General features: G+C 59.6%; 85 protein-coding genes and 8 pseudogenes. 48 read left to right on the top strand and 45 right to left on the bottom strand.

Annotated features, from left to right (window positions below; genetic code table 11):
- Positions 1 to 103: 103 nt before the first annotated feature.
- Positions 104 to 454, top strand: coding sequence for a hypothetical protein (locus AC07OG_RS18260; protein ID WP_495067692.1), 351 nt, complete (start codon positions 104 to 106; stop codon positions 452 to 454).
- A gap of 129 nt (positions 455 to 583) precedes the next feature.
- On the opposite strand, the gene AC07OG_RS18255 is transcribed toward AC07OG_RS18260, so the two are convergent.
- Complete coding sequence (locus AC07OG_RS18255) at positions 584 to 1,009, bottom strand: GNAT family N-acetyltransferase (RefSeq protein WP_495067691.1); 426 nt, start codon at positions 1,007 to 1,009, stop codon at positions 584 to 586.
- Between the two features lie 136 nt (positions 1,010 to 1,145).
- On the opposite strand from AC07OG_RS18255, the gene AC07OG_RS18250 reads away from it, so the two are divergent.
- A complete protein-coding gene (locus AC07OG_RS18250; protein WP_060543585.1) occupies positions 1,146 to 1,583 on the top strand; it encodes a hemerythrin domain-containing protein in 438 nt (145 codons plus the stop codon).
- A gap of 72 nt (positions 1,584 to 1,655) precedes the next feature.
- Positions 1,656 to 2,255, top strand: a complete 600-nt coding sequence (locus AC07OG_RS18245; RefSeq protein ID WP_495067690.1) for an NUDIX domain-containing protein — start codon at positions 1,656 to 1,658, stop codon at positions 2,253 to 2,255.
- Between the two features lie 207 nt (positions 2,256 to 2,462).
- On the opposite strand, the gene AC07OG_RS18240 is transcribed toward AC07OG_RS18245, so the two are convergent.
- A complete protein-coding gene (locus AC07OG_RS18240; protein ID WP_218425068.1) occupies positions 2,463 to 2,975 on the bottom strand; it encodes a methylated-DNA--[protein]-cysteine S-methyltransferase in 513 nt (170 codons plus the stop codon).
- Positions 2,976 to 3,112: 137 nt separating this feature from the next.
- Between AC07OG_RS18240 and ggt the strand changes: the two genes are divergently transcribed.
- From ggt to AC07OG_RS18205, 7 genes are all read left to right on the top strand, one after another.
- Positions 3,113 to 4,840: a gamma-glutamyltransferase gene (ggt, locus tag AC07OG_RS18235; RefSeq protein WP_218424989.1), complete on the top strand. Its 1,728-nt coding sequence runs from the start codon at positions 3,113 to 3,115 to the stop codon at positions 4,838 to 4,840.
- 66 nt (positions 4,841 to 4,906) lie between these two features.
- Entirely contained in the window at positions 4,907 to 5,440 is a 534-nt protein-coding gene (locus tag AC07OG_RS18230; RefSeq protein WP_495067689.1) for a cysteine hydrolase family protein, read from the top strand.
- A 94-nt stretch (positions 5,441 to 5,534) separates the two neighbouring features.
- Entirely contained in the window at positions 5,535 to 6,557 is a 1,023-nt protein-coding gene (locus AC07OG_RS18225) for a helix-turn-helix transcriptional regulator (protein WP_218424987.1), read from the top strand.
- 138 nt (positions 6,558 to 6,695) lie between these two features.
- Positions 6,696 to 7,838: an RHS repeat-associated core domain-containing protein gene (locus AC07OG_RS18220; protein ID WP_082457617.1), complete on the top strand. Its 1,143-nt coding sequence runs from the start codon at positions 6,696 to 6,698 to the stop codon at positions 7,836 to 7,838.
- A gap of 299 nt (positions 7,839 to 8,137) precedes the next feature.
- Positions 8,138 to 9,880, top strand: a complete 1,743-nt coding sequence (locus AC07OG_RS18215) for an amidohydrolase (protein ID WP_495067688.1) — start codon at positions 8,138 to 8,140, stop codon at positions 9,878 to 9,880.
- Between the two features lie 109 nt (positions 9,881 to 9,989).
- Positions 9,990 to 10,730, top strand: a complete 741-nt coding sequence (locus tag AC07OG_RS18210; RefSeq protein ID WP_218424986.1) for a TorF family putative porin — start codon at positions 9,990 to 9,992, stop codon at positions 10,728 to 10,730.
- Positions 10,731 to 10,776: 46 nt separating this feature from the next.
- A complete protein-coding gene (locus AC07OG_RS18205) occupies positions 10,777 to 12,165 on the top strand; it encodes a purine-cytosine permease family protein (RefSeq protein WP_060543593.1) in 1,389 nt (462 codons plus the stop codon).
- A gap of 431 nt (positions 12,166 to 12,596) precedes the next feature.
- Here AC07OG_RS18205 and AC07OG_RS18200 read toward each other — a convergent pair whose 3' ends face one another.
- From AC07OG_RS18200 to AC07OG_RS18170, 7 genes are all read right to left on the bottom strand, one after another.
- On the bottom strand, positions 12,597 to 13,313 hold the full coding sequence (locus tag AC07OG_RS18200; RefSeq protein WP_495067687.1) for a L,D-transpeptidase family protein: 717 nt from the start codon (positions 13,311 to 13,313) through the stop codon (positions 12,597 to 12,599).
- The gene (locus tag AC07OG_RS18195) at positions 13,310 to 14,077 is read right to left on the bottom strand and encodes a M15 family metallopeptidase (protein ID WP_495067686.1); all 768 of its coding nucleotides are present in this window, start codon (positions 14,075 to 14,077) and stop codon (positions 13,310 to 13,312) included. The genes AC07OG_RS18200 and AC07OG_RS18195 overlap by 4 nt, the downstream gene beginning before the upstream one ends.
- Positions 14,078 to 14,108: 31 nt before the next feature.
- On the bottom strand, positions 14,109 to 15,101 hold the full coding sequence (lipA, locus tag AC07OG_RS18190; RefSeq protein WP_495067685.1) for a lipoyl synthase: 993 nt from the start codon (positions 15,099 to 15,101) through the stop codon (positions 14,109 to 14,111).
- Between the two features lie 159 nt (positions 15,102 to 15,260).
- Entirely contained in the window at positions 15,261 to 16,517 is a 1,257-nt protein-coding gene (gene glyA / locus AC07OG_RS18185) for a serine hydroxymethyltransferase (RefSeq protein ID WP_495067684.1), read from the bottom strand.
- Positions 16,518 to 16,558: 41 nt separating this feature from the next.
- On the bottom strand, positions 16,559 to 16,942 hold the full coding sequence (gene gcvH, locus AC07OG_RS18180) for a glycine cleavage system protein GcvH (RefSeq protein WP_495067683.1): 384 nt from the start codon (positions 16,940 to 16,942) through the stop codon (positions 16,559 to 16,561).
- 441 nt (positions 16,943 to 17,383) lie between these two features.
- Positions 17,384 to 18,892 (bottom strand): transcriptional regulator GcsR, encoded by a 1,509-nt coding sequence (gene gcsR / locus AC07OG_RS18175; RefSeq protein WP_495067682.1) that lies wholly within the window; start codon positions 18,890 to 18,892, stop codon positions 17,384 to 17,386.
- A gap of 68 nt (positions 18,893 to 18,960) precedes the next feature.
- Entirely contained in the window at positions 18,961 to 19,875 is a 915-nt protein-coding gene (locus tag AC07OG_RS18170) for a LysR family transcriptional regulator (RefSeq protein ID WP_495067681.1), read from the bottom strand.
- 151 nt (positions 19,876 to 20,026) lie between these two features.
- Here AC07OG_RS18170 and speB point away from each other — a divergent pair, with 151 nt between their 5' ends.
- From speB to AC07OG_RS18140, 6 genes are all read left to right on the top strand, one after another.
- The gene (gene speB, locus AC07OG_RS18165) at positions 20,027 to 21,028 is read left to right on the top strand and encodes an agmatinase (RefSeq protein WP_495067680.1); all 1,002 of its coding nucleotides are present in this window, start codon (positions 20,027 to 20,029) and stop codon (positions 21,026 to 21,028) included.
- A 69-nt stretch (positions 21,029 to 21,097) separates the two neighbouring features.
- A complete protein-coding gene (locus AC07OG_RS18160) occupies positions 21,098 to 22,609 on the top strand; it encodes an aldehyde dehydrogenase family protein (RefSeq protein ID WP_495067679.1) in 1,512 nt (503 codons plus the stop codon).
- Positions 22,610 to 22,634: 25 nt separating this feature from the next.
- Positions 22,635 to 22,814: a hypothetical protein gene (locus AC07OG_RS18155; protein ID WP_495067678.1), complete on the top strand. Its 180-nt coding sequence runs from the start codon at positions 22,635 to 22,637 to the stop codon at positions 22,812 to 22,814.
- Positions 22,815 to 22,823: 9 nt separating this feature from the next.
- Positions 22,824 to 24,398, top strand: a complete 1,575-nt coding sequence (locus AC07OG_RS18150) for a purine-cytosine permease family protein (RefSeq protein ID WP_060543603.1) — start codon at positions 22,824 to 22,826, stop codon at positions 24,396 to 24,398.
- Positions 24,399 to 24,400: 2 nt separating this feature from the next.
- Entirely contained in the window at positions 24,401 to 26,089 is a 1,689-nt protein-coding gene (betA, locus tag AC07OG_RS18145; RefSeq protein ID WP_060543604.1) for a choline dehydrogenase, read from the top strand.
- A 198-nt stretch (positions 26,090 to 26,287) separates the two neighbouring features.
- A complete protein-coding gene (locus tag AC07OG_RS18140; RefSeq protein ID WP_495067677.1) occupies positions 26,288 to 26,746 on the top strand; it encodes a GNAT family N-acetyltransferase in 459 nt (152 codons plus the stop codon).
- Between the two features lies 1 nt (position 26,747).
- Here AC07OG_RS18140 and AC07OG_RS18135 read toward each other — a convergent pair whose 3' ends face one another.
- A complete protein-coding gene (locus AC07OG_RS18135) occupies positions 26,748 to 27,065 on the bottom strand; it encodes an NIPSNAP family protein (protein WP_060543864.1) in 318 nt (105 codons plus the stop codon).
- 223 nt (positions 27,066 to 27,288) lie between these two features.
- Between AC07OG_RS18135 and AC07OG_RS18130 the strand changes: the two genes are divergently transcribed.
- The 4 genes and pseudogenes from AC07OG_RS18130 (at position 27,289) to AC07OG_RS18115 (ending at position 29,781) form a co-directional block, all read left to right on the top strand.
- A complete protein-coding gene (locus AC07OG_RS18130; RefSeq protein WP_495067676.1) occupies positions 27,289 to 27,933 on the top strand; it encodes an ATPase in 645 nt (214 codons plus the stop codon).
- Positions 27,934 to 28,171: 238 nt separating this feature from the next.
- The gene (locus AC07OG_RS18125) at positions 28,172 to 28,552 is read left to right on the top strand and encodes a c-type cytochrome (protein WP_060543862.1); all 381 of its coding nucleotides are present in this window, start codon (positions 28,172 to 28,174) and stop codon (positions 28,550 to 28,552) included.
- Positions 28,553 to 28,615: 63 nt separating this feature from the next.
- Positions 28,616 to 28,843: pseudogene (locus AC07OG_RS18120) on the top strand (manganese catalase family protein); the annotation flags it as partial.
- Between the two features lie 80 nt (positions 28,844 to 28,923).
- A complete protein-coding gene (locus AC07OG_RS18115; protein WP_495067742.1) occupies positions 28,924 to 29,781 on the top strand; it encodes a ZIP family metal transporter in 858 nt (285 codons plus the stop codon).
- Positions 29,782 to 29,899: 118 nt separating this feature from the next.
- On the opposite strand, the gene AC07OG_RS18110 is transcribed toward AC07OG_RS18115, so the two are convergent.
- The 17 genes and pseudogenes from AC07OG_RS18110 to AC07OG_RS18030 all read right to left on the bottom strand — a co-directional run bounded on the left by AC07OG_RS18110 (position 29,900) and on the right by AC07OG_RS18030 (position 45,806).
- Positions 29,900 to 30,715 carry a DUF1206 domain-containing protein gene (locus AC07OG_RS18110; RefSeq protein WP_495067675.1) on the bottom strand — a complete coding sequence of 272 codons (816 nt, stop codon included), beginning with the start codon at positions 30,713 to 30,715 and terminating at the stop codon, positions 29,900 to 29,902.
- A gap of 126 nt (positions 30,716 to 30,841) precedes the next feature.
- Positions 30,842 to 31,270 carry a nuclear transport factor 2 family protein gene (locus tag AC07OG_RS18105; protein ID WP_495067674.1) on the bottom strand — a complete coding sequence of 143 codons (429 nt, stop codon included), beginning with the start codon at positions 31,268 to 31,270 and terminating at the stop codon, positions 30,842 to 30,844.
- Positions 31,271 to 31,289: 19 nt separating this feature from the next.
- Complete coding sequence (locus AC07OG_RS18100) at positions 31,290 to 32,018, bottom strand: SGNH/GDSL hydrolase family protein (RefSeq protein ID WP_495067673.1); 729 nt, start codon at positions 32,016 to 32,018, stop codon at positions 31,290 to 31,292.
- Positions 32,019 to 32,061: 43 nt separating this feature from the next.
- Positions 32,062 to 32,184 (bottom strand): annotated as a pseudogene (locus AC07OG_RS18095) (helix-turn-helix transcriptional regulator); the annotation flags it as partial.
- Between the two features lie 168 nt (positions 32,185 to 32,352).
- Positions 32,353 to 32,676 (bottom strand): DUF7693 family protein, encoded by a 324-nt coding sequence (locus tag AC07OG_RS18090; RefSeq protein ID WP_495067672.1) that lies wholly within the window; start codon positions 32,674 to 32,676, stop codon positions 32,353 to 32,355.
- Positions 32,677 to 32,794: 118 nt separating this feature from the next.
- Positions 32,795 to 32,992, bottom strand: a pseudogene (locus AC07OG_RS18085) (phage infection protein); the annotation flags it as partial.
- Between the two features lie 278 nt (positions 32,993 to 33,270).
- The gene (locus AC07OG_RS18080; protein WP_495067671.1) at positions 33,271 to 34,827 is read right to left on the bottom strand and encodes an amino acid permease; all 1,557 of its coding nucleotides are present in this window, start codon (positions 34,825 to 34,827) and stop codon (positions 33,271 to 33,273) included.
- 162 nt (positions 34,828 to 34,989) lie between these two features.
- Positions 34,990 to 36,150: an iron-containing alcohol dehydrogenase gene (locus AC07OG_RS18075; protein ID WP_495067670.1), complete on the bottom strand. Its 1,161-nt coding sequence runs from the start codon at positions 36,148 to 36,150 to the stop codon at positions 34,990 to 34,992.
- 3 nt (positions 36,151 to 36,153) lie between these two features.
- Entirely contained in the window at positions 36,154 to 37,545 is a 1,392-nt protein-coding gene (locus AC07OG_RS18070) for an aldehyde dehydrogenase family protein (protein WP_495067669.1), read from the bottom strand.
- Positions 37,546 to 37,554: 9 nt separating this feature from the next.
- Positions 37,555 to 38,928: a glutamine synthetase family protein gene (locus AC07OG_RS18065; protein WP_495067668.1), complete on the bottom strand. Its 1,374-nt coding sequence runs from the start codon at positions 38,926 to 38,928 to the stop codon at positions 37,555 to 37,557.
- Positions 38,929 to 39,537: 609 nt separating this feature from the next.
- The gene (locus AC07OG_RS18060; RefSeq protein ID WP_495067667.1) at positions 39,538 to 40,230 is read right to left on the bottom strand and encodes an RES family NAD+ phosphorylase; all 693 of its coding nucleotides are present in this window, start codon (positions 40,228 to 40,230) and stop codon (positions 39,538 to 39,540) included.
- A complete protein-coding gene (locus AC07OG_RS18055; RefSeq protein ID WP_495067666.1) occupies positions 40,224 to 40,628 on the bottom strand; it encodes a hypothetical protein in 405 nt (134 codons plus the stop codon). The genes AC07OG_RS18060 and AC07OG_RS18055 overlap by 7 nt, the downstream gene beginning before the upstream one ends.
- Before the next feature lie 174 nt (positions 40,629 to 40,802).
- A complete protein-coding gene (gene pcaG / locus AC07OG_RS18050) occupies positions 40,803 to 41,405 on the bottom strand; it encodes a protocatechuate 3,4-dioxygenase subunit alpha (RefSeq protein WP_495067665.1) in 603 nt (200 codons plus the stop codon).
- Between the two features lie 12 nt (positions 41,406 to 41,417).
- Positions 41,418 to 42,137: a protocatechuate 3,4-dioxygenase subunit beta gene (gene pcaH, locus AC07OG_RS18045; protein WP_060543849.1), complete on the bottom strand. Its 720-nt coding sequence runs from the start codon at positions 42,135 to 42,137 to the stop codon at positions 41,418 to 41,420.
- Between the two features lie 126 nt (positions 42,138 to 42,263).
- Positions 42,264 to 43,193 (bottom strand): pca operon transcription factor PcaQ, encoded by a 930-nt coding sequence (gene pcaQ / locus AC07OG_RS18040; RefSeq protein ID WP_218424969.1) that lies wholly within the window; start codon positions 43,191 to 43,193, stop codon positions 42,264 to 42,266.
- 51 nt (positions 43,194 to 43,244) lie between these two features.
- Positions 43,245 to 44,459 carry a sodium/glutamate symporter gene (gene gltS / locus AC07OG_RS18035; RefSeq protein WP_060543847.1) on the bottom strand — a complete coding sequence of 405 codons (1,215 nt, stop codon included), beginning with the start codon at positions 44,457 to 44,459 and terminating at the stop codon, positions 43,245 to 43,247.
- Positions 44,460 to 44,852: 393 nt separating this feature from the next.
- Entirely contained in the window at positions 44,853 to 45,806 is a 954-nt protein-coding gene (locus tag AC07OG_RS18030; RefSeq protein ID WP_495067664.1) for a LysR family transcriptional regulator, read from the bottom strand.
- A gap of 132 nt (positions 45,807 to 45,938) precedes the next feature.
- On the opposite strand from AC07OG_RS18030, the gene AC07OG_RS18025 reads away from it, so the two are divergent.
- From AC07OG_RS18025 to hutH, 7 genes are all read left to right on the top strand, one after another.
- Positions 45,939 to 47,117, top strand: coding sequence for a M20 aminoacylase family protein (locus AC07OG_RS18025; RefSeq protein WP_495067663.1), 1,179 nt, complete (start codon positions 45,939 to 45,941; stop codon positions 47,115 to 47,117).
- 48 nt (positions 47,118 to 47,165) lie between these two features.
- On the top strand, positions 47,166 to 47,945 hold the full coding sequence (locus tag AC07OG_RS18020) for an ABC transporter substrate-binding protein (RefSeq protein ID WP_495067662.1): 780 nt from the start codon (positions 47,166 to 47,168) through the stop codon (positions 47,943 to 47,945).
- Between the two features lie 318 nt (positions 47,946 to 48,263).
- Positions 48,264 to 49,550, top strand: a complete 1,287-nt coding sequence (locus AC07OG_RS18015) for an OprD family porin (protein ID WP_495067661.1) — start codon at positions 48,264 to 48,266, stop codon at positions 49,548 to 49,550.
- Positions 49,551 to 49,667: 117 nt separating this feature from the next.
- Positions 49,668 to 50,396 (top strand): ABC transporter permease, encoded by a 729-nt coding sequence (locus AC07OG_RS18010; RefSeq protein WP_495067660.1) that lies wholly within the window; start codon positions 49,668 to 49,670, stop codon positions 50,394 to 50,396.
- The gene (locus AC07OG_RS18005) at positions 50,393 to 51,103 is read left to right on the top strand and encodes an ABC transporter permease (protein ID WP_495067659.1); all 711 of its coding nucleotides are present in this window, start codon (positions 50,393 to 50,395) and stop codon (positions 51,101 to 51,103) included. The genes AC07OG_RS18010 and AC07OG_RS18005 overlap by 4 nt, the downstream gene beginning before the upstream one ends.
- A gap of 16 nt (positions 51,104 to 51,119) precedes the next feature.
- Positions 51,120 to 51,884, top strand: a complete 765-nt coding sequence (locus AC07OG_RS18000) for an ABC transporter ATP-binding protein (RefSeq protein ID WP_495067658.1) — start codon at positions 51,120 to 51,122, stop codon at positions 51,882 to 51,884.
- Between the two features lie 51 nt (positions 51,885 to 51,935).
- Positions 51,936 to 53,468 (top strand): histidine ammonia-lyase, encoded by a 1,533-nt coding sequence (gene hutH / locus AC07OG_RS17995; protein WP_495067657.1) that lies wholly within the window; start codon positions 51,936 to 51,938, stop codon positions 53,466 to 53,468.
- Positions 53,469 to 53,776: 308 nt separating this feature from the next.
- Here hutH and AC07OG_RS17990 read toward each other — a convergent pair.
- Positions 53,777 to 54,169 (bottom strand): annotated as a pseudogene (locus AC07OG_RS17990) (methyl-accepting chemotaxis protein); the annotation flags it as partial.
- A 143-nt stretch (positions 54,170 to 54,312) separates the two neighbouring features.
- Between AC07OG_RS17990 and AC07OG_RS17985 the strand changes: the two are divergent.
- On the top strand, positions 54,313 to 72,849 hold the full coding sequence (locus AC07OG_RS17985) for an autotransporter-associated beta strand repeat-containing protein (protein WP_495067656.1): 18,537 nt from the start codon (positions 54,313 to 54,315) through the stop codon (positions 72,847 to 72,849).
- A gap of 145 nt (positions 72,850 to 72,994) precedes the next feature.
- On the opposite strand, the gene AC07OG_RS17980 is transcribed toward AC07OG_RS17985, so the two are convergent.
- Positions 72,995 to 73,687, bottom strand: coding sequence for a response regulator (locus tag AC07OG_RS17980; RefSeq protein WP_495067655.1), 693 nt, complete (start codon positions 73,685 to 73,687; stop codon positions 72,995 to 72,997).
- Positions 73,688 to 74,072: 385 nt separating this feature from the next.
- Here AC07OG_RS17980 and AC07OG_RS17975 point away from each other — a divergent pair, with 385 nt between their 5' ends.
- Positions 74,073 to 74,771 carry a response regulator gene (locus AC07OG_RS17975; RefSeq protein ID WP_495067654.1) on the top strand — a complete coding sequence of 233 codons (699 nt, stop codon included), beginning with the start codon at positions 74,073 to 74,075 and terminating at the stop codon, positions 74,769 to 74,771.
- Here the strand turns inward: AC07OG_RS17975 and AC07OG_RS17970 are convergent, their stop codons facing one another.
- From AC07OG_RS17970 to AC07OG_RS17960, 3 genes and pseudogenes are all read right to left on the bottom strand, one after another.
- Entirely contained in the window at positions 74,772 to 76,259 is a 1,488-nt protein-coding gene (locus tag AC07OG_RS17970) for a sensor histidine kinase (RefSeq protein WP_495067653.1), read from the bottom strand.
- A 130-nt stretch (positions 76,260 to 76,389) separates the two neighbouring features.
- Positions 76,390 to 77,196 (bottom strand): lytic transglycosylase domain-containing protein, encoded by an 807-nt coding sequence (locus tag AC07OG_RS17965; protein WP_495067652.1) that lies wholly within the window; start codon positions 77,194 to 77,196, stop codon positions 76,390 to 76,392.
- 218 nt (positions 77,197 to 77,414) lie between these two features.
- Positions 77,415 to 77,756, bottom strand: a pseudogene (locus AC07OG_RS17960) (ABC transporter permease); the annotation flags it as partial.
- 4 nt (positions 77,757 to 77,760) lie between these two features.
- Between AC07OG_RS17960 and AC07OG_RS17955 the strand changes: the two are divergent.
- Positions 77,761 to 77,919 (top strand): annotated as a pseudogene (locus tag AC07OG_RS17955) (SDR family oxidoreductase); the annotation flags it as partial.
- A 38-nt stretch (positions 77,920 to 77,957) separates the two neighbouring features.
- Positions 77,958 to 78,806, top strand: coding sequence for an ureidoglycolate lyase (locus AC07OG_RS17950; RefSeq protein ID WP_495067651.1), 849 nt, complete (start codon positions 77,958 to 77,960; stop codon positions 78,804 to 78,806).
- A gap of 214 nt (positions 78,807 to 79,020) precedes the next feature.
- On the opposite strand, the gene AC07OG_RS17945 is transcribed toward AC07OG_RS17950, so the two are convergent.
- Positions 79,021 to 79,428 (bottom strand): hypothetical protein, encoded by a 408-nt coding sequence (locus AC07OG_RS17945; protein ID WP_495067650.1) that lies wholly within the window; start codon positions 79,426 to 79,428, stop codon positions 79,021 to 79,023.
- A 712-nt stretch (positions 79,429 to 80,140) separates the two neighbouring features.
- Here AC07OG_RS17945 and AC07OG_RS17940 point away from each other — a divergent pair.
- Positions 80,141 to 82,498, top strand: coding sequence for a tetratricopeptide repeat protein (locus AC07OG_RS17940; RefSeq protein ID WP_495067649.1), 2,358 nt, complete (start codon positions 80,141 to 80,143; stop codon positions 82,496 to 82,498).
- A gap of 207 nt (positions 82,499 to 82,705) precedes the next feature.
- Here AC07OG_RS17940 and AC07OG_RS17935 read toward each other — a convergent pair whose 3' ends face one another.
- Entirely contained in the window at positions 82,706 to 84,742 is a 2,037-nt protein-coding gene (locus AC07OG_RS17935) for an alkyl/aryl-sulfatase (protein ID WP_495067648.1), read from the bottom strand.
- A 169-nt stretch (positions 84,743 to 84,911) separates the two neighbouring features.
- Here AC07OG_RS17935 and AC07OG_RS17930 point away from each other — a divergent pair, with 169 nt between their 5' ends.
- The 4 genes from AC07OG_RS17930 to AC07OG_RS17915 all read left to right on the top strand — a co-directional run bounded on the left by AC07OG_RS17930 (position 84,912) and on the right by AC07OG_RS17915 (position 89,803).
- Positions 84,912 to 85,871, top strand: a complete 960-nt coding sequence (locus tag AC07OG_RS17930) for a LysR family transcriptional regulator (protein WP_495067647.1) — start codon at positions 84,912 to 84,914, stop codon at positions 85,869 to 85,871.
- 352 nt (positions 85,872 to 86,223) lie between these two features.
- A complete protein-coding gene (locus tag AC07OG_RS17925; protein WP_495067646.1) occupies positions 86,224 to 86,673 on the top strand; it encodes a hypothetical protein in 450 nt (149 codons plus the stop codon).
- A 324-nt stretch (positions 86,674 to 86,997) separates the two neighbouring features.
- On the top strand, positions 86,998 to 88,656 hold the full coding sequence (locus AC07OG_RS17920) for an arylsulfatase (RefSeq protein WP_495067645.1): 1,659 nt from the start codon (positions 86,998 to 87,000) through the stop codon (positions 88,654 to 88,656).
- A 139-nt stretch (positions 88,657 to 88,795) separates the two neighbouring features.
- Positions 88,796 to 89,803 (top strand): HAD family hydrolase, encoded by a 1,008-nt coding sequence (locus AC07OG_RS17915; RefSeq protein WP_495067644.1) that lies wholly within the window; start codon positions 88,796 to 88,798, stop codon positions 89,801 to 89,803.
- Between the two features lie 56 nt (positions 89,804 to 89,859).
- Here the strand turns inward: AC07OG_RS17915 and AC07OG_RS17910 are convergent.
- The 4 genes and pseudogenes from AC07OG_RS17910 to AC07OG_RS17895 form a co-directional block, all read right to left on the bottom strand.
- A pseudogene (locus AC07OG_RS17910) lies at positions 89,860 to 90,261 on the bottom strand (transporter); the annotation flags it as partial.
- Positions 90,262 to 90,431: 170 nt separating this feature from the next.
- Entirely contained in the window at positions 90,432 to 91,325 is an 894-nt protein-coding gene (locus tag AC07OG_RS17905) for a LysR family transcriptional regulator (RefSeq protein WP_495067643.1), read from the bottom strand.
- Between the two features lie 233 nt (positions 91,326 to 91,558).
- A complete protein-coding gene (locus tag AC07OG_RS17900) occupies positions 91,559 to 92,536 on the bottom strand; it encodes a lipid A deacylase LpxR family protein (RefSeq protein WP_495067642.1) in 978 nt (325 codons plus the stop codon).
- A 299-nt stretch (positions 92,537 to 92,835) separates the two neighbouring features.
- Positions 92,836 to 93,795: an EamA family transporter gene (locus AC07OG_RS17895; RefSeq protein ID WP_495067641.1), complete on the bottom strand. Its 960-nt coding sequence runs from the start codon at positions 93,793 to 93,795 to the stop codon at positions 92,836 to 92,838.
- A gap of 362 nt (positions 93,796 to 94,157) precedes the next feature.
- Between AC07OG_RS17895 and AC07OG_RS17890 the strand changes: the two genes are divergently transcribed.
- The 11 genes from AC07OG_RS17890 to AC07OG_RS17840 all read left to right on the top strand — a co-directional run bounded on the left by AC07OG_RS17890 (position 94,158) and on the right by AC07OG_RS17840 (position 107,681).
- A complete protein-coding gene (locus tag AC07OG_RS17890; protein WP_495067640.1) occupies positions 94,158 to 96,590 on the top strand; it encodes a penicillin acylase family protein in 2,433 nt (810 codons plus the stop codon).
- 145 nt (positions 96,591 to 96,735) lie between these two features.
- Positions 96,736 to 98,079 (top strand): OprD family outer membrane porin, encoded by a 1,344-nt coding sequence (locus AC07OG_RS17885; protein ID WP_495067639.1) that lies wholly within the window; start codon positions 96,736 to 96,738, stop codon positions 98,077 to 98,079.
- A 686-nt stretch (positions 98,080 to 98,765) separates the two neighbouring features.
- Positions 98,766 to 99,542 (top strand): transporter substrate-binding domain-containing protein, encoded by a 777-nt coding sequence (locus tag AC07OG_RS17880; protein ID WP_495067638.1) that lies wholly within the window; start codon positions 98,766 to 98,768, stop codon positions 99,540 to 99,542.
- Between the two features lie 64 nt (positions 99,543 to 99,606).
- Entirely contained in the window at positions 99,607 to 100,284 is a 678-nt protein-coding gene (locus AC07OG_RS17875) for an amino acid ABC transporter permease (RefSeq protein WP_180202993.1), read from the top strand.
- Positions 100,281 to 101,015 carry an amino acid ABC transporter ATP-binding protein gene (locus AC07OG_RS17870; RefSeq protein ID WP_060543819.1) on the top strand — a complete coding sequence of 245 codons (735 nt, stop codon included), beginning with the start codon at positions 100,281 to 100,283 and terminating at the stop codon, positions 101,013 to 101,015. Before AC07OG_RS17875 ends, AC07OG_RS17870 begins: the two co-directional genes overlap by 4 nt.
- Before the next feature lie 19 nt (positions 101,016 to 101,034).
- Complete coding sequence (locus AC07OG_RS17865) at positions 101,035 to 102,270, top strand: cysteine desulfurase-like protein (RefSeq protein WP_495067637.1); 1,236 nt, start codon at positions 101,035 to 101,037, stop codon at positions 102,268 to 102,270.
- A 36-nt stretch (positions 102,271 to 102,306) separates the two neighbouring features.
- Entirely contained in the window at positions 102,307 to 103,176 is an 870-nt protein-coding gene (locus AC07OG_RS17860; protein ID WP_060543817.1) for a MurR/RpiR family transcriptional regulator, read from the top strand.
- Positions 103,177 to 103,230: 54 nt separating this feature from the next.
- Complete coding sequence (locus AC07OG_RS17855) at positions 103,231 to 104,127, top strand: allantoinase PuuE (RefSeq protein WP_060543816.1); 897 nt, start codon at positions 103,231 to 103,233, stop codon at positions 104,125 to 104,127.
- A gap of 130 nt (positions 104,128 to 104,257) precedes the next feature.
- Positions 104,258 to 105,391, top strand: a complete 1,134-nt coding sequence (locus AC07OG_RS17850; protein ID WP_060543815.1) for a pyridoxal-phosphate-dependent aminotransferase family protein — start codon at positions 104,258 to 104,260, stop codon at positions 105,389 to 105,391.
- A gap of 110 nt (positions 105,392 to 105,501) precedes the next feature.
- Positions 105,502 to 106,938 (top strand): dihydropyrimidinase, encoded by a 1,437-nt coding sequence (hydA, locus tag AC07OG_RS17845; protein ID WP_495067636.1) that lies wholly within the window; start codon positions 105,502 to 105,504, stop codon positions 106,936 to 106,938.
- Positions 106,935 to 107,681 carry a 2-keto-4-pentenoate hydratase gene (locus AC07OG_RS17840; protein WP_495067635.1) on the top strand — a complete coding sequence of 249 codons (747 nt, stop codon included), beginning with the start codon at positions 106,935 to 106,937 and terminating at the stop codon, positions 107,679 to 107,681. The genes hydA and AC07OG_RS17840 overlap by 4 nt, the downstream gene beginning before the upstream one ends.
- Positions 107,682 to 107,815: 134 nt before the next feature.
- Here the strand turns inward: AC07OG_RS17840 and AC07OG_RS17835 are convergent, their stop codons facing one another.
- From AC07OG_RS17835 to AC07OG_RS17810, 6 genes are all read right to left on the bottom strand, one after another.
- On the bottom strand, positions 107,816 to 109,330 hold the full coding sequence (locus AC07OG_RS17835) for a nucleobase:cation symporter-2 family protein (protein ID WP_060543812.1): 1,515 nt from the start codon (positions 109,328 to 109,330) through the stop codon (positions 107,816 to 107,818).
- Positions 109,331 to 109,456: 126 nt separating this feature from the next.
- The gene (locus tag AC07OG_RS17830) at positions 109,457 to 110,815 is read right to left on the bottom strand and encodes an 8-oxoguanine deaminase (protein ID WP_218424945.1); all 1,359 of its coding nucleotides are present in this window, start codon (positions 110,813 to 110,815) and stop codon (positions 109,457 to 109,459) included.
- Between the two features lie 135 nt (positions 110,816 to 110,950).
- On the bottom strand, positions 110,951 to 111,331 hold the full coding sequence (locus AC07OG_RS17825; protein WP_495067634.1) for a hypothetical protein: 381 nt from the start codon (positions 111,329 to 111,331) through the stop codon (positions 110,951 to 110,953).
- A 340-nt stretch (positions 111,332 to 111,671) separates the two neighbouring features.
- Positions 111,672 to 112,442 carry an alpha/beta fold hydrolase gene (locus tag AC07OG_RS17820; protein WP_060543809.1) on the bottom strand — a complete coding sequence of 257 codons (771 nt, stop codon included), beginning with the start codon at positions 112,440 to 112,442 and terminating at the stop codon, positions 111,672 to 111,674.
- 32 nt (positions 112,443 to 112,474) lie between these two features.
- Positions 112,475 to 112,894: an organic hydroperoxide resistance protein gene (locus AC07OG_RS17815; RefSeq protein WP_495067633.1), complete on the bottom strand. Its 420-nt coding sequence runs from the start codon at positions 112,892 to 112,894 to the stop codon at positions 112,475 to 112,477.
- Between the two features lie 370 nt (positions 112,895 to 113,264).
- A complete protein-coding gene (locus tag AC07OG_RS17810; RefSeq protein ID WP_495067632.1) occupies positions 113,265 to 114,167 on the bottom strand; it encodes a LysR family transcriptional regulator in 903 nt (300 codons plus the stop codon).
- A gap of 182 nt (positions 114,168 to 114,349) precedes the next feature.
- Between AC07OG_RS17810 and AC07OG_RS17805 the strand changes: the two genes are divergently transcribed.
- Positions 114,350 to 115,117: an SDR family oxidoreductase gene (locus AC07OG_RS17805; protein ID WP_218424942.1), complete on the top strand. Its 768-nt coding sequence runs from the start codon at positions 114,350 to 114,352 to the stop codon at positions 115,115 to 115,117.
- Positions 115,118 to 115,190: 73 nt separating this feature from the next.
- Here AC07OG_RS17805 and AC07OG_RS17800 read toward each other — a convergent pair.
- Positions 115,191 to 115,343, bottom strand: a pseudogene (locus AC07OG_RS17800) (cupin); the annotation flags it as partial.

The raw sequence follows: 115,343 nt of genomic DNA, 5'->3' as shown, positions 1-115,343 counted from the left end.
GGTGCGCGAATCGTCGCGTGGTGTCGCGTTATAAATGCAGTAAAGCAGAACGATACGCCGCGCCACGGTGATACAGTCCGCTTTTTCCTCATGAGTGAATGCAATGCGAATTCTGATGGTGGCGCTGGCCGCTGCCTTGCTGGCGGGATGCGCGGGCTCGGCGATGAACGATGCTCGCACCAAGGCGCCCTACAAGACCCTCAACTCGAGTAAACCGGCCAAGGATGTCGCCCAGTGCGTGCAGTTTTCCTGGCAGGACGAGGTCGTCTTCGGCGTCGACGCCGCTGCCTACCTGGAGCCCGGCGAGAAGGGCGTTACTACCGTTTACACGCGCTCGGCCGAGTCCTTCGTCGACGTGACGACCGACGCCTCGGGAACGGTCCTGAGCTACTACGCCCAGCAGGATGACTTCGTGGCCAAGCGCCGACTGGCGGCGTTGGCGACCTGCCTGTGATCTGAAAATTGATGCATTACCCCTGTGGGAGCGGGCTTGCTCGCGAAAGCGGTGTGTCATTCTAATAGGATGTCGACTGGCACACCGCTTTCGCGAGCAAGCCCGCTCCCACAGGGTTTTGTGCGTTGATCAGTAACTCAGGCGCTTCTGTAAAAAGAAATGCTTGTACCCCGGCGGGTAGTCGGCAATGTGGCCAATCTCGCTATAGCCGCATTTGCTGTAGAACGCCGGGGCCTGGAATTCAAAGGTATCGAGCCACAGCCCGACGCATTGGCGCTCGCGCGCAAGGTCCTCGGCCATCTGCATCAATTTCGTGCCCATGCCTTGTCCCCGCGCCTGTTCCGGCACCGACAACAGATCGATGAACAGCCACTGGTAAAACAGGCGCGCGTACAGGCCGCCGAGGATCTCGTCATTGTCATCGCGAATCAGCAGGGCGACATGCTCAGGCACCGCGCCAGGTACCTTCGAGGCGTTGTAGGCGCGTAACGGCTGCAGGATGGCCTGGCGTTGTTCTTCCGTAGGGTTTTGCGTCAGCTCGATTCGCAGGCTCATGGCTATATCCTTATGGCATTGAAGCGGCAGCCTATCCCGCTTGTCGCGATGGATCCAGCCCCGAAAAGTTGAACCCTCGATCGTGTGCAGCTGTCATTTCTCAGGAAGCCCAAAACGCGCTACTTGAGGAAAAACCGTGAACATTTTTGAAGCCTTGCGCGAAAGCCATGAACGCCAGCGCACTTATGCCAAAGCGCTGATCCGTACCAGCGGCGATACGCCGGAGCGGGTCGAGGCATACAAACAGCTCAAGTCTGAACTGCAAGCCCATGAAACCGCCGAGGAACGTCACTTCTATATACCCTTGATGGAGTTCGACAACGGCATTGATCTGAGCCGCCATGCGATTGCCGAGCATCACGAAATGGATGAAATGATGGAAGAGCTGGATCAGACCGAAATGTCCAGCCCGGCCTGGCTGGCGACCGCGAAAAAGCTGTCGGAGAAAGTTCACCACCACCTTGAGGAGGAAGAGCAGAAGTTCTTCCAGATGGCCGGCAAACTGCTCGACGACAAGCAGAAAGAAAAGCTGGCGGGGCAGTATGAAAAGGAATACCAGGCGCAACTTTCTTGAGCTGCGCGCTGCCGGGTTTCTGCATTTTCACCTAACATGCCTGCCTTCAGGACAAAAACGGGGTGGGTTGTCATGGCGAAGAACACAGCCGAGCGGGTCAACATCGTCGAATCTCAGGTGTTGTCCCACGACTGGTATCTGTTGAAGAAAATCACCTTCGATTACCTGCGCAATAACGGCGACTGGCAGCGTCAAAGCCGGGAAGTCTATGACCGCGGCAATGGTGCGGCGATTCTTTTGTACAACCGGGAAAAGCGCACCGTCGTGCTGACGCGTCAGTTTCGCTTGCCGGTGTTCGTCAACGGTCACGATGGCTTGTTGATCGAGGTGGCCGCCGGCCTGCTGGAGGGGGCTGCGCCCGAAGAACGCATCCGTGACGAAGCCGAGGAAGAGACTGGTTACCGCGTGCACCACGTGCAGAAGGTCTTCGAGGCATACATGAGCCCAGGCTCGGTGACAGAAAAGCTGCACTTCTTCATTGCTCAATACGATGCGTCGTCGAAGGTCAGCGATGGCGGTGGGCTGGAAGAAGAAACCGAGGAACTGGAAGTGCTGGAGTGGACATTCGAGCAAGCGCTGGCAGCATTCGAGCGCGGTGAAATCTGCGACGCCAAGACCATCATGTTGTTGCAGTACGCGGCCATGAAAAACCTCTTCGCGCCCGCGCGCTAGACGACTCCCCGCTTGCAGGCGACAGGACCTCGAGCCTTGCACCGCACTTGCGGCCGTCATCGCCGGCAAGCCAGCTCCCACACAATTGCGGTGTTCGTTGCTCTCGGAGTTTGACGCAGATCTGTAGGAGCCGGCTTGCTGGCGATTGGATCACAAGCCTTGCATCCCACCCCAGGCCACCATCGCTGGCAAGCCTGGTCTTGCGAATCAGAAACCCGGCAGGCGCGAGGTTCCAGGCCACAGTCCGCCTTCAAGGGTGAGCAGCAATTGCTTGGCCTCAAGCCCCCCGGCAAACCCGGTCAGCTTGCCCGAGGCGCCAATCACCCGGTGACAGGGCGCCACGATCGAAATCGGATTCTTGCCATTCGCCGCACCCACCGCGCGGACCGCCGCCGGGTTGCCGATCTGTTCGGCGATCTGGCTGTAGCTGCGCGTCTCACCGAACGGGATGGTCAGCAGCGCCGCCCAGACCTTCTTCTGAAACTCCGTCCCGACAAAGTCCAGCTCCAGGTCGAAGCAATGGCGGGTACCGGCAAAATATTCGCGCAACTGCCCTGCGGTGCGGATCAGCACCGGATCGTCCGGCGCCTCGCGCATTGGTCCGAGCCGCACCCGCCCGGGTTTGTCGTTTTCCCAGAGGATGGCCGCCAGTCGTGAACCGTTCGCCACCAGCTTCAGTTCGCCGACCGCAGACGCAAAGGTGGTGCAGGTGTAGGTCATGCCGCAGGCCGCGCCGAATTGCTGAACAGCTGTCAAGCATACCGCCTCGAAGGGGAGGCGCAATACGCAAAGCCGACCATACTTGCCTACTGCTCCTCAAGCGCTCCCCTGTTCAATAACAAGAAGAGACCGACTCAATGAAGTACGAACCTTTTTCCAAATCGCTGATTGCGACCTCATTGGCGCTCAGCTGCCTGACGGCCCATGCGGCCTCCGTAGCCCCGGTTGCCGGCGAAAACGGCATGGTGGTCACCGCCCAGCATCTGGCCAGCCATGTTGGCGTGGATGTGCTGAAGAACGGCGGCAACGCTGTGGATGCCGCCGTGGCTGTGGGTTATGCGCTGGCGGTGGTTTACCCTGCGGCCGGTAACCTCGGTGGCGGTGGTTTCATGACCATCCAGCTCGCGGACGGACGCAAGACTTTCCTCGATTTCCGCGAAAAGGCCCCACTGGCCGCCACCGCGAACATGTACCTCGACAAAGAGGGCAATGTAGTCCCGGACCTGAGTACCCGTGGCCACCTGGCGGTCGGCGTGCCGGGCACGGTGTCGGGCATGGAACTGGCATTGTCCAAGTACGGCACCAAGCCACGTAAAGAGGTGATCGCCCCGGCCATCAAGCTCGCCGAAGACGGTTTCGTGCTCGAACAGGGTGACGTCGAACTGCTGGAATACGCCACCGACGTGTTCAAGAAAGACATCAAGGATTCCGGCTCGATCTTCCTCAGCAACGGCGAACCGATGCAGGTCGGGCAGAAACTGGTGCAGAAGGACTTGGGCAAAACCCTGCGGGAAATCTCCGAAAAAGGCACTGATGGTTTCTACAAAGGCTGGGTCGCCGACGCCATCGTCACTTCAAGCCAGGCCAACAAGGGCATCATCACCCAGGCTGACCTCGACAAATACAAGACCCGCGAACTGGCGCCGATCGAGTGCGATTACCGTGGCTACCACGTGGTCTCGGCACCGCCACCGAGCTCCGGGGGCGTGGTGATCTGCCAGATCATGAATATCCTCGAAGGCTATCCAATGAAGGAATTGGGCTATCACTCGGCCCAGGGCATGCACTATCAGATCGAAGCGATGCGCCATGCCTACGTGGATCGCAACAGCTACCTCGGCGACCCGGATTTCGTGAAGAACCCGATCGCCCACCTGCTGGACAAAAACTACGCGACCAAGCTCCGTGAGGCGATCAATCCGCAGAAGGCCGCGGTATCCAGCGAGCTCAAACCGGGCGTAGCACCCCACGAAGGCAGCAACACCACCCACTATTCGATCGTCGACAAATGGGGCAACGCGGTGTCGGTGACCTATACCCTCAACGACTGGTTCGGCGCCGGGGTCATGGCCAGCAAGACCGGGGTCATCCTCAACGATGAAATGGACGACTTCACCTCGAAAATCGGCGTGCCGAACATGTACGGCCTGGTTCAGGGCGAAGCCAACGCCATCGCCCCGGGCAAGGCGCCGCTGTCGTCCATGAGCCCGACCATCGTCACCAAGGACGGCAAAGTGGTGATGGTGGTGGGCACCCCAGGCGGCAGCCGGATCATCACCGCAACCTTGCTGACCATGCTCAACGTGATCGACTATGGCATGAACATTCAGGAAGCGGTCGACGCGCCGCGTTTCCACCAGCAATGGCTGCCGGAGGAAACCAACCTGGAGTTGTTCACCACCAGTCCCGATACGGTGAAGTTGCTGGAAAGCTGGGGCCACAAGTTTGCCGGTCCCCAGGACGCCAACCACCTGGCGGCGATCCTCGTCGGCGCACCGTCCCTGGAGGGCAAGCCGGTGGGCAAGAACCGCTTCTACGGGGCCAACGATCCACGGCGTAACACCGGGCTGTCGCTGGGTTATTGAGGCTTGTGTTTAAAAGGGGCGGCCCTATGGTCGTCCCCCTGTTCAACGACACTTCAAGGAGGAATCATGGCCACCGCGCTGCTTGTCATCGACGTCCAGCAGGCTCTGAGCTGCGGCGAATACGAGTGTTTCGACATCGCCCGGGTCATCAATACGATCAACGACCTGTCTGCCCGGGTGCGCAAGGCCGGGTTGCCGGTAGTGTTGATCCAGCACGAGGAAGAGGGCGGTCCTTTCACCCATCAAACGCCCGGCTGGCAACTGGCCGAAGGGCTGCAAACCGCAGCCGGTGACCTGCGTGTACGCAAGACCACCGGGGATTCGTTCTACCAGACCAATCTGCAGAAACTGCTGCCCGCGCAGGACTTCGAACGCCTGATCATCTGCGGTCTGCAAACCGACTATTGCGTCAACGCCACGGTGCCCCAGGCCTTGAAACTGGGTTACGACGTGGTGCTGGCGGCCGACGCGCACTCGACCATGGACAACGGCACCCTCACCGCCGAAGACATCATCGCCGAACACAGCAAGGACCTGGCACACCTGACCGGTTCGGTGGCGCGCATCGATGTGATACCCGCCCAAGACATCCACTTCTGAATCACCGCAATCCCCCCTACACGGGGGTGGACGTTGTTGCTGCGGCTGTGGCATGTTCGAAAAATCACGTCATGTAGCCAGCAGGATCAAAATAATGGGGGAGGGTGACAAGGTCAGCGCAACGATGCCAATGACCACGCTAAAGGCGTTCAACCGCTGTGTATTGCACCTGGGCCAGTTGGCGCGCGATGGCGGTGCCTGCGGGTTCATCGCCGATGGCCTGCAGTCGTTCGCAGAGCTTGTGCCTTTCACCTCTGCCTGGTGGGGCGAAATGTCCACACCGGGGGTCGATGTTCCCCCGCAAAGCTGGATGCACGGGCGCATCAACCTGCCCGAATCCTTTGCCGCCGAATGGCATCCAGTGGCGGCCAACGACAAATTTTCCCACGACACCCTGAGCCAACCCGGCGAGGTGTTGCGCGACACCGGCTTCAACGACCCGTGCGAAGCGGTTAACGACTTCGCCCGGCGCTACGATCTTTTTCACCTGATGTGCGTCACCTACGAGTTGCCTGAAAGCGGTCTGATGTTCTTCGTCTGTCTCTACCGGGGCGAGCACGAACAGGCCTTCGATGAAATCGAGGCGCAGCTGTTTTCGGCTTTCTGCGATCACCTGTTCCAGTCATGGCGGTTTCAGGTGCAGGACATGATTCGCTTCGACACCGGCAACGGCGCCAGCGATTTCGGTGTCGCGCGCAGGGATGGCAGCCTGCTGTTTGTCGGCGCCCACCTGTGCGCCGCGATCCAGCGCGAGGTACCCGGCTGGAGCGGCTCGATGCTACCGGCGCAGGTGATCGCGCAACTGCACAAGGCACCCTGCGTGACTCGTTTGGGCCGCTGCGCGCTGACCCTGAGCTCCAACGCCGAACACGTCATCCTGTCCCTCGAAGCCCCCACCGGCGGGGAGGGCCTGGCACCGCGGGAGCGCACCGCAGCCATGCTGTTCGCCGCGGGCCACTCCTACAAGGAAATCGCCAAGCTACTCGCCCTGAGCCCTGCCACCGTGCGCACCTACCTGCGCAATTGCTACTTGCAGCTGGGGGTGAAAAGCAAGGTGGAGCTGGGCTCTGCGCTGCGTTTACCGAACTCGCCAGCGGAGTTTGCACGCAAGGATTGAATGTCGCGGATTGTGAACTGCTGCGATTGATTCTGTGGTTTATCAGTCCAATTGCCTATCAGTTCTGATAGTTCCAGTCGTGGGTAAAGTATTTGATACTCATCTCCTTCAGCTTTGGTTCTGAAGGAGTAGACGCTCATGACCTGTCCACCTGAAGCGATTCTGCGCAAATATCAGTACGACGCATTGGATCGACTTGCCAGCGATACACTGACGGATATTTCCGTGCGGAAGCGCTTTTACTGTCGTAGTCGTTTGTCTACCGAAGTACAAGGAGCTGTTACCTATTCACTGTTCCAAAGTGGTGATCAGTTGTTGGCGCAACAGCGATTTCACGGCGCGATACGTGAAGCCATATTAATAGCCACTGATCAGCAACGTTCGGTTTTGCGTAGCGTTGATGTCAATGCGCCCGAAGCCAGTGCCTATACGCCCTATGGCCATCGCTCTGGTAGAGATGAGTTTACCAGTCTGCTGGCATTCAACGGCGAATGGCGGGATGCATTGACTGGGCACTATTTGTTGGGCAACGGGTATCGGGCGTTTAATCCGGTGTTGATGCGGTTTAACAGTTCGGACAGTTTCAGTCCGTTTGGGAAGGGGGGAGTGAATGGGTATGCCTATTGTCAGGGGGATCCGATCAACAATAGCGATCCGACTGGGCATATGATTTTGCCAAGCAGAGTTAAAACGTTGGTCTCGGGGTGGTTAGGGAAAGTCAGAGCCAACTTGCGTGTTCGAGTCGGAGAGTCAATGCATAATTATTACTCTGTCGGGCCAGCCGCGATCAAGGAACTGGGTATTCGCACAATAAACCCACTCGATCCGATGTCTGGACCAGGCAATAAACTAGGGAGTTATTCAACGAGGTACGCTGATGAACCGGGAGTCAGATACCAAGAATACAGCTCCGGCGTGACCCGCAGCACAGTGCTTGATCCAACACCAGCCCAAGTACTGTTCGATGCTACACCAGGCTCAGAACTTGATCGCATTTATATGAACCCGCGACATCCGCAGCACCTAGAAGTACACCATGTGCATCAGCGAAGTTCCCAAAGAAATATTAGCAATCATTTATCTGTTCCGAACCCAGCCACGACCAATACTAATGGAATTCGTGAACCTAGCCTTGTATTTGCGCGAATTGATAGCGGGCTGGGGGGTGATATCCCAGGTGTTATGCCAAGCCAGTTGCTTCGTAGGATCACGTCTGGACGTATACCGGGCGTATCCCCAGCAGCAATACAGCGGCGATACCCTCAGTTTTTTTTCCGCTGAAATTTTCAGAGTAATGGAGGGTCGGGCTCGCCAGTAATAGTGCTTTATACCCACTTGTGCAAATTTGAGCCGGAGGGTTGCCACCTTTGCATAACCATACTATTTACCCGACCCTCCTCATTTGCAGAGGTCCATTCCAACGCTGCGCCCTATAGGGTAGGCCCTGTCAATCAAGGGCTTGCGCAGTCGCTTGCGGCCGTTTCAAAACAATAGGAACAGTGTTGGCCAAGCTGGCGCTGCAGGCCATTGCGCAAACCGCTACTTCCCGATTCGCCCAATAATAATCAGAGAGCGTTCCGATGCAGCGATTCATTCCCAATCTGTTGGCCGCCGCGCTGGCCTTGTCCTCGGTGCACGCCATGGCGGCCGCGGACCTTGTGCTGTTCAACGGCAAGGTATTCACCGCCGAACCCGGTCAAGGACTGGTACAGGCCGTCGCGGTGCAAGACGGCAAGATTCTGAAAGTGGGCAGCGATGCCGAAATCAATGCCCTGGCCGATGCCAGTACCCAGCGCATCGACCTGGCGGGCAAAGTGTTGATGCCGGGCATGATCGATACCCACAGCCATCCCGTCTCGGGCGCTTTCGACAGCATGAAGGCCAACCTGCTGGACGAGGTCAAACCCTTGCCGGAACTGGAGCAATGGCTGATCGAAGAAGACAAGGCCGGGCGTGCCCGGTCCGGTGATGTGATCAGCGTGGCCGGGGTCAGTTCGGCCTACTGGGAGAAAAGCCGTGAGCTCGGCAAAGTGTTCAACCAGGGGCGCTGGGCGGATCAACCGATTGTCTTTGGCGGCATCGACGGCCACACCGGTTGGGCCAACAACGCGATGCTCAAGCGTCTGAACATCGACGCGGCACTGGTCAAGAGCCTGCCGGAGAAAGAGCGCAGCTTCGTCGGCCATGAAGCGGACTTCACCCCTAACGGATACTTCGCCGAATCGCGCTGGGACGTGGTGCGCAACGGTATTCCGGCGCCCAGCCCGGAGGCCATGCTCAAGGCCGCTCGCGAGGCGGTGAAGATCAACAATCAATTCGGTGTCACCGCCTGGATGGATGCGGCGGCGAACGGTGGCAGTGAAGATTCGCTGTTCGACTTCCATGCCACCGCCGAAAGTGTCGGCGTGCTGCCGCTGTACAAGGAGCTGGCGCAGAACGGCGAACTCAGCGCCCACGTCGCCGCGTTGATGGTCACCAATCCGAAGAGCAAACCCGCCGACCTGGAGGTGATCGCCACGGTGATGAAGCAATTCGAGGGCGTGCCTAACCTGACGTTCCCCGGCGTCAAGATATTTGTCGACGGTATTCTCGAGTTCCCGGGGCAAACAGCGGCGGTCGTGGTGCCGTACAAGAACAGCCACAAGGACGGTCAACTGCTGACCGACCCGGCGCATTTCGGCGAACTGGTCGTGGCGGCAGAAAAACGCGGCTGGATCGTGCACATGCACGCCGTCGGCGACCGCGCGGTGCGTGAAGCGCTCAATGGCGTGGCGTATGCGCGCAAGCTCAGTCCGACGCCCGTACCCCACAGCGTCGCGCACCTGCAACTGGTCAATCCCAAGGAGTTTCCACGCTTCAAGGAACTGGGCGTGATCGCTTCGATGCAACTTCTGTGGGCCACCGGCGAGTCTTACACCGTTGAACTGGTCAAGCCTTACATCAGCGCCTTTGCCTACGGTTACCAGTATCCCGCGCGGTCCTTGCAAAACGCCGGCGCGACGATTGCCGGTGGCAGCGACTGGCCGGTGTCGAGCGCCAACCCGTTCAACGCCATTGCCCAGGCCAGCACGCGCAAAGGTCCGTTGGGCGTACTCAATGCCAAGGAAAGCATCGACCGTCAGACCATGTTCTACGCCTACACCATCAACGCGGCGAAAACCCTGCGCCTGGAGCAGCAGATCGGTTCGCTGGCACCGGGCAAGCAGGCCGACCTGATCATCCTCGACCGCGACGTGTTCAAGGTCAGCGATGACGAACTGTTCGAAACAAAAGTCCTGAACACCTTCTTCGCCGGTAAGCAGGTCTACGCCCCCGCGTCCTGACCTGCGTACACCCGACACTTTTAAAAAAACGGCCAGCCCCTCGTAGCGCGAGGGGCCTGGCTTGGCCATGCCTGAAATTCCCCGTACGCCATAACAACAAGAGAACTGTATGAACGCACTTTCAGCATTGACCCTCGCAGCACTCGCGCTGGCCCCCTTGACCAGCCAGGCCCTGACCCTCAACGATGATTTCAGCCTGGAGATGACCCTGGGCGTCGTCAGCGATTACCGCACCCGGGGCATCTCGCAGACTCTGGGGGATCCGGCAGTGCAGGGCGGCGCAACGCTGCTGCACAGCAGCGGCCTGTACATTGGCGCCTGGACCTCCAACGTCGATTTCGGCGGCGGCTTCGACACTCGTCAGGAACTTGAGTACTACGCCGGTTACTACTGGCAGGCCACGGACGCCATCAGCCTGGATCTGGGTTACATCAAGTACGACTACCCGAAAAATGCCGAATTCAACCTCAGCGAGGTCTACGCCGTCCTCGACCTGTACGGCGTAAAGCTGGGTGCCTATTACTCCAAGGACACGCCGAACTTCTTCGGCGAGGACCAGGACACCCTTTACACCTACCTGGGCTACAAAATCGATTTGCCGGCCGAAGTCGGCCTGGACCTGCGCTTTGGGCGCAACGATGTGAATGACCCCGCGTTCTGGTCCGCCAGTGGCGATAGCCGTGAGTCTTACTACGAGTGGGAAGCCAAGCTGACCCGCGACTTCGTCGGCGTGACCTGGGGGCTGAGCTATGTCGACACTGACCTGTCGAAAAGCGAGTGCAGCAGTTGGTACGGCTATAACGACCTTTGCTCGGCAACGGTCGTAGCCAGCGCAACCAAGACCTTTTAAATTCCGTCCCTGACAACAAAAACAGTTCCACAAAGGAAACACCGTCATGAGTGCGCAACGCAGTCCCCTGATCGAGACCCGCTCGATCGATTTCATTCCCGAGGCTGAGCGACACGGCAGTCTCTACAGCCAGTTCACCCTGTGGCTCGGCGCCAACCTGCAAATCACCGCCATCGTCACCGGCGCCTTGGCCGTGGTGCTGGGCGGCGATGTGTTCTGGTCGCTGATCGGCTTGCTGATCGGGCAAGTGCTCGGCGGTGCCGTGGTGGCGCTTCACGCAGCGCAAGGGCCGAAGCTCGGTTTACCGCAGATGATCTCCAGCCGCGTGCAATTCGGCGTGTATGGCGCGGCGATCCCGATTGTCCTGGTGTGCCTGATGTACCTGGGTTTCAGCGCCACTGGCGCGGTGCTGTCGGGGCAGGCGATCGCGCAGTTGATCAGTGTCAGCGACAGCACCGGCATCCTGATCTTCGCGGCGAGCATCGCGTTCCTGACGATCTTCGGTTATCGGGTGATTCACCTGGTCGGGCGAGTGACCAGCGTGCTGGGCATCATCGCCTTCGCCTATCTGTTCACCCGGTTGATGAGCCTCAACGACATCGGGCTGCTGCTCGACAATCGTCATTTTGGCTGGAGCACCTTCCTGCTGGCGGTTTCGCTCTCGGCATCCTGGCAGATCGCCTTCGGCCCCTACGTGGCGGACTACTCGCGCTACCTGCCGAGCAAGACTTCGTCCTGGAAAACCTTTACCGCCGTGGGCCTCGGCACAGTGCTGGGGGCTCAGACTTCGATGGTGCTGGGGGTGTTCGCCGCCGCATTGGCAGGGGCCAGTTTCCGTGGACACGAAGTGGCGACCATTGTCGGTCTGGGCAGTAGCGGTGTGATCGCGTCCTTGCTGTACCTGAGCATCGTGTTCGGCAAGGTCACAGTGTCCACCCTCAACGCCTACGGCAGTTTCATGTGCATCGCCACCATCATCAGTGGCTTTCGTCGTCGCCTGGAAATCACCGCCCGCCAGCGCATGCTGTTTGTGCTGCTGATCGTCGCGGCGTCCACCGCGCTGGCATTGCTGGGGCAGTACTCGTTCCTCAACTCGTTCAAGTACTTCATCCTGTTTTTGCTGACGTTCTTCACCCCGTGGAGCGCGATCAACCTGGTGGATTACTACTTCATCAACAAGGAGCGTTACGACATTGCGGCACTGTCCGACCCGAACGGGCGCTACGGTCGCTGGAACGTGCTGGGGATCAGCGTGTACGTGATCGGCGTGTTGATCCAGTTGCCCTTTGTCGACACCCATTTCTACTCCGGGCCGATGGTTGCGCAGTTGGGCGGCGTGGATATTTCCTGGATCGTCGGGCTGCTGGTGCCGGGTGTGATCTATTACGCGCTGGCCAAGCCATCGATGGCTGCCGTGGCGGTCGAGCGCGGTTAATACCGGCAAGCACGGCTAGCTCTTGTAGTCAGGGGCTGCCTGTGGCGAGGGGGCTTGCCTGTGGCGAGGGGGCTTGCCCCCGCTGGACTGCGCAGCAGGCCCAAGTTTTTTGGGGCCGCTGCGCGACCCAACGGGGGCAAGCCCCCTCGCCACAAAAGCCTGTTCGCCACAAAAACTCCATTATCTCAGGCAGCGCTTCACCACAGGCAAGTCCGCTCAGCGTCCTGTTCAGCGCTCGGGAAGCTTCCAGTCTTCGCGCAATTGTGGCGAGGGGGCTTGCCCCCGCTGGACTGCGTAGCAGGCCCAAGTTTTTTGGGGTCGCTGCGCGACCCAACGGGGGCAAGCCCCCTCGCCACAAAAGCCCGTTCGCCACAAAAGCTCCACTTTCTCAGGCAGCCTTTCGCCACAGGCAAACCCGCTCAGCGTCCTGTTCAGCGCTCGGGGAGCTTCCAGACTTCGCGCAACTGCTCGTACTGCGCCTCGGGCAGTTGCACTAGCACGGGTGATTTTTTCGGGTCCAGCCACTCGAACAAACGGGCGATATCGGCCGGGTCCATGGCGGTGCAGCCGCGGGTAGGCGCGGTGGGGCCGCGCCAGATGTGGAAGAAAATGCACGAGCCGGCGGTGGGCGAGGCCGGGGTGTTGTGTTCGATGAAGATGCCTTGTCGATACAGCTCATCGCTGCGGCGCATGCGTTCGGAACTGTGCCAGTCCCTGGTGACCGCAGCACCGTCGACCAGTTGGTTGTAGCGTGCCGAGGCGCTGTCGTCCACGCACTCGATGGTCGACGCCAGGGGCAGGTAGGGCAGCTTGGTCACAGCCGTGCCGGCGTAGCCAAACGCGCTGCCCAGCCTGAACATCCCGGCCGGGGCTTTGCCGTCGCCTTCCTGTTTAACCGGCCCGGTGTTTTGCTCAATGTCGAGCAAGCCCTTGCCCCAGCCCATGCCGTTTTTGCCGAGCACCACCGCAAAAGGTGCTGCAAACTTTTCGAAGACCTTGCCACGCCGTTCATAGCGCTGGGCACTGCCCTGGAGGTCATCCCAGTTTTTGCTGGTGACCACGATCAGTTGTTCGCTGTCGTCCAGCCCTTGGGCCATGGCCGCCAATGGAAAAGACAACAGCAACAGGATGCTGACCAGTTTGTTCATGGCGCGGGCGGCGTAATGGGGAAATCCATGACGTCCGGCTTCGGCGCATCTGCGCGGTAGGTGAAGTGCCACCACTCGGCCGAATAACCGCTGAAACCCTCTTTTTCCATGGCGCTATTGAGCCGTTGGCGGTTGGCTTTGGCCGTCGCGCCGATCAGCGCCGAGTCGGTGTGCGCGCGTACATCGAAGCAGTCGAAGCCGGTGCCCATGTCGAGCGCGCCGTCGCGCCAGCGCTGGCCGTAAGGGGCGGTGCAATCGACAGGCGTGGCAGCCGGCGTCCAGGCTGCGGCGGGCAGGGCGTCGGGCCCGGTCAGGGTCAGGTCGACAGTGTTGCCCCGGGAATGATTCGACACCCGGGCTACATAGCCCAGGCGCCAGAAATCTTTCTTGTCCAGGGTCGGGTAGAACTCGGTTTTCAACGGGTCACCCGGCTGCGTGGCGAAGCGTCCCATGTCCGCCACGGCCCGGGTCGGTCGGTAGCAGTCGAAGACTTTCAGTCCGTAACCCTGGGCTTGCAGCGCCGTCTGCACCCGGGCCAGCGCCTGGGCAGCGTCCAGGGACAGCAGGCACTGCGGCGCCTGGTAGCCGTCGAGTGGGTGCCCGGTGAAGTTGTGGGCGCTGGCGTAACGGATGTCCTGCACAATGCTTGGGGCGACCGAGCGCAAATACACCATATGGCCGGGCTTTGGCTCGTCGGCCAGGCACGGCAGGGCGAGGCTCAGGCACAGCAACAATAACGGACGTGAACGGGCGGCTGAAGACATCGGCAAGGGCCTCAGGGCAGGAGCAGTCTGCTCATGATGGCTTGAAACCGTCTGCACCTCCATGAAGTTGTTGATCGGCATGGTAGGACGAGCGCACCAGCGGGCCGGACGCGACATTCTTGAAGCCCATGCGCATGCCTTCCGCGGCGAACCAGGCGAAGGTGTCGGGATGTACGAAGCGCTGGACCGGCAGGTGACTGCGCGACGGCTGCAGGTACTGCCCCAGGGTCAGCATGTCGATCTCGTGCTCGCGCATGCGCTGCATGACTTCGATGACTTCCTCGTCGGTTTCGCCCAGGCCGAGCATCAGCCCGGATTTGGTCGGCACCCCGGGCACTGCTTGCTTGAATTTGTGCAGCAAGTCCAACGACCACTCGAAGTCCGATCCCGGCCGTGCGGCCTTGTACAGGCGCGGCACGGTTTCGAGGTTGTGGTTGAACACATCCGGTGGTTCGCTGGCGGTGATTGCCAGCGCCACGTCCATGCGCCCGCGATAGTCAGGCACCAGGGTTTCCAGCTGCACCCCCGGCGACAGCTTGCGGATTTCCCGCAGGCAATCGACAAAATGTTGGGCGCCGCCATCGCGCAGGTCATCGCGATCGACCGAGGTGATCACCACGTATTTCAGGCGCAGTTCGGCGATGGCCACGGCCAGGTTCATCGGCTCGTTGGTATCCAGCGGTTTGGGCCGGCCATGGCCGACATCGCAAAACGGACAGCGGCGGGTGCAGATATCGCCCATGATCATGAAGGTCGCGGTGCCCCCGGAGAAACATTCGCCCAGGTTCGGGCACGAGGCTTCTTCGCAGACGCTGTGCAGCTTGTGTTTGCGCAACAGTTGCTTGATGCGCTCGACTTCGGGAGAGATCGGCATGCGCACGCGAATCCAGTCGGGTTTGCGCGGGAACTCGTCGGTGGGGATGATCTTCACCGGAATCCGCGCGACTTTTTCTGCGCCGCGCAGTTTGGTGCCGACTTCTACTTTGGCCGGGCTGTTTGCGACTGATTCCACAGGTGTACTCATGGGTATTTTCTATTGGTCGAGTGGGAAGAGGTGAGTGCAGTCACGGACCCTGTGGGAGCGGGCTTGCTCGCGAAGAGGGAGTGTCAGTCGATATCTATGGTGACTGGCACACCGCCTTCGCGAGCAAGCCCGCTCCCACAGGGTTTTGTGCTGTGGTGCTCAGTCGCGGTAGACCGGGAAATCAGAACACATGGCCGCCGCTTGCTGTGCGACCCTGGCTTCTACACCGGCATCGCCGAGGTGGTCGAGGATGTCGCAGATCCAGCCGGCCAGGGCAATGCTTTGCGCTTCCTTGAAACCACGGCTGGTAATCGCCGGGGTGCCGATGCGCAAGCCGGAAGTCACGAAGGGTGACTGCGGGTCGTTCGGCACGGCGTTCTTGTTCACGGTGATGCCGGCACGCCCCAGGGCCGCGTCGGCGTCTTTGCCGGTCAGGCCCTGGCGGATCAGGCTGACCAGGAACAGATGGTTGTCGGTGCCACCGGAGACCACGTCATAGCCCCGCTCGATAAAGACCTTGGCCATGGCCTGGGCATTGCGGATCACCTGCGCCTGATAGGTCTTGAACGCCGGCTCCAGCGCCTCCTTGAAACACACGGCCTTGGCCGCGATCACGTGCATCAGCGGGCCGCCCTGGCCACCGGGGAATACCGCAGCGTTGAGCTTTTTCTCCAGTTCCGGGTTGGCCCTGGCCAGAATCAGGCCACCGCGAGGGCCGCGCAGGGTCTTGTGGGTCGTGGTAGTAACCACGTCGGCGTATGGCAGAGGATTGGGGTACAGACCGGTCGCCACCAGGCCAGCGACGTGGGCCATGTCGACGAAGAAGTAAGCGCCGACCTTGTCGGCAATCTGCCGGAAGCGTGGGAAGTCCAGGGTCTTGGAGTACGCGGAAAACCCGGCGATGATCATCTTCGGCTGGTGCTCGACCGCGAGGCGCTCGACTTCGTCGTAATCGATCAGGCCGGTGGCCGTGTCGATACCGTACTGCACCGCGCTGTAGAGCTTGCCGGAGAAGCTCACCTTGGCGCCGTGGGTCAAGTGGCCGCCATGGGCCAGGCTCATGCCCAGCACGGTGTCACCGGCTTGCAGCAGGGCCAGATACACCGCCGCGTTGGCCTGGCTGCCGGAGTGCGGCTGTACGTTGGCGTAGTCGGCGCCGAACAGCTGTCTGGCACGGTCGATGGCCAGTTGCTCGACCACATCGACGTGTTCGCAGCCGCCGTAGTAACGCTTGCCCGGATAGCCTTCGGCGTACTTGTTGGTCAGGCCGCTGCCTTGGGCCTGCATCACCCGTTGGCTGGTGTAGTTCTCCGAGGCAATCAGCTCGATATGGTGTTCCTGTCGTGCATCCTCGGCGTTCATCGCCGCCAGCAGTTCGTCGTCGTAGCCTTTGATCTGGTCGTGTTTGCTGAACATGGTGGGGTCCTTTTGCGTATTCGGGAAATGGTGAAGGGTTTTCAAGCGTCTGCGTGTTCGGCGGTCAGGCGTTCATAGGCGTCTTGATCCAGTAAATCGCTCAACGCCTCGACATCGACCGGCTTGAAACGAAAGAACCAGCCTTCGCCCAGTGGATCTTCGTTGACCAGTTCAGGGGTGTTTTCCAGCGTTGCGTTGACGTCGACAACCTCACCATCGAGCGGCATGCCGATACTGCTGGCGGCTTTCACCGATTCCAGTACCGACACTTCAGCGCCAGCTTCGAAGGCGCCTGGTTCAGGCACCTGAACGAACACCACATCCCCCAGCGCCTGCTGGGCAAACGCGGTAATGCCCACGGTAATCAGGCCATTGCTTTCGAGGCGCAACCATTCGTGATCGACGGTAAAACGCAATTCGCTCATCTCAATTCCTCATTGTTCTGACTCATCCGCTGCAGGTGGCGGATGGCGATTGACGGGCTCGTGGCGAGGCAACGAGCGGGCTGAGGTTGAGATAGCAAGGGTGGTGCCAATGTTTGTTTATTGTTTTAAATCAATGAGTTGTCAGTTATTTAAAAAGGACGGTCAATTATGTTGTATTGAAATCAATACAGACAGGTCAAGCTCTGGAGGCAAGCAGCGTGATTGCTGGCAGGGAAGAGGGTGTCTTGATTTCGCTACGCTGTAGCGATTTGCGAACGCAGAGCGCGGGCACGGGCACGGCTCATTCCACAGTGGGAGCGGGCTTGCTCGCGAATGCGGGGTGTCAGTCAAATCAATAGTGACTTACACCCAGCATTCGCGAGCAAGCCCGCTCCCACTGTGGAATTGTGTTGGCGGCGACAATCTGTCCCGACAGAGAACTCAGGCCTTGCCGGGGATGCCGTATTTGCGCAGGCGAATGGCGATTGCGCTATGGGATGTCTGCAACCGCGCTGCGAGCAAACGGCTGGACGGATAACTGCGATACAACTGCTCCAACAGGTTCTTTTCAAAGCCGCCAACCGCTTCTTCCAGACTGCCGACTTCACCATCATTCTGTCGCTCCACGGCGGTGCGGGCGATGTCGAGGTCGTCGATGTCCACCAGCGGATTTTCGCAAATGGCCGCCGCGCGAAAGATCACGTTCTGCAGTTGCCGCACATTGCCCGGCCAGCGGTTGCCGAGCAGGGCGGAAAAGGTACTCGGCGCCAGGCGACACATCGGACGCTGGATCTGCGCGCAGGCCTGCTGCATGAAGTGATTGGCCATCAGCAGAATGTCGTGGCCGCGCTCGCGCAATGGTGGAACCTGCAGGTTGAGCACGTTGAGGCGGTAGAACAGATCTTCGCGAAAACGTCCTTCGGCGACCATTTTTTCCAGGTCGCGGTGGGTCGCACTGAGCACCCGCACATTGACCCGGACCTCCTTGTCGCCACCCACCCGGCGGAAGCATCCGTCGCTCAAAAAACGTAGCAACTTGGCTTGCAGGTACGGCGACATTTCCCCCACTTCATCAAGGAACACCGTGCCCTGGTCGGCCAGTTCCAACAGGCCGAGCTTGCCACCCCGTTGCGCGCCGGTGAAGGCGCCGGGGGCGTAGCCGAACAGTTCGCTCTCGGCCAGGCTCTCCGGCAGCGCGGCGCAGTTCAGGGCCAGAAAGGGCGCGTCGTGACGCGGGCTGATGGCGTGGCAGGCGCGGGCCACCAGCTCCTTGCCGGTGCCGGTTTCACCCTGGATCAACAACGGTGCATCGAGCGCCGCCACTCGCTGCGCCCGGGCCTTGAGCGCACGAATCGGTGGCGATTCGCCGAGCAGTGCATCGAAGCCTTCGGCGTGATCATGGTGCAGCGCCGACAGGCGTTCGCCGATACGGCTGGGCTGATACAGCGTGAGCAGGGCGCCGGCGTCGGTGACGGGCATCGCATCGAGGAGCAAGGTCTGGCCACCCAGGCTGACCTCGTGCATCGGCAGGCGAAAGCCGTGTTCGATCAGATTGCGCTGCAAATCGGCATCATCGAACAGTGCCGTCAGCGGTTCTCCGGCCGGTTCCCGACCGCAGAGGGCGATCAGCGCCGGGTTGGCCAGCAGCACATGGCCGCGATCATCGACGGCCAGCACCGGGTCGGAACTGGCCGCCAGCAACGCATCCAGTTGAAGGCGCCGGCGTTGTCCCGGAAGGATGTCGACCATGGTCACCGCTTGCACGCCACGCACACCGAACAGCGCCTCGCGTAACTCTTCCAGCACCTCGGCGCCGAGGGTCGGCGCGTCGATGTAAACGTTCGGCGGCACCATTTCCACCGCATCCAGGTTGAAACTGCGCCCGCCGAGCAGGGCCAGCACTTCCTGGGTAATACCGACGCGGTCGATGAAGGTAACGTGAATGCGCATGACGGGCCTGCAAGGTTGGCGGACCCAATCAGTATGCCCGGCCAATTTTCCTTTTGGCGAGCGTCACGTCAGCCGTTGGCGGTTTTGCGCGAGCTGGCCGCCAGGTCTTCGAGGAAGGCTTGCAGGATCGGCGGCGGGGCGACGCCACGTCGGGTGATCACATCGAACGGAGACTTCAGGCGCAGGCTGGCGGGGGCAAGCTGGTGCATCTCGCCGCTCTTGACCCATTGCGCGGCGAAGTGCTCGGGCAGGAAGCCCAGGTAGGCGCCGGAAATGATCAGGATTGCCGTGGCTTCGATGTTGTCCACCGTGGCGGCGGCCTTGCTCACGCCCAGGTGCTCGAGGTCGTATTGCTGCATGTAGCCGCGCACCACGATCCGCCCCGCAGCGACCTCTTCGAGTAGCTCCTGGCCTTCAGCCTCGCTGCCGTACAACGGGTGCCGCCGGCCGCAATACAAACCGAGCGCTTCCTGGTACAGCGGCGATTGCAGCAGCCCCGGCACATGGATCGGAAAGTGCCCGATGGCCAGGTGCAAGCGGCCGTCGAGCACCCGTTCTTCGAGTTCCGCCGGGGTGCCGACGTACACGTTCAGGTGCACGTCATGACCCCGGGAGACGAAGCGTTGGGTAGTGCGCGGGATCGGCGACTCGGGGTCGGTGATGGTGGTGTCGATGATCCCCAGATTGAGCTTGCCGCTGATGTGCTGCTTGAGCACATCGGCGTCCATGCAGAAGTTTTCCACCGCCGAGAGCAGGCGCTGGGTGGCTTCATGAATCGCCACGCCTTGCTCGGTCAAGCGAAAGCCACTGCGCCCGCGCTGGCAGAGTTTGACCCCGAGCCGGGTTTCCAGATGGGTCATCTGTTCGCTGATGGTCGACTGCCCGGCGTTCAAGGCCGCCTGCGCGGCCGAGAAACCGCCGCAGCGGACAATCGTGGCGAACACCCTGAGCAGTTTCAGATCGACATCGTGCAGCTGGATCACCTGGGACCTCCGGCGTGTGGATGCATCGGTTATGCCGATATGAGTATCTGATGTTTAGCATTTTTTCCACGAAAACCTGCGCCCATAGTCACTCCAACGGCGGTCGCCTTGCAGTCCGCCAAGCCGATAACAAGAAGTGGAGAGGCTTGAAATGTCGAATAACGGTTATGAATCCGGTCGCCTGAACCTGCCGTTCGTAGGTCACTGCACCTTTGGCAAATCCCCGGTGTGCACCGATTGGGATGCCCTGGACGCCGACGTCGCGGTGCTTGGCGTGCCCAACGACATGGGCACCCAGTGGCGCTCCGGCGCACGCTTCGGGCCACGCGGGATTCGTGAAGCATCGACGCTGTTTTCCTTCGGCCATGCCGGCGCCTACGACCACGAAGATGACGTCATGTACCTGACCGCGTCCGACGTGCGCATGGTCGACGTCGGTGATGCCGACATCGTCCACACCGACATGCAAACCAGTAACCAGAACACCGAATACGCCGTGCGCAAGATCCTCGATGCTGGCGTGATGCCGGTGGTACTCGGCGGCGACCACTCGGTGCACGCGCCGGTGATCAAGGCCTTTGAAGGCCGCGGCCCGATCCACATCATCCACTTCGACGCCCACCTCGATTTCGTCGACGAACGCCACGGCGTACGCTACGGCCACGGCAACCCGCTGCGTCGCGCGTCGGAAATGAACCACATTGTCGGCATGACCCAGATGGGCATCCGCAACGTCTCGTCGTCCAATCGCGATGACTATGAAGCCGCCCACGAAGCCGGTTCGAAGATCCTCTCGGTGCGTGACGTACGCCGCCTCGGCGTGGAAGGCGTGCTGGCGCTGATCCCGCAGAACATCAACTACTACATCACCATCGACATCGACGGTTTCGACCCGTCCATCGCCCCTGGCACCGGCACCCCGAGCCACGGCGGTTTCCTCTACTACGAAGTGCTGGAAATCATCCAGGCCCTGGCCAAGCGCAGCAAAGGCAACATCGTCGGCATGGACCTGGTGGAAGTCGCACCGGTGTACGACCCGACCGGCATGACCTCGATTCTCGCTGCGCAACTGCTGCTCAACAGCATCGGCTTCATCTTCCACGAGCGTGGCCTGGTACGGGCAGCCGCCGAGAGCGAAACGACGCTGGCTTAAGAGCTGAGCCTGAACATCGAAACCACAAAGCCCCGGCAGCACCTGACTGCCGGGCAGAGAGAATAAAAAATGGACACGATCGTCAAAAGTTACCTGCAAAAATTCGGCGTCAGTGAAGCCACCCAGACCTTCCTCAGCAAGGTCCAGAAAATGTTCATCGGTGGTGCCTGGGTCGAGGCCAGCGACGGCCAGACTTCCGATGTCATCGAGCCATCCACCGAAGGCCTGATCACGCGCATTCCCATGGGCACCACCGATGACCTGGACCGCGCCGTGCAAGCCGCCCGCGCCCAGTTCGACGGCGGCGCCTGGCGTCAGGCGAAACCGGCGGAACGCGAGCGCATGATGCAGCGCCTGGCCGACCTGATCGAACAGAACGCCGCAGAACTGGCCGAAATCGAATCGATCGACATGGGCAAATCCGTGGCCTTTGCCAAGGATGTCGATATCCAGGGCACCGTTGATACCTTGCGCTACTTCGCCGGTTGGGCCACCAAGCTTCACGGGCGCACCGTTGAGCCCTCGCTGCCGGGCAATTACCTGGCCTATACCCGCAAGGAAGCGGTCGGGGTGGTCGGCGCCATCGTGCCGTGGAATTTCCCGCTGCAGACCATGGCGTGGAAGCTCGGTGCCGCCCTGGCCACCGGTTGCACCGTGGTGGTCAAACCCGCCGAACTGACCTCGCTGTCGGCCCTGCGCTTTGCCGAACTGGTGCAGGAAGCGGGCATCCCTGACGGCGTGATCAACATCGTCACCGGGCGCGGCAGTGTGGTTGGCGCGGCCATGGCTACGCACCCGGGCATCGACAAACTGACCTTCACCGGATCGACTCCCGTAGGCCGCACCGTCGGCCAGGCGGCAGTGGACGAAATGAAGCGACTGACCCTCGAGCTCGGCGGCAAATCACCGGTCATTGTCTTCGCCGATGCGGATATTCCAGCTGCCGCCCAAGCGGTCGCAAACGGTGTGTTTTTCAACTCGGGACAGGTATGCGACGCCGGTACACGGGCTTATATTCATAGCAGCGTCTACGAGCAATTCCTGGGCGAGCTGATCGCCTACACCCGCACCCTGAAGATCGCTCCGGGCCTGGACCCTGAGTGCTTCATCGGCCCGCTGGTTTCGGCCCTGCAAAAGCAGCGCGTGACCGAGTACATCGAAACCGGCAAGCAGGAAGGCGCGCAACTGGTCTACGGCGGCCAACCGGTCGATGGCCCGGGCTTCTTCGTCGAGCCGACCATCTTCGCCAACTGCCGCAACGACATGCGCATCGTCCAGGAAGAGATCTTCGGCCCGGTGCTGGTCACTGCACCGTTCGACGACGAAGAGCAAGCGCTGGCCCTGGCCAACGACTCGCAATATGGCCTGGCCGCAGCGCTGTATTCCAACGACCTGGGCAAGGTGCACAGCCTGATCCCCCGCCTGAAGGCAGGCTCGGTCTACGTCAACGCCCACGGCACCCTCGATCCATCGATGCCGTTCGGTGGCTACAAACAGTCCGGGTTCGGCAAGGACCTGGGCGCCGAGCAGCTCGACTACCTGCTCGAAACCAAGGCGGTGTGGATCACGCTGCCAGCCTGACGGTAGTCCCCTTGTAGGAGCGAGCATGCTCGCGATGGACGTCAACTATAACGCTGACAGCCTGACACCCAGCGGTGTCCTTGAGTTCATCGCGAGCATGCTCGCTCCTACAGGGCCAACCATCGAATCGAGAACGGCAAGGATGCGCCCGGGCGTCGTTCACCCGGAGAATCGCGGTTTTTTCGTCATGATCTTCCAACAATAAGAGTCCATCATGAACACAAACGCCAAGTCCGCCACGAGCGTGTCCGCCCTCGATGACAAGTCCGTCGTCGAGGGGCATTCGATTGATTTCATTCCCGAGAACGAGCGCACCGACAAACTGTCGAGCCAGGGCCCGTTCTGGTTCCTCGGCAATTTCACTTTCTTCACCATGACCATCGGCTTCGTCGGTCCGAGCGTCGGCCTGACTGCGCTGTGGACCACGCTCGCCGGCACCCTGGGCATCATGTTCGGCACGCTGTTCATGGCTTTCCATGGTTCGCAGGGCCCGCACCTGGGCTTGCCGCAGATGATCCAGTCCCGTGCGCAGTTCGGTTATCGCGGGGTGATTCTGGTGCTGCTGGCGACGCTGTTCGTGTTCGCCGGGTTCAATATCGTCAACCTCGTATTGATGATGCAGGGGCTGCATACGCTGTTCGGTTTCGACCCTGCGGTGATCGCCGTGGCGGTGACCCTGCCGGCGGCGGTCCTGGCGATCCTGGGCCATGACTGGATGCACCGCAGCTTCAAGTGGGCGCTGTACCTGTCGCTGCCGTTGTATGGCCTGGTGACCCTGGCGGTGTTGATGGGTTGGGTTCCGGATGCGGTGTTGCCGGCGCTGGCAGAAGGTGAGGTGGCCCGGGAACCGCTGGGCTTCAACTGGACCGGTTTCATCGCGCAATTCGCCGCGGCCGCCAGTTACAACATCGCCTACGCCCCTTATGTATCGGACTACTCGCGCTACCTGCCGAAGAACACCTCAAGCGGCAAGCTGATCGCCGTGGTGTTCCTCGGGGCCTCATTGTCCGGTGCGTGGATGATTTCCGTGGGCGGCTGGCTCGCCGATCACCTGCATTCGACCGACGTGCTGGTGGCCCTCGGGCAAGTGGGCAACACCGTGTCGCCGCTGATGGGTACGGCGGTGGTGGTCGTGACCATCCTGGCATTCCTGCCGGTGATCGCGATGAATATCTACAGCGCCAAGCTGACCACCCTGACCTGCGTCGACTCGATCAAGCACATCGAGCCAACGCGCAAGGCGCGCATCCTCGCCATTGCCTTTGTGATCCTGCTGCAACTGGGTGTGGCCCTGAGCATCCAGAGCACCGGCAAAGGCCTGTCGGTACTGGGCATCTACCTGGTGGTGATGTTGTACTTCCTGGTGCCCTGGACCTCGGTCAACCTCACCGACTACTTTTTCGTGCGCAAGGGTCGCTACGCCATCCCGCACTTCTTCATGCCCAACGGCAACATCTACGGCAACTGGGGACTGCGCGGCATCGCTGCCTATGCCATCGGCTTCATTTCGATGATTCCGTTCTTCTACATCTTCGACGGCGTTGAACAGCGCGAAGTCTATGTCGGCCCGCTCGCCAAGGCGCTGGGCAGCATCGACATCGCCTGGCTGGTCGGCTTGATCGTATCGGGGCTGGCGTACTACTGGCTGAGCCGCTCGATCGATCTCAAGCGCGAAGAAACAGTGATCCAGCAGATCGAGAAAACTTCCCCGCAATTCACCACCGGCGACACGCTGACCCACAAACAGCAACCACTGCCGGTATTCACACAATCGTCGGTCGGGAGATAGTCATGACCACGCAAAAATACGACTACATCATCATTGGCGCAGGCTCGGCTGGTTGTGTGTTGGCCAACCGCCTGAGCGAAGACCCGGCCACCTCGGTGCTGGTCCTGGAATTCGGCGGCAGTGACAAGAGCGTAGTGATCCAGATGCCGAGCGCCTTCTCGATCCCGATGAACACCAAGAAGTACAACTGGCGCTACGAGACGGAGCCGGAGACTTACCTCAACGGCCGACGCATTCACTGCCCACGGGGCAAGGTGCTCGGTGGTTCGTCATCGATCAATGGTCTGGTGTACATCCGTGGCCACGCGCTGGATTTCGACGAGTGGGAATCCCTCGGGGCCGAAGGCTGGGGTTATCGCAACTGCCTGCCGTACTTCAAGCGTGCCGAGAGCTACGAGTCCGGTGGTGACAGCTATCGCGGGCAGACCGGGCCGCTGCACACCACCAACGGCAACCACATGAAAAACCCGCTGTACGGTGCCTGGGTCGATGCCGGTGCCGAGGCGGGCTACATCAAGACCGAGGACTGCAACGGCTACATGCAGGAGGGTTTTGGCGCCATGCACATGACCGTGAAAAACGGTGTGCGCTGCTCCACGGCCAACGCCTATCTGCGCCCGGCCATGGACCGTCCCAACCTGACCGTGATCACCCACGCGATGACCCGCCAGATCATTCTTGAAGGCAAGCGCGCGGTGGGGGTCATCTACGACCACGGCGGCCAGACGCAGCAGGTCTATTGCAGCCGCGAAGTGCTGGTGTCGTCGGGCCCAATCGGTTCGCCGCACCTGCTGCAACGTTCCGGCATCGGCCCGGCCGAAGTCCTGCGCAAGGCCGGGATCGGCGTACGCCATGACCTGCCGGGAGTAGGGGAGAACCTGCAGGATCACGCCGAGGTGTACATCCAGTTCGGCTGCAAGGAACCGGTGACCCTCAACAGTAAAATGGACCCGCTGAGCAAGCTGATGATCGGTTTGCGCTGGCTGCTGTTCAAGGACGGCCTGGGCGCCACCAACCACTTCGAGGCCGGAGGTTTCATTCGCTCCGAGAAGGGTTTGCGCTGGCCGGACATCCAGTTCCACTTTCTGCCGGCGGCGATGCGTTACGACGGCAACAAGCCGATCAAGGGCCATGGCTTCATGGTGCTCACAGGTCCCAACAAACCCAAGAGCCGCGGCTATGTGCGGGTGCGTTCGGCCGACCCGTACGAGCATCCGGAAATTCGTTTCAACTATCTGGAGCGCGAAGAGGACCGCGAAGGCTTCCGCCGCTGCATCCGCCTGACCCGCGAAATCATCGGCCAGAAAGCCATGGACCGCTTCCGCGACGGCGAAATCGCCCCGGGTGCTCAGGTCACCAGCGATGAAGACCTTGATGCCTTCGTACGTGACAACCTGGAAAGCACCTACCATCCGTGCGGTTCGTGCCGCATGGGCGAGGACGACATGGCGGTGGTCGATTCCGAGTTGCGCGTGCGCGGCATCGCCGGCCTGCGGGTGATCGATTCCTCGGTGTTCCCGACCGAGCCCAATGGCAACCTCAACGCACCGACCATCATGCTCGCCGAGCGGGCCTCGGATCTGGTTCGCGGGCGGAGCATGTTGCCGGCGGCGGACGTGCCGGTGGGGCTGGTGGAGAACTGGGAAAGCAGCCAGCGCACTTCATTGCCAGGGCGCAACGTACGGGTCTGACTGCGTCGTCGACCCAATGTGGGAGCGAGCCTGCTCGCGATGAGGCCATCAGATTCAATAGTGATGTTGACTGACGGACCGCTATCGCGAGCAGGCTCGCTCCCACAGGGGGGCGGTGGTGTTTTCAGAAAGTTTTACGTCGCCGACCCTTCGCCATTGCTAGTCTGAAGATCCCTGAGACCGCAATGGAGCACCCTCATGGCTATTCAGGCCCTGCGCGCCGACGTATCCGACATCGACAAAATCGCCAGCCTCTTCGACGCTTACCGTGGCTTCTACGGCCAGCCGTCAAACCTGGCGCAGTCCCGCGCGTTTATCGCCGAGCGTATCGCCCGGGATGAATCGGTGGTTTTCTACGCGCAAGAGCAGGGCGGCGACACCCTGGGCTTCGTGCAGATGTTCCCGACCTTTTCCTCCATCGATGCCCACCGCACCTGGCTGCTGGGCGACCTGTTCACCACCCCCGCCGCCCGCGGCAAAGGGGTAGGGACCCTGTTGATGAATACCGCCCGCGACTTTGCGCGGCTGGCCGGTGCCAAAGGCATGACCCTGGAAACCGCCACCGACAACTTCACTGCCCAGCGTTTGTATGAAGCCCAGGGCTGGGTACGCGACCCCGGTTACTACACTTATTGCCTGGATTTGAACAAAGGCTGATTCAGCGACCTTGTTCCCCGAACACCGGTCGCAGGAACGAGCGCTCGTAGCTGAGGATGAATTTTTTCTCCTCGGCATACTTGAACGCCGCGATGCACTGCGGATCGCTCATCGACTGTTGCCGGTAATCCTCGTACGCCGCCAGGCTGGGGAAGGTGAATAGCGCCAGGGCGATATTGTTGGCGCCCTCGGACGGCAGGAAGTAGCCGTGATGCTGGCCGCCGAATTTCTCCACCAGGGGAATCCACAACTTGCCGTAGTGTTCGAACGCTTCGAGCTGGTAGGGATCGATGACGTATTTCAGGTAGCAGGTGACCATGGTCTTTCCTTGATCGAGGTTTGAGGGAAGGCCATCACTGTAGTGGACAGTCGCCAAAGTCCATAGCCATGCACTCGACTTTGAGCGGTGAATTTGCGCCAATCACGCCACGCGCAGCACTATTGCTTCAGTCAATAGTCATCATCAAAAATCGCAAGTTCTGTTTTTTCGGCAAAGGCGGACAATCACCTTCATCGAATACGCTGCCAAAGGAATTTGCGCGATGAAGATGCTGACCCGACTGTTTGTGATCGCCCTGCTGCTGGGCAGTGTTGCCACCCCTGCATCGGCGCGTGCCGAAGACGCGCCGGCCTGCCATTTGCCGCCGATCGCCGACAGTGACGGCGGATTGAGATATGGGCAGACAGTCGGGGTGCTCTACAGCGAAAACACCGTGCAAAACCTGCAATACCTGGAGCAGTACCACTCGGTGGCCTTGAACGGTGCAAAGAACGCTCTGGATGTGCGGATTCGCCAGGCATTCGTCAACAGCTCCGATCCGCAACTGGCGATCGACTGGCTGATGAGCTCGTTGCAGCACAGGTTCCTGTCCGTGACCGTCTATGACAACCTCGATGCACTGCTGCAAGCCCGCCCGGACGTAGTGGTCATGCTCGATACCCACAACCAGTTGCTGACCCGGCGCAATGACCGGGTCGAGGCACGATTCGCCGCGCGGTTCTACGACGCCAACCTGCAATACATCGGCAAGGCCGAAGGCGCGGTGGAAAAACAACTGCCGTCGGTATGGGTGAACCACAAGGCCGCTGCGCAAATCGCCGCACAAATCGAACAGCAGCGCGATCTGCAGCTGAGCGCATTGAAGCAGTTCGATGCATCGTTGAAGGCGCTGGTAACAGCGGGCTAGCAAGAGCCGGCAACATGTCCCAAACCGGCGAAATGGTCCTGTTGGCACATATAACCTGTGGGAGCGGGCTTGCTCGCGAAGGGGGCATCAGCTTCAACATGGAAGTTGCCTGACCCGCCGCCTTCGCGGGCAAGCCCGCTCCCACCGTGACCCTGTCTAACCGACAGGCACCAGTCCATTTGGGTTTCCGCCGTGTGCCATGTTCCAATAGTCCGCACCACCGGACTGGATATGGACCATGAAGAAAATCGCCGCACTGACCTTCGCCGCAGCCATCCTGCTCAGCACCCCCGCCAGCGCCGCAGGCGATGCCCAGGCCGGGCAAAAGGTGTACAAGCGTATGTGCAGCGGTTGCCATCAGATCGGCGAGTCGGCCCGGGCTTTTTTTGGCCCACAACTCAATGGCGTGATCGGTCGCCCCTCAGCTGTCACCACAGACTACGTGTATTCCGACGCAATGAAATCCGCCAACCTGGTCTGGGACCGCGACACCCTGATCGCCTATCTCGAGGCGCCGAAGAAGGTGGTACCCGGCACGCGCATGATTTTCTGGGGGCTCAGTGACCCGGAGAAAATCGACGATCTGCTGGCCTACCTGGAAACCTTCAAGACCCAGTGAGCCTTGCCATCTGTGGTGAATAGCCAGCACGCTAGCAAGCGCTTGTGCAGATAGCGGTCGAGGGTGAAGAACGCCCTGGGGTTTTTGATGACCCGCGAAATTGCCCATCAACTATCATTCGAAAAAGCGCTTCACTCGATCCAGTCTGATTTTTCACAAGTGTCCATAGCAGACTTTCACCAGCTGATCGGCACTACTGCGATTTCGTTTGAGCGAGAGGCGCAACGGATTTCAAAGCAGACTCTCCCGGTCGCACCGCGCGCTTCTCGAAAACGCTCCAGCGGGAAATAGGAGGTGTAATGTCTGAACCATCCGCTCCTGTGAAAACATCTCGGTACTCCGGGATCAATGCAGGAAAAAGTAGCAAATGGATGGCCCTCTTGTTTTGGTCAACCCTCGTCGGGGTCACCGCCCTGCTGCTTATCAGCGGTTACAGTGCGTTCACCGGGGTGAACCGGGTCAACTTGCAATATGCATTTCTAGGCGGTCTCTGCGGTTTTGGCGCCACGGCGTTTGGCGCCATCGCAGCGGTTGTGTTGCGCGACATCACCGCGCGTACCCAAGACATTATGCTGGGTTTCGCCGCCGGCATGATGCTCGCCGCCAGTTCCTTCTCGCTCATCCTCCCTGGCATCGAGGCAGCCCAGTCCATTTGCCATAACAAGTTACTGGCTGCGTGTGTCGTGGTATCAGGCTTGGGATTGGGCGTGGCGCTTATGGTCGGCCTGGATCGTTTCGTACCCCATGAACATTTGCAGATTGGACGCAAAGGGCCTCAGGCGCAGCGCTTCAGTCGGGTGTGGCTTTTCGTCCTGGCTATCACGCTGCATAACTTGCCAGAAGGCATGGCCATCGGTGTCAGCTTCGCCAACGGCGACATGAAGGTGGGATTGCCGCTGACAACGGCGATTGCCATACAGGACATTCCGGAGGGGCTTGCTGTCGCATTGGCACTGCGAGTGACCGGCATTGGCGCGTTGCGCGCTGCGTTGATTGCCGTTGCATCAGGCCTGATGGAGCCATTAGGTGCTGTAGTCGGCCTCGGCATTTCCAGCAGTTTCGCCTTGGGCTATCCCGTCGCTCTGGGTCTTGCTGCAGGGGCGATGATCTTTGTGGTCTCCCATGAGGTCATACCAGAGACACATCGCAATGGCCACGAAACGCCCGCGACGTTAGGCCTGATGCTGGGGTTCGGGGTCATGATGTTTCTTGATACAGCATTGGGCTGAACGCGATCCGGGTATCAACGACATTCGAAGCCGGCGACTCACCGCCGTGCTGCTGGCTGAGAAATTCGATGCCAATCGGCTGGCCGATGCAGCAAAAGGCACGAGCCTTACTGGGCGATCAAGATCCGGAGACTCCCGGCACATCCATGTTTATCTTGCGCCAGGCAGCCTCGGAAAAGCTGTAAGCCGAAAAGGCGATCAAGCCCAGAGCCATCACCATCAAAATCAAAGCGCCGGCTGGCAGGTTCTGGAGAGCATCAAGGGCTTCCTTCATGCCAGGGGGATCCGTGGCTTTATAGCGCGAGCCGCTGATTGCCAGCAGCAGCGCTATCTCGATAAACACTACGCCGCGGGCTATGAGTCCGAACCGAGCCACCGGGCGGATATAGCGCATTACGTCTTCGTCCGCCTCAAAGTACTTCTCGAACGACGCCTTCCATCCTTTGATGATGTGAGCAATGCCTACACCTAATGGCACGAGTGCCATGAGGTAGACCAACACGTTTGAGTGATCCCAGGACAAAAGATGCGCCAGTAAATCCTTTGTCTCCCCACCTGCGGAGTGACCTGAACTTCTGACGCCGCTAACGAGCAGGCCCAATGCAAAGAACGCCAGAGCGCCGTTAACCAAACCTCCCGCCAACAAACCTGCACGAATCACCAGCCCCTTGAGTTTCGTACCGTGATGATCAACGTCGCGAATCGCTTGCAGCACTCGCCACCCGGCGAAGGCTAGCAAACCAGCCACCACTAGCCCGACCAGGACATATCCGAATGGCTGGCTTAACAGCGCCTCAAGGCTTTTGTGACTGTCCTTCGGTTTTGTCGAGTCTTGAGCTGCCAGCAGAGCGAAGATACCTATGATCAAATACAGAACACCTCGAGCGACATATCCGCCCCGAGCGAGTAGGACAAGCGTGTGTTGAGCGGACATTGGATTATTTCCGAGGAGCTATATAGCAGCAGACCCCATCGCTTGGAGAAGGGTTCGATAAAGCTCGACACTCTTGAGCAACTGACCAACCTCGCTCCCACAGGGATGGTGGCGCAGAGGTATTCGTCAGGCCTTGCTGGCCTTGAGGTACGCGCCCAAACGCTGCCCCATCTGCTCACCCAGCGCCTGCAAGCCACTGAGCGGGCGCACCATCACTTCAAATTCGACAATCTTGCCCTGCTCATTGAAGCGGATCATGTCGATGCCTTTGAGCTCCTTCTCCCCGACCTTCGCACTGAATTCGAGGATGACGTTCAAGCCATCCGCCGTCGCCAGCTCACGGTAATAGGTGAAATCCTCGAACACGTTCATCACCGTGTTGAGGATCATCGACACCACGGGCGCCCCGGGGTAGGGCGTGTGGGCTATCGGCGAACGAAACACCGCTTGCGGGTCCAGGAGCTCGGGCAAGGCGCTCAAGTCTTTTTGACTGATCATCGCGTGCCAGTGCTTCAGGGACGCCGCGGCGTTGGGGTGCAGGTTCAATTCAGACATCTTCAACTCCTGTTTATTATTATTTTGCCGAGGGGGATTTTCGCATGCGTCGATCAATGACCTCGGCGGCATCGTCGGCCCATTGACTGTAGATCTGCGGCCCGGGATGAAAACCGTCGCTGGCCATCAGCCCTGCCTCGGGCGCCAGGCGGATTGTCAGCATCGTACATTGATCCACGCGCTGTGCCAGATCCGCGAGATGCGCGTTGAAACGCCGGGCCCTGTAGCCCAGATACCAGCGCAGCGGCTGCGGCAACGCGGGGAACAGGTGCATGGGCGGCAACGGCGACAGGACAATCTGCTTCACCGCGAACTTGTCGCACAACAGCGTCATCAAGCGCTGTTGCCGGGCAAGCCATTGATCAAGCGCCAGGGTACTGGTGACGTCGTTGACCCCGATCGACAACAGCACCACATCGAAGGGCTCTGGCGCGTGCTGTTCCAGCAGCGCCAGCAATGCTTGTGAATCCAGGCCCGAGCGCGCCAGCAATTTCCATGACACCTGATAATCAGCCGCCAGCCGACTGACCAGCCGACCGCTGAGCGCTTCGTCCTGAGTCGACGCACCCACGCCCGCAGCGGCACTGTCGCCGACAATCAGCAACCGCAGGGCATCGCCGCTGCCGGCCACGCCCTGGCGTTCGCCTTCGGCTTCCGGCAGCTTGGGCGTGATACGCCGGGTGTATAGGCCCTGCATCAGTAACAGGGGGCCGAGCAGGATTTTTGCCAAGGTTTCAATGTGGCTCATAAGACATTCCTGGACCAGCATCCGAAAAGCAACCTGACATGAATCACCCTGCGAACTCATCGTCGAAAATATGCTCGATGGGCAGCGCAAACGCCCGGGCGATCTGAAATGCAAGAGGCGGACTTGGATCATAACGACCGTTTTCGATGGCGTTGATGGCTTGCTGGCGATGTGCTCGCCTGCGTTGCGCAAGCCAATGAACCGAGCAGGGCGCACGTCAGCAGGTACCGCAGGCGTGGAGAACGGGGCATGGGCAGAACCTCCCTGGACGCGGACTCACAACGGCATCTTGTGTATCACAACTGCGGCCAGGGAACGACAGGTTGCGATGTATTCAATCGATCCCGGACGCGGGATTGCCTGATGCAGGCACCAGCCGCTTTTCTATCTGCGCCAGTTCCCAGGTGCTGAGCAGGCTGACCGGGTCGGTGCCGAAGCGTTGCCCGTTGTCGAACGCATACTCGCGGCCATCCGGGCTTTGGCCATGCAGGCAGTGGCGCAGATGCCCGGCGTCGACCTCAAGGGTCAGGCGCCAGCCATCGATGTCGACCAGGACGTGGCCGGGCCCGCACTGTTCGTCGAGCCGCTCGAAAGCGCGAATGCCCTGGGCGACGTCACGCATTTGCTGGTAAACCTCGCGGGCGGTGAGGGCGGGCACGGCTGTCTCCAGTGTGGAACAAGGGTGCTCAGGATAAACGAAGAGGATGCCAAAAAGCCCGGCTGATGAGGCCGGGCTTTTCGTTGAGTGCAGCGGTGAAGCCACGCATTCACACAGTGCGGTTCTGGATCAGGCGATCAGAGCCACCTTCAGCGATGCGGTTTTCGATCAGGCGATCGGAACCACCTTCGGCCACACGACTTTCAATCAGGCGATCCGAGCCGCCTTCAGCGACCACGGGTTGAGCAGAGGTAGCGGCGAAAGCGTTAACTGCAAAAACCGAGAAAGCGATGCTGAGAAGGACTTGGCGTTTCATGATGGTGTGCTCCGGGGCGCTCATGGGTTGGTATGGAGCAGATGTTACGCCGCGGATTTTTTTAGAGAACTTCATTGAATCAATGGTGACTATCGATGCCGCTAATGGTTTACGCAAAGGCCCGGATGATCGGGCCTGATGTTGATTTACTGTAGGAGCGAGCCTGCTCGCGATGGACTCAAAAGCGCCGCGTTTAGTCAGTAAGCACGCGTTATCGTTAACGTCCATCGCGAGCAGGCTCGCTCCTACAGGTGGATCACAATTGCCCGAAGCGGCATTCAGTTCGGCTTATTCAGCGCCGCTTCCGCCGCAGCAATCTCAGCCTGGCGCTTGACGATCATGTCGCCTATCGGCGGCCCCTGGAAGCGCCGGGCTTCGAAGCCGAACCAGACGATGGCCGTCAGCACCAGGAAACCGATGGTGATGTACAGCGCCCAATCATTCGGTGGCTGGATGCCGATGACGAAGATGATCACCATCGACAGGATCGACAGCAGCGCGAACACCGTGTACCAGAAGCGCCCCATGTTCCATGGCCCCATGGTCGGCCACTTCGCCGTCCCGTAGGCAAACAGGCCCAGCACGATGGGAATTACGAAAGAGAAGAACAGGAAGATCACCGTGCAGGACACCACGATCGTATAAACCGGCGTTTCCCCGACCGAGATCACCGAGGAACCCCAGTCGAACAACACAGCCAGGGTGGCACCGGTCCAGATCGCCGCTACCGGGCTGCGAAAGGTCGGCGAAACCGAGGACAGCGCTTTGGAACAAGGCAGGCCACCGTCCCGGGAGAACGCGAAGATCATCCGTGAAACCGAGGTGACCGTGGCCAGGCCACAGAGCACCTGCGAGATGAAAATCGCCACGAACAGCACCAGCTTCAACGTCGGGTTGACCTGGGTGTTCATGGCCCAGAAAAATACGTTCCAGCCTTGCTTGGCCGCCTCATCCATGTTTGGCAGCATCAGCACGAAGGCGCTGAGCATCACCCAGCCGAACAACAGCGACCAGACCACCGACATGACCATGCCCCGTGGCACCGACATGGCCGCATTGCGGGTCTCTTCGGAGGTGTGTGCGGAGGCGTCATAACCGGTGATGGTGTAGATCGGCAGCAGCAGGCCGAGCATGAAGATCCAGCCGTTCGAAGCCTGCGGCCAGACACTGCCGCCGGCCTCGCCAGAGTAGTTGCCGAAGGTCCATAACCGCGCGAACTCGTAGCTGGGCGCGGAGATCAGGCAGACGATGGTCAGCGCCAGCGCCGTGGCGAAAATCAGGTAGCCGGAGAAGTCGGTGAGTTTGGCGGTCAGGCCGATGCCCAGGTGATTGCACAAGGCCTGAAGGCCAGTGAGGATCGCCAGGAAAATCACCCGGACCGTGGTGGTGTCTTCCATGCCCAGGGCCGGTCCGAAGGCGCCGAAGAAAAAGTAATAGGTGCCGACGTTGATCGCGCCGAGTACCGTGACCAGCCCCAACAGGTTGAACCACGCGGTCAGCCAGCCGGTGAAGCGGTTACCGAGAATCGAGCCCCAGTGATACAGGCCGCCAGCGGTGGGGTAGGCCGAGGAAATCTGCGCCATGGCCATGGCGAACACCCCGGAGATCAGGCAACCGATCGGCCAGCCGATGCCGATCGATGCTCCCCCCGCGCCCGAGGTGCCCTGGGCCAGTGAGTTGATGCCGCCGGAGAGGATGCAGATGATCGAAAAGGAAATGGCGAAGTTGGAGAAAACGCCCATTCGTCGCGACAGTTGCTGGGCATAGCCCATGCTGTGCAGCACCTTGACGTCATCGTCGTGGGCGTCGGTGCCGGGCTGGCTTGCTGGGTTCATTGTTGTGTGCCCCTTTTCAGGTTTTGGACAGGCCGAACTGAGCCGCCGTAGGCTCGACCTTGGTTTTCTGTAGGAGCGAGCCTGCTCGCGATGGACTGAGGACGACGCGGGGTGTCAGGCTCCCCGCGTCATCGTTGACGTCCATCGCGAGCAGGCTCGCTCCTACAGACGGCCGTGAAGTGCCGCGTCGAAAATCTTCGCCACACCGTCCCGGGTCAATGGCAGCGGGTTGCCGCCAGCAGAGGGGTCGACAATCGCCATGTCTGCGATCAGGTCCGCCTGCAGGTCATCCACACCCAACTCGACCAGTGTGTGGGGAACGCCGATGTCCTTGCGCAGCTTGAGGACGAAGGCGAGGAAACTGTCGAAACCCGGGGAGGGCAGGCGCAGATACGCCGCCAGCCGGGTGATGCGTTCCTCGATGACCGAGCGATTGAATTGCAGGACATAGGGCATGAAGGTGGCGTTGGTCATGCCATGGTGGGTGTCATACAAAGCGCCCACCGGATGCGAAAGCGCATGCATCCCCCCCAGGCCTTTCTGGAACGCGGTGGCACCCATTGCCGCCGCCGCGAGCATTTGCGCGCGTGCCTCAAGGTCTGACGGCGTGTGTACTGCCTTCACCAGAGAGTTGGCCACCAGGCGCATGCCCTCTAGCGCAATACCATCGGCCAAGGGATGGAAACCGGGGGCGCAATACGCCTCCAGGCAGTGGGAGAGGGCGTCCATGCCGGTGCCGGCGGTGATTTTCGCTGGCATGCCGACAGTGAGCGCCGGGTCGCTGATCACCACCCGCGGCATCATTTTCGGGTGGAAGATGATGCGCTTGGTGTGGGTGCGGTCGTCGATGATCACCGCCGCGCGGCCAACTTCGGAACCGGTGCCGGCGGTGGTCGGTACGGCAATCACCGGGGCGATGCGATCGGCATCGGCGCGGGTCCAGTAGTCGCCGATGTCTTCGAAATCCCACACCGGTCGGGTCTGACCGCTCATGAAGGCGATGAGCTTGCCCATGTCCAGACCACTGCCGCCGCCAAACGCGATCACCCCGTTATGCTTGCCGGCGCGCCAGGCATCGAGCCCGCCAGCGAGGTTGGCCTCAACCGGATTGGGCTTGAGGTCGCAGAACAATTCGACAGCCAGGCCTGCGGCGCGCAGAGCGTCCAGCGCCGCCGTGGTGATCGGTGCGCGGCCCAGGCCACTGTCGGTGACCAGCAACGGGCGCTCGATGCCCTGGCTGCGACAGACCTCGGCCAGCTCGGCAATGCGCCCGACACCGAATCGAATGCTGGTGGGGTAGTTCCAGTTTCCAGTCAGGCTCATGGTCTACACCTCGTAACGCAGATGAAAGGATTTGGCCCGGGTCAGGTGCTCGTAGCCAAGGCGCGACAGGGTGACGCCGCGCCCGCTGTTCTTCACCCCGGTCCAGGCCAGTGCCGGGTCCAGGTAATCGCAGCGGTTCATGAACAGAGTGCCGGTGGCAATCTCGTCGCCCAGGCGTTCAGCGGCGGCGAGGTCGTGGGTCCAGAGGGCGGCGCTGAGTCCGAACGGGCTGTCGTTCATCAGGGCGATGGCTTCGTCGTCACCGGCCACCGGCATGATGCCGACCACCGGCCCAAAGCTTTCCTCGCGCATCACTGACATCTGGTGGCTGACGTTTACCAGCACTTGTGGTGCAAGGTAGGCGCTGCCCGGCACATCAGCGGCAAAGGCCTTGGCATCGATCAGCGCCTTGGCCCCCAGGTTCAATGCTTCGGCGATCTGCCCGCGCACGAAATCCGCTGCGCCCGGTGAAACCAGCGGGCCGAGGGTAGTGGCCTGGTCCAGCGGGTTGCCCAGCACATACTGCCGGGTCAACTCGACGAACCCCTCGACAAAGGCCGGGTAGATCTTCTGGTCGACATAGATGCGTTCGATGGCGCAGCAGCTCTGCCCGGAATTGAAGAAGCTGCCGTCTACCAGGTTTTCCACCGCATGTTCGAGGTTGGCGTCGGCCCGCACATAGGCCGGGTCCTTGCCGCCGAGTTCCAGGCCAACACCGATGAAACGGCCCGTGGCGGCGCTTTCCATGGCCCTGCCGGCTTCGACTGAACCGGTGAAATTGACCTGATGCACACGGCCCGAAGCGATGATCGCGGCGGTCTGCTGATGGTCAAGCAACAGGTTATGGAACAAACCATCCGGCAGATGGGCGCGGCGCATGGCCTCGGCGAAACGCTCGCCAACCAGCAGGGTTTGCGTGGCGTGCTTGAGGATCACACTGTTGCCGGCCATCAGCGCCGGGATGAGGGTGTTCACCGCAGTCAGGTAAGGGTAATTCCAGGGTGCGACGACCAGCACCGTGCCCAGCGGCTCGCGTTTGATGCAGCGGCGAAAACCCTCGATGGGCTCGGGCTCTATCGCTGCAAGCGCCTCGGGCGCGATTGCGATCATATGCCGGGCGCGCTCGGCAAAACCTCGCAGCTCGCCGGCGCCGAAGCGTACGGGGCGACCCATCTGCCAGGCCAGTTCCGGCACGATATCGGCCTGCATCGACAGCATCGCCTCGACCACTGCGCTGCAAAACGCCGCGCGCTCGTTGAGCGGGCACTGTTTCCATAACACCTGTGCGCTGGCGGCGGCGCTCAGCGCCTGCTCGATCTGCGCCGCGTCAGCACGGTCGCGTTCGACATACACCCGGCCATCGACCGGTGAGATCAATTGAATCTTTGCAGTCATGGTATGTGCTCAATAGCGCTCGAAGCCGCGTTGCAGTTCCCAGTCGGTGATCCGCCGGTCGTACTCCTTCTGCTCCCACTCGGCGGTGTGAACGTAGTGATCGATCACCTCATCACCAAAGGCTTCGCGCAACATGCTCGAGCCCTTGAGTGCGGCGCTGGCATCACGCAGGGTCTTGGACACCTCCGGCAGGTGCTCGTCGAGGTAGGCGTCACCTTCGAACGGCGCCGCCAGTTCGAGCTTCTCGTCGACACCGGCCAGGCCCGCCGCAATCAATGCGGCAAAGGCCAGGTAGGGGTTGAGGTCGGCGCCGCCGATGCGGCATTCGATGCGGATCGACTTGCTGCTTTCTGCGCACAGACGAAAGCCGGCGGTGCGGTTGTCGCGACTCCACGCGGCCCGCGTCGGCGCAAAGGTGCCGGCCTGGAAGCGCTTGTAGGAGTTGATGTAGGGCGCGAGAAAGCAGGTGATGTCGTTGGCGTACTTGAGCTGCCCGGCGACCCAGGAGCGCATCAGTTTCGACATCCCGAACTCGGCCTTGGCATCATAGAACAGCGGCTTCTTCGCGTTCTTGTCCCACAGCGAGTTATGGATATGACTGCTGGAACCGGCGGCGTCGTAGCGCCACTTGGCCATGAAGGTGATCGCCTTGCCCTGCAACTGCGCGATCTCCTTGCAGGCGTGCTTGATGATGACGTGGTGGTCGGCCATGGTCATGGCATCGGCATAACGAATATTGATCTCTTCCTGGCCCGGGCCCCATTCGCCCTTGGAGTTTTCCACGGGAATGCCCGAGGCCTGCAAATGCTTGCGGATCGCTCGCAGCACGGGCTCTTCGCGGGTGGTCTGGAGGATGTTGTAATCCTCGATGTAATGGCCGGCGGTTTTCGGTTTGAGATAATTGCGCTTATGGATCGCCTCGTAGGTCTCGTCGAACAGATAGAACTCCAGCTCCGAGGCGAACATGCCGGTGTAACCGCGCTGGCGCAGGCGTTCGACCTGCTTTTTCAGAATTGCCCGGGGGCTGTGGGGCAGGTCCTGGCGATGGTGGTGGTCGAGCACGTCGCACAGCACCAGCGCCGTGCACTCCAGCCAGGGCACGCGCCGCAGGGTGGACATGTCGGGCTTGAGCACAAAGTCGCCATAGCCCTTGCTCCAGCTGGCCGCCGCGTAACCGGGCACGGGCTCCATGTCGATGTCATCGGCCAGCAGGTAATTGCAGCAGTGGGTTTCTTCGTGGCCGCTGTCGATGAAAAACTCGACCTGGAAACGCTTGCCCACCAGTCGACCCTGCATGTCGACCATGCAGACCAGGACGGTATCGATTTCGCCGGCGGCAGCGGCGCGCTTGAGTGCATCAAAGCTGAGGAGGGGCTCGGTCATCACGTCAATCCTGCGTGAAAGGTATGGGCCAGTCTGAGATAGCTGTTGCAGACGCTCTCCAGAAAAAACCAAAACCTGCAGAATCGAGCATCGTGAGCAACGAGTTGCTCAAAGCTTAGCCTACAGTGGCAAAGTGCAAGTTTTGCTCGTTCAAAGCGGCGTTTAACGCGCAAATGCGGCGGATGAAAAAGTCCGGTGGGGGAGGCCAGGCTTTGCGTGGGTGGATTTTTTCACTTGGCGGGGAGTTATGTGGTGTGGCGAATATCCACTCCCCTCATCGGAACGCCGCCCGCCCATCCCTCCCGAAACGTCGGACCGCCCCAGAGGGGAGAGGGGGAAAGGGAGCCGATCTCCAGTGTTTGCGGATTCTTGGTTCGACTTGAGCCAGGCTGCGTTATTTTCAAACCTGAGTTCAACCTGAGCCAGGCTGGGCTGTTTTCAAACCCGAGTTCAACGCGATCTTTCAGGTCGATGTAACCCGACTAAACACCTCGGTCAGTCCCCTCTCCCAGTGGGAGAGGGCTAGGGTGAGGGCTGGTTCCAAAGTGAAAACCCATACCCGGACCACAGCGAAAACCCCATCCTCTCAGGCAAGCCCTGGCAACCCGATCAAGCCTCCCTGATCTGACTGACACTGGTAATCTGCCCATTCCACACCATCTCGTAATGCGCCGACTGCACAATCGATGCAACCGGTCGCGGGGTCATCAACGCCCAGCAAAAACTACCCTGCATGCGCACCGAGTGATACCGCAAGCCCGGGCAGCCTGTATCCCTGACCGCCCAGCCCAACAACCGGGAATGACTGTAATCATCCGGCGCATACACCGCATCGCTGATCGGCAGGGCCGTGGCATCCTTCATTCCGGTGTCTACAAATGCACAAGACAACCCCCGGAACACAAACCGCTCATAGTTCAGCCCCGGCACATTCGACCAATACACACTCTGATGATGGCGCACCTCAGCCAGCGCCGCCTCCATCGAATCGGCCAGGTACAGAACCCCGAAACTGCCATCGCTGAACCGCGAACCCGCAGGATTCACATGAGTAAAGGGCGCCGTCGCGTAAGAACAGCCAACAATTCCGAACGGGATCTCGCCCCGGGCAATCCACTCAAGCTGACCCACCTCATTCCTCAGCCGTGGATTGGTCAGCGCCTGAATCTCGAACAAAACGTCAAACTCATCGGCGTCCGCCACGTCTTCAAACAGCGCAATGGGTGGAAATTTCGAATTGACCAGCCGATAAGCCTGCAACGATTGCCCGGCAAAGGTTGGCAGTTCGCCCACCGTTACCATTGCGCGCCCCGCAGCACATCAAGGCGGCGGAAGGTTTCATACAACGAGACCATGTCGCCCTGGGCCATGATCTCCAGCGGTGAACGCCCGTTGAAAAACTCGTTGTAGTTGGCCATCGACACAAAGCCATAAACGTTTTCCGGGTTATCGAACACCAGGCGCAATGTGGCATGCATGTTCAGCACAAAACTGACGCGCTGCATCTGATCAGAATCCAGTGCTACCGCCCATTCGACGTCACGCTGGCGCGCGCGGGTGTAGGTGCTGCGGGAAATACGCAGGATGCGACAGGCCTGATCGCTGGACGCGGCCCATTTTTCCAGAATGCCGACCGCTGCCCGCAGGCCCGCCACGCACTGGTTCTTGGTGAATGCCTGTTCTTTGAGAGGGACTGCCATGTTCAATACCTTCTCTGAATCCATAGACTCAAAGATAGGTAATTAGAATCTATAGATCAAGGCGAGGTCGACCAGTGGGCGCACAGGAGGCTTGTGAGGGGATCTTCTTACGATCGTCCAGGACAGACACCGCAGGTGTTGAGCGCTTGCGTCTCAACACCTTGCGTGGGGGCGTCAGAAATCGAAGAACACGGTTTCCGCTTCACCTTGCAGATGAATGTCGAAGCGGTAAGCCAATTTGCCATCCACAGTGCAACGCCTGGCAATCAGGGATTCGCGACGGTGGGGCTGTTCGATCAGGTTCAATACCGGGTCCAGCGCATTTGCCTGGGATTCGTCGTCGAAATACAGGCGGGTTTGCAAGTGGATGTTGATGCCACGGGCAAACAGCGCCACGTTGATATGCGCGGCCATAGGGACGCCCGCAGCGTTTTTCACAACGCCAGGCTTCACCGTCCTGACAGTCCATTCACCGGCTTCGGTGGTGGCGGTACGGCCAAAACCGTTGAACGGTTTATCCAGGTCGTAAGCGCTGTCGTAGACACCCTCATGATCGGCCTGCCAGAGCTCCAGAAAGGCGTCGCGGATCAGCTGACCATTACCGTCATAGACGTGGCCCATCAATAAAATGTGCTCGCCTGGTGCGCCAGGCTTGGCCATTTCGTTCCAGATTTCCTGCTCGCGCGGCGCGTTGCCGGCGGCTTCCAGCGCCAGGCCGATATGCACATAAGGGCCGGCGGTTTGCGATGCAGTTTCCGGCAGAAGTTGAACGGGCATACGCAGGCCTCCTCAGCAGTTTTCGAAGTGGGTCTTGCGCTGGCCGCGCAGGACGATATCAAAGCGATAAGCCAGGCAATCCATGGGATTGGCCATGCTCATATCCAGCCGGGCGATCAGGCTCTGCACCGCCTCCGGATTGGCGATCGACTTGACGATCGGGCACATGGGAACGAGCGGATCGCCTTCGAAATACAGTTGGGTAATCAAACGCGTGGCAATGGACGGGCCACTGATGGAGACATGGATATGCGCCGGGCGCCAATCGTTGGGACCGTTGCGCCATGGGTAGGGGCCGGGTTTTACGGTGCGGAAACTGTAGTTGCCATCGCGGTCGGTCAATGCACGGCCGACGCCGCCGAAGTTGGGGTCAAGGGGCGCCAGGTAACTGTCTTTTTTGTGCCGGTAACGGCCACCGGCATTGGCCTGCCACATCTCCACCAGAGTGTGAGGAATCGGCTTGCCGTACTGATCACACACGCGACCGGCGACGATGATGCGTTCGCCGATGGGCAGGCCGCCGTGGTTGAAGTTCAACAGCAGATCGTTATCGTGCTGGCCCATCTTCAGATGGGAAAAGTCCGGGCCGCTGGTCTCGGATACCGATTGCGGGATGCTCACCAGTGCCTGGCGCGGCGATCGCAGGATCGAAGTCTTGTAGTCCGGAGTCAGGGCTTTGGGATGCCAATTACGGTCACGAATGACGAAGCGGCTGTCGTGCGCATCAGACATGTCGTTTTTCCTGTTGTTATGGTTGGACAGAGGCAGGCACTGCGCTGGCAGTGACATGTAGGCCACTTTCCTCTAAAAAATCCCGACCCAACATTGAAAAAAACGACTTTATCCATATCCAGATGGTTATGGATACTTCCCTTCCCGGTACTCCTGACCGACCTCGCGCAGGGCCTCCACGCACCATTGCGCCGCCTGGTTCAGCGGCAATGCAGGGTTGGTGCAAAGCCCCACCGAACCCCCAGGTTCACGCATACCCAGGTCCAGTTCCACCAGTTCACCCTGGCGCAAGTCCTGTCTGACCGCGTCAAGTGGGGCGACCCAGATGGCCTGGCTGCGTTGCACGTAGCGCCGGCTCAAGGCAACCGACAGGGTCTCCAGGCGCTGACGGGAGGGCGTTATCCCGTGCTGCACAAACAGGCTGTCGGCGAATTTGCGGATCGTCGTGCCGGCCGACGGCAATACCAGCGGATAGTCTTCGAGGTGTTTATGCCCCGGTGACTCAGCGAGCGCCGGATGGCCGTTGCGTACGACCAGCGTCATGGATTCACTGTAGAGATGTTCGAACGACAATCCCTGAATCAACGGGCTGTCGGTCATTCTGCCCACCACCAGGTCCAGCTCACCGACCCGCAGGCGCGACAGCAGATAGGCACTTGGCCCGGTCACCACACTGATCACCAGGGCGGGGTGGCGCTCATGCAAGCGGCAGACAACCTCCGGAATCAGCAGGCTTTCGACAGTGGACAGCACACCCAGCTGCACGGTAATGGGCTCATGCACCCCGGAGCGCAAACTGTTGACCCCTTCGCGCAGCGATTGCACGCTCGGCCCGGCATAGCGCAAAAAGGCCACGCCGGCCTCGGTCAGCGTCGAGCCCTTTTTACCCCGTTCAAACAACGTAGCTTCGAGCAGCGACTCCAGCTCCTTCAGCGTCTTGGACAGCGCCGGCTGGCTGATGGCCAACGTGTCGCAGGCGCGGGCCAGGCTGCCCTGGCGCGCCACTTCGAGAAAACACACCAGGTGCCGGAATTTGATGCGGGTATCGATGTTCAATCCGCTGCTCTACTTTCGGGGTATGGCATCCATTATCGCTGGATGCGCAGCTTAGATGCCACTGAACATCCCGATGATCACGGCGTTGACCAGGTCAATGAAGAAGCCGCACACCAGCGGCACGATGAGGAAAGCCTGGTGCGCGGCTCCGTACTTCTGGGTGACGGTGGTCATGTTGACGATGGCCGTCGCGGTGGAGCCCAGGGCAATACCGCCGAAGCCTGAGGCGATCACGCTGGCTTCGTAGTCACGGCCCATGCAGCGGAACACCACAAAGTACGTATAGAGCACGGTCATCAGGATCTGCAGGGACAAAGCGCACGTAATGAACAGCAGCGCACCGCTGAGCTGCCACAACTGCAGGCCCATCAGGGCCATGGTCAGGAACATGCCCAGGCTGACATCGGAAATCAGCGACAGGCCCTGGCTGGCGCCGCTCCAGGATTTCAGACGCTTGTCGCCAATCAGGGCATGGACGATGTGGTGAATGACGATACCGGCGAACAGGCAGCTGACGAACTTGGGCAGGGTGATACCGCTGTCGGCCAGCAGCAGGTTGAGGCCGTAGCCGAGCATCAAGGCCAGGTTGAGCCACATCCACGCCCAAAGCACATCGTAGTAATCCAGAGGCTTGCTTTGCTGATGCTCCAGAACGCCGACTTCCAGCTCGGGATCCTTGGAAGGGGTGATGTGATGGCGACGGATCAAGCGGTTGGCGATAGGGCCGCCGATTACACACGCGGCAATCAGGCCGACGGTGTTGCTGGCGATCCCCAGTTCGTGGGCGTTCTCAATGCCCAGCTTTTCGACGAACAGCGGCGCCCAGGCCAAAGCGGTACCCACCCCACCGGTAAGGGAGATGGAGCCCACCATCAGGCCGGCCTTGGGGTCCAGCCCGAACAACTCGGCCATGCCCATGCCCAGGGTGTTCTGCAGCAAGATAAACACGGTCGCGAGCACCAGCAGGATCAATAGCGGGCGCCCGCCCTTGATCAGTTGGCGCATGTCCGAGCGCAAGCCGATGCCGGCAAAGAAGTAGAGCAGCAGGGTGTCGCGAACTGCCAGATCGAACTCGACCTGAATACCGAGGCCGAAATACAGAATACTCGTGACCGCCGCACAGACAAACCCGCCGACCACCGCTTCGGGAATGCAGTAGCGGCGCAGCAGGGTGCTGTGCTGGACAAGCGTCTTGCCCAGAAAGAGCAGAAGAATGGCGAGGGTGAAACTCACCAGTCCATGAACGGTAAAGATCTGGGCGGTCATCTATGGCCTATCTGAAATCCAAAAAAAGAAATTATCCAGACTCGACCGCACGTCTTTTAGACTTGGGTCAATGAAAGTGCAGATCGTCGACCAGGCCGAACCTTGCCGAGGTAATATGATGGCGCAAGCCTCCGGCCGGCTATCACATTCCTGCGAGGCTATTGAGTTGCGTGGGCAAAGATATTGCTGGCGACACCCCGCGTCTTTCCCCGTGTGCCGGGGTGAGTGAAGCACCTGATCCGGCAACATGCAAATGCCCGGACAGGAGAGCATCCTCACGTGTTGCGACCATGAGTTCATAGTTAAATCCGGCCGCTAGCGTTCTAACTGCTTGCTTGCTGACTGTCGAAGAAGATCTGCAATCGAACTCAAACGGTCGTTAAAAAGCCTTCATCAAAATAACAGCGTAAGTACATCAAACAACGCCCGATCCGCCGCAGCCGCCGACCGGGACCGTCGTTTTATCTCCGTTAGCAGGCATTCCTTGAAACATTGCGCCGCCGTACCAAGCACAGCGTTGCGTCGGGTGATGACACCCAGTTGGCTGCTGTCGAAACGCTCCTGCAGCGGTAGCGCAGTCACCCAGCCCTGCATAGATTCGGTGGCCATCATCACGCTTGGGCAGTGGGTAAGCATGCCCCCATGTCGCACCATTTCGAACAGCAGCGAGGTTGAGTGGGCGCAGTGCAACCGGGCTCGATCGATCTGTGCACCATGTTGCCAGAACAGCTCCTGCATGAAGACGCCGTAGTTGGACGGCGTGTAATTGACCACCCAATCCTGCTCCAGCAGTTGATGCAAGGAGGTCGCGTTAGCGCAGGGGTGATCGCGCCTGGCGATGACGCTCATTTCATAGGTCAACAACGGCGTGCTGTCGAATTCCTGTAACGACATGGTCGGCGTCACAGGGCCGACGGCAAAATCGAGCGAGCCTTCGCGCAAGCGCGGCAGCGCCACGGCGGTCAAGCCCTCGAAGATTTCCAGTTGCACACCCGGCATGCACTGACGAAAGTGCTGCACCGCCTGGGTCAGAAAGGTCAGCATGATCCAGGGCGTGACCGCAATGGATAGCCGCCCCGTTATCTCGCCGCGCAATTCTGCAAGCTCGGTATTGGCTCGGTCTAGCTGGCTGACGACCAGCCGCGCATGTCCCAGCAGCATGCGGCCGGTCTCGGTGAAGTCGATCCCTCGGGCGGTTCGCATCACCAACGGCAATTGGGCCTCTGCTTCCAACTCGCGCATCGATTTGGTCACCGCCGCATGGGAGAGGTCCAGCAGGCGTGCCGCAGCGCGAATGCTGCCGGTATCGGCAACGGCGACCAAAGCTTGCAGTTGATGAACTTTCATGGCGGTTTTACTCGAAACGATGGCGATGGGGGGCAACCAACGGTTGCCAGTGTAACTAATTTGGGTCTCCCGAGGTCGCAGGTGGCTACTTATGCTAGGAACCAACCCCCCATGCCGACCAGGAGCCCCATTATGCAGCACGACGCCGTATTAGCCGGTATCCGCGATATTCAGGACGAAATGATCGAGTTGCGCCACCGCATTCATGCGCACCCGGAACTTAGTTTTGAGGAATTCGTGACCAGTGACCTGATCGCCGATTGCCTGCAACGCTGGGGCTACGCCGTGCATCGTGGGTTGGGCGGTACCGGCGTGGTTGGCACCCTGCACAATGGCGAGGGCCGCTCCCTGGGCCTGCGGGCCGATATGGATGCGTTACCTATCCAGGAGACCACCGGCCTGGCCTATGCAAGCCAGGTCGATGGGAAAATGCACGCTTGTGGCCACGACGGTCATACCGCCTCGTTGCTCGCTGCGGCGAAATACCTGGCTGAGCACAAGCCGTTCAAGGGCACGCTGCACATGATTTTCCAGCCTGCCGAGGAAAATGGTGGCGGCGCCAATGAAATGCTCAAGGACGGGCTGTTTGAACTGTTTCCGTGCGACGCTGTGTTCGCCTTGCACAATATGCCTGGCTACCCCGTGGGCAAATTCGGTTTTCTGGCCGGTCCCTACATGGCTTCGGCCGACGACGTCACCATTCGTGTGAGCGCCTTGGGTGGCCATGGGGCGATGCCGCACAAGGCCGTCGACCCGGTGGTGGTCAGCGCTTCGATCGTGATGGCGCTGCAAAGTGTGGTATCGCGTAACGTCAATCCGCTCGATACCGCCATTATCACCGTGGGCTCTATCCATGCGGGCAAGGCGTGCAATGTCATTCCCGATAGCGCCGAAATGCACCTGTCGGTACGAGCGCTCAATGCGCAGGTGCGAGATCTGCTGCAAAACCGAATTACCGAGTTGGCCCAGGCGCAGGCCCAAAGCTTTGGAGCTTGTGCCGAAGTTGAGTACACCCGCAGCTATCCGGTGCTGATCAACCACATTGAGGAGACAGCGCTGGCACGTGAAGTTGCGCTTGAATGGCTGGGTGAGGACGGTCTCATCGCCAATATGGTGCCACTAACCGGCAGTGAAGATTTTGCCTTCCTGCTGGAGAAGTGCCCAGGTTGTTACCTGATTATTGGTAACGGCGAAGGCGAGGGTGGCTGCATGGTGCATAACCCCGGTTACGACTTCAACGATGACTGCCTGCCGTTGGCAGCGACGTACTGGGTCAAACTGACTGAACGCTTTTTACCGTTGAATCCCTGAGCTGCAAAGTTAACGTATTGCCGATCTAAATCTAATAACGAGGTGATTATGTTTCGACACAACACGCTTTTTGCATCAACCCTACTGGGTCTCAGTATCGTAGCGAGTGCTCAGGCTGATCCTGAAATCAAGTTTGGGGTAGACCCAAGTTATCCGCCCTTTGAGGTTAAAGAACCGGACGGTTCCCTGAGTGGTTTTGATATTGATCTCGGTAATGCAATTTGTGCCGAACTCAAGGTTCATTGCGTTTGGGTCGAGCAACCTTTCGACGGCATGATCCCGGCTTTGAAGGCCAAGAAGTTTGACGGCATTCTGTCGGCGTTCACTGCTACTGAGGCGCGCCGCAAACAAGTGGATTTCAGTAATCGGCTGTACAGCGGCCCATCGGCCCTTATCGCCAAAGAAAACTCCGGTCTGCTACCAACCGTGGAGTCATTGAAAGGCAAAACCATTGGCGTAATGCAAGGTTCGTCCCAAGAGAATTTCGCCAAGGCAGAGTGGGTTGCTAAAGGCGTCAACATTCAGACCTATCAATCCCAGGATCAAGTTTACATGGACTTGATCGGTGGACGGCTCGACGCTGCTTTTCAACCGGCGGTACAAGCCGATATGGGTTTTTTGCAAAAACCCCAAGGCCAGGGCTTTGCTTTTGCCGGTGATGTCGTTGTCGATAAGCGCTTGACCGGTGACGGTGTCGCGATCGGGATCAGAAAAGGTGACGACCCTCTTCGGGACAAACTTAATACAGCGATTGCAAGCATTCGTGCATCGGGCGAATACGACAAGCTTGCAGGTAAATATTTCAACTTTGATATCTACGGCAAATGAGTTTGGTAGTCAGTCACTGCTCTGAGTCGTCAATATTGAATGATCTAAAAAACAGATGATGAATTATCAACTTTAGGTACTGATTTTCACCCGCTGAAGTCAAAGGCAGCCCTTCCAACATGGCGCATCCACGTAAAGGGGTCTTGATCGTTGGCTTTGACGGGTATTGCCAGTTCTGAAGTTAAGCGACAGTCATCGTGTTTTTAGTTGTATGCCAAGGAGGGCGCGCGGACAAATTGTACCGAACCAAAAAATGTCTCCCCCGATAAAATCTGATGGGGATGACGGTACTTTCAATAATAAAAAGAGCAAAACACGATGTGTATGATGAAATGGAGCATTATTGCCCTGTCTGTTGCCGCCAGCATCTCGCCTATGGCAATGGCCTCATCCCAGGGCGATGCCAAGGGTTTCGTTGAAGACAGCACCCTCTCAATCCTGACTCGCCTCGAGTACATGAATCGCGACTTCAAGCATGGTTACAGCAACCCCACCAACGGTGGTAAAAGCGGTTATCGTCAGGATACCGGTGCAGCTGAGCGAATCAAATACACCTCAGGTTTTACGCAAGGGATCATCGGTGTGGGTATGGATGCGTATGCCATGGGGACCGTCAAGCTCGACGGTGGCAAGGGGCGCGCCGGCAATGGCCAGTTCAAGCTCGACAATGACGGCTCAGAAGCTAAAACCCAGTCGGCCGCTGGTGGCGCAGTCAAACTCCGCGTTTCTGACACCGTCGCAAAATATGGCAACCAAGTGGTTGTCAATCCGGTATTCAGCACCAGCGACAGCCGCCTGCTGCCAGAAGTCGCCACCGGCACCCTGGTGACCAGTAGCGAAATAAAGGGACTGGAATTTAACCTCGGCCACTTCACCGCACTTCGTACACAGACGGGCCAGTTTAATGATAGTGCGGGCCTGGACTCGGCCGATTTCGTCAGTGCGACCTATAAGTTCACCCCGGACCTTGTTGCGGGTGTCGCCGCTTCCGATGTTGAGGACCACTTCAAGAAGCAATACATCAACATCAACTACAACCTGCCTACCGTCGAAGGCCAGGCACTGAACTTTGACCTCAATGCCTACAACACCAAAAGCCAGGGGCAAGATCTCTCCGGCAATATCGACAATAACCTGTGGAGCCTTGCAACGGCCTACAGCTTCGGCGCACACAGAGTCACTGTTGCTTTTCAGCGCTCTACCGGTGACAGCCCCTACGCTTACGGCGTAGACGGCAGCGACACCGTATACGTCGCCAACTCCATCCAGATGTCCGACTTTGATGGCGAACAAGAACGTTCCTGGCAGGCTCGCTATGACCTGAACATGGCGGGCTACGGCGTACCAGGCCTGAGCTTCATGACTCGCTATGTGTACGGTGACAACATACGTACGACGGAAGGCCCCGAAGGTCGCGAGCGCGAGCTCAATGTTGAAGTCAAATATGTGATGCAGGACGGTCCCGCCAAAGATCTTTCCTTTCGCGTACGTGCCGCGTACTTGCGCGCTAACGATGCTTACATCAATGCCGCCAACAACAACGATATCGGCCCTGGCTGCGATGACATTCGCCTGATCGTCAATTACCCGCTGAACATTCTGTAACGCTTCTTTAAATCTCTTGTACGCAAGGGACTTGAGTCACCGTTACTCAACCGGGGCAACCTGGAGACTGCGTCCATCCCCGGATGGACGCCTTCTTGATATACGAAGGGCTGCATCATGTTAGAAAACCTATTGCAGATTCTGGGGCTGTCAGCTTTCAGCCTTAAGGGCTTTGGCCCGTTGTTGCTGCAAGGCTCCTGGATGACGATCAAATTATCCTTTCTGTGCTTGCTCGTGAGTGTTGTCCTGGGCCTGCTCGGCGCCAGTGCCAAGCTTTCGAAGCTGGCCCTGCTGCGGACTCTGGCGCAGGCCTACACCACGCTGATCCGTGGGGTACCAGACCTGGTGTTGATGCTGCTGATCTATTACAGCTTGCAAACCGGACTGACCAGCCTGACCGAAGCACTGGGTTGGGAATATATCGAGATCGACCCGTTCGGTGCCGGGGTAATCACCCTGGGTTTTATTTACGGGGCGTATTTCACTGAGACATTTCGTGGTGCCATCCTTGCCGTCCCACGCGGGCAGATGGAAGCCGGCACAGCATACGGCCTGACCCGTGCCCAGCGTTTTCGCTTCGTGGTGTTCCCGCAGATGATGCGCTTTGCCCTTCCGGGCATCGGCAATAACTGGATGGTGATCCTCAAGGCCACCGCGCTGGTTTCGATCATTGGCCTGGCCGATCTGGTCAAGGTGGCCCAGGACGCGGGCAAGAGTTCCTATCAGCTGTTCTTTTTCCTGGTGCTGGCCGCCTTTATCTACCTGATGATTACCACTGTTTCGAACTTCGTCTTGCGTCGTCTGCAAATCGTCTACGGTGCAGGCACCCGGGAGGCCGTGAGATGATCGAACTTCTACAGCAGTACTGGCAGCCTTTCCTGTTTCGCGACGGCCATCACGTCAGCGGGCTGGCCATGACGCTCTGGCTGCTCAGCGCCTCAATCTTTTTCGGCTTTCTGATGGCGATTCCGTTATCGATAGCCCGGGTTTCAACGAAGATTTGGGTACGTTGGCCGGTGCAGTTCTACACCTACCTGTTTCGCGGTACGCCGCTGTATATCCAGTTGCTGATTTGCTACACGGGTATCTACAGCATCGCCGCAGTCCGTACCCAACCTGTGCTCGATGCGTTCTTTCGTGATGCGTTGAACTGCACCATCCTGGCGTTCACCCTGAGCACCTGCGCCTACACCACGGAAATCTTCGCCGGGGCGATCCGCAGCATGAACCACGGTGAGGTCGAAGCGGCCAAGGCCTATGGCCTGCACGGCTGGAAACTGTATGCCTACATCATCATGCCGTCAGCCCTGCGCCGCTCGCTGCCGAACTACAGCAATGAAGTGATCCTGATGTTGCACGCGACCACCGTCGCCTTTACCGCCACCGTGCCGGACATTCTCAAGGTTGCCCGGGACGCCAATTCGGCGACCTTCATGACCTTCCAGTCCTTCGGTATTGCCGCTGTGATCTATCTGGTCGTCACGTTCTCTCTGGTCGGTTTGTTCCGCCTGGCCGAGCGCCGCTGGCTGTCGTTTCTCGGCCCGGCTCATTAATTCAGAAGGCTTGCACATGTACAAACTCACCGTTGAAAACCTGCACAAAAGCTACGGCAACCACGAAGTCCTCAAGGGTGTTTCGCTGAACGCCAAAACGGGTGATGTGATTAGCCTGATCGGCGCCAGTGGTTCGGGCAAAAGCACCTTTTTGCGTTGCATCAACTTCCTGGAAACGCCCAACGACGGTGCCATGAGCCTGGACAATCAGCTGATTCGCATGACCCATGACCGCCATGGTATGCGCGTGGCCGACGCCAATGAGCTGCAACGCTTGCGCACACGTCTGGCGATGGTGTTCCAGCATTTCAATCTCTGGAGCCACATGACCGTACTGGACAACATCACCATGGCGCCGCGCCGGGTGCTTGGCGTCAGCAAGAAGGACGCCGAAGAGCGCGCCCGGCGTTACCTGGACAAAGTAGGGCTGCCATTGCGGGTCGCCGATCAGTACCCGGCGTTTCTCTCGGGCGGTCAGCAGCAGCGCGTCGCCATTGCCCGGGCGCTGAGCATGGAGCCGGAGATCATGCTGTTCGACGAACCGACCTCGGCCCTGGACCCGGAGTTGGTCGGCGAGGTGCTCAAGGTCATCCAGGGGCTGGCCGAAGAAGGCCGGACCATGATCATGGTCACCCACGAAATGAGCTTTGCACGCAAAGTGTCGAACCAGGTGTTGTTCCTGCACCAGGGGCGGGTGGAAGAGCAGGGCGTGCCCGAAGACGTGCTGGGCAATCCCAGGAGCGAACGCCTGCAGCAATTTCTCAGTGGCAACTTGAAGTAGGTTTCAATTTTCAAGCGATCAGTCAGTCCCCTCGGTTAAAGGAACCTTAAGATGCACACACTCAAAATTATCCCTGGCCAACTGAGCCTCGCCCAGCTGCGAGATGTCTATCAGCAGCCGGTGAAACTGACCCTCGACAACAGCGCTTCGGCCCAGATCGAAGCCAGCGTTGCCTGCGTGGAGCAGATCCTCGCCGAGAACCGCACCGCCTATGGCATCAACACGGGTTTCGGCCTGCTGGCTTCGACCCGTATCGCCAGCGAAGACCTGGAAAACCTGCAGCGCTCGCTGGTGCTGTCCCACGCCGCCGGTGTCGGCCAGCCGATCAGCGATGACTTGGTGCGGCTGATCATGGTGCTCAAGGTCAACAGCCTCAGCCGTGGTTTCTCCGGTATCCGCCGGGTGGTGATCGACGCGCTGATCGCCCTGATCAACGCTGAGGTTTACCCGCACATTCCGCTCAAAGGCTCAGTCGGTGCATCCGGCGACCTGGCACCGTTGGCGCACATGTCGCTGGTGCTGCTGGGTGAAGGCAAGGCGCGTTACAAGGGTGAGTGGATGGAAGCGACCGAAGCGCTGAAAGTCGCCGGTCTGACCCCGCTGACCCTGGCCGCGAAAGAAGGCCTGGCGCTGCTTAACGGTACTCAGGTGTCCACCGCTTTCGCCCTGCGTGGCCTGTTCGAAGGCGAAGATCTGTTCGCCGGCGCCCTGGCCCTCGGTGGCCTGACCGTTGAAGCCGTGCTGGGCTCGCGCTCGCCGTTCGATGCGCGCATCCACGCCGCTCGTGGCCAGAAAGGCCAGATCGACGCCGCTGCCGCTTACCGCGATCTGCTGGGCGAGCGCAGTGAGGTTTCCGACTCCCACGAGAACTGCGAAAAGGTCCAGGACCCGTACTCCCTGCGCTGCCAGCCGCAAGTCATGGGCGCCTGCCTGACCCAGTTCCGTCAGGCGGCCGAAGTGCTGGCTGTCGAAGCCAACGCCGTATCGGACAATCCATTGGTATTCGCTGCTGAAGGCGACGTGATCTCCGGCGGTAACTTCCACGCGGAACCGGTGGCCATGGCCGCCGACAACATGGCCCTGGCCATCGCTGAAATCGGCTCCCTGAGCGAACGCCGCATCTCGCTGATGATGGACAAGCACATGTCGCAACTGCCGCCGTTTCTGGTGGCCAATGGCGGCGTGAACTCCGGCTTCATGATTGCCCAGGTGACCGCTGCGGCACTGGCCAGCGAAAACAAGGCACTGTCCCACCCGCATTCGGTGGACAGCCTGCCGACTTCCGCCAACCAGGAAGACCACGTGTCCATGGCCCCGGCTGCGGGCAAGCGCCTGTGGGAAATGGCCGAAAACACCCGCGGGATTCTCGCGGTGGAATGGCTGGCGGCGGTTCAGGGGCTGGATTTGCGCAATGGCCTGAAGACTTCGCCAGCGCTTGAGAAGGCTCGGGCGATTTTGCGTAAGGAAGTGCCGTTTTATGAGAAGGACCGGTTCTTTGCTCCGGACATTAATGCAGCCACTGAGTTGTTGGCTTCGCGCTGCCTGAACGAACTGGTGTCGGCGAAGTTGCTGCCGAGCCTGTAAGAACCAACCCCCTCACCCCAACCCTCCCGAAACGTCGGACCGCCCCCAAGGGGGAGAGGGGGAAAGGGAGCAGATCTTCAGGTTTTTCCAGGTTTGAGTTCGACCCGAAGTTTCAGGTCGATGCAGACCGGAAAAACACCACGGTCAGTTCGCTCTCCCACACTCGATCCTCATGTTTTTCCAGGCCTGAGTTCGGCTCGGAACTTTCAGGTCGCAGAATATCGAACATTCAACCGGGTCAGTCCCCTCTCCCTCCGGGAGAGGGTTAGGGTGAGGGGGCTCTTGAGGGTTCCCCGCCACCGTCGCCATCACTGATGAAACGTACGCCCCAGCGCATCCAGCCGCGTAGCAATCGGTGGCAAGCGCCGACTGCTCAACGCCAGGTACTCAACGTCGTCCGCGGTCTCCTGCGCAATGTCCTGCACTGACTGCAAGCGCCCGACAATCTCCAGGCTCACCGTGGATTACTCGCGGGTGGTGCTGACAATTCGCCCGTTAAGCTCATCGATCCGTGCGATATCACTGCCCACTGCCAGCAACATCTGCGCCGCCAACTGACTGTCTTCGACACAACGCTCCACACCTTTGTGACTGTCCTGCATGGCCTCGACGGCTTGGCGACTGCCTTGCTGCAAGGCCTCGATGATGCCCCTGATTTCCTTGGTGGAAACAGCCGTACGCTGCGCCATACGGGCTACTTGCGCATTTTCAGAATCTTCTTAGTGGCCTTTCTGCCTAGATTTGAGGTATCGGCGTGCACGTGATGCGTGTGGTTGTCAGCGCGCAACTGTTGAGCGGGCAGATCGGCAGGGCACAACCTATATAAGAAAAAAAGGGAATGACCATGAATCATGTATTTCGCGTTGTATGGAGTGCCAGTGCTGGTACTTTCGTAGCAGTCAGCGAGTATGCGAAATCCCATGGCAAAGGCCGCAACGGCGGGCGGCGGGGGGGCAAGCTACGCAAGGTAGGCCTGGTGCTGTCGGCGGGCATGGTGTTCAGCCCTATGCTGCAGGCAGTCGACCGGTATTGGGATACCAATGGCACGGCACTGGGCTCCGGTGGTAGCGGCGCCTGGAATCTCACCAGCGCTTTCTGGAGCCCCAACGGCGACGGCGCCAGCGGCCCCTACAGTTCCTGGAACAACGCCGCCCTGTACGACGCCATTTTCGCCGGCACCGCCGGTACCGTGACCCTGGGCACACCGATCACCGTTCACAACCTCACTTTCCAGACCACCGGTTACACCCTCACCGGCAGTACCCTGACCCTGGGGGGGATCACGCCCACCATCAACACCAGTGGCACCGTTACCATCAACTCGATCCTGGCGGGCAGCGCGGGTCTGACCAAGACGGGGGCCGGCCTCCTCAGCCTTAACGGCGTCAACACCTTCAGCGGAGACGTGCTGGTCAATGCCGGTGGCCTGGCCCTCAACGGCGATTCGGCGCTGGGTGTGGCGGGCAACGGCGTCACCATGGCCAGCGGCACAAACCTGAGCAGCACGGCTGCCCTCGCCGCGAGCCGCAACATCACCGTCACCGGCGGCACCCTCCTGCTGGCCGGTGCCGGCGTGGGCTCGGCCCGCTTCACCGGCGCTGGCGGGCTCAGGCTCAATAATGGTGTCAGCCTCACCAACGCCGCCAGCAACTATACCGGGGCGACCATTTTCGGTAACGGGAATGGCGGCAGCTTTTCGTTCAACTCCATCGCCGATCTGGGCGTGGCCAGTTCCCTGGGTGCGCCAACAACAGTGGCCAATGGCACCATCACGCTTGGGTCCGGCGGTGGTGTTGGTGCAACCCTGAGCTATTTCGGTGCCGGCAGCAGTTCCAACCGCAACTGGCAACTCAATGCCGCGGGTACTGTGGCGCCGCTCACCTTCCGCAACATAGGGACAGGCACATTGACACTGACCGGCAACATGGTCGTGTCCGGTGGCAGCACCTATGGCACCAGCTTCACTGCCAATAACGCCGACATGTCATTGCTGGGCATCATTTCAGGCAATGGGTTGGTTTCCTATACCGGTGGCGCCGGAAGAACCATCTCCCTTGGCAACGCCAATACGTATACGACCTCCACCAACATCAACGGCGTAACCGTGCGGGCCGGTTCTCTCAAGGACACTGGCACCGCCAGTTCCTTTGGCACCGGCACGGGTGGTGGCATCGGCATCACCAATGGCACCTTGTCTTACACTGGCGCTGGCGACAACAGCAATCGGACATGGGGGCTCAACGGCGGCGCGATCAACAACGACGGCACCGGCGCGCTTGCGCTCAGCGGCAACCTGGCACTCAGCAACACCGGCACGCTCGGCGGAAGCTATACGGGTGCCGACAACCTCCTCTCGGGCGTCATCTCGGGTACGGGCGGCGTGGCCAAGAGCGGCGCTTCCACCTGGGTGCTCAGCGGCGCCAATACCTACACCGGTAGCACCACGGTCAATAGCGGCACGCTCCGCGCCGGCAGCACCACGGCCTTTGGAGCAACCAGTGGGGTTGCCGTGAACAGTGGCGGTACGCTGGATCTCAACGATCTGGACATCACGGTGCGCTCGTTGACTGGTACGGGCGGCACCGTCGACCTGGGATCGGGGACGCTGAACCTGGACGCTGCTGCCGGTATCAGTACCGCCTATGCCGGCAACATCACCGGAAGCGGTGGCCTCACCAAGACGGGGGCCAGCACGCAGAGCCTCACCGGGACCAACACCTATACGGGCGCGACCACGGTCAACGGCGGCACGCTGCGGTTGGACTTCAGTGCAGCCACCGCGCCCACCAGCAACATCATTTCCAGCGCTTCGACCCTGAACATGGGTGGCGGCGTGCTCAATGCGGTCGGTGCCGCCAGCGAGGCCAATTCGCAGACGTTCAACGGTGTCCTCGTCACCGCAGGCAACAATACGATTGGCGCGACATCCGGCACCGGCGGCAGCATGGCGCTCAACCTGGGTGCGATCAACCACAGCGGTGGCCTGGTCAATTTCAACTTGCCGGGCAGTGGCAATATCACCACCACGAATTCCGCCCTGGGCGGTTGGGCCACGGTCAACGGCACCAATTACGCCAAGGTGGTCGGTGGCAACATCCTTGCCTTCACCACGACGGATTATGTCAACAAGGACATTGCTTCCACTTGGGTGAACAACGATATCCTCAGCGATGCCGGCGGCACTGCGAACTCGCCCTATTCCGGCACGGTGAGCGGCAGCAAGCAGATCGGCGGCTTGCAGTACACCGCGGCAGCCAACTCAACCGTGACCGTGGGCGCCGGTAATACCCTGGGCGTGGATGGCACCATCATCGTTGCGCCGTCGGTCGGGGCCAGCAGTCAGACGATCACAGGCGGTTCGCTCACCGGGATCTCCGGCGGTGGCGTGCTGGGCATCCAGCAGAACGGCACCGGCAACTTCACCATAGCGTCTCAGATCGTCAACAACGGCGGCGCAATCGGTTTCACCAAGGCCGGTACCGGGCTGGTCACGTTGACCAATACCAACAACACCTACTCCGGTGCCACCACCGTGTCGCAGGGGATCCTCTCGGTCGGCAACATCGGCAACGGCGGCACCGGGAGCGGCATCGGCGCCTCGTCCGCGGCGTCGTCCAACCTGTTCCTGGAAGGCAGCACACTGCGCTACACCGGTCTCAATACGACCAGCGACCGCGGTTTCACCATCGCCAAGTCCGGCGCGATCCTGGGCAGCCTCATCGATGTCACCGGTACCACCAGCAACCTGACGTTCAACGGCCAGGTCACCAGCACCGATGGCGCCACGTTCACCAAGACCGGCGCCGGCACGCTGACGTTGGGCAACGCGGGCAACGACTACACCGGCATCACCACCGTCACCGGCGGCACGCTGGCGGTCAACACCCTGGCCGATGGCGACCTGGTCAGCGGCATCGGTGCGTCCAGCAATGCCTCGGGCAATCTCGTCCTCAATGGCGGTACGCTCGGTTACCTCGGTGGTACGACCAGCACTGACCGTGGTTTCACCCTCGGCACGCCCGGTGCAGGCGGCAGCGTGGGTGCCATTGGCGTGAGCAATGCTGCCACTACCCTGACCATCAGTGGTACGGCAGTGGGTGATGACGGTTTTCGCAAGGACGGGCCGGGTACCCTGGTGCTCTCCGGCACCAATACCTACTCGGGCGGTACCACGGTCGCTGCCGGCACTCTGCGTGCTGGGTCCACCCAGGCTTTTGGCACTTCAAACAACGGCCTGAGCGTGGCGAGCGGAGCCACGGCGGATCTCAACGGTTTCAATATCTCGGTCGGGGCGCTACAGGGCCTCGGCAACGTGGCCCTGGGCTCCGGCACGCTAACGTCGGTTCTCGGCGGAACCTTCGGCGGGGTCATCAGCGGTAGCGGCGGCTACAGGCAGGGCGGTGGCACCCAAACAATGTCCGGTTGCAACAATACCTACACCGGCGTCACCGCCATGAACAACGGTGGGATTAGCGTTGATTGTCTGGCCAATGGCGGGCAGGCAAGCGGTATCGGCGCATCGACCAGCGCTGCTTCCAACGTTCTGTTCAATAGCGGTACGCTCAATTACACCGGTGGCAACGTCAACATCGATCGCGGGCTGACGATGCAGAGCGGGTTTGGCGTGCTAACCGTCACTGACGCGGCGACCACCCTGGGCATCAGCGGAGCGGTGGGCGGCGCCGGCACCCTGTACAAGAGAGGGCCCGGCACGCTGGTACTGTCTGGTAACAATACGTATACCGGCGGCACAGTGGTCGATCAGGCCGGCATCCTGCGCGCCGGCTCAGCCACGGCCTTTGGCAACGGCTCCCTGAACATGGGCAACGTGGCCGGCGCCACGCTGGATGCCAACGGTTTCAATCAGTCGTTCACGTGGTTGCAAGGGGGGGGCACCACGGGCGGCAACATCAACCTGGGCGGACAGACGCTGACAATCAGTCAGGGTAACAATACGGCTGGCGTTGCCTATGCAGGCAACATCATTGGCGCCGGTAACCTGGTCAAGAGTGGCGCGCAGGTCCAGCGAATGTCCGGATGCAACAACAGCTACACCGGCACCACCACCGTCAACGGCGGCACCCTGGCCGTCGACTGCCTGGCCGACGGCGGCAGCAACAGTGGCACCGGCGCCAGTAGCGCGGCGGCAAGCAACCTGATCATCAACGGCGCCACCCTGTCGTACACCGGCGCGGACCAAAGCAGCGATCGCCTGTTCACCCTCGGCACGGGCGGTGGCTCGCTGGACGCCTCGGGCACAGGCGCGTTGAACCTGACCAACGCCGGTGCCATTGCGTTGTCCGGCACCAACGCGGCGCGCACCTTGACGCTCAATGGCACCAACACCGGCAACAACACGCTGTCGGCGCAGCTCGACAACAACGGCACGGGTCTCAGCTCGCTGACCAAGACCGGCGCCGGCACCTGGATCCTGACCAACAACAACAGCAGTTACACCGGTGTCACCACCGTCACCGGCGGCGTGCTCGGGGTCAGCAAACTCAGCAATGGCGGCACGGCCAGCGGTATCGGCGCGGCGTCCAGTGCGGCCGCCAACCTGGTGATTGGCAACGGCTCGACCCTGCGCTACACCGGCGCGGGCGACAGCAGTGATCGACTGTTCACGCTGGCGGGTGGCGTTTCGTTCCTCGAATCGTCCGGTACGGGCGCGATCAACCTCACCAATCCCGGCACGATCGGGCTATCGAATCCGAACGTGGCGCGCACTGTCGCCCTGGGCGGCACCAACACCGGTAACAACACCGTGGCCGGCGTGATCGGCAACAGCGGCACCGGCATCACCACGCTGGCCAAAAACGGCGGCGGCACTTGGGTCCTGACTGGCAACAACACGTACACCGGCGACACCGTCATCAATGATGGCAACCTGATGATCGGCGATGGCAACACATCGGGCAATTTAGGCACCGGCAACGTGATCGTCGATGCGGCAACTTCGACCTTGTCGATGAACCGCAGTGACACGGTCATCTTCAATGCCATCATGAGCGGTCCGGGCACCTTTGCCCAGGTCGGCGGCGGCACCACCACGCTGACCGCGAACAACAGCATCGGCGCCACCACGGTGAGCGCGGGTACGCTGGACGTCAATGGTGTGCTGAACACCGGCACCATCGGCATGAGTGGCACCTCCATCCTTAACGTGGACGGCACCGTGCAGGCGGCGGGCGGCGCGACTGCCGCGATCACTGGCGACACAGGCGCCAGCACGATCAACGTCAGCAGCGGTGCGACCCTGCGCGCCAACGGCGACCTGGGCGATGGCAGCGATGCCCTTACCGTGACCGGCACGCTGGACACCGGTGCCGCGGTGTTGAACCTGGGCGCTGGCAACGACACCCTGACCATCAATGATGGCGTGATCAACGGCGTCGGCATCGACGCGGGGGCCGGCACCACCGATAGCCTGGTAATCAACAACGCCCTGGCGAAGACCTTCGGCGGTTTCAGTGGCTTCGAGCAACTGACCAAGAATAACGCGGGCATGCTGACCCTGACCGGCAACCAGAGCTACAGCGTCGGTACCGCGATCAACGGCGGCACGCTGGATGTGAACGGCACGCTCGAAACCCCGGCGCTATCGATGGCGGACGCCACCACCTTGAATGTGGACGGCACGGTGCAGGGCACAGGCGCGACGACAGCCACCCTTACCGGCAGCGCCGGCGCCAACACTCTCAACATCAGCAGCGGCGCGACGCTGCAGGCGAACGGCAGTTTGGGCGACGGCATCGACAACGTCACCCTCGCAGGTACGCTCAACACCGGCAGTGCCGCCCTCGACCTGGGCGCGGGGGACGAAACCTTGATCCTGCGTGACGGCACCGTGATCAGCGGCGTGGGCATCAACGCCGGGACCGGCAACGACCAGTTGGTGCTCGACAATGCCCTGGCGCTGACCTTCAGTGGCGGCGCGACCGCGGGCTTCGAAAGCCTGCTCAAGCAGAACAGCGGCGTCACCACCATGACCGGCAGTCAGAGCTTCAGTGCCGGCACCACCCTCAACGGCGGCGTGCTGAATGTGGTGGGTGCGATGGAAACGCCCACCGTGGCACTGGCCGACGGCACGACGTTAAATGTCAACGGCTCACTGCAAGGTGCTGGCGCAACAGCAGCCACGATAACCGGCAGTGCCGGCGTGAATACCTTGACGGTGGGAGCGGGCGGCAACCTGATCGCCAGTGGCGATCTGGGTGACGGCAACGATGTCCTGGACGTAGCCGGCACGCTCGACACCGGCGGCGGTACTTTCGCACTCGGCAACGGCGATGACACCCTGAGCATCCACGGCGGCACCAGCCTCATCGGGACCGTGACGGCGGGCGCGGGCACCGATACGTTCGCCACTGATATCGCTACCAGCGCAGACGTGGGCGCCGTGCAGGGGTTTGAAACCCTGACCAAGACCGGCGTCGGCGCACTCAGCTTCACAGGTCCTGCGGCTTCGGACTTCACGACCGTCAACGTTCTGGCCGGCAATTTGAATATCAATGCCGCTGCCGGCTTTACCGGTGTAACCAGCGCGACGGTCGCCAGCAACACGACGCTGAACGTCGACGGTAGCCTGGGTTTCACCACAGGCGCTGACAGCTTCACTGTTGGCGGCAATGTTACGGGGGCAGGCACCATCGCCATGCTCGATGGCGACGATCAATTGCTGTTGCAGGAGGGTGCGGATCTAAGTGGTCTGACGACCGCGATCGACGGCGGCCTGGGCAACGATACGTTGACGGCCAACATCGCCACCACCGCGGCACTGGGCGGCGCGATCAATTTTGAAACCCTGATCAAGTCCAATGTCGGCACGCTCAACATCAACGGCCCGGTGACTTCGCAGTTCGGTACGGTATTGGTGCAGGGCGGGACGCTACACATCGCTGCAGGCACCATCGTCGATCCGCAGACCACTGTGGTGTCCTCGGGCGCGACCATGACCGTGGACGGCACGTACCAGGGCACCACGGGCGACGACACGTTCACGGTGTCGGGCACGGTCGATGGCGCGGGCACGATCAACCTGCTCGGAGGTGACGACGTACTGACCTTGAACGACGGTGCCGACCTGAACGGGCTGGCCAACCCACTCGACGGTGGCGCGCATGGCACGGGCGACACGGTCGTGTTGAACAACGCCGGCGCATTTGCCCTCGACGGCAGCGACATCGTCAACTTCGAACGCCTGCAGAAGAACAACATCGGCACGCTTGCGCTGAACGGTACACACAGCTTCAGCGGCGGTACCGCGATCAATGGCGGCACGCTGGATGTGAACGGAGCGCTGACTACGGCGAGCGTGACGCTTGCCGACAACACCACGCTCAATGTTGATGGTTCGCTGCAGGGTACCGGCGGCACGGCTGCGACGATCACCGGCAGTGTGGGCATCAACACCGTCACTGTGGGATCGGGCGCGACCTTGCTGGCCAGCGGCGACCTGGGCGCCGGCAACGATGTCCTCGACGTGACTGGCACGCTCGACACCGACGGCGGTACTTTCGCACTCGGCGACGGCAATGACACCCTGCGCATCCACGGCGGCACCAGCCTCATCGGCACCGTGACGGCGGGCGCGGGCACCGATACGTTCGCCACTGATATCGCTACCAGCGCAAACGTGGGCGCGGTGCAGGGCTTTGAAACCCTGACCAAGACCGGCGTCGGTGCACTCAACTTCACAGGTCCTGCTGCTTCGGACTTCACGACCGTCAATGTGCAGGCCGGCAATCTGAACATCAATGCCGCTGCCGGCTTTACCGGTGTAACCAACGCCACGGTGGCCAGCGCCGCGACGCTGAACGTCGACGGTAGCCTGGGTTTCACCACCGGCGCTGACAGCTTCACCGTTGCCGGCACTGTTGCGGGGGCAGGCACCATCGCCATGCTCGATGGCGACGATCAATTGCTGTTGCAGGAGGGTGCGGATCTAAGCGGTCTGACGACCGCTATCGACGGCGGCCTGGGCAACGATACGTTGACGGCCAACATTGCCACCGCCGCGGCCCTGGGTGGCGCGATCAATTTCGAAACCCTGATCAAGTCCAATATCGGCACGCTCAATGTCGACGGCCCGGCGTCATCGTTCACCACGGTCAACGTCAGCGGTGGCCTGCTGGATATCGGTGCCGCCGGCGCGATCAACGGCGCGGTCACCACGACGGTGGCGAGCGGCGCGACCTTGAATGTCGATGGCGGCTACACAGGCAGCGCGGGCAACGACACGTTCACGGTGTCGGGCACGGTCGATGGTGCGGGCACGATCAACCTGCTCGGTGGCGACGACGTACTGACCTTGAACGACGGCGCTGACCTGAGCGGGCTGGGTAATCCACTCGACGGTGGCGCGCACGGCGCAGGCGACACGGTCGTGTTGAACAACACCGGCGCATTTGCCCTCAACGGCAGCGACATTGTCAACTTCGAACTCCTGCAGAAGAACAACACCGGCACGGCTGCGCTGAACGGTACCCAAAGCTTCAGCGGCGGCACCGCGATCAATGGCGGCACGCTGGATGTGAACGGTGCGCTGACGACGCCGACCGTGACGCTTGCCGACAACACGACGCTCCTTGTCGATGGTTCGCTGCAGGGCACGGGCGGCACGGCCGCGACGATCACTGGCAGCACCGGCATCAATACGGTGACGATCAATGGCACCGTGGCCGCGACCGGCGATCTGGGCGCCGGCAACGATGTGCTCGAGATGTTCGGTACGCTCGATACGCAGGCCGGAACCTTCGCACTGGGCGACGGCGACGATAGCTTCATCGTGCACGATGGCACTGTCACCGGTACTGTCGATGGCGGACTCGGCCTGGATACCCGCGTTTACGACATTGACCTGACGGCGGACCTGGGCGCGCTGGTGAGCTTTGAAGGCGTGACCAAGACCGGTGCCGGTACCCTCAACATCAACGGCCCCGTCGCGACCGACCTGCAACAAGTCAGTGTGCTTGACGGCACGTTGAACATCGGCGCCCTTGGCAGCGTGGTGGGGACCCCCGGCAGCACGCTCACCACCCTGGTTGGCAGTGGCGGTACCTTGAACGTGGATGGCAGCTACGGCTGCAGTGACGGCGACGACAGCATGGCTGTGTCCGGCACGGTGTCGGGCAGCGGCACCGTCGATCTGTGTGGCGGCGATGACACGCTGACCCTCAACGATGGCGCTGTGCTGAACACTAATGTCGTCAGTGGTGGCAACGATGGCGCAAGCGGCGATACCGTGGTGCTGAACAACGCGCTGGCAGCGACGTTCGACCTGAGCAACACAACCGAATTCGAAACCTTGCGCAAGGACAACACGGGCACGGCGACCCTGATCGGACTGCAGGAATTCGCCAACGTCAATGTGATGGCTGGCACGCTGGATGTGGACGGCACGCTGGAAGCGTCGAATATAACTCTGGCTGGCGGCACGACGTTCAACGTCGACGGCGTGGTACAAGGTTCAAGTGGCACCGAAGTGTTTGTCGGCGGCGACGATGACGTCAACACGGTAACGATCGGGGCCGGCGGCTTGCTGTTCGCGACAGGCGACTTGGCGGGCGGCAACGACGTGCTGGACGTGTTCGGTGAACTCAATACGAATGGCAGCAGTTTCAGCGGCGTGCTTTCGCTGGGCGGGGGCAACAATCTGTTGACCTTGCACGACGGGGCGGTGGTGGATGGCGTCGTCTACGGCGCTGATGGCACCGACACCGCTATCGCCGATATCAACCTGACTGCCGATCTCGGCGCACTGGTTCAGTTTGAGGTCCTGACCAAGACCGGAGTCGGCACCCTCAACATCAACGGCGATACCGACGACGTTATATTCCCGTCCAGCATCCAGAATGTCGACGTGCAGGAGGGCACGCTGAACATCGGGCCGGATGGCACCGTGGAGGGGCCCGCTGACGGTAGCCCGCTCAGTACGCTCGTCGCCAGTGGCGCCACCCTCAATGTGGATGGCAGCTACGGCTGCGGCACTGGCAACGACACGATGACCGTCGGCGGCACGGTGACGGGCAGCGGCACCATCGACCTGTGCGCAGGCGACGACACCTTGACCCTCAACGACGGCGCCGACCTGTCGGGCCTGGTCAACTCGCTGGATGGCGGAGACGGGACGGCGGACACGGTGTTGGCCGACATCACCGGCACCGCGGTCCTGGGTGGCGTGGTCAATTTCGAGACCCTGATCAAGTCCAATATCGGCACGCTCAATGTCGACGGCCCGGCGTCTTCGTCGTTCACCACGGTCAACGTCAACGGCGGCACGCTGGACATCGGTGCCAGCGGCGCGATCAACGGCGTGGTCACCACCACGGTGGCGAGCGGCGCGACCTTGAATGTGGATGGCGGTTACACTGGCAGCGCGGGCGACGACACGTTCACGGTGTCGGGCACGGTCAATGGCGCGGGCACTATCGACCTGCTCGATGGCGACGACGTACTGACCTTGAATGACGGCGCTGACCTGAGCGGGCTGGCCAATCCACTCGACGGTGGCGCGCATGGCGCAGGCGACACGGTCGTGTTGAACAACGCCAGCGCATTTGTCCTCGACGGCAGCGACATCGTCAACTTCGAACTCCTGCAGAAGAACAACACCGGCACAGCTGCGCTCAACGGTATACAAACCTTCAGCGGCGGCACCGCGATCAATGGCGGCACGCTGGATGTGAACGGTACGCTGACTACGCCGACCGTGACGCTTGCCGACAACACGACGCTCACTGTGGATGGTTCGCTGCAGGGCACGGGCGGCACGGCCGCGACGATCACTGGCAGCACCGGCATCAACACCGTCACTGTGGGGACGGGCGCTACCTTGCTGGCCAGTGGCGACCTGGGCGCTGGCAACGATGTACTCGACGTGGTCGGCACGCTCGATACACAGGGCGCAACCTTCGCCTTGGGCGATGGCGACGATACCTTCACCGTGCACGATGGCACCAACGTCATCGGCACCGTCGACGGTGGCGCCGGCCTGGACAGTCGCGTCTATGACATCAACCTGACCGCTGACCTCGGCGCGCTGGTCAACTTCGAAGGTTTGACCAAGACGGGCACGGGCAGGCTCAATATCAATGGTCCGGGTGCGACCGGCCTGCAGGAAGTCGAGGTGCTCGGCGGCACGCTGAACATCGGGCCAGTCGCCACGGTATCGGCGCAGGACACTACGGTGGGCTCCGGCGCGACGTTGAACCTGGGCGGCAGCTACACCGGCACGAACGGTAACGACACAATGACCGTAGCCGGTACGGTGACCGGCGCGGGCACCGTCGACCTGCTCGACGGCGATGACACCTTCACTATCCAGGACGGCGCCAATCTGTCGGGCCTGGCGAATGCCGTGGACGGTGGGGCGGGCATCGATAGCTTCCTGGCGGATATCGCAGGCAACGCCACGCTGGGCGGCGCGGTCAATTTCGAAACCCTGACCAAGACCAACACCGGTACGCTCAACATCAATGGGCCGGCGAGCTCGAGCTTTACCGCCATCAATGTCGATGGCGGCACGCTGAGCGTCGGTGCCAGCGCCGCGATCAACGGCGTGGTCACCACGACGGTCGCCGCCGGTACCACCTTGAACGTGGATGGCAGCTACACAGGCAGCGCGGGCAACGACAGCTTCGACCTGTCCGGCACGGTCGGCGGCAGTGGCAGTATCGGCCTGGCCGCCGGCGACGACACGCTGACCCTCAACGATGGCGCGGTGATGAACAACGTCATCGACGGTGGCGCGAACGGCACGGGCGATACCGTGGTGTTGAACAACGCAGCGGCGATGGCGTTCGATAGCAGCAATACAACCAACTTCGAGTTCCTTACCAAGAACAACGTCGGCGTCGCGACCCTGGTCGGCACCAGTACCTTCCTGGGTGGTACCGCGATCAATGCCGGCACCCTGGACGTGGACGGCACGGTAAATACACCGACCGTCACGCTGGGCGACGACTCCACCCTGAATGTCGATGGCAGGTTGCAGGCCGTCGGTGGCACTGCGGCTGCGATTACCGGCAGCGCCGGCACCAATACGGTGTCGATCGGTGCGGGCGGCACGCTGCTGGCCAGTGGCGTCCTGGGCGCGGGCAACGACGTGCTGGATGTCGCCGGAACACTCGACACCTTGGGTGGGGCCTTTGAACTGGGCGACGGCGACGACAGCTTCGTGGTGCAGGATGGCACCGTCGCGCTGGGCACGATCGATGGCGGTGCAGGGCTGGATACCCGCGTCTACGACATCAACCTGACCGCCGACCTTGGCGAGTTGCTGAACTTCGAGGGTGTGACCAAGACCGGGACGGGCGTACTCAATATCGTCGGGCCGGGCGCGACCGATCTCCAGGAGGTCAGCGTGCTGGGCGGTACCCTGAATATCGGCGCCACCGCCAGTGTTGTGGCGACCGCTGGCAACACGCTTGCCACCGTGGTGGGCAGCGGTGGGACCTTGAATGTGGACGGCAGCTTCGGCTGCGGCGCCGGCAACGACACGATGAACGTGTCGGGTACCGTCAGTGGCAGCGGCAGCGTCGACCTGTGTGGCGGTGACGACACCTTGACCCTCAACGACGGCGCGGTGTTGAACAACGCCATCGACGGTGGCGCGAACGGCGCAGGCGACACGGTGGTGTTGAACAACGCAGCGGCGATGACACTCGACGGCGCCAACACGACCAACTTCGAATTCCTCACCAAGAACAACGTTGGTGTCGCGACTCTGATCGGCACCAGTGCCTTCCTGGGCGGGACATCGCTCAATGCCGGCACCCTGGACGTGGACGGCACGTTGAATACACCGACTTTTGCGCTGGGCGACGACACCGTGCTGAACGTCGACGGCAGCTTGCAGGCGGTCGGTGGCACTGCGGCGACACTCACCGGCAGCGCCGGTATCAATACGGTGTCGATCGGTGCGGGCGGCACGCTGCTCGCCAGCGGCGACCTGGGTGCAGGCAACGACGTGCTGGATATCACCGGCACACTCGACACCGCGGGCGGGGTCTTCGGGCTAGGTGATGGCGACGACACCCTGACCATCCACGACGGTACCAGCATCCTCGGCACCGTGGCGGCAGGAGCAGGCAACGACACCTTCAATGCCGACATCGCGGCGAGCGCCAACCTGGGCGCCGTGCAGGACTTCGAGACCCTGAGCAAGACCAACGTCGGCGTGCTCAACATCAACGGCCCGGCGAGTTCGGCCTTCACCACGGTCAATGTGCTTGGCGGCATCTTGAACGTGGGCGCAGGCGGCAGCGTCTCGGCGCAGACTACAACGGTTGCCGCAGGCGCCACCCTGGACGTGCAGGGCAGTTACACCGGCACCGCAGGCGATGACGTGCTGGACGTGGCCGGCACGCTGGACACCGGAGCAGGCAGCTTGCTGCTGGGCGATGGCAACGACACCTTCACCCTCCACGACGGTACCGTTGTGCAAGGTACGGTGGACGGCGGTGCCGGCACAGATACCTTCAACACCAATATCGCCACCGTCGCCGACCTGGGCGCCGTGAGCGGGTTCGAGGCGCTGGACAAGACCGGCGTGGGCACATTGAACCTCCATGGTCCGGCGGTTTCGGACTTCAGCCTGGTCACCGTCAGCGATGGCATGCTCAACGTGGCTGCCGGCGGCAGCATCGTTGCCGCAAGCGGCGGCGTGCTGGGCACGGTCATCGCCAGCGGAGCGACGTTGAATGTGGAGGGTAGTTATGGCTGCGGCGCCGGCAACGACACGATGAACGTGTCGGGCACCGTCAGTGGCAGCGGCAGCATCGATCTGTGTGGCGGCGACGATACGCTGACCCTCAACGACGGCGCGGTGCTGGCCAACGTGATCGATGGTGGCGCGAACGGCGCAGGCGACACCGTGGTGTTGAACAATGCAGCGGCGATGACGTTCGACGGTGGCAACACGACCAACTTCGAATTCCTCACCAAGGACAACCTCGGCGTCGCGACTCTGGTCGGTACCAGTACCTTCCTGGGCGGGACTGCGCTCAATGCCGGTACCCTGGATGTGGACGGCACGTTGAATACACCGACCGTCACACTGGGCGACGACTCCACCCTGAATGTCGACGGCAGTTTGCAGGCGGCCGGCGGCACTGCGGCGACACTCACCGGCAGCGCCGGTATCAATACGGTGTCGGTCGGTGCAGGCGGCACGCTGCTCGCCAGCGGCGACCTGGGCGCGGGCAATGACGTGCTGGATGTGGTCGGCACACTGAACACCGGAGCAGGCAACTTACTGCTGGGCGACGGCGACGACAGCTTCGTGGTGCACGACGGCACCGTGGTTCTGGGCGTGATCGACGGCGGCGCCGGGCTGGATACCCGCGTCTACGACATCGCCCTGACCGCTGACCTGGGCGAATTGCTGAACTTCGAGGGTGTGACCAAGACAGGGACCGGCGTGCTCAACATCGTCGGGCCAGGCGCGACAGACCTCCAGGAAGTCAGCGTGCTGGGCGGCACCCTGAATGTCGGCGCCAACGCCGGTGTGGTGGCGAGCGCTGGCAACACGCTCGCCACCGTGGTGGGCAGCGGTGGGACCTTGAATGTGGAGGGCAGCTACGGTTGCGGCGCTGGCAACGACACGATGAGCGTGGCAGGCACCGTCAGTGGTAGTGGCACCGTCGATCTGTGTGGCGGCGACGACACCTTGACCCTTATCGACGGCGCGGTGTTGAACAACGTCATCGACGGTGGCGCAAACGGTGCCGGCGACACAGTGGTGTTGAACAATGCAGCGGCGATGACACTCAACGGCGCCAACACGATCAACTTCGAATTCCTCACCAAAGACAACGTCGGCGTCGCGACCCTTGCCGGCACCAGTACCTTCCTGGGCGGGACAGCGCTCAATGCCGGCACCCTGGACGTGGACGGCACGTTGAATACACCGAACGTCACGCTGGGCGACAACACCGTGCTGAACGTCGACGGCAGGTTGCAGGCGGTCGGTGGCACTGCGGCGACACTCATCGGCAGCGCCGGGATCAATACGGTGTCGATCGGTGCGGGCGGCACGCTTCTGGCCAGTGGCGACCTGGGTGCGGGCAACGATGTGCTGGATGTCGCCGGCACACTCGACACTGCAGGCGGCATCTTTGCCCTGGGCGATGGCGACGACACCCTGACCATCCACGACGGCACCAGCATCCTCGGCACCGTGGCGGCAGGCGCAGGCAACGACACCTTCAATGCCGACATCGCGGCAAGCGCCAACCTTGGTGCCGTGCAGGACTTCGAAACCCTGAGCAAGACCAACGTCGGCGTGCTCAACATCAACGGCCCTGCGAGTTCGGACTTCACCACGGTCAATGTCCTCGGCGGCACCTTGAACATCAATGCCGCTGCCAGTGTTACCGGTGTATCCAGCGCGACGGTCGCCAGCAACTCGGCGCTGAACGTCAACGGCAGCCTGGGTTTCACCACAGGCGCTGACAGCTTTACTGTTGGCGGCAATGTTGCGGGAGCGGGCACCATCGACATGCTCGATGGCGACGATCAGTTAACGCTACAGGATGGCGCGGATCTAAGCGGATTGACGACCGCGATCGACGGTGGTCTCGGCACCGATACGCTGACGGCCGACTTCACCGGTTCTGCGATCCTGGGCGGCGCGGTCAATTTCGAGACCCTGATCAAATCCAATGTCGGCACGCTCAACATCAACAGCCCGGTGACTTCGCAGTTCGATACGGTGCTGGTGCAGGGCGGGACGCTGCACATCGCCGCGGGCACCGTCGTCGATCCGCAGTCCACCGTGGTGTCCTCGGGCGCGACCATGACCGTGGACGGCACGTACCAAGGCACCACGGGCGACGACACGTTCACGGTGTCGGGCACGGTCAATGGCACAGGCACGATCAACCTGCTCGGAGGCGACGACGTACTGACCTTGAACGACGGCGCTAACCTGAGCGGGCTGGCCAATCCACTCGACGGTGGCGCGCATGGCACAGGCGACACGGTGGTGTTGAACAACGCCGGCGCATTTGCCCTTAACGGCGGCAACATCGTCAACTTCGAATTCCTGCGCAAGGACAACACCGGCACGGCGACGCTGACTGGGACACAGAGCTTCATCGGCGGCACCACGATCAATGGCGGCACACTGGATGTGGACGGTGCGATGACGACCCCGACCGTCACACTGGGCGACAACTCCACGCTGAATGTCGACGGCAGGTTGCAGGCGCTCGGTGGCACTGCGGCGACACTGACCGGCAGCGCCGGCACCAATACGGTGTCGGTCGGTGCGGGCGGCACGCTGCTGGCCAGCGGCGACCTGGGCGCGGGCAATGACGTGCTGGATGTAGCCGGCACGCTGAACACCGGAGCAGGCAGCTTGCTGCTGGGCGATGGCAACGACACGTTCACTATCCACGATGCCACTGTTGTGCTGGGTACGGTAGGCGGCGGTGCCGGCACGGACACCTTCAACACCAACATCGCCACCGTCGCCGATCTGGGCGCCGTGAGCGGGTTCGAGGTGCTGGACAAGACCGGCGTGGGCACATTGAACGTCAATGGTCCGGCGGCTTCCGATTTCAGCCAGGTCACCGTCAACGCTGGCACGCTCAACGTGGGCACCAACGGCAGCGTCATGGCGCAGACCACCACGGTCGCCGCCGGTGCCACGCTCAACGTGCAGGGCCGTTACACTGGTACCGGCGGTGATGACAGCTTCACCTCCAGAGGCATCGTGCGCGGCATGCTGGACTTCGGTGCCGGCAACGACTCGGTCAGCCTGATCGGTGGCGATGTCAGCGGTCTGAGCCGACTGGATGGCGGTGATGGCAATGACCACCTCAGCTTCAGCGGTCTGGACCTCACTACCGGTGCGCCGGGGCTGGACAATTGGGAGCAGCTCGATCTACTCGATGGCAGCGCTCTGGCGCTGGCCAGTCCACTCAACCTGAACGGTGGTCAACTGTCCATCGACAGCACTTCGCGCCTGCTCGCCAGCTCCGGTTCAAGCGTTGGCGGGAGCGTCCATAACGACGGCCTGATCAATGTCGGATCGCACCGCCTGGCGATCGGCGGCGACTACAGCGGTAACGGCAGCTTGGACGTGCAGGTGGCTGCCTCCGCCGGCGTATCTGGTGGCTTGGACATCAGCGGCGATGTGCAAGGCATGACTCGTGTCAATTTCGTCAACGATGGTACAGAGGCCACGCCGGGCACAACGATCCGGGTCATCAGCAGCCCTAATGACAATCCGTCTACCGCCGGAGGCTTCGTGCCGGACAATACCGTGCGTTTGAACGGTAGTGTCCTGGCCTGGAATTTCGCCAAGGGCGAGAGTGACCCGAACTGGTATTTGAGTTCGGCCGACAATCTGCTGTTGCCGGAGATTCCCGGCTATACGGCGGTGCCGGATATCGGCTATGCCATGACTCTGGATAACAACCGACTACTGTTTGACCGCATGTCCGGAGTCCGTGGCGACAACCCTTACTGCAACCGCAGCGAGGAGGAGCGCACGCGCATGGGTATGGAGTGGTTCGGCAAATGCGAAGGGCTGTGGCTGGCCGCCACCGGTAGTCACTTGGAGATGGATTCGAACCCCGGGGTCGAGTTCGATGGCAACAGCACGGGTCTCTATGGCGGCTATGACCACCTGTTCGTGGACGAATATGCTTATCGCCTGCGTGGCGGTGTGTTCATCGGCCAACAGCGGGGCAATTACTCGACCACAGGCCAGGGTTCGCCCGGTCTGATGAGCGTGGGCAGATCCAGCGTGGACATGGACGCAGTGGCGTTTGGCGCCTATGGAAGCATGGATTGGCAGGGCGGCAGCTATGCCGACGTGAGTCTGTCGGCTCTGCTGCCCGATGCTCAGGTCAGAGCGTCCGATGGCTTCAAAGAACAGTTGCATGGCGACATCTTGAGTCTGAGTGGCCAAGTGGGGCACAGGTATCCCCTGAGTGCCGGATGGATGCTGGAGCCGCAGCTGCAGGCGAGTGCCATCCACATGCGCTGGGACGACAAGACCGACTCGAGCGGCAAGCAATTGAATATTAAGGACGATGTACTGGGATCAGTCAGGGCTGCGGTGCGCGTCGAGAAGACCATCAAGACCGATGGCGGCGCGACCCTGAGGCCTTGGCTGGCCGTAGGCTTGCAGGACACCCTGGGGGAAAACTCGACAAACCTGGTAGTCACCCTGCCGGGCGCGGACGGGGCACAGCAGAGCTTCTCCGGACATGACCTGGGATTGAACGCAACGCTGGATGTGGGGCTGGAGGCCCAGGTAGCCAAGGATCTGAGGGTGTTTGGCACGGCGTCAGTAATAGGCGCGAACCTGGGCGGCAGCGATGTGAGTCAGCAGCAGGTCAGCATCGGAGTGCGCTGGACTTGGTAGGGGGGGCCGGCGTTTGCCTTCCAACAGGATCGCAGCGCCAGGTCTGGTAATCGAGGGTGCGATCGCCCGGTGCTCCGGGGCGATCGCGCTTGACACCCAACGCAGAAAAGCAGCCGCGGCGCGACTGCTCCTGTGGCGGTTGCAGTTACCTGCGGCTGGCCGCAGAAGCCTGTAACGGCCGTTTGTAGCGGTTTGGTACTGTGTCGGCCGTCAACTCGTCGAGTAGATAACCCAATCCCTGGGAAGCGAGATAGTTCGCCAGCTCCACGCCGGTACTCAGTCCGAGTTTATTCAGTGCATTGTATTTGTGAGCGGCGATGGTCTTGTAGTCGCGGCTCTGGCGTTCGGCTACCTTGTGCAAGCATTCACCACGGGCCAGCGACAGCAGCACATACCACTCCAGATCGCTGAGTGAATACCAGGGATGCTTGTGGGCGCTGGCAAGGTCGATCGCCGGATCGCAAAAAACCTTCCCGGCTTTGAGCGCCTCGATGGCCTCGACAATCAGATGAGGTCCGCTGGATTTGCAGACATAGGCACGAGCGCCCTGTTCCAGTGCGGCGAGCGCCAGGCAGGGTGACTTATAGCCCGAGAAGATCACCACCCCCAGATGCGGCGATTCGCTCAGTGCTGCCCGTAGCATGGCGATACTTTGTCCGGCGCCAGGCGTAAACAGATCCAGAATGAGAAAGTCGTAATGCTTGCTCGTCAGGCATTTGAGCATTGTCAAACTATCGGCAGCCACGTCGATGCGGGCTGCATCGGGGAATGCGCCCTTGAGCAGTTCACTCAAGGCATAAGTGATGATGGGCTGATCGTCTACCAACAAAAAGGCCATTATTTTGCTACCCCTGCCATCGTGCTGTTACACATCAAATTTCCCCCGATAGAGCATAGTCAAGTAGGAGTGGGCTGCAATCCATTCACTCTACGGCTTGTGGAGAAGGGGGTTGAATAACCCATTCAACGCATGGCGATCGGGTCCGATTGTAGAAGAGTCCGCTTTTGGCCCTAAGTGTGTCAGTACACTTTGGGGGCACAGATTTGGGTTATTGGCAGTTTTTCGCGGGCACTGGGGGTCTCCAGAAGCCTCGACCAGGCCAAATCAGTGTGGCGAGTATCGATCCGGACTTGATCATTGAGGATGGATCCGGGGTTTGCCGGGCGTCATCCCGGGTTCCCTGCTATTAATCAATGAGCATTAATCGTTTCGGGAGCGCGTCATGAGTCCATCCATTCGCATCGGCATTGTCGACGACCATCCGTTGTTACGTGAGGGCGTTGCCAATACGTTGAAAAAACGGGCGGATCTTCAGGTCGTGGAGCAGGGCGCCAATGCGCACGATGCCAGAGATATTGCCCAGCGGGTGCGTCCGGACGTGATGCTGATGGACGTCAATATGCCGGGGGATGTTTTCGCCGCAGTGCGGTTCATTTCCACCGAGCTTTCGGATGTGAAGGTGTTGATGCTGACGGTTTCAGAATCCGAAGATGACGCCTTTCTGGCACTGGAGGCCGGCGCGCGGGGGTATGTGTTGAAAGGTGTCAGCGGTCCGGAACTGGTCCAGGCGATCCGGTCGGTGGCCAAGGGTGAGTCTTATATCACTCCCGAGTTCGCCAACAAACTGCTGAATAACATCAAGAAGCACGAAGCGGAAAATCAAAAGTTTGATCTGACCCCTCGCGAGGAGGAAGTCATTGTTGAAGTTTCAAAAGGGCTGACCAACAGGGAAGTGGCGTCAAAGCTGTCGATCAGCGAAAAAACCGTCAAGCACCACATGGGCTGTGTGATGCAGAAGCTCAACGCCCGCAATCGTGTGGAGGCGGTCACGGCCCTGCGCCATTACCGGGAGCGCGAAACGCTCGGGCGACTTCATATAGGCACAGGGAAAACACCCATGGATGCCCAGGACGGCTCCTGACTAAAGATTGAACTGGGCATTGACCGACGTACCCGAAGCGCAGGAGTCGATGCTGAACAACCCGCCCAGAGATTCAACGCGATAACGCAAACCGGCGAGCCCCAAGCGGGTTCTGCCGGATGAATCGAGCAGCATGGCATCCGCCGCCATGCCAGGGCCACTGTCCCTGACGCTGATCTTCAATACCTTATCAATGCACTTCGCCTGGATGACCTGACCCTCGCCGTTGGCATGACGGTAAGCGTTGTTCAGGGCTTCCTGCACAAAACGGTACAAACAGAGTTTGAGCGGCAGTGACGCGGCCTTTGGCAGCTGCCCCAGGGTTAATGTGACCTTGGTGCCGGTGCGTTGCTCGTGCCGTTGCGCCACCAACTGCAACTCCTCCACCAGGCTCAGGTCGTTGATTTCCGGAAGTGCCAGGCCACGTGACAGCTCGCGCACCTCACGCAAGGCGTCGGTGGCAGCGCCACGAATGGTTTCCAGCGACTCCTGATCGACCGCGGAGCAGTTTTCCGCCAAATCGTCGAGCCGGATCAGAATCAACGTCAGCAACTGCGCCGGGCCATCGTGCAGGTCTGCCCCAATGCGTCGCAAGGTGAGTTCGTTGACCCGGGAAAACTCCTGGGTAGCCGTGGCCATCTTGCGCTGGAGTTCGGCATTGCTGAGGTGCAAACGGGTTTGCTCCAGCAGCCGTAGGTGCAGTGCCACCTGTTGGCGCTGGATGATCTTGTCACCGCGGCGCACGATGAAGAACAGCAGCGTCAGCATGGCCAGCGTCGCGGCGCCGACAACCGCCCATACCTGCTGTCGGACACGATTGATCTCGCGCTTGAGGCTATCGGCCTTTTCATAGAATTCGCCCACCGCAATGACTTTTCCGCTGCTTGAATCGCGCAGGGGCGCGTAGATCTCATAGAGCGGGATATCGAGCTTGCGTTCGAACTCGTTCTCATCCTGGCTCAATTCTTCAAGGTCGGTGACCACTTTGCCCTTGAGTGCCTCGGTGACGTGTTCCAACGGGAATTTACGGTGGGTGACGGCTTTGTTCGTGCTGTAGACCACCGTGCCATCCGCTCGCCAGACCTTGACCGAGACAATGTGCTGTTTAAGCGCACTGCTTTGCGTGAGGCGCTCCAGGGCCTGGACGCTTTGCGCCGAGAGCTTGTCGTCGCGGCTCATCTCTTGCACATAGGGCTCCAGAAACGTGGTCATGTACTGAGCGCCTGCTTCTGCTGCAGCATTTACCGCGGCACGTTCTATTCGTTCGCTCACCAGGTTACCAACGAAGAACATGGTCAGTCCCAGGATCACCGCTGCGGCAATGACAAACTGGGTCGAGTGACTCAGGTTGCGCGCCTGGGCCCCGATCCGTGTGCGCCAGCCGCCATCGCGGACCTCTTCAGAATTCGGGGCAGGCTCAACCAGCGCTGCAGTCTCCTGCGCGATAGCTGTCTGGTTTTTTGCTTCGACCTTTGCAGCGTTTGCCATCGACCTGCTACCCCGATCATTGTCGCCACTAACGGCATCGACTCTTAGCTGCAAAGTAGCTGGCTTTGCGATGGCGGTCGAGAATTGGAGGGGGGAAAGGGCATTCATCAACTATTGCGGGTGATGCGCCCTAGCGATGGTTGCGATAGCGCTCGGTCAAGGACTGCACCCGGGTGACGTAGGATTGCGTCTCGGCGTAGGGAGGCACCCCGTTGTATTCGACCACGGACGCTTCGCCGGCGTTGTAACCTGCCAACGCCAACACCTGGTTGCCGTTGAAGCGCTTGAGCAGCCAGGCCAGGTAGCGCACACCGCCACGAATGTTCTGTCGTGCGTCGAACGGATCGTCCACGGCGAAGCGCTCGGCGGTGGCGGGCATCAACTGCATCAGCCCTTGGGCGCCAGCTCTGGAAATGGCGTTGGGGCGAAACGCCGATTCGGCATGGATCACTGCGCGGACCAGTGCCCTGTCGACACCATAATGACCCGAAGCGGCTTCGATCTCCCGCCGATAGGACTGGGTGTCCAGGCGCAGTGAGGCGACCTTGAAATCCTTCGGCGCCATGCACAGATAGCAGCCCTTGATGTAATACAACTCAAGGACATCGACCCGTGCGGAGATCCCGACAGGGCGCCGGCTCACATATTGACGAACACCCCGGTGGATGAAGGTGTACACCCGAACCCGCATCGCACCAGAGTTGTCGTTCCCCGCACGCCGTGGCAGGGCTCTTGCCTTGGCGTCGGCACCGGCGACTGCCGTGCCATTCTGGCGAGTGCAACGGGCGCTGGCGATGGCTTCGCGGGTGTAGCTGACGGCTCCGTCCCTGGTTTGGCACTTGTACATGGCGCTGGCGCACAGTGGAGCGACCAGCAAGGTCAGCCCGATGCAGCCAAGAAGACTCTTGCGAGTCCATCGCCATGTTCTGCAACTCATCACATCGCTCCGCGCCGCAGGCGCCGATCAGATCTGGGGCGCCAGGTCCGGGCGCCGCCTCTGGCGGGCCTGTTCTGGGTCGCCCGCCTTTTGTTCTGATAGTTATACCCCTTGTGACCGGCCTTGGAGCTTGCGTTGACGTACGGGCTGCCGGCGAGACCGGCGAGACCCGGCCGCACGGTGCCTTGGCTGGCCGGTCCGGCTCATTGGCCTGGCTGCTATTCACTGCGCAAAGCCGACACCGGCTCCAGCGCCGAGGCCCGGGCCGCCGGCAGCCAGGCGAACAGTAGCGCCGTGCCGAGTGCCAGCAGCACCGCGAGTATCTCGTCGAAGGCGCTGAGCAGGCTGTCCTGGCTGATCAGGGTGACGTCTTCCTCACCCTCGTGGCGCTCCTTGAGCGTGGCCAGTATCAGCCGCTTGCTACGCTCGAGAAGGCTTGGACCTCGCACCTCGACAAATACCCGCAACAAGCCCTCGCGATTGAACAAGGCCTGGGCACTCGCCACCGGGATGATCAACATCGCGGCGAAATCCATCCCCAGGGATTCGCCCCGATCACTCGATGATGAAGCACAGGTGTATCAGCAATTTCTTGATCGCCAACCCATGGGTAGAATCGGCAGCGCCGACGAGATCACCCGGTTTGCCTTGTACCTGGGCAGTGATGAGTCGGCCTACACTATCGGGGGCGTGCATGTCATCGTTGGCGGCATGAGCATCTGAAGCCTGGTTTGCACTTTCAGTTTGAGCAGGAGAAACACATGAAGCTGTTGCGTTATGGCGAAAAAGGTTCGGAGAAACCCGGCCTCCTGGATGCTGATAATCAGATCCGCGACCTTTCGGGCCACGTGGCGGATATCGCCGGTCAAGTCCTGAGCCCGCAAAGCCTGGCAGCGCTGGGCGCCATCGATCCGGCCAGCCTGCCGCTCGTTGCCGGCCAGCCGCGTATCGGTGCTTGCGTAGGGCAGGTGGGCAAATTTATCTGCATCGGTCTGAACTACGCCGACCATGCGGCCGAGTCGAACATGGAAGTACCGAAAGAGCCGATCATCTTCAACAAATGGACCAGTGCCATCTGCGGGCCGAATGACAACATCGAGATCCCGCGTGGCTCGCACAAAACCGACTGGGAAGTGGAACTTGGTGTGGTCATCGGCAAAGGTGGGCGTTACATCGATGAAGCGAACGCCATGGAACACGTCGCCGGCTATTGCGTCATCAACGATGTGTCGGAGCGCGAATGGCAACTGGAGCGCGGTGGCACCTGGGACAAGGGCAAAGGTTTCGACACTTTCGGCCCGCTCGGCCCGTGGTTGGTCACTCGCGATGAAATCAACGATCCTCACGCGCTGGATCTTTGGCTGGATGTCGATGGTCACCGCTACCAGACAGGCAATACAAGGACACTGATCTTCAATGTGCCGCAGTTGATTGCCTATCTGAGTCGTTGCATGAGCCTGCAACCAGGCGACGTGATTTCCACCGGCACGCCGCCTGGCGTGGGTCTGGGAATCAAACCTGCCCCGGTCTTCCTGCGTCCTGGCCAGACCATTCGGCTAGGCATTACGGGGTTGGGTGAACAGCATCAAGTCACCGTGCAAGCGGACTGACGGGGCACGGCTCATGCGCAAAGAACCGGCCCTGTATCAATGGCCGGATGTGAAGTGAGCCGAATCCGTCCTGATCACGCGCTGAGTCCGGGCGATACAACTGTTGCCAACGCCCAACGCTGGTCATGGAAGGTCACCGACCAGCGTTCCAGCACCGCCTTGTTTCCCGCTGAGACCGGTGTACCGGCGAGCCCCTGCCTTTTGCCTGTAGTCCTCAAAACAGCTTGGTGATTTCATTCAAGATCCGATCCTGGGTTTCAGTGGTTGGTCTTTGGCGATAAGCGACGGCCAAAAAAGCAACGCCTTCATAGTCGCAGCGAATCGAAACAGTCATACCCTGACGAAACCCGAAGACGGATCGGTTGCCGGTCTCAACAAAATATCTCGCTTTTGTAAGCGCCACTCTGGCGTGCTCCAGACAGCCAGTTTGGCTAAGGGAGTGCTGTAGCCAACTGGTAGTGAGTCGCACAGACGAAGTCTCGCTGTCATCGATGGGGGGGCGAGTAATTGCTTTATTCGGTGCACTAGCGTTCTCGTCGCTGGCGCAAGCGACCAGCCCCATTGAGATAACACCCAGCAAGAAACCAAAACGAACGCTCGAATGCTTAAGTGGATTTCCCATGGTGAGGCGTACCTGTGACGGACTGCAATGAATGAAGTGTTTGGCCGCACTTGCCGCGCCATTTCAGTGCTGCCCTCAGGTCGAACCCGAAGACGCGCAGTTGCTGGTCGCAGCGACAGGCCTTGGCGATGCGCACCACCCACGCGATGGAAGGCTAGCGCATTGGGCCGCCGCAGAGTTGCCGCTCGTCGGCGATAGCTTCTGGCCGGTTGTTGCCTTTCGCGGCAGGCAGCAATCGGCCAATTCTGTTGAAAAAGTCGGTTCTTCCAGACTGCCCGCATACTAGCCGCTGAAAGCGCCTTTTTTACGCACCGCTATGCGAAATCTGACCCAGGAGCCCTCTGATCAAAGTAAAGATTTCAATCTCAAGCGCGTACTTTTCTGTCGTGGAAACCATGGCCGACTGTTTTCAACAGAATTGGCCAAAAGCGGACGTTGGAGCGAGTCCGCTGCCAGTGGATTTGGACATTCATAGGGGCTACGCTTCGGCCTGGGCAGAGCCATAGCGAGACAGAACCAGAGAAATTTTGTGGATCGATCCAGTGTCTCAAGATTAATCGCGCGAAGGAGTTGAAACTGAGTACGGCATCGCGATCAATAGGATTGATCCGGCTATCACGTAGATTTTTGACAGTCACCGGCCATCCGGCAGGGCTGTAGTGAAATTGAACGCGCGCTTGATAACAAACGCATCCGGGCTATGGAAGTCGTAATGCCGAAAGATAAAAATAAAACGGTTATCGATTCGCAACCGACGACGATTAACAGCTATCTGTTTCCCGTCACTATCGGCGTTCTGCTCATGGCCATTGTGGGCATCGGGTGGTTCCTGGTCAGCAGCAAACCTGCTCCAGTGACTTATGCGCCGGTTGGCACACCGGTCGTCCAGCCGGCCACTCCACAACCTGGTGCCGTAGTGCAGGAAAAGGCGCTGGCAAAAATGGTTGATGAGCAGCAATGTCAGGGTTGCCACAGCGCCCAAGTCAAGGACTGGCAAGGCTCCCATCACGAACTGGCGATGCAGGTAGCCAACGCTGAAACCATGCTGGGCGACTTCAACAACGTCACCTTCCATGCGGAAAAAGAAACCACCCATTTCTCCCGCAAAGGTGACGAATTCTGGGTCAACACCCCCGGCATCGATGGCAAGAACGCGGACTTCCAGGTCGCTTACACCTTTGGAATTTCGCCGCTACAGCAATACCTGGTGGCGGTTGGTGACGGTCGCTTGCAAGCTCTGGGCGTGGCTTGGGATACCGAAAAAAACCGCTGGTTTCACCTCTATCCAGGCCAGGGCGTGAGCTTCAAGAACCCGATGCACTGGAGCAAACCGAGCCAAAACGCCAATTTCATGTGCGTCGAGTGCCACACCACGGGTTACAAGCGCAATTTCGATACGGCAAAAAATACCTTTGACAGTCATTGGAACAGCCTCGGTGTCGGCTGCCAGGCGTGTCATGGCCCGGCCTCCAATCACCTGGAATGGACGACGAAAAAAGGTGACTTGATCCACGCCGGGTTTCCCGTCGGCCTCAAGGACAAGAATTCAACCGTAGAAATCGAAACCTGCGCACGCTGCCACTCCCGACGTGCGCCGCTGGGCGATGGTTTCACCGTCGGCAATCGCCTGATGGATGACTACCTACCGAGTTCCCTGACCCGCGAACTGTATGCACTGGACGGCAAGATCAAGGATGAAGTATTCGAACATGGCTCCTTCGCCCAGAGCAAAATGTCCGACAAGGGTGTGCGTTGCAGCAATTGCCACAATCCCCATAGCAACGAACTCAAAGCACCGGGTAACGGCGTATGCCTGCAATGCCACAACACTGCCGGCAAGACCTCGGTGGATGGTGTCGATGGCAAGGGCCTGCAAGCGAAGAATTATGACTCCATCGAACACACCCGCCACCCCATGGGCCAACCCGGCTCGCAGTGCGTGGATTGCCACATGCCTGGCAAGTTCTACATGGGCAACGACTTCCGGCATGACCATAGCTTCAGCATTCCCAACCCCGAGCGGGCGAAAAAACTCGGCACGCCGGATGCCTGTTTGAGTTGTCATCAAGGCAAGGTCGGCGACAAAGTCATCGAACAGTTCAAGCTCTGGAACGCGGCCACAGTTGCACATACGCCGCGCTACGACGAAAGCCTGTGGCGGATCCGCAACGGTGAACCCGGTGCGGCACAAGCGTTGTATGAGCAATTGCATCGCAGCGACCTGCCAGCGATCCAGCGGGCGACGTTGCTGGTCGAGTTGCCGCTATACCCCAGCGAGCAGGCGTTGAACCTGGCGACCCAGCACCTGAGCAACCCGGCACCGCAAGTGCGAGAAAGTGCCGTGCGGGCGATCAGCGCGTTACTCCCGCCACCGGAGCGGGCGCCGCTGCTGACGCCATTGCTGGGTGATCCTGTGAAGGCCGTACGCATCGCCGCAGCGCGAGATTTGTTGAGCGTGGCTCGCACTGGTTTAGGCAGTGCACAAAGCAACTGGAATGCCGCCATTGCCGAATACGAAGCAGTACAGAAGAGCCTGGCCGAACGCGCCGAAGCCAACCTCAACCTGGCAATGCTCTACCAGGCCAGCGGTCGCAGCGGCGAAGTCGAAGCGCTGCTGCGCACGGCCCTTAAGCGTGACCCGGATTTCTACCCGGCACTGGTGACGCTGGTGCAATGGCTGGAAGCGGGCGGACGCAGCCAAGAAGCTCAGGCGCTGCTCGCGCAAAGCCTGAAAGAACACCCGGAGGCCGCCCTGCTGCAACATACCCAGGGTTTGTCGCTGGTGCGTGCGGGTAAAACGGATCAAGCGATGCCGGCTCTGCGCAAAGCCGCGCAACTGGAACCCGATAACGCCCAATACGGTTACGTCCTGGCCGTGGCACTGCATGACAGCGGCAACGTTGAGGCGGCATGTGAGGAGTTGGAAAGGCTGTTGAAGGTGCAGCCCGCCAACCGCAATGCGCGGCAGGCGTTGATCCATTACTACCTCAAAGGCGGGCAGGAACCGAAGGCGCAGATGCTCGTGCAGGGCTGGAAGAAAATGAACATGGATGATCCATCGTTGAAATGATCCGTCGCGTCTGGAGCAGCTGCCGAGCAGGGAAAACATGCATTTGGTGAATCGATGCGCGCCCGTATGTTGTTTTATTCAACCACTGAATTACATGACCCAATACTGGAGCATCGCTTACTCCTTCGCAGGTGTTGAATGGGCGCGTCCAGGCAGCGGGCGCGCCAAGGTTGTTGACCCTTTAGCGGGATTAAGGGCGCGGTCCGGTTACTGCTTTGTACCCGGCAGTAGTTCAAAGTCCGGGGTAAACGGCGTCATGGCTGCCATCAGCAGTTCGAACGGTTTGTGATTGCCCTTGAAGCTAGCCTTGCCGTCCTTGACGAGCTGATTGAAGCTGGTTTTTCTTGCCATCACGCCTTCAAGCGCAGAGCGATCGAGGGTGATGGTCAGGTCGGCATTTTTGGCCTGCTGTCCCTTGATGCTGGTCAGGGTCGAGTTACTCAACTCGACCACGAACTGTTCGCCATTGTCCGGCGTATTGAGATTCAGGATGAAGTGTTCACCCGCAACTTTGCTGCCATCCAGGCTGATGCCGAGATACTCCAGCCACAACTCTGTGCTCATGGCGCGGATCATGTCAGGTCCACCGGTTTTTGGCGGTACGCCTTTGGGCGCGCCGTGGCGCAGTTCGTACGCCGCGGCAAGGAAACTGTTGCGCACGCCGGCACTTTCCTTCTGATAGCCGACCTGCTCATAGACGTCCGCCAGCAGATCCTTGGCCTGGCTGTTTTGCGGCTCGGCATACACCAGTTTATTGAGGATCTCGTAGGCTTCGCGGTATTTGCCCTGGTCGAACAGGGATTTGCCCTTGGCCATGATCTTGTCCGCGCCGCCCATCATTTCGACATACAGCGGTGCCGAATCTTTCGGTGAAAGCGGCATCAGCGTCGCCGGGTTGGCATCCCAATAGCCCAGGTAGCGGTTGATCACGGCACGGCTATTGTGCTCTTCCGAGCCGTGGTAGCTGTGAGTCGCCCAATTGTTTTTCAGGCTTTCGGGCAGCTTGTAGACGTTTTGAATCTCGTTGATGGTGACGCCCTGGTTAGCCGCATGCAGCACGGCATTGTTCAGGTTGGCGTAGGCATCGCGTTGCGCGCGCATTACTTCTTGAATCCGCTCATTGCCCCAACGTGGCCAACTGTGGGACGCGAGCATGACATCGGCCTGTTGTCCGTAACGATACAGGGCGTTGTTGATGTTCTTCGACCAGACCAGCGGATCACGGACCAGGGCACCGCGCAGCGTGTAGATGTTATGGATCGTGCCGGTTATGTTCTCGGCGGCCCAGAACGCCTTGAACTGTGGAAACCAGGTGTTCATTTCCGATGGCGCTTCGGTGCCCGGAGTGTTCTGGAACTCCATCACCACCCCGTCAACGGTCAGGGTTTCGAAATCTTTCTCGATATAGCGATTGGGCTCAATCAGCCCCATGGCGCCCATCGAGGCATTTTTCCCTATGGCCATGTCGACATGGCCGTATGGGCTGTGCGGCAACATCACACCGTACTGCAAGAAGGCGCGCCGGGTCATGGCAGTACCGGCGTAGACGTTTTCAGCCACGGCATGCTCCATGAAACCTGTCGGTGCTATCAACGGGACCTTGCCGCTGCGCACATCTGCTTCATCGACCACTGCGCGGATACCACCGAAATGGTCGGCATGAGAGTGAGAGATTACTACCGCCACGACCGGGCGCTTGCCAAGTTTTTCATTAATGAAGTCCAGGGCGGCCTTGGCGGTTTCCTTCGACATCAAGGTATCGAACACAATCCAGCCGGTATCGCCCTTGATGAAGGTGATGTTGGCCAGGTCAAAACCGCGCACTTGGTAAATCCTCTCCGGAACGACCTCATACAGACCGAAGGCCGTGTTGAGTACTGCCTGGCGTTGCAGGGACGGATTGATACTGTCGTAGTCCTTACCTTCCAGCAGGAAGTTATAGCTCCCCATGTTCCAGGCGACGTTCCCGGCCTCGGCCATGATCTTGTTATAGGACGGTGCAGCAATGAAGCCTTTTCTCGCTTCTTCAAAGTCGCGTTTGTCCGCAAACGGAAGAGCCTTGCGCACACCATTTTGCAGTTCGATCGTGTAAGGCGAAGGGGCTTTGCCTTTGCTGTCGAAATGCGCGTTTTGTGCGGAGGCGGGATCAGAACTCACGACGTTTGCATCGGCAGCAAAAATGGCCGGGCTGACGCTACCGCCAAGGGTAATCGCCAGTGCCAGATGAAGGGTCTTGTTGGACATGAAAGGGTTCCTGCGCCAGAAGGTTTGCCAATGAGCGTCAATGCCGTTGAGTGCCCATAGCGCTTGTTTATGTGCGTCGTCAGCTTGACCAGTACGGCCATGAATAGCATATTCATTTCATCACGAAAAATTCCGTTTTGATGCTTATCGATAACACAAAGGTTATGAGATGACGCCACGCCGCTTACGTCAGTTTTTGGCATTGATTGAACATGCGCACTTTGGTCGGGCAGCAAAAGCGTTGGGGGTTTCCCAACCGGCACTGAGCAAAAGCATCCAGTTACTGGAGAGTGAACTGGGGGTCACGCTGTTCGATAGACGCACCGAAGGCGTCGTGCCGACTGCGTTTGGTCAATTGCTTCGTGAAAAGAGCCAGCGCCTGTTGATGGCCGAGGAGGACCTGCGTCGAGACATCGCTTTGCTGGCGGGAGGCGATATTGGAGCACTGAGGGTAGCGTTGGGTCCCTACCCAAGCATCGCCAGCGGTTATGCCAGCCTCGCGCGATTGCATGCCCGGCATCCTCAAATCAAGGTCACTGCACATGTCGCCGGTTGGCGTGAAGTTGCTCATCAGGTCGCCACAGGGGCAGTGGATCTGGGGATTGCCGAAATCAGCACGTTGCAAGGCAGGGAAGAGTTCACCTGCGAGCTGTTGGGTGAGCATGAGGGGCGTCTGTTTTGCCGTCCCGGCCATCCGCTGCTGTCGCAAAATCGTTCACTGACATTGGCGCAAACACTCGATTACCCGTGGGTGGCCTCGCGCATTCCGCTGCGGCTAGCGACCCATTTGCTCCCGGCAACGTTGGGCTGTGCGGGCGCTTATGATGCGGTGACGGGTGATTTTGTACCGGCGATCGAAATAGACGTGCCGATGCAAATCGTTAAATTCCTCGAGAACAGTAATGCCCTGGCTCTAGGGAATTTATCGACTTTTGAGCAGGAAATCATGGCGGGAGAAATCGCACCGTTACCCATCCATGACCTCGCACTGCGAACCCGTTACGGCTTCATTTACCTTAAAGAGCGCTCGTTACCACCCGCGGTAGAGGTTTACATGAGGGAAGTGAGGGCCGTGGAAGAAGAAATCTGTCAGCGGGAAAGCCTTCTCGTCCAAATGAGAATGGAGTGAATCCAGCGGTACGCCTGGGCTTCGAAGATACGCAGGAACAGTGAATACAAGTCCTGTGGAATGGCGAAATGCTTAACGACAGCTATCGCCGCAATATCTAATGGCATCAGTGCCGTATTTTCGCCTGCCACAATTGCATGCGCTTTTGCGCGACCGTGGCATCGTACCGAAACCACCCACTTACTTGCAGGTGCTCCGGCAGTTTAGCGTTCGGGTTCAAAAGTCTGATCGATAAACCGGGGTCTTCATAAGTTTGGGGGCTATAAAAGTAGATGCTCATGAGCGCTACGCTATTAATGAGCTATACCCAATAGTTCCCCCACAGCACTTCTTCCATTATTGGAGGTTGGCAATGAAAACCAGCTCCCCCTTGGCTACGCTGTTCGTCACCGCGATCCTCTTTGGCTGCACAAGCTCATCAAACCATTCAATGAACCTTCCTCTGGCAGCGACTCACAAAAATCCGGGGCATGTTGCCAATACCACGTTGACCGGCGTAGGCAATCAAACTAACTTTGACTTCTACGTTACAGGTGTTCCAATCGGAACCATCATGCCTCCGCGCTTGTACACGTTCATCAATAAAGGCAGTTGTCAGCAACCAGGGCCAGCCGCCTACGCAATGAACGACAAGGTCGACACTCAATCCGCCACTGGTGCCAGCGGTTGGAGCTTTTACAGAAGCGCGCCGATAACAATGCCAGATCTGCTCTCGGGTAATTATTCGGTTGTCGTGCGAACCTCACCCGAAGATGGCAATGTCGATATTTTTTGCGGCGATATAGCGCAAGCAACCCGCTGACGCTGCTTAGTTCATTTGGAAATAGAGATAACACCATTTTCGGTGATTTCACTGCGGTTTATTGGATTAATAGTGGGTGTACATACAGCTTGTAACCCTGGCTTTACATGCTGCCCAAAAAACATTACGAGTGGCATGTTCAACAGAAAAAATCGCACTAGACTCCTTTTGCGCCTTAATCCGTGCGAGGGTCAGGCAATAAGAAAAAATGATTCTGAACGCACTAACTTGGCGAACTACTCGGTGGTTAATGCACTAAAGATCGATGTTGATGTGCACTCAGCACCCGGTCGCTAACACCATGAAACAACGAGGAATTCTGGTATGAAACAGCTTAGGGATCATTTCAGGCTATCTGTCGTATTTGCTGCACTTTTGTCACTGAGCGGACTGGCCCACGCGGCTCAAACGGAAAAGACCAACATCCTGTTTATTGTCTCCGATGATACCGGCTACGGCGACCTTGGCCCCTACGGAGGCGGGATCGGTCGAGGTATGCCTACGCCAAGCATCGATGAGCTGGCGGCAGAGGGGGTCACTTTTTATTCTTTTTATGCCCAGCCAAGCTGCACGCCCGGTCGAGCGGCCATGCAAACCGGACGTATCCCCAATCGTAGCGGCATGACGACCGTGGCCATGCAGGGCCAGGGCGGTGGTTTGCCAGCGGCGGAGTGGACGTTGGCCTCGGTGCTGAAAACCGGGGGCTACGACACCTATTTCACCGGTAAGTGGCACTTGGGCGAAGCAGATTACGCCTTGCCCAATGCGCAAGGCTACGACGTGATGAAATATGTCGGCCTGTACCATCTCAATGCCTACACCTATGCCGATCCGCAATGGTTCCCCGACATGGACCCTGAAACCCGCGCGATGTTTACCAGAGTGACCAAGGGCGCGTTGTCCGGCAAGGCAGGTGAAAAACCGATTGAAGAATTCAAGGTCAATGGCCAGTACGTGGACACACCTGTCGTGGATGGCAAACCCGGTGTGGTCGGTATCCCCTTTTTCGACAACTATGTCGAAAAAGCCGCACTTGAGTTTCTCGACACAGCGTCCAAATCGGACAAGCCGTTTTTCATCAACGTCAACTTCATGAAGGTGCACCAGCCGAACATGCCGGCACCGGAGTTTGTTCATAAGTCCATGTCTAAATCCAAGTACGCCGACTCCGTGGTCGAACTGGATACCCGCATCGGTCGCATCATGGACAAACTCAAGGCGCTGGGGATGGATAAAAACACCCTGGTGGTCTACACCACGGACAACGGCGCCTGGCAGGACGTTTATCCGGATGCCGGCTACACGCCATTCCGCGGGACCAAGGGCACCGTGCGTGAAGGCGGTAACCGGGTACCGGCAATTGCCGTCTGGCCATCGAAAATCAAACCCGACACAAAAAACCACGAGATTCTTGGTGGCCTGGATTTGATGGCGACATTCGCTTCCGTTGCTGGCGTGAAGTTGCCTGAGAAAGATCGCGAGGGTCAGCCAATCATCTTCGACAGTTATGACATGACACCTGTGCTCACCGGCACTGCCCCTTCCCCACGAAAAGAGTGGTTCTACTTTACCGAGAACGAACTGACCCCGGGTGCGGCCCGTGTTGGAAACTATAAAGCCGTGTTCAACTTGCGCGGTGACGATGGCGCACATACCGGTGGTCTGGCGGTGGACACTAACTTAGGGTGGAAGGGCGCAGATAAGTATGTAGCGACCGTGCCACAAGTCTTTGACTTGTGGCAAGACCCGCAAGAGCGCTATGACCTCTTCATGACCACCTTTACGGAACGGACCTGGACGATGGTGCCGATCACAGCAGCGATCATGAAGCTGATGAAAACCTACGTCGAATACCCACCGCGAAAACTGCAAAGTATGGGTTATGACGGACCTGTCACGCTGTCGCAGTATCAGAAATTTCAATCCGTGCGTGAGTCTCTGAAGCAAGAGGGCGTCAACTTGCCGATGCCTGTTGGCAACTGATTCATCAGCCGAAAAGTGGCGATCTCATCAGAGGGCGCCACTTCGCAGCATGAAGTCGGCGTGTATCCAACACGCGTGAAAAATAACGCAGTGGATATTTAAGGGGTCAACTTTTCGCCCGATTTTAGGGGAGTAATCCATGAACGACATTTCATTGGTTCGTCCGGCAATGCGCTGGCTCTGGCTTGTCTTGTTGTGGCCGCTGCTGCTGCAAGCGGCCGAACCCTTACCCTCTTGGCGTGAGGGACCTTCCAAACACGCCATTGTTGAGTTCGTCCAGGCGGTGACAGTTGATGGTTCCAAGGATTTTGTGCCACCGGCTGAACGCATTGCAGTGTTCGATAACGACGGTACGCTGTGGAGCGAACAGCCCATGTATTTTCAGGTGCTATTCGCCCTTGAAGAGGTCAAACGCCTGGCACCCCAGCATCCTGAATGGCAACAACAGCAGCCGTTCAAGGCAGTTCTGGAAAACGACCAGAAAACGTTGGCTGGCAGTGGTATGGAGGGACTGATGAAGATCATCGATGCCACCCATACCGAGATCAGTACTCAAGCCTTTTTGGCCAATGTCCGAGCATGGCTCGCCAAGGCCGTGCACCCCAAAACCCATAAGCCCTACACCGAAATGGTCTATCAGCCAATGTTGGAATTGCTCGCCTATTTACGAGCTAACGGCTTCAAAACCTACATCGTATCCGGAGGCGAAGTGGCGTTCATGCGCGCCTGGGCAGAGGAAGTGTATGGCGTTCCACCGGAGCAAGTGATCGGGACTACCTTCACCGCTGAGTATCAATATAACGCAGGCAAGCCGGTGATCATGCGCATGCCCAAGCTCGCTCATAACGACGATGGGCCGGGTAAACCCGTCAGTATTGACGCCGTTATAGGCCGCCGCCCGATCTTCGCTTTTGGCAACTCCGATGGCGATCAGCAGATGTTGCAATGGACCGCCGCGGGCGACGGCAAACGCTTCATGGGACTTGTGCATCACACCGATGCACAGCGTGAATGGGCGTACGACCGTGATTCAAAGATCGGCAAGCTGGACAAAGCCTTGGACGAAGCCCAGGCGCAGAACTGGACAGTGGTTGATATGGCGAAAGAGTGGGTAAAAATCTACCCTTTTGATACCGTAGCTCCGTGAAACCTATCGCCTCTAACGCCTCAATGCAGCTTGGGTTGTGACGATTGTAATTGGAGTTATTTGGGAAACAACAGCGTAAGTGCCTCCCGAAACCCCCAGCCCTCAGCATCATCTTTCGGGCTGTCAACCCAGTAGCGAGGACCTGCTTGCAGGCTCATGGGCCGATGACCCACCTTGAACAACTGGGTGACGGATAGATTGATCGGCACTGACCATTCGCGGGCTTGCCAGTCGTAGGTGGATTTTGTGTTGATGCCGTAGGTGGTGTAGGTATGGGTGGTGTAACGAAAGAACGGTTGCAGAAAGGTTTGGTTGATTTTGTCTTTGTCATCGGGCGGGCTGTTTTCCAGCGACCTGATGTGGTTAGCCAGAATGCCGCGGGTCCAGCCATTACTTTGTTTGAGGGCAACCACAGTGGGAAACGCCCCCCATTGTTCACCGCTCAACAGGTCATCGCTAGTGAAGTTACATACCTTGTGGCGAGGGGGCTCGCCCCCGTTGGTCCGCGAAGCGGCCCCAAAACATGCCACCGAGGCGTATCAGATACACTGCCCGGTAGAACCAGCTCCGTACTTTGAGTCGAGCTAATGGCCGGCCGTGGCGGGATCGCCCTCGTGACGTTTGGCCATTAACCCTTATAGAGCAACGCCTCTACCACCACCCCAAATGCTGACGAATGCTCACGCCGGTTCGGATAGTAAAGATGGTAGCCCGCAAAGGGCTGGCACCAATCCTCCAGTACCCGCACAAGGCTGCCGTCGGCCAACTCCTTCGCGACCATATCTTGCGGCAGAAACCCCAAACCACACCCCGCCACGGCCGCACGCAAAATCGGCACACTGCTGTTGAACGTCCATTGCCCGTCAACGCGTGCCTTGAGTTCGTGACCGTCCTTTTCAAAGTCCCATTGCATCAAGCTGCCATGGGTAGGCAGCCGCAGATTTATGCAGTTGTGCGCAGCCAGATCCCCCGGCGCCTTTGGAAACGGGCGCTGGGCGAAGTACTCAGGCGAACCCACGACCGCGATGCGCAACGGCGGCCCGATCGGTACGGCGATCATGTCCTTGGCGACCTGGTCGCCCAGCCGCACACCCGCGTCATAGCGCTGCGCGACGATGTCGGAGAGGGCGTAATCGACGGTGATTTCGACCTTGATGTCCGGGTAGTCGGGCAGCACTTTCAACAGCTTCGGCCAGAGAATATTGTTCGCCGCATGTTCGGACGCCGAGATTCGCACATTACCAGCCGGGGTGTCGCGAAATTCGCTGACCGCTGCCAGTTCAAGTTCGATCTCATCGAAGCGCGGCGCCATGGATTGATACAAACGCTGACCCGCCTCGGTCGGGGACACGCTGCGTGTGGTGCGAGTGAGCAGGCGCACGCCAAGTCGGGTTTCCAGCGCACGCATGGTGTGGCTCAGCGCAGACTGCGAGACGCCCAACTGTGCAGCGGCGCGGGTGAAGCTGCCTTCGCGGGTAATCACCACGAAGGCTTGCAGGTCGTTGAGATTGGCGCGGGACATTGATGAGAGCCTCGCATGAGGGGCGCGGGATTATTCCATGAAAGCAGGTTCCGGCTGGATGCGCGACCCCCCCGAAGCGCGCCGGGTTCCAAGCTCACCGTGCCGCCGCCGATGCGCGCCGGCAGGTCACCCTGGAGGGGAGTGAGCAATGTGTGAAAACCTCTTCGCAACAACGTCACTCACTTTGGAAATCTTAAAGCGTACTGAGCAAAACCGGACGTCATCCCCGCGCTTTAAAACACTGTAGAAATCGCAAGAGATCCAAATTGATCGTGCTGGTTTTGCCCCTCAAACTCACGGGTTCGCCACACGGTAGAAAATGCGGCCTGCCATTGACTCCAGATCATCGCTACCCCGACTTGCGCATCACCGACCCATTCGCGTCGATCAACAGAGGCGCTGTCTTTCCAGGTGTTGCCATCGAGCAACATGTTATGCGCCATATAGCGACCCTGAAGGTTGGCAAAGCCATACCAGGCGAAACTGCCACCCTCCTGGAAGTACAGGTTGCCACTGAAAGAGGGGGCCACATTCGGCAGGCTATAACTGCGCTCAAGCCCTTGTCCGATGCGTAGACCCATTCCACTTGCAGCGTAGGTGTAGAGATTGCCCGCCGTGAGACCGGCACTGGGGCCGTACTCAAGATCCAGTCCAGCGAGTTTGGTTTGCAGCCACCAGCGCTTTTCGAAGCCGACATTTACATAGGGCTCATTATGTAATTGATGGTCCCAGCCATTAGGCTCATCACTGCCCGTCAGATGGTGCACCCCTCGCTGAATTTTCTCTGCCCCCGTTGCCGGGCCAACGATACCAAGATCGATATCCAGTTCCCCGGTCTCTCGCCAGCCCTGCAGTTGAGTGTTCTTAAAGACTGAAACACCGAAATACATGAGACCCGCATAGGGGCGATCTTCCGGTTGCAGTTCTGATTGCTCAATGTCATCCGGCGTGTAGATCTGATGGCCGAAACGGTAGGCTGCGAGGTCGACACCTGCCGGACCCCAGCCTGGAATCAACGATCCAATGTTTTGAGTCCAATGATCGCTCTGCGGTTTAAAGGTTGAAGCCAGCTCAAGTCCATTGGAGTAATGACCGTCGTCACCACCGGAAAAAACATCATTTTCGAGTTTTAACGACAAGACATCCGACAGTGCAACAGACGGTGTTGCGAGTGCGATGACCACCAAAAGTTTTGGCATCCATAATTGCATTAGGGCATATCCTTTTTTTGTTTGGACTTGATAAATAAACCGCGAGTTTGGGCTGGTCCATGTATCAAATACTGAGCAGCCGATTTCAGTCTGTATAAAACTTCATTCCCAAATTTGGAACGTACGTACCTGAAATTTTACTCTTGGCCTCAGTGCAGGGAGCATGCCAACTTACTTGACTTACAGGGTGTAAGAGGGGGCGTGGCCTGCGTCGAATACGGACTATTGCGATGGTTGCAAATTGCCCGATTAGCGGATAATGCCTATTGCAAGTTGCACGGAGAAACGTGGCCGCATTCTCACACCACAGCTTTGGCGTCAGCCTTGATAGCTGATTTGCGATACGTCAGCAAAACGATACCGGTGACCACAATTACCCCGCCCAGAATCTGCCCCGCACTGAGCATTTGATCCAGCACAATCCAGCCCATCAGCAACGTCGCCAACGGCTCGATGTTCATTACCGGCGCATTGCGTGGCATGTCCAGCCTGGGCACGGAAATGAACAGCACGATAAAACCGGTGCCGTACAGCACCACCAGGGTTGCCAGGGCCAGCCATCCGGTGGAGGTTGCGGGCAGGTTCAGTCCGCCTGGCAGGGCGCCAGTCAGTCCCGCCAGATTGACGCTGCTGAAGACGATGAAAATGGTCAACAGACTGCGTACCGAACCACGTACCTGAGACAACTTGTGGTCGGTGATCCACAGCGCGCAGGCGAACACGGTGGCGGCGCAGAACGCGAGCGCGACTCCCAGCAGCCATTGCGGGCCGACGCTGTTCTGGGTCGAAAGACGCCCGGGGACATCCAGTACAAACACCAGCCCCACCAAAATCAACCCCATCAACGTAGCGGTGCGTGCGGTCGGTCGCGGGCCACCCAGCGCCCAGGTGAGCAGCGCCAGCAGGATGGGAAACACGTTGCCCACCAGCAGCGCCAGCGCCACCGGCACCCGTGCGACGGCGGAGTACAGACACAGGCTCTGCGCGGTAATCAGAAGGCCCAACAGCAATTGCCAGCGCCATGCACCCGCCGGCAGACGCAGACTTTGTCGTTGCCACAGCACCAGGCCTGCCAGCACCAGCAAGGTCCCGCCAGAACGCATCAAAATCGCCAGCAACACACCCGCGCCATCATCAAAAGCGACTCGCGCCGCCACATGGTTACCGGCGAACGCGCAGCCCATGCACAAAAGAATGATCACCGCGAGATGGCGAGGGAAGGGTGGCGATACGGGTTGCGCAAGTGTAGGGCGGGACATGGCAGATCTCGAAGGGTGACAGGCCAACTGGGGAATGGCGTGGGTGTTTTTATTGTGTCGTCGTACAACTTCGTCGATTTGTACCGTATTCGGGTAGGTCGGGCAAGAGAGGCAGGGAGGTGGATTGCCTTTAGTGAAAGGCTTTGGTCGGTTTTTTTGGTGCCTTGGCTAAAAGGTAGAGATCGTATGACTAATTTGTCTCGGCTAATCATGAGCCTTTCGCGAGCAGGCTCGGCCACGTCATCAATCACCCAAAAACGAAAAGCCATTGACGACACTCTTTAGTAACTGATACGTTTTTTAAAGATAAAACGTTTTTTAGGTATCACAAAATAATAATAGAGAATTTTATGAGAACCCTCATGCCGTCACGATTCGCCCTGCAGCTTTCCACCCTTTTTTTTCTTGGCGTCCCCCTTGTTCCTGCCCAGGCTGCCGACGTCACGATCAAGCGCGACGAGTACGGTACCGCTCACGTTTACGCCAGTGAGGTTTATGGTGTGTTCTATGGCTATGGCTATGCCATCGCTCAGGATCGCTTGTATCAACTGGAGATATCCCGACTCAGTACCCAGGGCCAGGTGGCGCAGGCATTGGGCAAGGACTACGTGAATTTTGATATCGGCATTCGTAAAAACTACTCGCCGGCGAGCATCAAGGAACAACTGGGCAAGTTGCCCCAGGCTGATAAGGACATTCTTGAAGGCTACGCTCAGGGCATCAATAAATGGCTGGACGAGATCGACCGCAATCCGGGCGCGTTAATGCCAAAGCAATTCATCGACAATGGCTTCACCCCGCAGCGCTGGACCTCGTTCGACGTGGCGATGGTGTTTATCGGCTCAATGATCAACCGCTTCGGTGACTACAACAGTGAGTTGCAGAACCAGCAGTTACTCGATGGAATGATCGCGCAAAGCGGGGACAAAAACGGTAAGGCGCTCTTCGAAAAACTCCTGTCCGTCGATAACCCGGATGCCCCTACCACGGTCCCCAAGGGCGAGTGGCAACCGTCCGTGCGCAATGGCGCTTACGTACCGGCCAAGACAAAGGCAGTCGCGCAGCAATCGCCCAAACCTCTGCCGTTGCTGGCGCTCAATGGCCCAACCCTGGCATGGGAATCACCGAAGGAGCGGGCCTTCAGTAACATCATCGTGCTCGGTGCGAAGAAGTCGAAGGACGCCAAGGCGATTCTCCTCAACGGTCCGCAGTTTGGTTTTTATCAGCCGGCCTATACCTACTCGATTGGCCTGCACGGTGCCGGTTATGACGCGGTCGGCAACAGCCCGTTCGGCTACCCGATGGTCGAGTTCGGTTACAACAAAGACATTACGTGGGGTAGTACCTGGGGGGCAGGGGACAACGTCGACATCTATCGCCTGGAACTGAACCCGAAAAACCCGGAAGAATACCTTTATCAAGGGCAATACCGGCCGTTTGAAAAACGCATCGAAACCGTCAACGTCAAGGGTGAAAAAACCCAACAGGTCACTGTCTATCGCAGCGTGCAGGGCGCCGTCGTCGAGTATCAACCCGAAGCCGGTGTTGCCTACGCCAAACGACGGGGCTGGGAAGGCGAAGAAGTCGCCACCTTGATGAGCTGGAACAAAGTCAGCAAGGCGAAAAACCACGAGCAATGGGTCGATCAGGTTCAACATTCCGCGATCAACGTCAATTGGTACTACGCCGACAACAAGGGCAACATTGGCTACGCCCTTGGCGGTCGGTATCCGGTGCGCGTGCAAGGTCACGACAACCGTTTGCCGGTATCGGGCAGCGGCGATTTCGAGTGGCAGGGCTTCATGCCGTTCGCCACTAATCCTCAGGTCTACAACCCAAAAACCGGCTACATCGCCAACTGGAACAATCGTCCTGCCGAAGGTTTTCCGAATCCGGATCAATGGTGGTACTCCTGGAACACCGCGGACCGTGTCCAGACGCTGTTCACGCGCCTGGACAGCCGTCCGGCCTTTACGCCCTCCCAGGCCTGGGACTTGATGATGGAGGCGGGGTTCGAAGACCCGAATGCACGGTTCTTCGTGCCGCGTCTGGTGAAGGCCACCGAACACAGTGACCAGGCAACAGTGCGCGATGCCGCTGCCATCCTCGCCGGATGGAATTATCAAGACCTCGATGCCGATGCTGACGGGCGCTACGATTCGGCGGCGACACCCATTTTCCGCACCTGGCTCAAACACATGCTGGCGCTGTCACTGGGCGACGTGCTGCCCAAGGACCAGGTCGGGAAATTCCTTTCAACCGGCCACTTCACACCGGGCGGTGGCACGCCGGGCAGTCAGAATATCGAGGTCGGGACCAAGGTCATGCATCAGGCGATGATCGCCACGGCGGCCGAGAAAGCGAAAGGTTTCGATCTGTTCAAGGGCAAGGATGTCGACGCACTGATGCTCAAGGCGTTGCAGCTGAGTATCGATGAGTTGAGCGCGGAACAAGGGCCGGATGCAAAATCCTGGCACACGGAGATTGCGCACACAATCTACGCACCGAAGAACTTCCTGGGCATTCCTCAGGCGGGTGAAAAGGAACAGATGAATAATCGTCTGGCAATGAATCGCGGCACCGAAAACAACCTTACGGTGTTTGCCATGGACGGTGTGCAAGGCTTTGAAGTGGTCGCACCCGGGCAGTCGGGTTTTATCGCTCCGGACGGTACTCGTTCCAAACACTTCGACGATCAATTGGCTCTCTATGGCGATTTGAAAAACAAACGCACATGGCTGACCGAGGAAGATATCAAGGCGCATACGGTCGAGGAAAAAAACCTGACTTATTGATTGGGGTTCGCCACCCGGCGGCACTGCTCCAGATTCAAGCTCTGGTAGCGGGGCCGCCTCCCTTCGCATTCAAGCACCGTGCCGTTGAAATAAACGTCCAGTGTGGATGCCTCCAAAAATAAGAAGCTCCATAGGGAAGCAAGGCATGCATATCGTTCGTTCGACCCAAGTGGTCGCAGGGTTTTCGGCCGTCCTTTTTTTGACGCCAACCATGATTCAGGCCAATGAAGCCGGCTTTATCGAGGACAGCTCGCTGACCCTCAATACCCGCATGTGGTACTCCCACGAGGTCGGACACAAGAACACTTTTTATCGCGCCCAGACATCCGAAGGCCCCCGCAAGGTGCGTGATCGCACCGCATGGCTTGAGGGATTCAAGCTCGATTATGTTTCCGGGTTCAGCCAGGGCATGGTCGGTTTCGGCCTGGATCTCTCGACGTTTTCCGCCGTCGCTCTTGAGCGCAGCAAACTGGCGACCGCAGGCGGGAGCAACCGCCTGCTGGTCGACAAGGACGGTGATGTGGTTGATGACTGGAGCAAGGTGGGCGTAGCGGCGCTGAAGGTCAAAGTCGCCGATACGCTCATCAAGGTTGGCAGGCAGCAGCCGGCCAGGACACCGGTCATGGGATATTCCGATACTCGAACATTGCCAGCATCATTTGATGGTGTATCGCTTGAAAGTCATGATATCGAAGGTCTGACGATCAAGTCCGGTTATTTCGATGAGGCCACGCCGCGAACCGGTGCTGGCAGTCAAGACTTGAGCCCCTCGTTCGGATCGCGACTGGTCACCAGCGACTCGATCGCTTACGCCGGTGCCGACTACCTGAGCAAGGACGGCTGGCGCGCCAGTGCCTATGTGTCACGCTTCGATGATATCTGGGACCGCCAGTACCTGGGCCTGGGCAACAAATACACGTGGGGCGGGTTCTCCACTAAAGTGCAGCTCGATGCCTACAACACGCAGTCGAGCGGTAGCAAAGTGGCCGGGAAGATAGATCAGCAAGCTTACGGGCTGACGATCGCGCCCAGTTATCAGAACCACACCTTGCGATTTGGCTTGCAGCAAATCAAGGGCGATGAGTATTTCGACTACGTAGGCGAATCCAACGCCATCACGCTGCCCAACATCTTTCTCTCCAACTACAACGGCCCGAACGAGCGCTCGTATTCCGTTAACTATATCAATGACTTCGCAGCCTACGGCGTGCCCGGTTTCACCACCAGTCTCTGGTACGCCAAAGGCTGGGGTATCGATGGCACTCACTATAACGGCGGGGCCAATGGCATCTATTCGTCTGTACTTAATCAAAGCGACGAAAGCCACGATGAAATCGGCACCCTTGTCACCTACACCGTTCAATCCGGTTATTTCAAAGGGGTGAACGTGCTAAGCGGTTACGCTTGGCATCACGCCAGCCAGTATCAAGCGGAAGGCAACGTGGATGAGTTCCGACTGATCGTCAACGCCCCCATCAAGATCTTTTGATCCGCCATTGTTGCAATAAATACGAATTACAGATCTGCGAACCCAGTCGGTGCCGTTATTGACTGTCATGCCCTCCGTTACACAGCTTGTGAAGTGGGAACGATCAATTTGCCGGGTGTTTTGCACTGGTGAGTCGTAGCGCGCCACCTCGGCCACCAGCTAACGAGGCAATGGCGCAAGCCGGCAACGTGAACATCAACTCGCCCTTAGTTTCGAGCGAGTTATCAAGAGCCGTGACCACACGCGACACAATGTCGGCGATGCTGTCGGTCTCGACAGAGGCCAGGGCGGGCTCAATCGCTCATCAAGTCAGGTTGGCTGATCGTGTCCGAGGCGGCTGACCGTATGTATCTTCACTTGCATTGACGCCCAAAGGGAGAAAGGAGCTGTCTGGCCGATTTGGGATCACAGTTGATAACCAGGACACGGAGAAAGCCGGCGTGCGAAATGTGACGCAACCCGCCGAAGCGGGTTTACCGATCTCCTGACTACTCGCGGCTTGACCTGGGCATACCGTAACCAGCCCTCTGGACGTGACGCATCAGGAAAACTGAGGGTAGCAATGGAGTAAAAAATTCACAGATAAGAAGTATTGAATTAAATATTCCATTGGTTTACTCTCGATCCCACGTTGTACGAAATCAACCGCTGTTAGCACCTAAAAAAACAAACAATCGGGAGCAAACATGAAAGCGAAAGTGTTGTTGGGACTGTTCATGACCGCCGCAGTGGCACTGCCAACCTGGGCAGCTGACTGGACTGTAGGTGCTAACGTTGGCAACGTGCCCTGGGAATTTCAGGACGCCAAAGGTGAATTCGTCGGCTTCGAAGTCGATGTTGTAAAAGAAGTGGCAAAGCGCGCCGGGAAAACCGTCGAGTTCATCAATATTCCTTTCAACGGCCTGTTCAGTGCCGTGCAATCAAATCGTGTCGAGATCGCTATCTCATCGATCACCATCACCCCAAAACGTCTGGAGTCGGTTGCCTTCGCGCAGCCTTACTTTGACAGCGACCAGTCCCTGACCTCGCTGACAACGTCCAAGGTCAAGAGCCTGGCCGACATGAATGGCAAAGTGGTTGGCGTCGATACCGGCTCGACCGGCGACATGTGGATCGGCCAACACAAGGACGAGTACAAGTTCGCCGATGTCTCGCGATACGAGGGACTTTCGCCAGCCATGCTTGACCTGGCTTCCGGGCGCATCGATGGCTACCTCAGCGATATTCCGGCGCTGCTCTACTACATCAAGGACAAGCCGCAATACAGCATCGTCGCGCGTATTCCCACCGGTGAACGTTACTCGCTGATGCACGCCAAAGGCTGGGCAATGACTGATCAGGTCAACGACATCATCAGCAAGATGAAAGAAGACGGCACACTCGGAAAGATCCATAAACAGTGGTTTGGCACCGAAGCCGATAAGGAGTCGAGCACCATGAAAGTGACCGCTGTCCTCAAGTAAGCCCTGCCGATGCTGCATGTAAGTGGCGACACCTGTTCGCCACTTGTAATGACCGAGGTATCCCATGGATCTTTTGCAGACATTTTTTAACTGGAACGTGCTCGTCGAGTCGCTTCCGCTGATGATGCGTGGACTGGGCGTGACCATTTTGCTGGGGGTGGTGAGCATCGCCCTGGGCCTGGTGGGTGGGCTTTTGCTGGCGTTGTTGCGGTTGTACTCCTACGCACCTGTCCGAGCGCTCGCACGTATCTACATCGATATCATGCGTTCCATTCCATTGCTGGTTTTGCTCGTCCTTATCTATTACGCGTTGCCTTTTGTCGGCATTCGACTGTCGTCTTTTGCGGCTGCCGCCAGTGCGCTCTCGCTGGTCTCCTGCGCCTACAGTGCAGAGATTTTTCGCTCCGGCATCGAGGCCATTCCCCGTGGCCAGTTCGAAGCTTCGGCTTCTCAAGGCATGAGTTTCTTCAACACCATGCGCGATGTCGTGTTGCCGCAGGCCATCCGCATCGTCATGCCGCCGATGACGAGCAATTGCATCAACGTGATGAAAGACACGGCTCTGGCCTCGGTCGTAGCCATGCCCGACCTGCTCAAGCAGGCGACCCAGGCACAGGCGCTGGCCGCCAACCCGACGCCGCTGGTAGGGGCCGCCTTGCTGTATCTGTTGCTGCTGTTGCCGCTGGTGCAAATGGTCAGCTGGGTTGAGCGTCGTAACGCCTCTGGAGGAAAAACCGCATGAGCACGTTGATCGACATCGAAAAACTCGACAAGTACTACGGTAACTTCAAAGCGTTGAGCGATATCAATCTGCAGGTCGAAGAAGGTGAGGTGGTGGTCATTCTGGGCCCGTCCGGCTCTGGTAAATCGACCTTGATCCGTTGCATCAACCTGCTTGAGAACTACCAGAAAGGGCATATCCGCGTGGCCGGCGAACGTGTTGAAAACGGTCCGCGACTGGCCGCCATCCGCAGCGAAGTGGGTATGGTGTTTCAGAGTTTCAACCTCTATCCGCACCTCACGGTCCTGGACAATGTTTCGCTGGCGCCGATCCGGGTGCGCGGCCTGAGTCGGCGTGATGCGCATGCACGGGCCAAGGAATTATTGGTGAAGGTCGGCATGGGCGATCATGCACACAAATACCCGAGCCAATTGTCCGGCGGCCAGCAGCAACGTGTTGCCATCGCCCGCACCATGGCCATGGAACCTCGCGCAATTCTGTTCGACGAACCGACGTCGGCGCTGGACCCGGAAATGGTTGGCGAGGTTCTGGACGTCATGCAAAACCTCGCTCGCTCCGGCGTCACGATGGTCGTGGTCACTCACGAGATGGGCTTTGCCCGTCGGGTTGCCGATCGGGTGATCTTCATGGAAAGCGGACGCATTGTTGAGCAGAACATCCCTGAACCCTTTTTTACCGCACCTCAGGAACCTCGCACGAAAGCGTTCCTGCAGGCCATCCTGCACCACTAAATCAGCTGGAGAAAGTAGAGTGAATCCTCTCGATATCGAATACGTTCGCAAGCAATTTCCAGGTCTGGCCGGTGGATACACCTACATGGATAACGCCGGTGGTTCGATGGTACTCGGTGCCGTCGCTAACCGGGTCACTGATTACCTGCTCAACAACAGCGTGCAACTGGGCGCTTCCTACCAGCCTTCCGTAGACGCCGGCGAGCGAGTGATGCAGGCTCGTCACTCCGTCATGCAGTTGATCAACGCCGAGCATCCCGAAGAAGTCATCATGGGCGGCTCGACCACCCACTTGCTGCAAATACTGTGTCGCGCCATCGCACCGTCAATTGTCCAGGGCGATGAAATCATCGTCACCAATTGCGATCACGAGGCGAACATCGGCCCATGGGTCAAGCTTTGCGAAAGCCGTGGCGCGACCTTGCGCGTATGGCAGGTCAACCGCGACAGCTGTGAGCTGGAGCTGGACGACCTGCAGGTTTTGCTCAACAACAAAACCCGTTACGTGGCCATGACGCACACCTCCAATATTCTCGGCTCGGTCAACCCGGTAGCCGAGGTTGCGCGGCGTGTTCATGCAGCGGGCGCCAAATTATGCGTGGATGCCGTCGCTTATGCGCCACACCGTCTGGTTGATGTACAGGCCAGCGGTGCCGATTTCTACGTCTATAGCTTCTACAAAACCTTCGGTCCGCACTTTGCTGTGCTGTGGGGGCGTCGCTACCTGCTGCTGGAGCTGCCGAGCCTTAACCATTTCTTTATTGGCCAGGACGTGGTGCCTTACAAATTGCAGCCGGGCAACGTCAATTATGAGTTGTCCTTTGGCTGCATCGGCATCACTGATTATCTGCTCGATATCAGTACCCGAATCGGCGCAGAAGGCAATGAACGCAAGCGCATGCAAGCTGCTTTCGATGCCTTTGAAGTGCAGGAAGACTTGCTCTGCGAACGTTTGCTGGCATTTTTGCGTCAGCGCGAAGGCGTGCGCATCATTGGCAAGGCGCAAACCCACAATCGAGTGCCAACGATCAGTTTCGTGGTTGAGGGCGTTCAATCCGAGGCTATTGTGCGCCAGGTCGATGAGCACCGTATTGGTATCCGCTTTGGTGACTTCTATGCGCGGCGACTCATCGAGGCGCTTGGCCTTGATCGATTCGGCGGGGTAGTGCGGGTGTCGCTGGCGCATTACAACACCCTGGAAGAAGTCGACCGCCTCATCGCCGCGCTGGATCAAGCAATCAATGCGTTGCGTTGACGGGCGTACACTCTTCTAATTTTACGAGCTTTCATCATGGCCTTACCTGAAACCCTTGCAGAGCTGCGTGACTGTATAGCGTCCCAGCACGAGCAACTGACCGGTCGTCTGCGCGATGCTGCGCGATTCCTGATCGACAACCCGCATGAGATCGCACTCAACACGGTTGCCGAACTGGGTAAGCGCTCAAACATCGCGCCCTCCGCTTATATTCGGCTGGCTCAGGCCCTTGGCTTTGCGGGTTTCAAGGATTTACAGCGCCTGTTCCGTGCACCGCTGCAACAGGCTGCCGACACCCACAGCGAACGTATTCGGCACTATGGCGGTGAAACTTTGCTGGAGGACCCGAGTGACGTCGGCGCGATTCTGCGTGAGTTCAGCCAGGCCAATATCGTTTCTCTGGAACACCTGGCCGAAGGCGGCGAGCAGGCCAATATAGAAGCCGCCATCGCCCATCTGCAAGTCGCGCGTACGACCTTCGTTATCGGCATGCGGCGTGCTTTTCCGGTGGCGGCATATCTGAGCTACGCGTTGAGTCGTGTGGGCCGGCGAACCGTGCAAATCAGTGGTGCCGGCGGCACGTTGCCCGAGCAGGTCAGCGCCATTGCCAATGATGATTTGTTGATAGCCATCAGCTTTCCGCCGTACGCCAGTGACACTGTCGAGGCTTGTCGCCAGGCGCGCCAGGCAGGCGTGACGTTGGTGGCGATCACTGACAGTGTTCTGAGCCCTATCGGGCAGATGGCCGATACGGTGATTGAGGTCAACGACGCCGAACTGCTTGGTTTTCGTTCACTCACCGCTTCGTTCTGTATTGCGCAAACCCTGGCGATGGGGCTTGCCTTCAGCGAGTGGGAATCGGACAGCACCTCCAGTCATGACCGACTGAAGGATATCGACTGCTAAGCCGCTACCTTCGCTCCGTACTTATAAAACCCGTCACTTCAGGAGAAGATCCCGATGGTTTCACCTGCACGCGATTTAGTGGGCTACGGTAGACAACGCCCGCAAGGCTCCTGGCCGAATGGCGCACGATTGGCCATCAGCCTGGTGATCAACTACGAAGAAGGCTCCGAGCGCTCGCTCGCCATGGGCGACCCGGACCAGGAATCAATGACCGAATGGGGCAGCTATTCAATACCCGACGGCACCCGCAATCTGGCGATGGAATCGATGTATGAGTACGGTTCTCGCGTCGGGATCTGGCGAATCCTGGATATTCTCGACCAGCAATCGGTTCGCGCGACCTTTCATGCATGCGCAGTGGCCTTCGAGCAGAACCCTGATGTTGCTCGCGCCGCCGTTGCCGGCGGCCATGAGATTTGCAGTCACGGGTATCGCTGGGAGGAAGTGTTTCGCCTGACCGAAGAACAGGAGCGTGAACACATACGCCTGGCAATCGAGTCCTTCGAACGCACCTGTGGCAAGCGCCCCGTTGGCTGGTATTGCCGGTATGGTGCCAGCGTCAATACCCGTCGGCTGGTCGCTGAGGAGGGTGGCTTTCTCTACGACTCCGATGCCTACAACGATGATGTTCCCTACTTTGTCGAGGTCGAGGGCAAGCGCCACCTCGTTGTGCCTTACACCGCTGACGTGAACGACTTCCGCTACTGGAACTCTCCGGGGCTGTCGCAGGCATCGGACTTTCTCGAGTACATGAAAGAAAGCTTTGAGGTGCTTTATGAGGAGTCGGCTGAAGGACCGCGCATGATGTCGATCGGACTGCACCCACGCATGGTGGGCCGTCCCGGCCGGGTCAGGGCGATCAAGCAATTCATCGAGTATGCCAAGCAGCACGGTGGTGTCTGGTTTGCTACGCGCGAAGAAATCGCCCGTGCCTGGCTTGAACGAACTTGATGGCGTGGCAATCACACTGTGGCGCCAGCCGTTCGACAGAAGTCGCCATTCAATCCCGGGCAATCTTGTCATTTGCCAAGGCTTAGGGCAGGGTCGATACCACTGACATCTCTGCCAAAGGAGTCACTCCATGTCAAAGCTATATCCCAGTATCGATCCTGAGGGGCTGGTCGAGTACTCAGTGGTCTACACCGACCGCTCGCTCAACCACATGTCGCAGTCGTTTCAAGGCGTGATGAAGAACATTTCCACGACCCTCAAACAGGTCTACAACGCCCAGGCGGTTGCGGTGGTCCCGGGCAGCGGCACGTTCGGCATGGAAGCGGTGGCGCGACAGTTTGCCACCGACCAGCAATGCCTGGTGATACGCAACGGCTGGTTCAGCTATCGCTGGAGCCAGATCCTCGAGATGGGCAACATCCCGGCGGCCACCACGGTGCTCAAAGCCCGACCGGTCGACACCGGTAGCCAGGCTGCCTACGCTCCACCGCCTCTGGACGAAGTGCTGGCAGCCATTGCAGCGCAAAAGCCGCAGATTGTCTTCGCCCCCCACGTTGAAACCTCATCAGGGATCATCCTGCCCGACGACTACCTGCGGGCCGTCGGCGACGCCGTGCATGCGGTGGGTGGCCTGTTCGTGCTGGACTGCATCGCCTCGGGCACGATCTGGGTTGATATGCACAAATGCGCAGTCGACCTGCTGATCAGCGCACCGCAGAAAGGCTGGAGCGCCTCCCCGTGCTGCGCCCTGGTGATGCTCAGTTCCCTGGCCCTCGAACGCATCGAACAGACCCAAAGCAGCAGCTTCGCCTGTGACCTGAAAAAGTGGCTGCAGATCATGCAGGCCTACGAACAGGGCGGACATGCCTACCATGCGACCATGCCCAGCGATTCCCTCGCGCGATTCAACGAAGTGATGAAAGAGACCCAAGCCTACGGTTTCGACAAGGTCCGCGGCGAACAACAGGCCCTGGGCGATCGGGTGCGTGCAATGTTGACCGGCAAAGGCTTCAAAAGCGTGGCCGCAGCCGGCTTCCAGGCCCCTGGCGTCGTGGTGAGCTACACCGATGATGCCGACATCAAGAGCGGCAAGAAATTTGCCAATCACGGCCTGCAGATCGCTGCCGGAGTGCCGTTGCAATGCGACGAGCCGGCCGACTTCCAGACCTTCCGCATTGGTCTGTTCGGCCTCGAAAAGCTGAACAATATCGAGCGCACGGTCAGCACCCTCGAGCAGGCGCTGGACGAGGTGATGGTTAGCTAAGCGGGTATTCGACACCGTTACCACCGTGGTCCCGGACATGTTCAAAAGCACGGGCGTAGACATGCGCCGCTTGACCGGCCGGGGCCGGTTACTTCTGGAGTAGGGCTGGTATGCAACCTTTTGATACGGTGATTCGCAACGCCCGCGTGGTAACCGCCGCGGACACGTTCACCAGCGATATCGGTATTCGCGACGGGCGCATCGTTTCCCTTGGCCTGGACCTGGCGCAAGGTCTCCAGGAAATCGATGCGGCAGGCCGGCATGTCACCCCGGGTGGCATCGATAGCCACGTGCACCTCGACCAGCCGACTGGCGACGGCTCGGTGATGGCCGATGACTTCTTCAGCGGCACGGTCTCGGCGGCCTGCGGCGGCACCACCACCGTCATCCCGTTCGCCTGCCAGCAGAAGGGCGAAAGCCTGCGCGCTGCCGTCGATGACTACCATCGTCGGGCGGGTAACAAGCCGGTGATCGATTATGCCTTCCACCTGATCGTCACCGACCCCACCCCCCAGGTGCTGCGTGAAGAACTGCCGGCCTTGATTGCCGAGGGCTATACCTCGTTCAAGATCTACATGACCTACGATGCGCTGAAGCTGGGCGACCGGGAGATTCTCGAGACGTTGTCGGTTGCGCGCCGTGAGGGCGCCATGGTGATGCTCCACGCCGAGAACAGCGATTGCATCGCCTGGCTTACCGAGCGACTGCTGGCGGCCGGGCTGTCTGCACCGCGCTACCATGCCGCGTCGCGGCCGATGCTGGTGGAGCGCGAAGCGACCCATCGTGCCATCGCCCTTGCCGAACTGGTGGACGTGCCGATCCTGATCGTGCACGTGTCGGGGCGCGAGGCCGTGGAGCAGATTCGCTGGGCCCAGAGCCTGGGGCTGAAGGTGTACGCCGAAACCTGCCCGCAGTACCTGTTCCTGACCGCCGACTCGCTGGGGTGTGACGACAGCTTCGAAGGTGCCAAGTGCATCTGCAGCCCACCGCCGCGCGATGCCGCAAACCAGCAGGTGATCTGGGATGGCCTGGAGAACGGCTCGTTCGAGATTTTCTCGTCAGACCACGCACCCTTTCGCTTCGATGGCCCGGATGGCAAGAAGGCCCACGGTGAACAGGTGTCGTTCGACCAGATCGCCAACGGCATTCCCGGTGTCGAAACCCGCATGGCGCTGCTCTGGTCCGAAGGCGTGCGCACTGGGCGCATCACTGCGCAAAGCTTTGTCGCGCTGACCTCTACCAATGCCGCCAAGATGTATGGGTTGTATCCGCGCAAGGGCAGCATCGCCATTGGTGCTGATGCTGACCTGGTGATCTGGAACGAAGGTGAGTCGGTGCACCTGAGCAACGCAATGCTGCACCACAACGTCGATTACACGCCTTACGCCGGCATGACGCTGAGCGCATGGCCGGCCATGACCCTGTCTCGCGGTGAGGTGGTCTGGGACGGCGAGCCGCGTGGTGAGGCGGGTCGCGGCCTGTTTCTGCCGTGCGAGCGCCCGGCACCCGCGCAACTGCGCCGACGCAAGACTGAGTTGCCATTGTGAGTGCGGTCGCGCAGGTGGCCGCCAGCCTGATTCGTGCTTGGCGTGAGGGGCGCCAACAACCGTTGCCAACCCTGGAACTGGCTAGCGAAGCCCAAGCCTACGCCGTGCAGCACCAGGTAGCGGATGCCCTTGGCTGGTTCGCCTCCGCGCCGCCAGCGGCGTGGAAACTGGGTGGCGCGCCCGGAGGGCTGATCAGCACCGCCGGGGTTCCGGCAATGGCAATACACCCGTCGGGTTGGCAGGTTCCGCCGGGCGATGCCTTCGGTTTCGGGATCGAGGGAGAGCTGATCGTGCGCCTGTCCCGCGACCTCGACGAGCACACTGATCTGGCCACGGCCTATGCGGCGGTCGATGTTTGGATGCCGGGCATCGAGTTGTGTGGCACGCGCTGGCTGCAGGGTGACCAGGCCGCGCCATTGCTTCGGCTGGCCGATCAGCAACTCAACCGCGCGCTGGTACTCGGTGCCCCGCAAACGCTGGGGGACATGCCGGATTGGTCAAGGCAACAGGTGGCGTTACGGGTAGCCGGAGAGCCTGCATTCGTCGGCGTTGGCAGCCATCCATTCGGTGATCCGCTGAGTTCCCTGCCGTGGCTGGCGCGTCATGCAGCAGCACAGGGCAAACCCTTGCGAGCCGGTGACTTGGTGGCTACTGGTAGCTGGACCGGTATCTACTGGGCGCCGGCCGGGGTGCAAGTGGAAGTTGAGTTTGCCGGGGCAGGGCGGGTTGCCTTGTCGACTTGATGAACTTCAAAGGCTTGCTGATGTTTTTGTTTACAGAGCGCCAATGGCTGCGCGACTAATCAGGCTGATTCGGACTTCTCGACTGCTGAAACGAAAGCGACGCCTGCGCGCCGCTTTCATTGGCTCATCGCTGATCAGTGCTCCTGCAAAAGGCGCTTTTTACGCGGTGCCGGGGCAGGCTCATGGTGTTCTTCGATTTCCACAATCGGCACTTCTTTGCCGTCACAGTCGAACAATTTGCCATCGCGAAAGAAATCACCATCGTTGAGCGCGGCGATATCCCTGTAGCGCAAAGTGCGCTCGGTGGCGGCGACGAACACTGACTGCTGGTCGGAGTTTCCGGCCCGCAGGTGGTTGAACAGCAGATTGAGCGCAATGGCCATGATCGCTGCCGAGCTGATGCCGGAGTGGAAAATGGTCTCGAACCAGGTCGGGAAATGGTGGTAGAAACCTGGCGCGGCGATCGGGATCATGCCGAAACCAATCGATGTGGCAACGATGATCAGGTTCATGTTGTTGCGATAGTCCACCTGGGCCAGGGTGCGGATGCCACTGGCTGCGACGGTGCCAAACAGTACCAGGCCGGCCCCACCGAGGACAGCGGTGGGCACGGCTGCGACCAGGCGCCCCATCACCGGCAGCAGGCCGAGAGTCACCAGGATCAGGCCTGCGGTGGCTACTACATAACGACTCTTCACTCCGGTTACGGCGACCAGGCCAACGTTCTGCGCAAAGGCACTCTGGGTAAACGAGCCGAACAGTGGCGCCAGGGCACTGGAAATCATGTCTGCCCGCAGGCCATTGCCGAGGCGTTTGGAGTCGACCCGGGTTTCGATGATCGCGCCGACGGCGAGAATGTCGGCGGAGGTCTCGACCATGGTCACGATAATCACGATCAACATCGACAGGATCGCGGCGAGATGGAACTGGGGGGCGCCGAAGTGCAGGACTTCAGGTAGTGCGACCAACGGGCCTTCAAGCACTTGGGAGAAGTCGGCCATGCCCAGCGCTGTCGCGACCAGCGTCCCGATGACGATCGCCAGCAGAATCGACAGGCGCGAGAGGCTGGCACTTCCCAGCTTGCTGAGCAGCAGCACCGTAGCCAGCGTGAACGCCGCCAGGGATATGTTGGACGTGCTGCCAAAGTCAGCGGCCTGGCTGTTGCCGCCCATGGCCCAGCGCGCCGTCACCGGCATCAGGGTCAGCCCGATAGTGGTAATGACAACTCCCGTCACCAGCGGCGGGAAATACTTGATGATGCGCGAGAACAGCGGTGTGATCAGTAGACCTATTAACGACGACGCGATTACCGCCCCGAACACGACTGGCAGCCCGCCAGAGCCGTCATTGCCGATGATGGTGATCATGGTGGCGACACCGGCGAAGGAAACTCCCTGGACCAAAGGGAGGCGGCAGCCGAAGAAGGGAATGCCCAGTGTCTGCAGCAAGGTGGCCAGGCCGCCGGCGAACAGCGATGCGGCGATCAACATACCAACTTCGGCGGGAGCAAGGCCGGCAGCCTGACCGATGATCAGGGGCACCGCGATGATGCCCCCATACATCGTCAGCACATGCTGAAGACCGTAGGCCAGGTTGGCGCCAATTCCGAGGTTTTCGTCCTCTGGACGAGTTGAAGCGGGAGAAGTCATGGTGATTAGCTCGCTTTTGTTATTGTCATGCGTCTAACAGCACTGTCTCAGTTGCACTCCAAGAGTTGTCGGTGCAACCGTTTTCCCGCCGTTGCGCTCAATGGTGAGCGCAACGGCATGAATCCTTCACTCGCCGCTGACCAGTTGGTGGGCCAACTGATTGTGGCGTTCCAGTACCAGGGGCAGGTCGACCGTCGTGATACGACCGTCTTTGACCACTACACGACCATTGATCACACTGGTGTCTACCGTGGTCGGCGTGCAGAACACCAGCGCCGCCAATGGGTCGTGATGGGCGCCGGCGTAGCCCACATGGCCAAGGTTGAACGCCACGAAATCCGCAACCATGCCCGGTGCCAGGGCGCCGATATCATTACGGTTGAGCACCTTGGCGCCACCCAGCGTGGCGATTTCCAGCGCCTCGCGAGCGGTCATTGCATCCGGGCCAAAACCGACACGTTGCAACAGCAGCGCCTGGCGGACTTCGCCGATCATGCTGGCGCCATCATTGGAGGCCGAACCGTCGACGCCCAGGCCCACCGGGACACCGTGGTCGCGCATCTTGCGGATCGGCGCGATTCCCGAGGCCAGGCGCATGTTCGAACACGGACAGTGGGCGACCCCGGTTCCGGTACGCGCGAACAGTTCAATGCCGTGCTGGTCCAGTTGCACACAATGAGCGTGCCAGACATCGGGGCCGACCCAGCCCAGGTCTTCGGCGTATTCGGCAGGCGTCATGCCGAACTTCTCACGGCTGTAGGCGATGTCATTGACGTTCTCGGCAAGATGCGTGTGCAGCGACACACCATACTGGCGCGCGAGCACCGCTGCTTCGCGCATCAGGTCGCGGCTCACCGAAAAGGGTGAACAAGGCGCCACGACCATGCGCAGCATCGAACCGTGGCTGGCATCATGGTATTGCTCGATCAGACGCTGCGAATCCTTGAGGATGGCGCTCTCTTTCTCCACCACTGAGTCGGGCGGCAGACCGCCCTGGCTACGGCCTACACTCATGCTTCCGCGTGCAGCGTGGAAGCGCATGCCAATTTCCTCGGCGGCATGGATACTGTCGTCAAGCTTGCAGCCGTTAGGGTAGATGTAGAGATGGTCACTTGAGGTGGTGCAGCCAGAAAGAATCAGCTCGGCCATCGCCGTCTGGGTCGATACCGAAATCATTTCAGGCGTCAGGCGTGCCCAGATCGGGTACAGGTTGTTCAGCCAATTGAACAGCTCGCCGTCCTGAGCCGCCGGCACTACGCGGGTGAGGCTCTGGTACATGTGGTGGTGAGTATTTACCAGTCCTGGAATGACCACTTTTCCAGTCATGTCCAGAATCACATCGGCCTGTTGCGGCAGCGTTTCACTCGGGCCGACCTGCTTGATCAGATTGTCCTCGATATACAGGCCACCGCGCTTTATCTCCCGGCGCTCACCATCCATCGTCACCAAAAGTTCGGCGTTCTTGATCAATAGAGTCTTAGGCATACGTGCTCCTTTCCTGCTTGGAGTTTGGTTTCAACTTGACGCTGTTACAGGCACCGGTTTTCGGTTTGAGCGAAGCTCTTGCAACCAGGCACTGCGTAGGGATAATTCCTGGGTGGCCGGGATCGGTCAGTGCTGTCACACACGCACGGACACTGGCGAGGCACATGTACTCGACTGCCCCGCGCAGTGGCGCAAGGAGGTAATGGGTAGGTGATCCAGGCGACCCTGCAAACCCTTGCACTTCAACAGGCTTTCGCCCGCCAGGTCACTGCCGCCCATTGAATCAATGCTGGCATCAGTCAAGGGGGCGAGGATGTTCCAGGTGGTCTGGGCGAACGGGGTAAACACGAATGCGTCGACCGTTCGATAGCTCAGGCAAGCATCGAAGTGAGTGACGAGCGGCATTGCTGGAAGATTCTCAAGGGGGGCGAGCAGTTGCGAGTGTTCCATGGCTTGAGACCAGCGCAATACGCAGCGGCGATGACCGATGTCGTAGGCGCGGTAAAGTGTAAACACAATTAAATCGCATTGTATACATTAAAAGCGCGCCTGGATTTCATGGGTAGCTTGGCTGCCATTCCAGCGAGGTGGTGTACACGCCATTCATGGGCGGTACCACGCCACTCGCTGGGCGCGCGAAAAACGGTGACGGAAATACGGTAGAAAGCTGGAGGATCGACGCGTAAAGGCGAATGGGCGGTCTCGGGAGTGGTGGTAATGCGCTAAACAGCGGCTCGCCCACGCAGTAGCAATCGTGATGAAAAACGAGTATTCGCAGGGATTTCTAAACAAACGAAAGGCCCGCTTGTGCGGGCCTTTCGTTTGCAGGGGGTAAAAATCCCGGCAGCCGTGGCCTTTATTGTGCTGCTTTCTCGATCAGACTGGCGACAATCTCCGGGTTGGACACCATCACCACATGTGAACCACCCTCGACTACCACTGTTTGCCTGGCGTGCGCACGTTCGGCCATGAAAGCCATGGCCTGGGGTGGGATGTTTTTGTCTTTGTCGCCATAAACAAACCACGATGGAATGGTTTTCCAGGCCGGCTCGCTGGCGGCCTCGTTCAACGCGGCAACAGTGATGGGGCGTTGACCGGCAGCCATCAGGCGAGCGTCCGCGGCAGATACGTCAGCCGCAAACTGGTCGTGGAATTTGTCTTGCTGGATATAGAGATCTTTGCCGCCGTCAGCAAGATCAACAGGGGCTGCCAAGGCCGAGGCCAGCGTTCCCCCAGGGAAACGTCCAGACAATTGCGCCGCTGTTTCGCCCTTTTCTGGCGTGAAGGCTGCGACATACACCAAGGCTTTTACATTCTGACCGCCGTAAGCCGCTTCGCTAATGACTGCTCCACCGTAGGAGTGGCCAACCAGTACAACGGGTGTTTTGACGCTTTTGACGATGCTCGCAACAGACTGGGCATCACTGGCAACGCCACGCAATGGATTGGCGGCGGCAATCACTGGATAGCCATCTTTTTCCAGGATCTTCACCACGCCATTCCAACTTGATGAGTCAGCAAAAGCGCCGTGCACAAGAATCACCGTTGGCTTTACGTCAGCCGCATTGGCCAGGCAGGTGGTGGCGAGAGCGGTAGCGATGGCCAAGCCTGAGAAAATCTTTTTCATGGGATATCTACCAATGAGGAAGGGACGTGGAGTTAGACGGTGACGTGCAGACGGACGTCGACGTTGCCGCGTGTGGCATTGGAGTACGGGCAAACCTGGTGAGCTGCGTCGACCAGCGCTTGAGCATCTGCTTGATCCAGACCCGGCAGGTTGATGTTCAAGTCGATGTCCAGACCGAACCCGCCAGGGATCTGACCGATGCCAACCTGGGCGGTGATCGAGGCGTCAGCAGGGATGCTGCGTTTGCTCTGGCCTGCAACGAATTTCAATGCGCCGATGAAGCAGGCCGAATAACCGGCGGCGAACAGTTGCTCAGGGTTGGTGGCTTCACCCCCGGCTCCCCCCAGTTCTTTCGGGGTAGCCAGTTTTACGTCGAGAATCTTGTCGCTGGAAACAGCTCGACCATCACGGCCACCGGTGGCGGTTGCGACTGCGGTATAGATAGTTTTCATGGTTGCTTTTTCCTTACGTTTTTTGACTGAAGGGGTTTGTCTTTAGCGATAAATGTTTGTGCGCTAAGCAAGTGGGATCAATTTAACGCGCAAATAGTTAGTGCGCAAGACAAATTGCGCGATAATTTTAAGTGGATTTTTATCTTGTTGATTTAAAAGGGTTTTGTTTGAAAGAGTTTTTATGGATCTTGGATGAGGAGGCCACGAGGGCTTGCCGAGCTGCGCGATGGAGGCCGCTGCCAGTCATCGCTCAACAGCGCGCTAGCGCTGGAGGCTCAGCGTCGTCGTCCTGCGTTGCGCATTCACGTAAACGTACAGGAGGGAGATCCGTGAACTGCCCTCTGTTACGCAACCAATAGCCCCCTTTGTATCAACCCACATCCCAATAGGGCGGGCTGCCGAAAGCCTCGCGTAGCGCCGTGACAAGTGCTTGAAGTTTTTTCGAGGCCCTGCGGCCCTCGGGGTGCGCTACATAAATCATTTCTTCTGCGGATTCACTTCCAACGTCCACCCTGACGAGCGTGCCTTTTTTGATGTCTTCTCCAACGATAAAGCTCGGCAGAAGTGCCAACCCCAGGCCGGCCAACGCGGCATCTCTCATCATGTCGCCGTTGTTGACCCGCAACGAAGCCGGTGGCCGGACGAAGGCATCCGGGCGCAAGTCCGGAAACCGCCAGTCAGCAACGTTTCGATTGGTGTAGTAAATGGCTTTGTGACCACCCAAGTCGTCAAGCGTCGTCGGTTGACCGTGCCGCTTGATGTAGTCCGGGGATGCCACAAGAAATCGCCTGCTGGAGGCGAGTGGCAACGCGACAAGTCGGGAGTCTTCGATCGTACCGTGGCGTATGACGGCGTCATACCCCTCGGCCGCCGCGTCAATTCGTCGGTCGTCCAGCTCCAGCGTGAGCGAAATTGCGGGATGCCTGGACAAGAAAGGGTACAGCGCCGGGCCAAGGTGCATGCGCCCAAACGTGACCGGGGCAGACAACCGCATCGGTCCGCTCAACGTGCCGCGGCGCTCCGAGACCTCTGCGACTGCGTCTTGAACCTCCAAAACGATGCGGCTGGCCCTTTCGAAGAACGCTATCCCGTCCTCTGTCATGCTGAGCTTGCGCGTTGTTCGATGAAACAACGGTGCGCCAAGACTTTGCTCCAGGGCCGCGAGCCGTTCGCTGACAACCGACTTTGAAAGGTGCAGCCTTCTGGCGGCTTCGCTGATGGAGCCCGCTTCCGCTATGGCAACAAAGTTCGAAATCCCGTCCAGCTTGACCATACAGCCTCGTCCCCCGGCGCCCCTGCGGTGTGTGCTGTCACCGGGCCAATCCGGTGGCGTCACTTGATTGTTCGATAATACCGAACACAAGCTCCTCTATTTGCCTGCTTATCCGGACATACGTCAACTACTACACTGGGCTCAGTAAGTTATTTCCGATAAACACTTTTCAGGAGATTCAAATGAGCAAGCGACTAGAGGGCAAGGTTGCCATCATTACCGGTGCAAGCGCAGGCATCGGCTTTGCAACGGCACAACTGTTTGCCGCTGAAGGGGCCAAGGTGGTCGTTGGAGCACGCCGACAGGCCGAGCTGGACCTTTTGGTCAGCCAGATCTCAAGCGCGGGCGGCGAGGCCGTGGCGCTGGCCGGCGACGTTCGCTCCGAGGAATACGCCCAAGCGCTGGTGGCATTGGCAGTCGAACGCTTTGGCCGCCTGGACATTGCATTCAATAATGCCGGCATCATGGGTGAAAGCGGCGCGTCGACTGACGTCTCCGAAGCCGGTTGGACGGACACCCTGGCAATCAACCTGACCGGCTCCTTCCTCGGCGCCAAGCACCAGATTGCCCAGATGCTGAAAAATGGCGGCGGCTCGGTCATCTTCACCTCCACCTTCGTGGGCCATACTTTTGCTTTCCCGGGGTTGGCCGCCTATGCGGCAAGCAAGTCCGGCCTCATCGGCCTGACCCAGGCGCTGGCGGCGGAGTTCGGTCCCCAGGGCGTGCGTGTCAATGCGGTGCTGCCTGGCGCTGTAGACACCGACATGTATCGCGGCATGAATGACACTCCTGAGGCGCAGTCATACGTGACCAACTTGCACGCTCTGAAACGTGTCGCCACGCCCCAAGAGTTGGCCAGATCGGTTTTGTATCTTGCTTCGGACGACTCGTCCTTTGTCACTGGCACCGCCTCACTGGTGGATGGTGGCGTCTCGATTACACGTACCTGACCCAGGGAAAATTGCACCACATGACCTCGGGCATTTGGTCGGTGGTGCAATGGCTGCGTTTTTTGCCATGAACTCAAACGCTGCCTTCGCGTTCGATCACCAGTATTCGTGCTTGTGCGCGAGGATGCGCAACATGTTCACATCCAACACCGGCAAAAAACACGTCGCCAACCTCCAGCGTCACGACACGCTCGATGCCTGACTCGCGGTAATGCATATCGACCGT

It is taken from the genome of Pseudomonas sp. GW821-FHT09H03 (genome assembly GCF_059415945.1).
Note: the sequence above shows the minus strand (reverse complement) of the source record. Positions and strands in the feature narration are given on the sequence as shown.

Excerpts from the sequence above, each read along its gene's own strand:
- AC07OG_RS18260 (WP_495067692.1), top strand. The coding sequence starts at position 104 with ATGCGAATTCTGATGGTGGCGCTGGCCGCTGCCTTGCTGGCGGGATGC.
- AC07OG_RS18255 (WP_495067691.1), bottom strand. The coding sequence starts at position 1,009 with ATGAGCCTGCGAATCGAGCTGACGCAAAACCCTACGGAAGAACAACGC.
- AC07OG_RS18245 (WP_495067690.1), top strand. The coding sequence starts at position 1,656 with ATGGCGAAGAACACAGCCGAGCGGGTCAACATCGTCGAATCTCAGGTG.
- AC07OG_RS18240 (WP_218425068.1), bottom strand. The coding sequence starts at position 2,975 with ATGACCTACACCTGCACCACCTTTGCGTCTGCGGTCGGCGAACTGAAG.
- ggt (WP_218424989.1), top strand. The coding sequence starts at position 3,113 with ATGAAGTACGAACCTTTTTCCAAATCGCTGATTGCGACCTCATTGGCG.
- AC07OG_RS18230 (WP_495067689.1), top strand. The coding sequence starts at position 4,907 with ATGGCCACCGCGCTGCTTGTCATCGACGTCCAGCAGGCTCTGAGCTGC.
- AC07OG_RS18225 (WP_218424987.1), top strand. The coding sequence starts at position 5,535 with ATGGGGGAGGGTGACAAGGTCAGCGCAACGATGCCAATGACCACGCTA.
- AC07OG_RS18220 (WP_082457617.1), top strand. The coding sequence starts at position 6,696 with ATGACCTGTCCACCTGAAGCGATTCTGCGCAAATATCAGTACGACGCA.
- AC07OG_RS18215 (WP_495067688.1), top strand. The coding sequence starts at position 8,138 with ATGCAGCGATTCATTCCCAATCTGTTGGCCGCCGCGCTGGCCTTGTCC.
- AC07OG_RS18210 (WP_218424986.1), top strand. The coding sequence starts at position 9,990 with ATGAACGCACTTTCAGCATTGACCCTCGCAGCACTCGCGCTGGCCCCC.
- AC07OG_RS18205 (WP_060543593.1), top strand. The coding sequence starts at position 10,777 with ATGAGTGCGCAACGCAGTCCCCTGATCGAGACCCGCTCGATCGATTTC.
- AC07OG_RS18200 (WP_495067687.1), bottom strand. The coding sequence starts at position 13,313 with ATGAACAAACTGGTCAGCATCCTGTTGCTGTTGTCTTTTCCATTGGCG.
- AC07OG_RS18195 (WP_495067686.1), bottom strand. The coding sequence starts at position 14,077 with ATGTCTTCAGCCGCCCGTTCACGTCCGTTATTGTTGCTGTGCCTGAGC.
- lipA (WP_495067685.1), bottom strand. The coding sequence starts at position 15,101 with ATGAGTACACCTGTGGAATCAGTCGCAAACAGCCCGGCCAAAGTAGAA.
- glyA (WP_495067684.1), bottom strand. The coding sequence starts at position 16,517 with ATGTTCAGCAAACACGACCAGATCAAAGGCTACGACGACGAACTGCTG.
- gcvH (WP_495067683.1), bottom strand. The coding sequence starts at position 16,942 with ATGAGCGAATTGCGTTTTACCGTCGATCACGAATGGTTGCGCCTCGAA.
- gcsR (WP_495067682.1), bottom strand. The coding sequence starts at position 18,892 with ATGCGCATTCACGTTACCTTCATCGACCGCGTCGGTATTACCCAGGAA.
- speB (WP_495067680.1), top strand. The coding sequence starts at position 20,027 with ATGTCGAATAACGGTTATGAATCCGGTCGCCTGAACCTGCCGTTCGTA.
- AC07OG_RS18160 (WP_495067679.1), top strand. The coding sequence starts at position 21,098 with ATGGACACGATCGTCAAAAGTTACCTGCAAAAATTCGGCGTCAGTGAA.
- AC07OG_RS18155 (WP_495067678.1), top strand. The coding sequence starts at position 22,635 with ATGCTCGCGATGGACGTCAACTATAACGCTGACAGCCTGACACCCAGC.
- AC07OG_RS18150 (WP_060543603.1), top strand. The coding sequence starts at position 22,824 with ATGAACACAAACGCCAAGTCCGCCACGAGCGTGTCCGCCCTCGATGAC.
- betA (WP_060543604.1), top strand. The coding sequence starts at position 24,401 with ATGACCACGCAAAAATACGACTACATCATCATTGGCGCAGGCTCGGCT.
- AC07OG_RS18140 (WP_495067677.1), top strand. The coding sequence starts at position 26,288 with ATGGCTATTCAGGCCCTGCGCGCCGACGTATCCGACATCGACAAAATC.
- AC07OG_RS18135 (WP_060543864.1), bottom strand. The coding sequence starts at position 27,065 with ATGGTCACCTGCTACCTGAAATACGTCATCGATCCCTACCAGCTCGAA.
- AC07OG_RS18130 (WP_495067676.1), top strand. The coding sequence starts at position 27,289 with ATGAAGATGCTGACCCGACTGTTTGTGATCGCCCTGCTGCTGGGCAGT.
- AC07OG_RS18125 (WP_060543862.1), top strand. The coding sequence starts at position 28,172 with ATGAAGAAAATCGCCGCACTGACCTTCGCCGCAGCCATCCTGCTCAGC.
- AC07OG_RS18115 (WP_495067742.1), top strand. The coding sequence starts at position 28,924 with ATGGCCCTCTTGTTTTGGTCAACCCTCGTCGGGGTCACCGCCCTGCTG.
- AC07OG_RS18110 (WP_495067675.1), bottom strand. The coding sequence starts at position 30,715 with ATGTCCGCTCAACACACGCTTGTCCTACTCGCTCGGGGCGGATATGTC.
- AC07OG_RS18105 (WP_495067674.1), bottom strand. The coding sequence starts at position 31,270 with ATGTCTGAATTGAACCTGCACCCCAACGCCGCGGCGTCCCTGAAGCAC.
- AC07OG_RS18100 (WP_495067673.1), bottom strand. The coding sequence starts at position 32,018 with ATGAGCCACATTGAAACCTTGGCAAAAATCCTGCTCGGCCCCCTGTTA.
- AC07OG_RS18080 (WP_495067671.1), bottom strand. The coding sequence starts at position 34,827 with ATGAACCCAGCAAGCCAGCCCGGCACCGACGCCCACGACGATGACGTC.
- AC07OG_RS18075 (WP_495067670.1), bottom strand. The coding sequence starts at position 36,150 with ATGAGCCTGACTGGAAACTGGAACTACCCCACCAGCATTCGATTCGGT.
- AC07OG_RS18070 (WP_495067669.1), bottom strand. The coding sequence starts at position 37,545 with ATGACTGCAAAGATTCAATTGATCTCACCGGTCGATGGCCGGGTGTAT.
- AC07OG_RS18065 (WP_495067668.1), bottom strand. The coding sequence starts at position 38,928 with ATGACCGAGCCCCTCCTCAGCTTTGATGCACTCAAGCGCGCCGCTGCC.
- AC07OG_RS18060 (WP_495067667.1), bottom strand. The coding sequence starts at position 40,230 with ATGGTAACGGTGGGCGAACTGCCAACCTTTGCCGGGCAATCGTTGCAG.
- AC07OG_RS18055 (WP_495067666.1), bottom strand. The coding sequence starts at position 40,628 with ATGGCAGTCCCTCTCAAAGAACAGGCATTCACCAAGAACCAGTGCGTG.
- pcaG (WP_495067665.1), bottom strand. The coding sequence starts at position 41,405 with ATGCCCGTTCAACTTCTGCCGGAAACTGCATCGCAAACCGCCGGCCCT.
- pcaH (WP_060543849.1), bottom strand. The coding sequence starts at position 42,137 with ATGTCTGATGCGCACGACAGCCGCTTCGTCATTCGTGACCGTAATTGG.
- gltS (WP_060543847.1), bottom strand. The coding sequence starts at position 44,459 with ATGACCGCCCAGATCTTTACCGTTCATGGACTGGTGAGTTTCACCCTC.
- AC07OG_RS18030 (WP_495067664.1), bottom strand. The coding sequence starts at position 45,806 with ATGAAAGTTCATCAACTGCAAGCTTTGGTCGCCGTTGCCGATACCGGC.
- AC07OG_RS18025 (WP_495067663.1), top strand. The coding sequence starts at position 45,939 with ATGCAGCACGACGCCGTATTAGCCGGTATCCGCGATATTCAGGACGAA.
- AC07OG_RS18020 (WP_495067662.1), top strand. The coding sequence starts at position 47,166 with ATGTTTCGACACAACACGCTTTTTGCATCAACCCTACTGGGTCTCAGT.
- AC07OG_RS18015 (WP_495067661.1), top strand. The coding sequence starts at position 48,264 with ATGTGTATGATGAAATGGAGCATTATTGCCCTGTCTGTTGCCGCCAGC.
- AC07OG_RS18010 (WP_495067660.1), top strand. The coding sequence starts at position 49,668 with ATGTTAGAAAACCTATTGCAGATTCTGGGGCTGTCAGCTTTCAGCCTT.
- AC07OG_RS18005 (WP_495067659.1), top strand. The coding sequence starts at position 50,393 with ATGATCGAACTTCTACAGCAGTACTGGCAGCCTTTCCTGTTTCGCGAC.
- AC07OG_RS18000 (WP_495067658.1), top strand. The coding sequence starts at position 51,120 with ATGTACAAACTCACCGTTGAAAACCTGCACAAAAGCTACGGCAACCAC.
- hutH (WP_495067657.1), top strand. The coding sequence starts at position 51,936 with ATGCACACACTCAAAATTATCCCTGGCCAACTGAGCCTCGCCCAGCTG.
- AC07OG_RS17985 (WP_495067656.1), top strand. The coding sequence starts at position 54,313 with ATGAATCATGTATTTCGCGTTGTATGGAGTGCCAGTGCTGGTACTTTC.
- AC07OG_RS17980 (WP_495067655.1), bottom strand. The coding sequence starts at position 73,687 with ATGGCCTTTTTGTTGGTAGACGATCAGCCCATCATCACTTATGCCTTG.
- AC07OG_RS17975 (WP_495067654.1), top strand. The coding sequence starts at position 74,073 with ATGAGTCCATCCATTCGCATCGGCATTGTCGACGACCATCCGTTGTTA.
- AC07OG_RS17970 (WP_495067653.1), bottom strand. The coding sequence starts at position 76,259 with ATGGCAAACGCTGCAAAGGTCGAAGCAAAAAACCAGACAGCTATCGCG.
- AC07OG_RS17965 (WP_495067652.1), bottom strand. The coding sequence starts at position 77,196 with ATGAGTTGCAGAACATGGCGATGGACTCGCAAGAGTCTTCTTGGCTGC.
- AC07OG_RS17950 (WP_495067651.1), top strand. The coding sequence starts at position 77,958 with ATGAAGCTGTTGCGTTATGGCGAAAAAGGTTCGGAGAAACCCGGCCTC.
- AC07OG_RS17945 (WP_495067650.1), bottom strand. The coding sequence starts at position 79,428 with ATGGGAAATCCACTTAAGCATTCGAGCGTTCGTTTTGGTTTCTTGCTG.
- AC07OG_RS17940 (WP_495067649.1), top strand. The coding sequence starts at position 80,141 with ATGCCGAAAGATAAAAATAAAACGGTTATCGATTCGCAACCGACGACG.
- AC07OG_RS17935 (WP_495067648.1), bottom strand. The coding sequence starts at position 84,742 with ATGTCCAACAAGACCCTTCATCTGGCACTGGCGATTACCCTTGGCGGT.
- AC07OG_RS17930 (WP_495067647.1), top strand. The coding sequence starts at position 84,912 with ATGACGCCACGCCGCTTACGTCAGTTTTTGGCATTGATTGAACATGCG.
- AC07OG_RS17925 (WP_495067646.1), top strand. The coding sequence starts at position 86,224 with ATGAAAACCAGCTCCCCCTTGGCTACGCTGTTCGTCACCGCGATCCTC.
- AC07OG_RS17920 (WP_495067645.1), top strand. The coding sequence starts at position 86,998 with ATGAAACAGCTTAGGGATCATTTCAGGCTATCTGTCGTATTTGCTGCA.
- AC07OG_RS17915 (WP_495067644.1), top strand. The coding sequence starts at position 88,796 with ATGAACGACATTTCATTGGTTCGTCCGGCAATGCGCTGGCTCTGGCTT.
- AC07OG_RS17905 (WP_495067643.1), bottom strand. The coding sequence starts at position 91,325 with ATGTCCCGCGCCAATCTCAACGACCTGCAAGCCTTCGTGGTGATTACC.
- AC07OG_RS17900 (WP_495067642.1), bottom strand. The coding sequence starts at position 92,536 with ATGCAATTATGGATGCCAAAACTTTTGGTGGTCATCGCACTCGCAACA.
- AC07OG_RS17895 (WP_495067641.1), bottom strand. The coding sequence starts at position 93,795 with ATGTCCCGCCCTACACTTGCGCAACCCGTATCGCCACCCTTCCCTCGC.
- AC07OG_RS17890 (WP_495067640.1), top strand. The coding sequence starts at position 94,158 with ATGCCGTCACGATTCGCCCTGCAGCTTTCCACCCTTTTTTTTCTTGGC.
- AC07OG_RS17885 (WP_495067639.1), top strand. The coding sequence starts at position 96,736 with ATGCATATCGTTCGTTCGACCCAAGTGGTCGCAGGGTTTTCGGCCGTC.
- AC07OG_RS17880 (WP_495067638.1), top strand. The coding sequence starts at position 98,766 with ATGAAAGCGAAAGTGTTGTTGGGACTGTTCATGACCGCCGCAGTGGCA.
- AC07OG_RS17875 (WP_180202993.1), top strand. The coding sequence starts at position 99,607 with ATGGATCTTTTGCAGACATTTTTTAACTGGAACGTGCTCGTCGAGTCG.
- AC07OG_RS17870 (WP_060543819.1), top strand. The coding sequence starts at position 100,281 with ATGAGCACGTTGATCGACATCGAAAAACTCGACAAGTACTACGGTAAC.
- AC07OG_RS17860 (WP_060543817.1), top strand. The coding sequence starts at position 102,307 with ATGGCCTTACCTGAAACCCTTGCAGAGCTGCGTGACTGTATAGCGTCC.
- AC07OG_RS17855 (WP_060543816.1), top strand. The coding sequence starts at position 103,231 with ATGGTTTCACCTGCACGCGATTTAGTGGGCTACGGTAGACAACGCCCG.
- AC07OG_RS17850 (WP_060543815.1), top strand. The coding sequence starts at position 104,258 with ATGTCAAAGCTATATCCCAGTATCGATCCTGAGGGGCTGGTCGAGTAC.
- hydA (WP_495067636.1), top strand. The coding sequence starts at position 105,502 with ATGCAACCTTTTGATACGGTGATTCGCAACGCCCGCGTGGTAACCGCC.
- AC07OG_RS17835 (WP_060543812.1), bottom strand. The coding sequence starts at position 109,330 with ATGACTTCTCCCGCTTCAACTCGTCCAGAGGACGAAAACCTCGGAATT.
- AC07OG_RS17830 (WP_218424945.1), bottom strand. The coding sequence starts at position 110,815 with ATGCCTAAGACTCTATTGATCAAGAACGCCGAACTTTTGGTGACGATG.
- AC07OG_RS17820 (WP_060543809.1), bottom strand. The coding sequence starts at position 112,442 with ATGAAAAAGATTTTCTCAGGCTTGGCCATCGCTACCGCTCTCGCCACC.
- AC07OG_RS17815 (WP_495067633.1), bottom strand. The coding sequence starts at position 112,894 with ATGAAAACTATCTATACCGCAGTCGCAACCGCCACCGGTGGCCGTGAT.
- AC07OG_RS17810 (WP_495067632.1), bottom strand. The coding sequence starts at position 114,167 with ATGGTCAAGCTGGACGGGATTTCGAACTTTGTTGCCATAGCGGAAGCG.
- AC07OG_RS17805 (WP_218424942.1), top strand. The coding sequence starts at position 114,350 with ATGAGCAAGCGACTAGAGGGCAAGGTTGCCATCATTACCGGTGCAAGC.